This is a genomic window from Paraglaciecola sp., assembly GCF_039964565.1.
In the GTDB taxonomy this organism is placed as follows: domain Bacteria; phylum Pseudomonadota; class Gammaproteobacteria; order Enterobacterales; family Alteromonadaceae; genus Paraglaciecola.
In genome coordinates this window covers 1-115,343 of the sequence record NZ_JBDVXF010000006.1, presented here as the reverse complement: position 1 = coordinate 115,343, position 115,343 = coordinate 1, and the positions used below count along the sequence as shown (strand labels likewise).

The 115,343-nt window shown below is 40.5% G+C and carries 100 protein-coding genes and 5 tRNA genes (1 of these 105 running past the window's edge); 49 read left to right on the top strand and 56 right to left on the bottom strand.

The window, feature by feature from the left end; all coding sequences use genetic code 11:
- A protein-coding gene (locus ABJK37_RS03490) for an alcohol dehydrogenase catalytic domain-containing protein (RefSeq protein ID WP_348350161.1) crosses the window boundary here: on the bottom strand, positions 1-651 show its 5' portion. 372 nt of this gene lie to the left of the window's left edge; only the first 651 of its 1,023 coding nucleotides appear in the window; the start codon lies at positions 649-651; its stop codon lies beyond the left edge, outside the window.
- Between the two features lie 11 nt (positions 652-662).
- A complete protein-coding gene (locus ABJK37_RS03485) occupies positions 663-1,766 on the bottom strand; it encodes a mandelate racemase/muconate lactonizing enzyme family protein (RefSeq protein WP_348350159.1) in 1,104 nt (367 codons plus the stop codon).
- Positions 1,767-2,141: 375 nt separating this feature from the next.
- On the opposite strand from ABJK37_RS03485, the gene ABJK37_RS03480 reads away from it, so the two are divergent.
- The 4 genes from ABJK37_RS03480 (at position 2,142) to ABJK37_RS03465 (ending at position 8,371) form a co-directional block, all read left to right on the top strand.
- Positions 2,142-4,889, top strand: a complete 2,748-nt coding sequence (locus tag ABJK37_RS03480; RefSeq protein ID WP_348350157.1) for a TonB-dependent receptor — start codon at positions 2,142-2,144, stop codon at positions 4,887-4,889.
- Between the two features lie 81 nt (positions 4,890-4,970).
- Positions 4,971-6,524, top strand: coding sequence for a tryptophan halogenase family protein (locus ABJK37_RS03475; RefSeq protein WP_348350155.1), 1,554 nt, complete (start codon positions 4,971-4,973; stop codon positions 6,522-6,524).
- An 8-nt stretch (positions 6,525-6,532) separates the two neighbouring features.
- Positions 6,533-7,234 carry a SapC family protein gene (locus ABJK37_RS03470; RefSeq protein WP_348350153.1) on the top strand — a complete coding sequence of 234 codons (702 nt, stop codon included), beginning with the start codon at positions 6,533-6,535 and terminating at the stop codon, positions 7,232-7,234.
- Positions 7,235-7,756: 522 nt separating this feature from the next.
- On the top strand, positions 7,757-8,371 hold the full coding sequence (locus ABJK37_RS03465; protein ID WP_348350151.1) for a GntR family transcriptional regulator: 615 nt from the start codon (positions 7,757-7,759) through the stop codon (positions 8,369-8,371).
- Between the two features lie 130 nt (positions 8,372-8,501).
- Here ABJK37_RS03465 and cobA read toward each other — a convergent pair whose 3' ends face one another.
- The 4 genes from cobA to nirB are packed head-to-tail and all read right to left on the bottom strand — an operon-like array spanning position 8,502 to position 15,205.
- Positions 8,502-9,440: a uroporphyrinogen-III C-methyltransferase gene (cobA, locus tag ABJK37_RS03460; protein ID WP_348350149.1), complete on the bottom strand. Its 939-nt coding sequence runs from the start codon at positions 9,438-9,440 to the stop codon at positions 8,502-8,504.
- Positions 9,437-12,184, bottom strand: coding sequence for a nitrate reductase (locus ABJK37_RS03455; RefSeq protein ID WP_348350147.1), 2,748 nt, complete (start codon positions 12,182-12,184; stop codon positions 9,437-9,439). Before ABJK37_RS03455 ends, cobA begins: the two co-directional genes overlap by 4 nt.
- A gap of 55 nt (positions 12,185-12,239) precedes the next feature.
- Positions 12,240-12,587 (bottom strand): nitrite reductase small subunit NirD, encoded by a 348-nt coding sequence (gene nirD, locus ABJK37_RS03450; protein WP_348350145.1) that lies wholly within the window; start codon positions 12,585-12,587, stop codon positions 12,240-12,242.
- Positions 12,588-12,598: 11 nt separating this feature from the next.
- Positions 12,599-15,205 (bottom strand): nitrite reductase large subunit NirB, encoded by a 2,607-nt coding sequence (nirB, locus tag ABJK37_RS03445; RefSeq protein ID WP_348350143.1) that lies wholly within the window; start codon positions 15,203-15,205, stop codon positions 12,599-12,601.
- Positions 15,206-15,578: 373 nt separating this feature from the next.
- On the opposite strand from nirB, the gene ABJK37_RS03440 reads away from it, so the two are divergent.
- The 6 genes from ABJK37_RS03440 to ABJK37_RS03415 all read left to right on the top strand — a co-directional run bounded on the left by ABJK37_RS03440 (position 15,579) and on the right by ABJK37_RS03415 (position 21,444).
- Positions 15,579-16,439, top strand: a complete 861-nt coding sequence (locus ABJK37_RS03440) for a TraB/GumN family protein (RefSeq protein WP_348350141.1) — start codon at positions 15,579-15,581, stop codon at positions 16,437-16,439.
- A 294-nt stretch (positions 16,440-16,733) separates the two neighbouring features.
- Positions 16,734-17,969: a molybdopterin molybdotransferase MoeA gene (moeA, locus tag ABJK37_RS03435; protein WP_348350139.1), complete on the top strand. Its 1,236-nt coding sequence runs from the start codon at positions 16,734-16,736 to the stop codon at positions 17,967-17,969.
- Between the two features lie 65 nt (positions 17,970-18,034).
- A complete protein-coding gene (locus tag ABJK37_RS03430) occupies positions 18,035-19,396 on the top strand; it encodes an MATE family efflux transporter (protein ID WP_348350137.1) in 1,362 nt (453 codons plus the stop codon).
- Positions 19,397-19,408: 12 nt separating this feature from the next.
- A complete protein-coding gene (locus ABJK37_RS03425; protein ID WP_348350135.1) occupies positions 19,409-19,849 on the top strand; it encodes an MOSC domain-containing protein in 441 nt (146 codons plus the stop codon).
- Positions 19,850-19,903: 54 nt separating this feature from the next.
- Positions 19,904-20,437: a DUF2780 domain-containing protein gene (locus tag ABJK37_RS03420; protein ID WP_348350133.1), complete on the top strand. Its 534-nt coding sequence runs from the start codon at positions 19,904-19,906 to the stop codon at positions 20,435-20,437.
- 167 nt (positions 20,438-20,604) lie between these two features.
- Entirely contained in the window at positions 20,605-21,444 is an 840-nt protein-coding gene (locus ABJK37_RS03415) for a mechanosensitive ion channel domain-containing protein (protein WP_348350131.1), read from the top strand.
- Between the two features lie 78 nt (positions 21,445-21,522).
- Here ABJK37_RS03415 and ABJK37_RS03410 read toward each other — a convergent pair whose 3' ends face one another.
- Genes ABJK37_RS03410 through ABJK37_RS03400 form a run of 3 tightly spaced genes read right to left on the bottom strand, consistent with a single transcriptional unit; the run spans position 21,523 to position 26,834 of the window.
- Positions 21,523-23,985 (bottom strand): TIM-barrel domain-containing protein, encoded by a 2,463-nt coding sequence (locus tag ABJK37_RS03410; RefSeq protein ID WP_348350129.1) that lies wholly within the window; start codon positions 23,983-23,985, stop codon positions 21,523-21,525.
- 42 nt (positions 23,986-24,027) lie between these two features.
- Positions 24,028-24,879, bottom strand: coding sequence for an alpha/beta hydrolase-fold protein (locus ABJK37_RS03405; RefSeq protein ID WP_348350127.1), 852 nt, complete (start codon positions 24,877-24,879; stop codon positions 24,028-24,030).
- Positions 24,876-26,834, bottom strand: coding sequence for an alpha-amylase family protein (locus ABJK37_RS03400; RefSeq protein WP_348350125.1), 1,959 nt, complete (start codon positions 26,832-26,834; stop codon positions 24,876-24,878). The genes ABJK37_RS03405 and ABJK37_RS03400 overlap by 4 nt, the downstream gene beginning before the upstream one ends.
- A gap of 184 nt (positions 26,835-27,018) precedes the next feature.
- On the opposite strand from ABJK37_RS03400, the gene ABJK37_RS03395 reads away from it, so the two are divergent.
- On the top strand, positions 27,019-27,291 hold the full coding sequence (locus ABJK37_RS03395; protein WP_348350123.1) for an RNA-binding protein: 273 nt from the start codon (positions 27,019-27,021) through the stop codon (positions 27,289-27,291).
- 139 nt (positions 27,292-27,430) lie between these two features.
- Here ABJK37_RS03395 and ABJK37_RS03390 read toward each other — a convergent pair whose 3' ends face one another.
- From ABJK37_RS03390 to ABJK37_RS03380, 3 genes are read right to left on the bottom strand one after another with little or no spacing between them, the layout of a single operon-like run.
- Positions 27,431-30,586, bottom strand: a complete 3,156-nt coding sequence (locus ABJK37_RS03390; protein WP_348350121.1) for an EAL domain-containing protein — start codon at positions 30,584-30,586, stop codon at positions 27,431-27,433.
- A gap of 33 nt (positions 30,587-30,619) precedes the next feature.
- Complete coding sequence (locus tag ABJK37_RS03385; protein ID WP_348350119.1) at positions 30,620-31,048, bottom strand: hypothetical protein; 429 nt, start codon at positions 31,046-31,048, stop codon at positions 30,620-30,622.
- Between the two features lie 6 nt (positions 31,049-31,054).
- Positions 31,055-32,326: a hypothetical protein gene (locus ABJK37_RS03380; RefSeq protein ID WP_348350117.1), complete on the bottom strand. Its 1,272-nt coding sequence runs from the start codon at positions 32,324-32,326 to the stop codon at positions 31,055-31,057.
- 236 nt (positions 32,327-32,562) lie between these two features.
- Between ABJK37_RS03380 and ABJK37_RS03375 the strand changes: the two genes are divergently transcribed.
- The 3 genes from ABJK37_RS03375 (at position 32,563) to ABJK37_RS03365 (ending at position 35,024) form a co-directional block, all read left to right on the top strand.
- Complete coding sequence (locus ABJK37_RS03375; protein ID WP_348350115.1) at positions 32,563-33,030, top strand: c-type cytochrome; 468 nt, start codon at positions 32,563-32,565, stop codon at positions 33,028-33,030.
- Positions 33,031-33,137: 107 nt separating this feature from the next.
- Positions 33,138-34,049: a universal stress protein gene (locus tag ABJK37_RS03370; protein ID WP_348350113.1), complete on the top strand. Its 912-nt coding sequence runs from the start codon at positions 33,138-33,140 to the stop codon at positions 34,047-34,049.
- Between the two features lie 18 nt (positions 34,050-34,067).
- A complete protein-coding gene (locus tag ABJK37_RS03365) occupies positions 34,068-35,024 on the top strand; it encodes a universal stress protein (protein WP_348350111.1) in 957 nt (318 codons plus the stop codon).
- Positions 35,025-35,040: 16 nt separating this feature from the next.
- Here ABJK37_RS03365 and ABJK37_RS03360 read toward each other — a convergent pair whose 3' ends face one another.
- Together ABJK37_RS03360 and ABJK37_RS03355 are read right to left on the bottom strand one after the other, a co-directional pair.
- Positions 35,041-37,383 carry a bifunctional serine/threonine-protein kinase/formylglycine-generating enzyme family protein gene (locus ABJK37_RS03360; RefSeq protein WP_348350109.1) on the bottom strand — a complete coding sequence of 781 codons (2,343 nt, stop codon included), beginning with the start codon at positions 37,381-37,383 and terminating at the stop codon, positions 35,041-35,043.
- Between the two features lie 319 nt (positions 37,384-37,702).
- The gene (locus tag ABJK37_RS03355; protein WP_348350107.1) at positions 37,703-38,554 is read right to left on the bottom strand and encodes a protein phosphatase 2C domain-containing protein; all 852 of its coding nucleotides are present in this window, start codon (positions 38,552-38,554) and stop codon (positions 37,703-37,705) included.
- 307 nt (positions 38,555-38,861) lie between these two features.
- Between ABJK37_RS03355 and ABJK37_RS03350 the strand changes: the two genes are divergently transcribed.
- The 3 genes from ABJK37_RS03350 to ABJK37_RS03340 all read left to right on the top strand — a co-directional run bounded on the left by ABJK37_RS03350 (position 38,862) and on the right by ABJK37_RS03340 (position 42,501).
- Positions 38,862-39,911: a hypothetical protein gene (locus ABJK37_RS03350; RefSeq protein WP_215933469.1), complete on the top strand. Its 1,050-nt coding sequence runs from the start codon at positions 38,862-38,864 to the stop codon at positions 39,909-39,911.
- A gap of 26 nt (positions 39,912-39,937) precedes the next feature.
- Positions 39,938-41,932, top strand: coding sequence for a CsgG/HfaB family protein (locus ABJK37_RS03345; protein WP_348350104.1), 1,995 nt, complete (start codon positions 39,938-39,940; stop codon positions 41,930-41,932).
- A 230-nt stretch (positions 41,933-42,162) separates the two neighbouring features.
- Positions 42,163-42,501 carry a hypothetical protein gene (locus tag ABJK37_RS03340; RefSeq protein ID WP_348350102.1) on the top strand — a complete coding sequence of 113 codons (339 nt, stop codon included), beginning with the start codon at positions 42,163-42,165 and terminating at the stop codon, positions 42,499-42,501.
- A gap of 66 nt (positions 42,502-42,567) precedes the next feature.
- Here the strand turns inward: ABJK37_RS03340 and ABJK37_RS03335 are convergent, their stop codons facing one another.
- Positions 42,568-42,810, bottom strand: coding sequence for a DUF6868 family protein (locus ABJK37_RS03335; RefSeq protein WP_348350100.1), 243 nt, complete (start codon positions 42,808-42,810; stop codon positions 42,568-42,570).
- 31 nt (positions 42,811-42,841) lie between these two features.
- Complete coding sequence (locus ABJK37_RS03330) at positions 42,842-43,705, bottom strand: cation diffusion facilitator family transporter (RefSeq protein ID WP_348350098.1); 864 nt, start codon at positions 43,703-43,705, stop codon at positions 42,842-42,844.
- 162 nt (positions 43,706-43,867) lie between these two features.
- Between ABJK37_RS03330 and ABJK37_RS03325 the strand changes: the two genes are divergently transcribed.
- Positions 43,868-44,857 (top strand): 2-hydroxyacid dehydrogenase, encoded by a 990-nt coding sequence (locus ABJK37_RS03325; protein WP_348350096.1) that lies wholly within the window; start codon positions 43,868-43,870, stop codon positions 44,855-44,857.
- Positions 44,858-44,865: 8 nt separating this feature from the next.
- On the opposite strand, the gene ABJK37_RS03320 is transcribed toward ABJK37_RS03325, so the two are convergent.
- The 3 genes from ABJK37_RS03320 to ABJK37_RS03310 form a co-directional block, all read right to left on the bottom strand.
- The gene (locus ABJK37_RS03320) at positions 44,866-45,636 is read right to left on the bottom strand and encodes a helix-turn-helix domain-containing protein (RefSeq protein ID WP_348350094.1); all 771 of its coding nucleotides are present in this window, start codon (positions 45,634-45,636) and stop codon (positions 44,866-44,868) included.
- A gap of 133 nt (positions 45,637-45,769) precedes the next feature.
- On the bottom strand, positions 45,770-47,083 hold the full coding sequence (gene glgC / locus ABJK37_RS03315; protein WP_348350092.1) for a glucose-1-phosphate adenylyltransferase: 1,314 nt from the start codon (positions 47,081-47,083) through the stop codon (positions 45,770-45,772).
- A gap of 29 nt (positions 47,084-47,112) precedes the next feature.
- Entirely contained in the window at positions 47,113-47,535 is a 423-nt protein-coding gene (locus ABJK37_RS03310) for a universal stress protein (protein ID WP_348350090.1), read from the bottom strand.
- Between the two features lie 317 nt (positions 47,536-47,852).
- Between ABJK37_RS03310 and ABJK37_RS03305 the strand changes: the two genes are divergently transcribed.
- Positions 47,853-49,517, top strand: coding sequence for a diguanylate cyclase (locus tag ABJK37_RS03305; protein ID WP_348350088.1), 1,665 nt, complete (start codon positions 47,853-47,855; stop codon positions 49,515-49,517).
- 60 nt (positions 49,518-49,577) lie between these two features.
- Here the strand turns inward: ABJK37_RS03305 and ABJK37_RS03300 are convergent, their stop codons facing one another.
- Positions 49,578-50,645, bottom strand: coding sequence for a patatin-like phospholipase family protein (locus ABJK37_RS03300; protein ID WP_348350086.1), 1,068 nt, complete (start codon positions 50,643-50,645; stop codon positions 49,578-49,580).
- 426 nt (positions 50,646-51,071) lie between these two features.
- Here ABJK37_RS03300 and ABJK37_RS03295 point away from each other — a divergent pair, with 426 nt between their 5' ends.
- From ABJK37_RS03295 to ABJK37_RS03260, 8 genes are all read left to right on the top strand, one after another.
- Entirely contained in the window at positions 51,072-51,578 is a 507-nt protein-coding gene (locus tag ABJK37_RS03295; protein WP_348350084.1) for a PTS glucose transporter subunit IIA, read from the top strand.
- Positions 51,579-51,683: 105 nt separating this feature from the next.
- A complete protein-coding gene (locus ABJK37_RS03290) occupies positions 51,684-52,031 on the top strand; it encodes an ArsC family reductase (protein WP_348350082.1) in 348 nt (115 codons plus the stop codon).
- On the top strand, positions 52,028-53,155 hold the full coding sequence (gene dapE / locus ABJK37_RS03285; protein WP_348350080.1) for a succinyl-diaminopimelate desuccinylase: 1,128 nt from the start codon (positions 52,028-52,030) through the stop codon (positions 53,153-53,155). Before ABJK37_RS03290 ends, dapE begins: the two co-directional genes overlap by 4 nt.
- The gene (locus tag ABJK37_RS03280) at positions 53,152-53,820 is read left to right on the top strand and encodes a M15 family metallopeptidase (RefSeq protein WP_348350078.1); all 669 of its coding nucleotides are present in this window, start codon (positions 53,152-53,154) and stop codon (positions 53,818-53,820) included. Before dapE ends, ABJK37_RS03280 begins: the two co-directional genes overlap by 4 nt.
- A gap of 2 nt (positions 53,821-53,822) precedes the next feature.
- On the top strand, positions 53,823-53,978 hold the full coding sequence (locus ABJK37_RS03275; RefSeq protein ID WP_348350076.1) for a DUF2897 family protein: 156 nt from the start codon (positions 53,823-53,825) through the stop codon (positions 53,976-53,978).
- Between the two features lie 27 nt (positions 53,979-54,005).
- A complete protein-coding gene (locus tag ABJK37_RS03270; protein ID WP_348350074.1) occupies positions 54,006-54,809 on the top strand; it encodes a formyl transferase in 804 nt (267 codons plus the stop codon).
- A gap of 229 nt (positions 54,810-55,038) precedes the next feature.
- Complete coding sequence (locus ABJK37_RS03265) at positions 55,039-56,604, top strand: YHYH protein (RefSeq protein WP_348350072.1); 1,566 nt, start codon at positions 55,039-55,041, stop codon at positions 56,602-56,604.
- Between the two features lie 108 nt (positions 56,605-56,712).
- Positions 56,713-57,219, top strand: coding sequence for a hypothetical protein (locus ABJK37_RS03260; RefSeq protein ID WP_348350070.1), 507 nt, complete (start codon positions 56,713-56,715; stop codon positions 57,217-57,219).
- 41 nt (positions 57,220-57,260) lie between these two features.
- Here ABJK37_RS03260 and ABJK37_RS03255 read toward each other — a convergent pair whose 3' ends face one another.
- The 11 genes from ABJK37_RS03255 to seqA form a co-directional block, all read right to left on the bottom strand.
- Positions 57,261-57,644 (bottom strand): SirB2 family protein, encoded by a 384-nt coding sequence (locus ABJK37_RS03255; protein ID WP_348350068.1) that lies wholly within the window; start codon positions 57,642-57,644, stop codon positions 57,261-57,263.
- A 140-nt stretch (positions 57,645-57,784) separates the two neighbouring features.
- Complete coding sequence (locus ABJK37_RS03250; RefSeq protein ID WP_348350066.1) at positions 57,785-58,390, bottom strand: hypothetical protein; 606 nt, start codon at positions 58,388-58,390, stop codon at positions 57,785-57,787.
- An 81-nt stretch (positions 58,391-58,471) separates the two neighbouring features.
- A complete protein-coding gene (locus ABJK37_RS03245) occupies positions 58,472-58,678 on the bottom strand; it encodes a hypothetical protein (RefSeq protein WP_348350064.1) in 207 nt (68 codons plus the stop codon).
- A gap of 230 nt (positions 58,679-58,908) precedes the next feature.
- Positions 58,909-59,055, bottom strand: coding sequence for a hypothetical protein (locus tag ABJK37_RS03240; protein ID WP_348350062.1), 147 nt, complete (start codon positions 59,053-59,055; stop codon positions 58,909-58,911).
- 109 nt (positions 59,056-59,164) lie between these two features.
- The gene (locus tag ABJK37_RS03235; protein WP_215933431.1) at positions 59,165-59,491 is read right to left on the bottom strand and encodes a heavy metal-binding domain-containing protein; all 327 of its coding nucleotides are present in this window, start codon (positions 59,489-59,491) and stop codon (positions 59,165-59,167) included.
- On the bottom strand, positions 59,488-59,910 hold the full coding sequence (locus ABJK37_RS03230; RefSeq protein WP_348350059.1) for an HIT domain-containing protein: 423 nt from the start codon (positions 59,908-59,910) through the stop codon (positions 59,488-59,490). Before ABJK37_RS03230 ends, ABJK37_RS03235 begins: the two co-directional genes overlap by 4 nt.
- Before the next feature lie 7 nt (positions 59,911-59,917).
- The gene (gene astE, locus ABJK37_RS03225; RefSeq protein WP_348350057.1) at positions 59,918-60,985 is read right to left on the bottom strand and encodes a succinylglutamate desuccinylase; all 1,068 of its coding nucleotides are present in this window, start codon (positions 60,983-60,985) and stop codon (positions 59,918-59,920) included.
- 107 nt (positions 60,986-61,092) lie between these two features.
- Positions 61,093-62,400, bottom strand: coding sequence for a bifunctional diguanylate cyclase/phosphodiesterase (locus ABJK37_RS03220; RefSeq protein WP_348350055.1), 1,308 nt, complete (start codon positions 62,398-62,400; stop codon positions 61,093-61,095).
- Positions 62,401-62,638: 238 nt separating this feature from the next.
- Positions 62,639-65,110 (bottom strand): glycogen/starch/alpha-glucan phosphorylase, encoded by a 2,472-nt coding sequence (locus ABJK37_RS03215; RefSeq protein WP_348350053.1) that lies wholly within the window; start codon positions 65,108-65,110, stop codon positions 62,639-62,641.
- 224 nt (positions 65,111-65,334) lie between these two features.
- Positions 65,335-66,987 carry a phosphoglucomutase (alpha-D-glucose-1,6-bisphosphate-dependent) gene (gene pgm, locus ABJK37_RS03210; RefSeq protein WP_348350051.1) on the bottom strand — a complete coding sequence of 551 codons (1,653 nt, stop codon included), beginning with the start codon at positions 66,985-66,987 and terminating at the stop codon, positions 65,335-65,337.
- 14 nt (positions 66,988-67,001) lie between these two features.
- Entirely contained in the window at positions 67,002-67,571 is a 570-nt protein-coding gene (gene seqA / locus ABJK37_RS03205; RefSeq protein ID WP_348350049.1) for a replication initiation negative regulator SeqA, read from the bottom strand.
- A gap of 176 nt (positions 67,572-67,747) precedes the next feature.
- Here seqA and ABJK37_RS03200 point away from each other — a divergent pair, with 176 nt between their 5' ends.
- The 4 genes from ABJK37_RS03200 to ABJK37_RS03185 all read left to right on the top strand — a co-directional run bounded on the left by ABJK37_RS03200 (position 67,748) and on the right by ABJK37_RS03185 (position 73,555).
- On the top strand, positions 67,748-68,668 hold the full coding sequence (locus ABJK37_RS03200; RefSeq protein WP_348350047.1) for a MoxR family ATPase: 921 nt from the start codon (positions 67,748-67,750) through the stop codon (positions 68,666-68,668).
- Positions 68,669-68,676: 8 nt separating this feature from the next.
- Positions 68,677-69,732: a DUF58 domain-containing protein gene (locus tag ABJK37_RS03195; protein ID WP_348350045.1), complete on the top strand. Its 1,056-nt coding sequence runs from the start codon at positions 68,677-68,679 to the stop codon at positions 69,730-69,732.
- Positions 69,725-71,833 carry a DUF3488 and transglutaminase-like domain-containing protein gene (locus ABJK37_RS03190; RefSeq protein ID WP_348350043.1) on the top strand — a complete coding sequence of 703 codons (2,109 nt, stop codon included), beginning with the start codon at positions 69,725-69,727 and terminating at the stop codon, positions 71,831-71,833. Before ABJK37_RS03195 ends, ABJK37_RS03190 begins: the two co-directional genes overlap by 8 nt.
- 135 nt (positions 71,834-71,968) lie before the next feature.
- Positions 71,969-73,555: an ABC-F family ATPase gene (locus ABJK37_RS03185; protein ID WP_348350041.1), complete on the top strand. Its 1,587-nt coding sequence runs from the start codon at positions 71,969-71,971 to the stop codon at positions 73,553-73,555.
- Between the two features lie 162 nt (positions 73,556-73,717).
- On the opposite strand, the gene ABJK37_RS03180 is transcribed toward ABJK37_RS03185, so the two are convergent.
- Positions 73,718-73,888, bottom strand: a complete 171-nt coding sequence (locus tag ABJK37_RS03180) for a hypothetical protein (protein WP_215933409.1) — start codon at positions 73,886-73,888, stop codon at positions 73,718-73,720.
- 449 nt (positions 73,889-74,337) lie between these two features.
- Between ABJK37_RS03180 and ABJK37_RS03175 the strand changes: the two genes are divergently transcribed.
- Positions 74,338-74,811: an NYN domain-containing protein gene (locus ABJK37_RS03175; protein WP_348350038.1), complete on the top strand. Its 474-nt coding sequence runs from the start codon at positions 74,338-74,340 to the stop codon at positions 74,809-74,811.
- Between the two features lie 23 nt (positions 74,812-74,834).
- On the opposite strand, the gene ABJK37_RS03170 is transcribed toward ABJK37_RS03175, so the two are convergent.
- The 6 genes from ABJK37_RS03170 to ABJK37_RS03145 all read right to left on the bottom strand — a co-directional run bounded on the left by ABJK37_RS03170 (position 74,835) and on the right by ABJK37_RS03145 (position 81,555).
- Positions 74,835-75,911, bottom strand: coding sequence for an ABC transporter ATP-binding protein (locus tag ABJK37_RS03170; RefSeq protein ID WP_348350036.1), 1,077 nt, complete (start codon positions 75,909-75,911; stop codon positions 74,835-74,837).
- Complete coding sequence (locus ABJK37_RS03165; protein WP_348350034.1) at positions 75,911-77,443, bottom strand: iron ABC transporter permease; 1,533 nt, start codon at positions 77,441-77,443, stop codon at positions 75,911-75,913. The genes ABJK37_RS03170 and ABJK37_RS03165 overlap by 1 nt, the downstream gene beginning before the upstream one ends.
- On the bottom strand, positions 77,440-78,477 hold the full coding sequence (locus ABJK37_RS03160) for a substrate-binding domain-containing protein (protein ID WP_348350032.1): 1,038 nt from the start codon (positions 78,475-78,477) through the stop codon (positions 77,440-77,442). Before ABJK37_RS03160 ends, ABJK37_RS03165 begins: the two co-directional genes overlap by 4 nt.
- Before the next feature lie 3 nt (positions 78,478-78,480).
- Positions 78,481-79,293, bottom strand: coding sequence for a hypothetical protein (locus tag ABJK37_RS03155; protein ID WP_348350030.1), 813 nt, complete (start codon positions 79,291-79,293; stop codon positions 78,481-78,483).
- 311 nt (positions 79,294-79,604) lie between these two features.
- Positions 79,605-80,948, bottom strand: a complete 1,344-nt coding sequence (locus tag ABJK37_RS03150) for a 3-deoxy-7-phosphoheptulonate synthase class II (RefSeq protein WP_348350028.1) — start codon at positions 80,946-80,948, stop codon at positions 79,605-79,607.
- Positions 80,949-81,078: 130 nt separating this feature from the next.
- Complete coding sequence (locus ABJK37_RS03145) at positions 81,079-81,555, bottom strand: low molecular weight protein-tyrosine-phosphatase (protein ID WP_348350026.1); 477 nt, start codon at positions 81,553-81,555, stop codon at positions 81,079-81,081.
- Between the two features lie 97 nt (positions 81,556-81,652).
- Between ABJK37_RS03145 and pepE the strand changes: the two genes are divergently transcribed.
- On the top strand, positions 81,653-82,357 hold the full coding sequence (gene pepE / locus ABJK37_RS03140; RefSeq protein ID WP_348350024.1) for a dipeptidase PepE: 705 nt from the start codon (positions 81,653-81,655) through the stop codon (positions 82,355-82,357).
- Positions 82,358-82,407: 50 nt separating this feature from the next.
- Here the strand turns inward: pepE and ABJK37_RS03135 are convergent, their stop codons facing one another.
- Positions 82,408-83,394, bottom strand: coding sequence for an NAD(P)-dependent alcohol dehydrogenase (locus ABJK37_RS03135; protein WP_348350022.1), 987 nt, complete (start codon positions 83,392-83,394; stop codon positions 82,408-82,410).
- Positions 83,395-83,709: 315 nt separating this feature from the next.
- On the opposite strand from ABJK37_RS03135, the gene ABJK37_RS03130 reads away from it, so the two are divergent.
- Together ABJK37_RS03130 and ABJK37_RS03125 are read left to right on the top strand one after the other, a co-directional pair.
- Positions 83,710-85,866 carry an alpha-glucuronidase family glycosyl hydrolase gene (locus ABJK37_RS03130; protein ID WP_348350020.1) on the top strand — a complete coding sequence of 719 codons (2,157 nt, stop codon included), beginning with the start codon at positions 83,710-83,712 and terminating at the stop codon, positions 85,864-85,866.
- Positions 85,867-85,869: 3 nt separating this feature from the next.
- Entirely contained in the window at positions 85,870-87,804 is a 1,935-nt protein-coding gene (locus ABJK37_RS03125; protein ID WP_348350018.1) for a sialate O-acetylesterase, read from the top strand.
- Between the two features lie 14 nt (positions 87,805-87,818).
- Here the strand turns inward: ABJK37_RS03125 and ABJK37_RS03120 are convergent, their stop codons facing one another.
- Together ABJK37_RS03120 and ABJK37_RS03115 are read right to left on the bottom strand one after the other, a co-directional pair.
- On the bottom strand, positions 87,819-88,841 hold the full coding sequence (locus ABJK37_RS03120; RefSeq protein ID WP_348350016.1) for a glycoside hydrolase family 43 protein: 1,023 nt from the start codon (positions 88,839-88,841) through the stop codon (positions 87,819-87,821).
- 68 nt (positions 88,842-88,909) lie between these two features.
- The gene (locus tag ABJK37_RS03115) at positions 88,910-90,394 is read right to left on the bottom strand and encodes an MFS transporter (RefSeq protein ID WP_348350014.1); all 1,485 of its coding nucleotides are present in this window, start codon (positions 90,392-90,394) and stop codon (positions 88,910-88,912) included.
- Positions 90,395-91,124: 730 nt separating this feature from the next.
- Between ABJK37_RS03115 and ABJK37_RS03110 the strand changes: the two genes are divergently transcribed.
- Together ABJK37_RS03110 and ABJK37_RS03105 are read left to right on the top strand one after the other, a co-directional pair.
- On the top strand, positions 91,125-91,499 hold the full coding sequence (locus ABJK37_RS03110) for a GntR family transcriptional regulator (protein ID WP_348350012.1): 375 nt from the start codon (positions 91,125-91,127) through the stop codon (positions 91,497-91,499).
- A gap of 48 nt (positions 91,500-91,547) precedes the next feature.
- Positions 91,548-92,414, top strand: coding sequence for a hypothetical protein (locus ABJK37_RS03105; protein WP_348350010.1), 867 nt, complete (start codon positions 91,548-91,550; stop codon positions 92,412-92,414).
- Positions 92,415-92,519: 105 nt separating this feature from the next.
- On the opposite strand, the gene ABJK37_RS03100 is transcribed toward ABJK37_RS03105, so the two are convergent.
- From ABJK37_RS03100 to bioB, 6 genes are all read right to left on the bottom strand, one after another.
- The gene (locus tag ABJK37_RS03100) at positions 92,520-92,780 is read right to left on the bottom strand and encodes a hypothetical protein (RefSeq protein WP_348350008.1); all 261 of its coding nucleotides are present in this window, start codon (positions 92,778-92,780) and stop codon (positions 92,520-92,522) included.
- Positions 92,781-92,798: 18 nt separating this feature from the next.
- Positions 92,799-93,014 carry a hypothetical protein gene (locus tag ABJK37_RS03095; protein ID WP_348350006.1) on the bottom strand — a complete coding sequence of 72 codons (216 nt, stop codon included), beginning with the start codon at positions 93,012-93,014 and terminating at the stop codon, positions 92,799-92,801.
- Between the two features lie 1,009 nt (positions 93,015-94,023).
- Positions 94,024-94,749, bottom strand: a complete 726-nt coding sequence (bioD, locus tag ABJK37_RS03090) for a dethiobiotin synthase (protein WP_348350004.1) — start codon at positions 94,747-94,749, stop codon at positions 94,024-94,026.
- A 28-nt stretch (positions 94,750-94,777) separates the two neighbouring features.
- The gene (locus tag ABJK37_RS03085) at positions 94,778-95,602 is read right to left on the bottom strand and encodes a methyltransferase domain-containing protein (RefSeq protein WP_348350002.1); all 825 of its coding nucleotides are present in this window, start codon (positions 95,600-95,602) and stop codon (positions 94,778-94,780) included.
- On the bottom strand, positions 95,602-96,801 hold the full coding sequence (locus ABJK37_RS03080; RefSeq protein ID WP_348350000.1) for an 8-amino-7-oxononanoate synthase: 1,200 nt from the start codon (positions 96,799-96,801) through the stop codon (positions 95,602-95,604). The genes ABJK37_RS03085 and ABJK37_RS03080 overlap by 1 nt, the downstream gene beginning before the upstream one ends.
- The gene (gene bioB, locus ABJK37_RS03075) at positions 96,801-97,910 is read right to left on the bottom strand and encodes a biotin synthase BioB (RefSeq protein ID WP_348349998.1); all 1,110 of its coding nucleotides are present in this window, start codon (positions 97,908-97,910) and stop codon (positions 96,801-96,803) included. Before bioB ends, ABJK37_RS03080 begins: the two co-directional genes overlap by 1 nt.
- A 113-nt stretch (positions 97,911-98,023) precedes the next feature.
- Here bioB and bioA point away from each other — a divergent pair, with 113 nt between their 5' ends.
- Positions 98,024-99,295, top strand: a complete 1,272-nt coding sequence (gene bioA, locus ABJK37_RS03070) for an adenosylmethionine--8-amino-7-oxononanoate transaminase (RefSeq protein WP_348349996.1) — start codon at positions 98,024-98,026, stop codon at positions 99,293-99,295.
- A 19-nt stretch (positions 99,296-99,314) separates the two neighbouring features.
- On the opposite strand, the gene ABJK37_RS03065 is transcribed toward bioA, so the two are convergent.
- The 6 genes from ABJK37_RS03065 to hemA form a co-directional block, all read right to left on the bottom strand.
- Positions 99,315-100,133, bottom strand: a complete 819-nt coding sequence (locus ABJK37_RS03065) for a tetratricopeptide repeat protein (protein ID WP_348349994.1) — start codon at positions 100,131-100,133, stop codon at positions 99,315-99,317.
- 135 nt (positions 100,134-100,268) lie between these two features.
- Complete coding sequence (locus ABJK37_RS03060) at positions 100,269-100,643, bottom strand: SirB2 family protein (RefSeq protein ID WP_348349992.1); 375 nt, start codon at positions 100,641-100,643, stop codon at positions 100,269-100,271.
- 33 nt (positions 100,644-100,676) lie between these two features.
- A complete protein-coding gene (locus ABJK37_RS03055; RefSeq protein WP_348349990.1) occupies positions 100,677-102,224 on the bottom strand; it encodes a DUF3369 domain-containing protein in 1,548 nt (515 codons plus the stop codon).
- Between the two features lie 141 nt (positions 102,225-102,365).
- A complete protein-coding gene (gene prmC, locus ABJK37_RS03050) occupies positions 102,366-103,220 on the bottom strand; it encodes a peptide chain release factor N(5)-glutamine methyltransferase (RefSeq protein ID WP_348349988.1) in 855 nt (284 codons plus the stop codon).
- 18 nt (positions 103,221-103,238) lie between these two features.
- A complete protein-coding gene (prfA, locus tag ABJK37_RS03045) occupies positions 103,239-104,324 on the bottom strand; it encodes a peptide chain release factor 1 (RefSeq protein WP_348349986.1) in 1,086 nt (361 codons plus the stop codon).
- 29 nt (positions 104,325-104,353) lie between these two features.
- Positions 104,354-105,616 (bottom strand): glutamyl-tRNA reductase, encoded by a 1,263-nt coding sequence (gene hemA / locus ABJK37_RS03040; protein ID WP_348350463.1) that lies wholly within the window; start codon positions 105,614-105,616, stop codon positions 104,354-104,356.
- A 233-nt stretch (positions 105,617-105,849) separates the two neighbouring features.
- Here hemA and lolB point away from each other — a divergent pair, with 233 nt between their 5' ends.
- From lolB to ychF, 7 genes are all read left to right on the top strand, one after another.
- Positions 105,850-106,377, top strand: a complete 528-nt coding sequence (gene lolB, locus ABJK37_RS03035) for a lipoprotein insertase outer membrane protein LolB (protein ID WP_348349984.1) — start codon at positions 105,850-105,852, stop codon at positions 106,375-106,377.
- Positions 106,370-107,236 (top strand): 4-(cytidine 5'-diphospho)-2-C-methyl-D-erythritol kinase, encoded by an 867-nt coding sequence (ispE, locus tag ABJK37_RS03030; protein ID WP_348349982.1) that lies wholly within the window; start codon positions 106,370-106,372, stop codon positions 107,234-107,236. Before lolB ends, ispE begins: the two co-directional genes overlap by 8 nt.
- 9 nt (positions 107,237-107,245) lie before the next feature.
- Positions 107,246-107,320, top strand: a tRNA-Gln gene (locus ABJK37_RS03025).
- Between the two features lie 267 nt (positions 107,321-107,587).
- Positions 107,588-108,535: a ribose-phosphate pyrophosphokinase gene (locus tag ABJK37_RS03020; protein WP_215933362.1), complete on the top strand. Its 948-nt coding sequence runs from the start codon at positions 107,588-107,590 to the stop codon at positions 108,533-108,535.
- Between the two features lie 227 nt (positions 108,536-108,762).
- Positions 108,763-109,410, top strand: coding sequence for a 50S ribosomal protein L25/general stress protein Ctc (locus ABJK37_RS03015; protein WP_348349979.1), 648 nt, complete (start codon positions 108,763-108,765; stop codon positions 109,408-109,410).
- Between the two features lie 5 nt (positions 109,411-109,415).
- A complete protein-coding gene (pth, locus tag ABJK37_RS03010; RefSeq protein ID WP_348349977.1) occupies positions 109,416-110,015 on the top strand; it encodes an aminoacyl-tRNA hydrolase in 600 nt (199 codons plus the stop codon).
- Positions 110,016-110,085: 70 nt separating this feature from the next.
- A complete protein-coding gene (gene ychF, locus ABJK37_RS03005) occupies positions 110,086-111,177 on the top strand; it encodes a redox-regulated ATPase YchF (RefSeq protein WP_348349975.1) in 1,092 nt (363 codons plus the stop codon).
- Positions 111,178-111,251: 74 nt separating this feature from the next.
- Here ychF and ABJK37_RS03000 read toward each other — a convergent pair whose 3' ends face one another.
- From ABJK37_RS03000 to ABJK37_RS02990, 3 genes are all read right to left on the bottom strand, one after another.
- The gene (locus ABJK37_RS03000; protein WP_348349973.1) at positions 111,252-112,283 is read right to left on the bottom strand and encodes an alpha/beta hydrolase; all 1,032 of its coding nucleotides are present in this window, start codon (positions 112,281-112,283) and stop codon (positions 111,252-111,254) included.
- A gap of 229 nt (positions 112,284-112,512) precedes the next feature.
- Positions 112,513-113,187 (bottom strand): hypothetical protein, encoded by a 675-nt coding sequence (locus ABJK37_RS02995; protein WP_348349971.1) that lies wholly within the window; start codon positions 113,185-113,187, stop codon positions 112,513-112,515.
- Between the two features lie 166 nt (positions 113,188-113,353).
- Positions 113,354-113,704 carry a DUF805 domain-containing protein gene (locus ABJK37_RS02990; protein ID WP_348349969.1) on the bottom strand — a complete coding sequence of 117 codons (351 nt, stop codon included), beginning with the start codon at positions 113,702-113,704 and terminating at the stop codon, positions 113,354-113,356.
- An 881-nt stretch (positions 113,705-114,585) separates the two neighbouring features.
- Between ABJK37_RS02990 and ABJK37_RS02985 the strand changes: the two genes are divergently transcribed.
- The 4 genes from ABJK37_RS02985 (at position 114,586) to ABJK37_RS02970 (ending at position 115,051) form a co-directional block, all read left to right on the top strand.
- Positions 114,586-114,662: transfer RNA gene (locus tag ABJK37_RS02985), tRNA-Met, on the top strand.
- 27 nt (positions 114,663-114,689) lie between these two features.
- A tRNA-Leu gene (locus ABJK37_RS02980) sits at positions 114,690-114,774 on the top strand.
- Positions 114,775-114,790: 16 nt separating this feature from the next.
- Positions 114,791-114,865, top strand: a tRNA-Gln gene (locus ABJK37_RS02975).
- A gap of 111 nt (positions 114,866-114,976) precedes the next feature.
- Positions 114,977-115,051 (top strand) — tRNA-Gln (locus ABJK37_RS02970).
- Positions 115,052-115,343 lie beyond the last annotated feature (292 nt).

Below are 115,343 nucleotides of genomic sequence, written 5' to 3'. Positions count from 1 at the left end.
GGCTAAATCCGTTTCAATAGGATTAACTGATTTAACACCTAAGTCATCTGCAAAAGCGCGGCGACTTTCATTGGGTTCAGACACTAGCACTTCTGCCCCTACACTTTTAGCCACAGCAGCGACAAGTTGCCCAATAGGCCCGCCGCCAAGTACCACTACCTTTTCACCTGCTTGCAAGCGCGAACGACGCACGTCGTGGCAAGCCACTGACAATGGCTCAATAAGCGCGCCTTGCTTTAAATCTACACCAGCTGGTAATTTATGTAATGTACGAGCTTTAACCGTCCAACTTGATTGGAATGCGCCAGGCGTATCGATCCCCATAAACTTCAGGTTCTGACAGATATGGGTATGACCCGCTTTACAGGTTGGACATTCACCACACCAATCAAGAGGACGTACCACAACTTTTTCGCCTATTGAGAAACCTTGTACACCTTCGCCGATTTCTGCGACGACACCTGAAATTTCGTGTCCTATGGTTTGCGGGATAGATACTCGTTGATCCATCACACCATGGTATATATGCATGTCAGTGCCACAAATCCCCACATAACCAACATTCAAGCGAACCTCACCAGCTTGAGGTGTTATAGCTTGACCTTCGACCACCTTAAATGACTTGTTACCAATATATTGTGCTGCTTGCATATGTTTCTACCTTAAAAATGTTTAACTAAATGAGGGGCTAATAACGCATCATCAAAAATCACCCCAGTTCCCGGTACATCGGGTGCTACAGCAAAACCATTGTTGAGAATAGTTGGATGTAATGTGTATTGATCTATTGGGAAAGAATGGACTTCTAAATAACCTGCATGAGGTTGTGAAGCTAATAAAGACACGTGTAATTCATGCATACCGTGGCTGCACAATGGCAAATTATGGTGTTTAGCTAATTCTGCAACCTTTAAGAAACCTGTAATACCGCCAATGTTAGACGCGTCTGGCTGCACAAAACCTAATTTTGACTGGGCAAAGGCATACTCAAATTCATGGATGGTATGTAAGTTTTCGCCCATCGCTAAGGGAATGTTGATGGCATCAGAAATATCCGCAAATCCCAAATAATCATCCGGGATTGTGGGCTCTTCAAACCAAGTAATGCCGCAATGTTCAATCGCTTTACCAAAACGAATGGCTTCTTCAATTGACATTGAATAGTTTGCGTCCACCATAAATACCCGATCAGGGCCAATTAAATTGCGTACCGCTTCTACGCGATGCACGTCTTCGAGATAATTGTCTTTACCTACTTTAATTTTGACTGCTTCAAAGCCTTTATCTAAATAGCCTTGAATGTTGCTAAGCAATCTAGTTTCTGAAAAATTAAGATCTATACCACCAGCGTAACATTTGGTTTTATTGCTCGCGCCGCCAGCAACCTTCCACAAGGGTAGATCGGCTCGTTTACATTTAATATCCCATAGGGCGATATCCACTGCAGAGATAGCAAAGCTTAATAAGCCACCTCGACCAACATAGTGGTATTCCCACTGTAACTTATCCCAAATACCATCAATATCGGCAGCATCTTTTCCAAGCAATAAGGGCCGCATTTCATCATGAAGTAATGAACATATCGCGCGGCCACCTTTACCACCGGTATAGGTATAACCAACACCTTGCATACCATCAACACAAGTTACACGACACAGCATTAGTTCAAAGTGGGTATGGTCACCGTGCTTAGCATCAGATAAGACTTCTTCTAAAGGCACTTTGTAATACTCAACATCTATCGCCGCTATTTTATTTATATTCATTCTCTAGAAATCCAACTAATACTTAACAGTTTTGATTTAATTGTTAACAATCTACACCAATACAATATTAGTTGTAAAGATAAATAATGGCCAGAAATAAACACCCACTCCATTCCAAGAGCTGTTAAGTAACTTAAATCCATAAAAATTTAAATTCAGATAGCTGCCCTTAACAATCAAATTGCTACTCGATTAAGGGCATTGACTCCATATTGAAGAAAAATAGCGTTACCAAATCTAGTCATCAAAAAAACCATTTATATTCAACACACTATCATTTTGTTAACAATATAATGTTGACATGTGAATTTTATGTTGTAGTTTTTATAGGAATTACTCAATTGACAGCGACACATTCAAACCAAAGGAAAAATTATGACACTCGACAAACGCTACAAAAAAAGTGCGCTAGCACTATTGGTGATAAGCGCAATGCCTCTAGCACATGCTCAAGATAATGATGTCGAAATCATCCAAGTCTCAGGTATTCGAGGGTCGCTACAATCAGCGATGGATATTAAAAAAGAGAGTAGCGGTATAGTTGACGCTATCTCGGCAGAAGATATTGGTAAATTTCCAGACACCAATCTAGCAGAATCCTTACAACGTATTACCGGCGTATCTATCGACAGAAGTAATAACGAAGGTAATCAAGTTACAGTGCGTGGTTTTGGCCCTAGCTTCAACTTGGTGACGTTGAATGACCGTCAAATGCCTAACTCTTCGGCGCTGGAGTCTGCCGGAATCTCACGTAGTTTTAACTTCCGCGAATTGGCAGCAGAGAGTGTCTCTGGCGTTGAAGTTTACAAAACCGGTAAAGCACACGTCAGTTCTGGCGGTTTAGGTGCAACCATTAATGTCAAAACAGCTAAACCTTTCGACTATGATGGATTGGTTGCCATTGCGAGTGCCAAAGCTGTTATGGATACCAGCGTCGATAAAGGCGATAGCGTCACACCAGAAGTCTCCGCTATGATCAGCAACAAATTTGCTGATGGAAAACTAGGTGTTTTGGCGTCATTTTCTCATGCGCAGCGTGATAGCCATGTAGACAGAATCGGTACTCAAGGCTGGGGCAGCGGTTACCCTGGACAAACCAATCCTGATACTAGTGCAATAGATACAACGCTCAATCCTAATCTAACAACATGGCGCACTACCACTGTTGATCTTGATAACAGTGATTTCTCTCGGGAACGCCAAAATGGTCAGTTAGTTATACAATACCAAGCACTCGACTCGTTAAGAGCAACGCTTGATTACACTATGTCGCGTTTAGATGAAAGCGCGAATATGAATCGAATGAGCTTCTGGTTTGATAACGTAGCTAGCGGTGCTGCGGATGCCAACGGCACTATTATTAATCCAAGTCGCCCTAATGACGAACTTAACTTTTGGGCTTGGGAATATGCCTTTAAGACTGAAAATGATTCAATCGGACTTAATTTAGATTGGCAAGCATCTGATGCATTAAAATTCACTTTGGATGTGCATGATTCCACTTCTCATGCTAACCCAGGCGCGCTACCTGCCGAACGATTAGCAAATCTAAAAAACCCCTTTGGCGATGCCGCACCTGTGACCATTTCAGCTGATTTTTCTGGATTAACACCATCTGTTAGTTATGATGACTCAGGGCTACCAGGTGGCGCATATGCTAAGGAAAATATTGAAGGTGATCTTTATCAAGAACGTGGATATGAGATTGAAAACAATATCAATCAAGTCCAACTAAACGGTACTTGGTTAAATGTTGAAGATGGTGCATTAGACAGTATCAAATTTGGAATTAGCCGTACCATTTACGAAGTAGATACCAATAAAATTTATAGTGCCAATTTTGCCTTAGGTGGCGATGCCATGGATTTAAGTAGTTTAGACTTAAACTTTGCACCGGGTGGTATTGGTTTTGAATACGTGCCTGAATTCAGTGCCGAGCAGTTTTTAGAATTGGTCGATCAACAAGGATTACGTAATCCAACCAGTTCAAGTTTTAATGGCATTAAAGAAGAAACCAATGCTGTTTACCTAGCATTCAATTTCATCTCCGAATTCAATGGTATGGATTTCAATGCCAATGTCGGGCTTCGTTATGAGCAGACTGACGTTTCTTCTTATTCAATCAGCAATCCGGTCATTGGGTTCAATTGGATTACACCTTTGGAAATGTCAAAAATTTATGCTGCTGACGAGCTCAATGAAGAGCTCAGCGGGGACTACGATCATTACTTACCTAATTTTGATTTCAGTCTGAATTTAACAGATGACCTAATCACTCGTTTTTCCTACAGCAAAACGATAGCGCGTAGCAACATCGATGCGATGTTCCCTGCCACTAGTCTTAATGACCACTATTCAACTGGTCCATTTAAAGCCTCCCAAGGTAACCCAAGTTTACTGCCATTTGAGTCTGAAAATGTAGACTTGTCGGTCGAGTATTACTATGCAGATGCCAGCTATGTTTCCTTAGGTCACTTCCGTAAAAAAGTGGATAACTTCATCGGTCTTGGAGAAGAAGAACGTGTCATTGAAGGTCCAAATGGTCCGTTAACCAACCCTAGCGTTACGCCTCGTGGTAGTTGCCCGGAAGGTAGCGTGGCGCAACCTGTCAGTGCTTGTACCTCACAAACTAGTGATCCAGCAATTATTTGGACAGTTACTACATCTAAAAACCTCAATGCCACTAAGGTTAACGGCTGGGAATTTAACGTTCAGCATATGTTCGGCGAAACCGGTTTTGGTGCAATATTTAACTACACCAAAGTCGACAGCAGCGATGAGTATGACGTTCATAGCCTAGAAAACGACTTTGCCTTACAGGGCCTAAGTGATTCTGCAAACTTGGTTGGGTTCTACGAAATGGATAATTACCAAATCCGTATCGCTTACAATTGGCGTGACGACTTCCTATTAAGCGGCGGAATTGAACCTAAGTTTACTGAGGCCTATTCACAAATTGATATCTCCGCAAGTTACGATATTAATGACACGGTTTCGGTATTCATTGACGCCATTAACGTTACCGACGAAAACACACGTCGTCATGGTCGTTTCCAAAATCAAATTCTTGATGATGAACAGTACGGGCCTCGTTATAATCTAGGAATCCGCGCTAGATTCTAATCCCGCAATAAATCGAAAGGTCACTCCGGGTGACCTTTTATTACTTTTACCGGTGATTTGAGAAGTCTAGGGGTAACTGATATGAACAACGAAGTTCGCACAGTCGTTATAGTAGGTGGCGGCACAGCAGGTTGGATAACAGCAGGCATTCTTGCCGCTTATCAAAAAAAACACTGCGCTAAACCTCTGAAAGTTAAACTCATTGAGTCACCTAATGTCGCCACTATAGGTGTCGGTGAAGGCACTTGGCCGACCTTGCGCAATACCCTAAAAGAGATGGGGATTCGCGAAACTGACTTTATTCGTGAATGTCAGGCTACCTTTAAACAAGGCGCCAAATTTTCCAAATGGTGCACCGGTGAGGAAGATGATTTTTATTACCACCCACTAGTTTTACCTACGGGTTATCACAACATCAACCTTGCCCCACATTGGCCTTCATTGGCTCAATCTAGCTCTTTTTCAAATGCCGTTTGTGAACAGGAATCATTGTGCGAGCTGATGCGTGCGCCAAAAAATATTAGTACACCAGAATACCAAGGAATCGCTAACTATTCGTATCATCTTGATGCTGGAAAGTTTGCGACTTTTTTACAAAAACACTGCGTTACCCAGTTGGGGGTAGAACACATCCAAGATGATGTGATCAAAGTAAATAATGATGACGAAGAATTCATTAGCTCACTGAGCACTCAACAACATGGATTACTTGAAGGCGATCTTTTTATTGATTGCAGCGGTGCCAAGGCATTATTGCTAAGTCAACATTACCAAATTCCGTTTAACAGCTGCCACGATACATTGTTTTGTGATCGCGCCATCGCCGCACAAGTGCCCTACTCTGACGACAATTCGCCAATTGCATCGAACACAATTTCTACCGCAACATCCGCAGGTTGGATATGGGAGATTGGGCTACAAAATCGTAAAGGCATCGGTCATGTGTATAGTAGTCAGCACACCACTGAAGATCAGGCTCTAAGTGAATTACAGCTTTATTTAGGGCAAGAGGTTAACGACCTTAGCTCCCTTGATTACAAACAAATTAGTTTTGATCCGGGCTATCGCGAAAAACTCTGGCACAAAAACTGTGTCGCCATTGGTATGTCTGCCGGATTTGTGGAGCCACTAGAGGCCTCCTCCATCGTCCTTGCAGAAATATCCGCCAAGATGATAGCCGAACAAATGCCCCGTTGCCGCGAGGTGATGCCAATCATCGAAAAACGTTTTAATCAGACATTTACTTATCGGTGGCAAAGGATCATTGATTTTTTGAAACTGCATTACGCATTAAGTCAGCGTACTGACAGTCAATTCTGGTTAGATAATCAAGACCCTAACACCTCACCTGAGTCACTTAATGAGTTATTGGCATTGTGGAAATATCAACCGCCATGGCATGACGATTTTGATCGGGCAGTAGAAGTATTCCCATCCGCCAGTTACCAATACGTACTTTATGGCATGGGCTTTAAAAGCCACCCAAACCATAGCGGCCATTCAACATCAGCCGCAGAGTTAGCTGCTTATCACTTCAATAAGACTCGACAATCAAGCCAACAATTACTTAATCAATTACCTTGTCACCGAGAATTGATTAATAAAATTCATCAATTCGGTCTACAGACTGTTTAAGGCAACCCATGGAACAGATTCAATTACTCGACTTTCAACAACATGCCAATCTTAAAATTAGTCAAGATTTTGGTGTCCAACATGGTGACAACGTCAGCTCTATACCGGTTTTGGTCAACGAACTTGAGAAATTGGTACTCGATTACCCAATATTTTTTATTAAGGATAACGAAACAGGCCAATTTGGTTTGCATGTATTAACTGGATTCTACCCTGAACAAAATCTTTATATTAATAACGGTCTGTGGAACTCAATTTATCTCCCCTTAAATATCAGCCGCCAACCGTTCTTATTGGGTAAAAATGACGATAATACCGCTAACCAAACGGTACCTATTTTAATCAACCGCCAAAGTAGTCGCATCAACACCCATTCAGGGCACGCCATTTTTGAGTCCGATGGTAGGTTAAGTCATTACATGGAGCAGGTAAAAATAGACTTAAACCGTATCTTTAGAGGGGCACCAGCAACTCAGAGTTTTATTCAATTCGTGAGCCAGCATGGTCTGATTGAAAGCGTCAATCTGGATATTCAATTTGCTAATGGTAAATCAGAGTGTTTTCAAGGTTTGTACACAGCCAATTGCCATAAAATCAATCAACTAAAAGAAACACACATATTAGATGGAGCAAGAAATGGATATCTTGCTTATATGACATTGATAAGCGCCTCAATAGGTAACGTGAAAAAACTACTATCTGTTGCGTGATCTTTAGATTGATCTCGTCAGACAATTAACGAATAAAAGTTAAATCAAACTACTTACAACAAAGCCGTCAACTTTCATGTTAGCTAAAAACTTATTGATAGTTCGGATATCCTGCTACGCACCGATGCCTTATATCAAGAAGATGCAAGCAACATAGGATGTCTACTTGTGGTTTTTAGTCTTAATATTACTAGGCGGTGTGCAGAACACTAGGTCGTATGTACAACATACTTTTTAAGCTTTGGTAGGTTAAGTTTATAATTTAGGATACGAGAAATTTGCCACCGTATTAACTCATTATTACTAGTTAAAAATAATGAATCAAAGATTGTTAACAAAATTCATACAAACTAGTTAAATAAGGCTTTTAATTATTCGTAAATTGATTGACGCCTCAGTTTTATTAGCCTTATTATGTTTTTTGTAAACAATAAAACATAAAACAAAAATCATCTAAAATCATTGTATTTACCCTACGGCTTCACTTATGATTCATAAATGCATGACAACTAAGGAAAATTTATGAGCGGTAGCAGAGCACCAAAAATTCTCTCAGTAAAAGACCAAATTGCGGAACAAATGCGCTCAGATATCATTTCTGGCGATTTAGCACCGAATACCAAATTAAATGAAAAAGAGCTTGCCGAAAGATTCGGATTGTCCCGAGGACCTATCCGAGATGTGATATTACAGCTCACGAAGGAAGGTTTGCTTGTCTCCAAGAATAATGTTGGAGCTTCTGTGAATAGCGTGTTAGATCCAAGCCTGCAAAAACTTATGATAAGCCTAAGACGCAACATAGAAGTATTTGCTATTGAGCAATTGAAAGACAAGTTAACTGAAAAAGATTTTGGTGCCTTAGAAAAAATCCTATTTGATTTGCAAAGTGCTTTTGAACGAGAAGATTTTACCGAGGTCACAAAAATTGATATTTCTTTTCACAACTACTTAGTTCATAAAGCCGGTGGGGATGACCTAGTAAACATCTGGTATCCCTTTGTTATGCGTATGCGCTTGAACTACAAAAGAATTACGTCAGGGGTTGAGTGTGTGAATGAACATGAGGCTATTCTCAATGCGCTACGTGCGGGAGACACAGCCAAAGCCGTAAAAGGTCTTAAAGCGAATATACGTTAGTTTAATATTAAACAAGCTAGCGATATTGAGTAACCATTTTTTATGTATTCTCGATGTGAGTACTACGCTTTGCGCAATCAGCGATGTAGCAAAAGTTGTTAGAACGTAGTGCTCACATATAAGCAATGAATTAAGCTTTTGCGTGTAACGGCACTGTGGTATTTGACAGTAACGATAAATTAACCTGATGGCGCTTATTTACCACTTCTCCCACAATTGTTATGGCTGGACCTTGAAAATTTTCAGTGCGCACTCGTTGCGCAATATTCTCTAATGTTCCAACACAGACTTGCTGTTGTGTAGTGGTGGCTTGATCAATCACCGCGACGGCAGTGTTTGATGACAGTCCATGTTTTTGTAGTCGTTGCATAATAGTGTCAATACGTTTAAGTCCCATATAAAACACTAAGGTTTCGCCATGACATGCGCTAGCCCCAGCCACCAGCGCTCGCCAGTTCGGTTCGTCCCTTGCCGACTTTAAATGTGCCGTAATAAATCGCACTGATTGCGCACATTCTCGGTGTGTGAGTGGGATACCCGCATAGGCTGACGCGCCAGACGCAGCAGTAATGCCAGGCACTATGGCAAAGTCGATTTGGTGTTGAGCTAAAATGTCACACTCTTCAGCAGCTCTTGCAAAGATAGCCGGATCACCACCTTTTAAACGTACAATATTTTTACCGCTTTGCGCCACCTCTACCATCAACTGACAAATATCCGCTTGTTGCATACTGTGTTGTCCGCACTTTTTGCCGACAAAAATTCGCTCTACATGGTCTGGGATCATTTTAATGATATCGGGATTAACTAGCCAGTCGAACATTACTACATCAGTTTGCTGAATTAACCGATAAGCTTTTAACGTAAGTAGTTCCGCATCACCTGGTCCAGCACCAATCAAATACACTTCACCATTTTTACTTCGAGCACGGCGGCGCTCAAACTCTTGATTAACCAAATCGTGATCAACCCTCTTGGAAGGCTGCTTATTAGAAGTCAGATGAAGGTTCGTCAAAAGTTGTTGAATTCGCCATAATCCCCAAGCTAGGGGCGATTTTTCAATTATCATGATACTGCCTCCAAGGCGATAATATGTTGCGACGCTTGCTGCAATTTCTTAGGTTTATGTTGTTTCAAGAGTTGGCTTAACTCAGTTTTGCAAGAGCCGCAGTTAGTGCCACATTGCAGTGTTCTCCCGAGATCGTCGACTGAATCACACCCTGCATTGATGGCATCAACAATGGTATTTTCACCGACTTTAAAACAACTACATACCAATTTTCCTTGTTTGAACCGTTGGTCTGGCTGCTGGTTAAGTAAACCGTGCAGCTGTTCAGGTGTAATACTTTCATTGGTGAGTAAACTATTTATCCACCCAAGGTCAACGGTAAGATGCTTAGTTGATACAAACATGATTAACGACATTCTTCCTTGGCGCATAGCACATGTGCTATTTAAGCCACTGCTAGATGCAGTAATCCATTCATCATACAGTGGCAACTCAAGTTGCAAACTTTGCTTAATATTGGCTGGTTGTTGATCTGTTGCAAAATACACTAAATGGCCATTTTCTAATGGGCTGGTAACAAAATAATCAAAGAATTTTTTTAATAATTCGACATTAAGATTTTGCTGAATAAATAGCTGACCAGAATATTCAAACTTAGCCTTTTGTAAGCTTACCGCAGCGTGTTTCAGCTCAGGTTGCCCCGATATTTTGTCGTTTGCATCGGTAAAAAGGTGGGTAACATTGGCACTAGAAGCATTGCTCGCGCTCCAATGAATTGGAGCAAACACTTCTCCTTGGCGCTGATTGTTGTCTATGGACACAGCTAAACACACCGGTGCTGCAGGCGCATCCTTTGTTAGGATATGAGCTGCGTTGAGGCTCACTAAGTCATCGACTTTTAGCCCCAGATTATTAGCATCTTCTGGGTGTATGGCTAAATACGGCCGACTCACGTGGGAGTTTAACTCTGAAGACTTCCCTGTGCGTGTCATAGTATGCCATTGGTCGCGGATCCGCCCTGTATTCAATACAAAAGGAAAATCACTGTTAGTATGCTGTTGCGGCGCATTAAACTCGGTCACCACAAACTGTGCTTTACCACTTTGAGTATAGAACTTTCCGTCTGTAAACAATCTTTTAGTACCATATGGCGCAGCCTTATTGACTGGCCACTGTACCGGCTTTAAACGGTTGTATTGGGTGTCTGTTAACTCAGAAAGAGCAGATAAATCTAAGTCACGGCTGCCGTTATTTTCAAATTGTGTTAGCCCTGCATACTCGGCAAATATCTCACTAGATGACTCAAAGTTAAAACCAGATGCAAACCCCATCGCTTTGGCAACATCACAAATAATTTTCCAATCATGCTTTGCTTCCCCAGCAGCGGGTAACAAGCCTCGTTGACGAGAAATCCGACGTTCAGAATTAGTCACTGTGCCGTCTTTTTCTGACCAACCTGTTGCAGGTAATGCGATATGAGCATAATCCAGAGTATCGTTTTTAGCGACACAATCAGATACCACTACTAGCTCACATTTTTTGAGCGCATCAGCAATTTTTTGGCGGTTGGGCATACTCACCATTGGGTTAGTCGCCATCACCCATACCGCTTTAACTTTGCCGGTGTTAATATTGTCAAACAAGTCGACCGCTTTAAAACCCGGTTTTGCGGCAATTGTGGGAGATTGCCAATAAGTTTGCACGGTTTGTCTGTGCTCAGGGTTGTCGATATTCATATGGCAAGCCAACATGTTTGCCAACCCGCCTACTTCTCTGCCCCCCATCGCATTTGGCTGACCCGTTAATGAGAAGGGCCCACAGCCTTCTCGTCCTATCTTTCCTGTAGCTAAGTGAGTGTTGATAATACTATTGGCTTTATCTGTACCTGAGCTTGATTGGTTGACACCCATACTATAAGCAGTCACTACCTTGTCGGTTTGTGCAAATAATCGGTAAAAATTCAACAACTCTAATTCGCCAATGTCGCATTGCTTGGCTACCTTAGTCAGTGTCCAAGACTGACAATGGTCAATGACCTGTTCAAAACCTTGAGTATGGGAGGAAATATAGGCTGTATTTAGCGCCTTATCGCTGTCTAAATGCGCCAATAAACCATTAAACAAAGCGACATCAGTGCCAGGTTTAATTTTAAGATGAAAGTCTGCAAGTTCTGATGTCGCGGTTGTGCGCGGATCAATTGTGATTACTTGCATGTCGGGGTTGAGCCTTTTGGCTCTTTCTATGCGTTGAAACAAAACGGGGTGTGTCCACGCAGCGTTCGAGCCCACCAATATCAGCAGTTCGGCCTGTTCAAGATCTTCGTAACAACAAGGCACTGCATCGGCGCCAAATGCACGTGTATAGGCAGCCACTGCAGACGACATACACAACCTCGAGTTAGTATCGATATTGGCGCTACCTATGTAGCCCTTCATGAGTTTATTGGCAACATAATAGTCTTCAGTCAACAATTGACCGGAAACATAAAACGCCACTGAATCGGGTCCATGATCGTCAATCAGTTGCTTAAATTTAGTGGCTACTTTCGCTATCGCGTCGTCCCAGCTGGTTTTTTCACCAGCAATCATAGGATTAAGCAAACGACCGGATACTGAATTGGTTTCTAGTAACTTATTACCCTTAACGCATAAACGTCCGAAATTAGCGGGGTGATCACTACTTCCCTTTAAATCAGTTAACTTATTGTCGGCGGTAGTTTGCACCTCTACGCCACAACCCACTCCACAATAAGGGCAAGTGGTGTTGAGCAAGGAGGCGCGGGTACCCAGATTACTTTTAAGCATAGTTAGACTCTTGGTACGATTCATTGCGACTTATCACGGGACTAGAAGACATCAATTAGTCAACCAACTGTAACTGCACTTGATCTTGTTCGATTCGCACCGGATACACCCTCAACTTAAGCGCTTCATCTTCTAAACACTGCCCAGACGCTAAGCAATAACGTTGCTTGTATAGAGGAGAAATGATCACCTTAATATTGTCTACCGAACCCAATAAGCCACGATATAACACATTGGCTTTGCCGATAGGATCCCAATTACTGACTGCAAAAACCTGTTCACCATCAGCCGTTTTGACCTTAAACAACGCAATTTGTTGTTCGTCTAACAAGGCGCAAACACCTGAGTTTGCGACTAAGTCAGCGCCGCTACATACTGTTATCCAGTTATTTGAAGTACTCATTACATGTCTCCTTAAACAAGCTCAACGGCGAGTTCAGTTTCTTGGGATTGCGAACTTTGTATTGTGTTAAACTGCTGTTTTTCAGATTCTGTTGCGGGGCGTATTTGTTGGCGTTCTTCAACAAAAACGATGTTCAAATCAGACTTATCACTATTCACAAATTGACGGAAACGTTTACGTGACTCTTGGGTTTCAATAGCTGTTTTCCATTCACACTGGTAGGTATCCACCACATGTTGCATTTGTGCTTCTAGCTCTGCACATAATCCTAGTGAATCTTCAATCACCACTTGTTGCAAGTACTCTAGCCCCCCTTCTAAGCTTTCTAACCATACTGAGGTACGTTGTAAACGATCTCCGGTTCTGACGTAAAACATCAGAACACGATCAATATATTTGACTAAGGTCGCGGTATCTAAATCCGTCGCAAACAAATCACCATGGCGGGGCTTCATGCCGCCATTACCACAGACATACAAATTCCACCCGTTTTCTGTGGCGATGATGCCTATGTCTTTGCTTTGCGCTTCTGCACACTCGCGTGTACAACCCGAGACTGCAAATTTAATTTTGTGAGGCGCCCGTAGTCCTTTGTAGCGGTTTTCTAAATCGATGGCTTGGCCTACTGAGTCTTGCACACCGTAACGACACCAATTACTGCCAACACAGGACTTCACCGTTCTCAGAGACTTGGCATAGGCATGCCCGGTTTCAAAACCGGCTTCGATAAGTATCTGCCATATATCCGGAAGTTGTTCGACACGCGCACCAAATAAATCGATGCGCTGCCCTCCGGTAATTTTGGTATATAAATTGTAGTCCTTGGCTACCTGCCCTAACACAAGGAGTTTATCAGGCGTAATCTCGCCTCCTGCGATTCGGGGAACCACTGAATAGGTGCCATCTTTTTGCATATTACCTAAATAAGTATCGTTGGTATCTTGCAAACTGACATGATCTGGTTTGAGTACAAAATCATTCCAAACTGACGCTAGGATAGAGGCGCTTGCAGGTTTACATATTTCACAACCTAAACCTTTACCATGCTTATCTAATAGTTCATCAAAGGTTTTGATACTCCCCACCTTGACTAGGTGAAACAGCTCTTGTCGTGAATACGCAAAATGTTCGCAGATGTCTTTTTTAACTTCTACACCACGTTTTGTCAGTTCACTGTCGACTACGGTCTTAAGCAGCGCCGTACAGCCACCACAACCGGTACTGGCTTTAGTGCAGGATTTAATGTCCGCCAAATTACAACTTCCTGTATCAAAGGCTTCAATAATGTCGCCTTTCGAAACGTTGTGACAGGAACAAATTGTGGCGCTGTCAGGTAAAGCGTCAGCCCCTAAAGCGGGCGCGGCATCAGCTCCGGCGGGTAAAATTAAACTTTCAGGGTGTGCAGGTAACTCAATATCATTCAATGCATACTGCAATAAGGTATCGTAATCACTGGTGTCGCCAATAAGCACCGCACCGAGTAACTTTTTCTGTTGTGCATCAACCACAACTTTCTTGTAGATTTCTAATGGCTGGTTTTCATAGGTGTAACACAAGGCGCCCTGGGTTCTGGCATGAGCATCACCAATCGAACCTACTTCGACACCCATGAGTTTTAGTTTGGTGCTCATATCTGCACCTTGGAAAGTCAACTCGCCACCAATAATATGGCTAGCTGCGGCTCTGGCCATAGTGTACCCAGGCGCCACTAAACCAAATATGAAATTATTCCACAACGCACACTCACCAATCGCGTATATATCCGCGTCACTGGTTAAACAATGGTCATTGACGACTATTCCACCGCGCTCACCTATGGCGATATCAAATTCCCGCGCCAATGCATCTTGTGGTCGAATACCTGCCGAGAATAAGATCATATCGGTTTCTAACACTTCACCATCGGCAAAACACATTTTGTAGCGACAAATTTCACCTTCCTCAATGCTTTGGGTCGCTTTTTGGGTATGAACTTTTACACCTAGCTCTTCGATTTTATTGCGAAGTACCCGGCCTCCACCGTTATCGACTTGCACGGCCATTAGCTGGGGTGCAAATTCGACGACATGAGTTTGCAATCCTGCTTCTTTTAAAGCGTTAGCGGCTTCTAAACCTAATAGTCCGCCACCGACTACGACCCCTACTTTACTTTCGGCAGCTGATGCACTGATATTTTCAAGATCTTCTATGGTGCGGTAAACCAAACAATGAGGTCGGTCATTGCCAGGAATTGGGGGAACAAAAGGATAAGATCCAGTAGACAACACCAATTTGTCGTACTCAAACTCTTCACCAGCTGCGGTTGTAACAGTTTTGGTTACCTTGTTGATATGCACAACTTTGGCGTTTAAAGCGAACTTAATATTGTGCTCTTGGTAATATTCCGGGGTTGTTAACGCCAACTCTTCAGCGGTTTTTCCAGAAAAATATTCCGATAAATGTACTCGGTCGTAGGCTAACCTAGGCTCGGCTGACAACACCACTACGTCTAACTGAGACTCACTGTTTGCATTATTTTCTTGTATCAATTGGTCAACAAAATGATGGCCTACCATGCCATTGCCTACTACTACTATTCGCATGTTATTCCTGTTAAGACCACTATTTAAGTTAGACATGTGTCACCTCTGCTTTTTCTGAGCACAAAAAAAAGCCCACCATTCCAGTTCAGGAATAGGTGGGCTTCTTTGCCACGTCACCTTGCATGCTGTTTTGCACACCAGGTGAAAATTTAATTTTGCGAACACCGGATTTACTTAGTTCACATTCTTATACAAAAGCATATACAGAATTAGTGCCAACTTTTAATTACTTACAATTCAATCAGTTATAAGTTTCTAACTGGGGTTACTTAGCCAGAATTGCTCCTATTCAATGCATTAGCACCAACTTAGGGCGTCAAAAAACAACTTAATTCTGTTGCGTTGATGAATAAAGCAAGGCTATTCTGCGCAGTAGTTTTGCATTAATTGAAAAGGGAAGATTTACAACATGACTTTATTAAAAGCACTCACATTCAGTACCAGCCTATTATTTACCCTAGGAATTCAAGCTGCTTCAGTATGGAAAGTATCAAACGAACAGCATAGTCTTTATATAGGCGGTACTATTCACTTTTTAACGCCAAAAGATTATCCATTAGCGAAAGAATATGAAATGGCATTTGAGGCCTCGGATAAAGTAATATTTGAAACTGATATGCAAGAGGTACGCTCACCAGAATTTGCTCAAAAAATGATGAAAAAGTTGATGTATAGCGACGGCACGACCATTAATACTGTATTAAATCCCGAGACGTACAAAGCACTAGCGGTACACTTGTCATCCCGAAAAATGCCCATGGCTGCGTTTGCGTCCCACAAGCCTAATTTTCTGGCTATATCTCTGACTGTTTTTGAATTACAAGCTATGGGTTATACCAGCGAAGGGGTAGATATGTTTTACGCCAATAAAGCAAAGAAAAACAATAAGCAACAAGGGTGGTTAGAAACACCAGATGAACAACTTTCTTTTATGGCTAATTTAGGGGGAGATGATCCCAACGTAATGGTCGAATACACGCTCAAAGATATTAAGAAAATGCCTGAATTGTTAGGTAAGTTGCATTCCACGTGGTTATCAGGGGATATGCAGGGCATGGCAGAGGTCGGCATTACGCCTTTTAAAACAGAGTACCCCGAAATCTATCAGGACCTATTAGTCACACGTAATAACAATTGGATGCCAAAAATAGTCGACATGCTAAATGACCAACCGGTTGAATTCATCTTAGTTGGCGCATTGCATCTTTCTGGACCCGATAGCGTATTAGCAAAACTAGAGGCTAAAGGATACAAAATCGAAAAACTCTAAAACGAGTGCGATATTCAATAGTAAAAATGGACTAGATGTGCGTTACAAATATCAAGAATTTGCTGTTGTTTGTATACGCAACTCCCCATAACAAAGTGAGACCCTGGCACGACATGTCATGGAAACATCGCAGTGAATAGTTAAATTTAAAGCCTCAAGTTAACAGCTCAATATTTAATAAAAACAGTTAAAACTCAACGGCTACAGGTATCGGTTTACGTTAATTTTTGCGATAGTACATATTCTTCGTTCACCTGTGAATTATCCCATTTTAATAAGGTAGTAAAATCGTCAATGATCCAAAGTTGTGACACTCCCAATCCCAATGGTTCTGCTTTGCTAGGAATAAAAGACGCCATAGAAAAAATGTTGGCGCAAATTGTTACAGTCAGAGATCACCAAAGCCTGCCACTTATTGAGGGGCTTGGTAGAGTATTGGTCGAAGACGTCATATCACCTATAGATGTGCCTCCAGCAGATAATTCAGCAATGGATGGTTATGCGCTGCGTCACCAAGATTTAAAGCACAGCAATACACTTCTAATGGCTGGAACAGCGTTGGCAGGACAACCCTACCCTAACACTCTCTTGCCTGGACAATGTGTCAGGATCATGACCGGCGCAGTCATTCCAGATGGTGCAGATGCAGTGGTGATGCAAGAAAACACCACTACAAATGGCGACACAGTTGAATTTAAAGAGCTTGTGCAAAAAGGTAGTAGTATTCGCCAAGCCGGCGAAGATATTCAGCGATCACAGATTGTCGTAGAGAAAGGCACTCAACTGAAAGCGGCACATTTAGCTTTGATTGCCTCCGTAGGTGTCGCTCAAATTACGGTTACACGTAAATTAAAAGTTGCCCTGATTGCGACAGGGGACGAATTGACTGCCCCAGGAGAAAAGTTATCCCAAGGTGCAATTTATGAAAGTAATCGCTTTGCATTACTTGCTTTATTAGCTGACTTTCCGGTTGACGTTATCGACTTAGGTATAGTCAAAGATGACAAGGCCAGTTTATTAGCGGCGTTTAAACAAGCTGATCAAAACTGTGATTTAGTGATTTCCTGTGGTGGCGTTTCAGTGGGCGAAGCTGACTTCGTCAAAGAGGTTTTATCGCAGTTAGGCTCAATTAGTTTTTGGAAAGTCGCCATTAAGCCAGGAAAACCTTTTGCTTTTGGAAAACTGAATAAGGCTTGGTTTTGTGGATTACCCGGTAATCCGGTTTCTTCATTTGTGACATTTCAACAACTGGTTACCCCGGTTTTACAAAAGTTAAGCGGTCAAAACATCACATCGACTCCACACTTTGTAGCGAAAGCCGCCTGCTTGATCCGTAAACGACCAGGGCGAGCGGATTTCCAACGCGGTATATTTTATCGCGATGAGAATGCCCAATTATGGGTAAAACCTAATGGAAAACAAGGTTCGGGGATTATGAGCTCTATTGCAAACGCTAATTGTTATATGATTTTAGATCGCGAATCTGACGACATTCAATTAGGGGAAAGTGTGAATATCCAACCTTTTTAAACTAAGTGTAAGCCAATTACCTTAGCGTAGTTTCAATTTAACCAACAAAATAAGAAGCAGAATTTGTGGCCTTTAAAAAAGAACTAAGAACAATTTGTCATTTAGCGTGGCCATTACTGGTTGCGCAAATTACACAAACTTTAATGGGGGTGTCGGACACCATTATGGCGGGTCGCTATTCTGCAACCGACATGGCAGCTGTAGCTATAGGATTTGGATTTACGTTACCCATTATTGTATTTATTCAAGGGATCACCCTAGCGTTACCGGCAATCATTTCGCGCTTTAATGGTGCCAAACAGATTGATAGAGTCGCCAATTACACACAACAAATGGTGTGGCTGGCATTAATTTTTTCATTGCTTGCAGTATTATTTGGTTTTGTATTTGAACCTTTAATGCAATACATCCAAATGGAAGAGGACTTAAGGCGTATTACTATCGACTACATTCATTATATTTTGTATTCGATGCCAGCTTTCGCTCTGTACCAAGTCCTTAGAAATTATTGTGAAGGCTTGTCCATTACCAAACCTAGTATGTTAATTATGGGGATTGGTTTGTTGGTCAATATTCCTGCTAACTATGTGCTTATTTACGGAAAGTTTGGCTTACCTGAAATGGGAGGAGCTGGGTGTGGTGTAGCTACGGCATTAGTATTTGTAGCGATGTTTATCGCAACGTGGTTATACACACTCAAATCACAAAAGTTGGCTAAGTACGATTTGTATAAGCAATTATATGGCCCGCATTTTAAAGATATGTTGGAATGCCTCAAATTAGGCTTACCTATCGCTATGACGATCTTATTTGAGGTGACATTATTTGCGGCTGTCGCAATTTTATTAGCGCCATTTGGCTCAATCGTAGTGGCATCACACCAAGTCGCACTCAACTTTTCAGCCTTGATGTTTATGATCCCCCTAAGTATTGGCATGGCGACCAGCATCCGTATCGGGCATTTACTTGGGGAACAAAACCCTGAACAGGCCAAAATAGCCACAAAATGTGCATTCGTTTTAGGTATCAGTATCGCTGCGTGCACCGCTACTTTATCTGTTTTGGGGCGTGAATTTATTGCCAAGTTATACAGTATTGATCCGCCAGTCATTGAGTTGGCTTCAGGTCTATTATTATTGGCCGCGATGTTTCAATTTTCAGACGCAGTGCAGGTCATATCAGGTACGGCTCTGCGCGGGTATAAAGATACCACTGCGATGTTCTATTTGAGTTTTGTTTCCTATTGGGTGGTTGGTATGAGCATTGGTTGTATTTTAGGTCTGACCGATTGGATAGTGCCGCAAATGGCAGCCGCTGGTTTTTGGGTAGGATTTATTTGTGGATTAAGTACCGCTGCTGTCACCTTAGGATTAAGGCTCAAATACATCCAAAATAAAACCGCACAACTTGATACGATTGCCATCTAAAAGGGATCTCACATGCAGTTACTGGATATAGCCGTTCGCCCAAAATCAAGAGCCCCTATGCAAACCAAGTTTGAATTGATGGTAAGCAAGGTTGCAGGTTTGGAGGATGATTTTAGGGGTAAACCAGGCAAACGTCAGGTAACTGTGCTTAGTTTTGAACAGTGGCGACTGGCTTGCAATGAATTGGGGTGCGAACTGCCATGGACCACTCGGCGCGCTAACTTATTGGTCGAAGGGATAAGCTTTAATTCCAGCATGGTAGGACAACAAATTAAAATTGGACAATTGCGATTATTAATCACTCGCGAGACCGATCCCTGCCCCAGAATGGATGCTCAGCATCAAGGGTTAACTCAAGCTCTTACCCCTGATTGGCGTGGTGGTGTGTGTTGTAGAGTAATAGCAGATGGTCGCATCAAAGTGGGAGATCCCATCAAAATCCTTGGTGGATGATATAAAAAAGTTTATTATTGAGTTTGTAACTCACCAACCAAGTTGAAATTATTTATGAAAATCTCTTATTTATTAATTGTTGTATCCGCCCTTGCCTTTTCACCTCAAAGTCATGCCGAAGGCTGGTTAGACTCAATTAAAAGCATGTTGGGAATGGAATCTGAATCAGCATCAATGCCAAATGTAGCGGATATGATTAGTTCTGTAAGCGAATCTGTTGGAATAGATGAATCTCAAGCAGAAGGCAGCTTAGCGTCAATTTTTAATTATGCTAAGGACAATATATCGTCTGAGCAATTCAGTAGTTTGAGTGAGTCACTTCCGGGCCTAGATTCGTTGATGGATGCTGTACCGAATATTAGCGAAGTCACGTCAGAAGGCGGCTTAAATGGATTGATGGACAAAGCGGCTAGTTATAATGACTCTCTAAAAGCCATGAACGAACTTAAAAAGCAATTTGAAGCGTTAGGCTTAAGCCCTGAAATGATTACCCAAGTCATCGCTAGTGCTAAAGCGTATTTAGATACAGACGAAGGCAAAAAAATCAAAGATCAATTGATGCAAGGCCTAAGTAAACTAGCCATCTAAAACGAACGTCTTAGGTTCTTCACTTTCCGTCTAATAACTTGATAATTAGACGGAATTTCCCTTCAAACCACTCCGTTATTTAAAATTAAACATCAAAAAACATTTGCTGAATCTTCATATTCCACCCATAGTAGCTAGGAATTATTATTTCACTATAAGGAAGCAAAATGGATTCAGTTGAAACACAATTACAAACCTTCTACGACAAAGCTATCACCTTAGCGACAGAATACGGCAGTCAATTTATTCTGGCGTTGATCGTACTGATTGTAGGCCTGTGGATTATTGGCAAACTCAGTGATGTGGTTAGACGTTACTCAATAAAAGGGTTACCCGACGAAACCTTAGCAAAATTTTTAACTAATATTTTTGAAGTTGTATTAAAAGTACTGTTAGTCATAAGCGTTGCGTCGATGATTGGCATCGAAACGACCTCATTTATCGCAATCCTAGGTGCGGCAGGTTTAGCTGTTGGCTTGGCACTTCAAGGCAGTTTATCTAACTTTGCGGGTGGAGTGATGGTGCTTATATTTCGCCCATTCAAAGTAGGCGATTATGTTGGAGCTCAGGGACTAGAAGGTGTAGTGACTGATATTGGCATTTTTGTCACAACTTTTATGACCTTCGACAAACGTATCATTATTGTGCCAAACGGCCCATTAGCAAACGGTAATATTATTAATTACACTGCCAGTGATGTTAGAGCGGTAGAGATATCCATAGGTATTTCTTACTCTGACGACATTGCAAAAGGAAAAGCCGCAATGGAAGCTGTGCTAAAAAACGATCCTAGAGTATTACAAGATGAAGGTAACGTAGTGGCTGTGGTTGATTTAGGCTCTAGCTCAGTTGACTTTTTAGTCAGAGCGTTCGCCAAAACAGATGACTATTGGGATTTGTATTTTGATATTCGTCCAGCCCTTAAGGCTGCTGTAGAAGAAGCAGGTTTAACTATTCCATTCCCACAACGGGATATACATATGATCCAAGACAGTGCTCAAGATTAAGGAAGTACCTTAAAAATTTGCTACTAGTATTGGCGACATAGTAAAAGGCGCATTCATTATATTCATAGTGAACTGCGCCTATTTTATTGCTAACTCAACATCTTTAGTCCAGTTAAATTTAAGCTTCAAAATCTTACTTTTTTGATCCCAATAGCCTACTTGTGAAGAATCTGAAAAGGTCTGTATATTGTCCACCAATTCAACCGCTTTGTGATTAACTAAAATGACTTTGGGTTTCTGCTGCCAGTTATGAACCATCATAGTTAATGCCCTAGTGTTCGGCATTGTAGGATATTGTCCCTGACGCTTGAGGTTAAAACTAATTTGCGTTTTGTTTTGTCGGCTATCAAAAGTTAACTTTTCATAGTGTTTATTTTTTATCGCATTAGGATCTACGCCGTCATCGTCATACATCACACCCGTTGAGAACTTCACTGATGTATCTGCGTAATAATGCAGCATCAAACTTTGTGTTGTGTAAAAATCTGTGGATTGCACCGGCTCAACCATAGGAATAAATGAGCCGCCACGGACCATTACTGGCAGCTTTTCTAGTTGATTGGTCAATTCAACCGTTTGATTACCTAGGTATTTTTTATCTGTCCAATAGTCAAACCAGACCCCTTGAGGTAAGTCCATTGAGACAACTGCAAGGTTAGGCTCGGTAATAGGTTTTACGAAAAACGCGTTGCCCCAAAAGTAACTGTCTGCAATATCAATCAATTTCGGGTTGGATAAGTCCTCAAAAAATACCGGACGCATTAACGGCATACCTGTTAGGCTGTTTTCGTAAGCTAGCGAGTAATTGTAAGGCAACATCGAATAGCGCAGTTTGACGTATTCCCGCAAAATATCTTTGGTTTGTTTGTCATGGAATATCGGCTCTGGGGCAATATTATCTTGAGCGTGAGGTCTAAATACCGGCTGAAATACGCCATATTGTAGCCAGCGTATATAGAGTTCTTGATCAAAGGTTTCACCACCGGCAAAACCACCCAAATCTGAATGGGTATACCCAAAACCCAGAAGACTCATTTGCAATGACAACTCGACCTGCGGTTTTAAACCATCCCAAGAACGACTCACATCGCCTGTCCATGGGATCATCCCATAACGCTGTGACCCCACAAAACCCGAGCGCATCATAATAAATGGACGTTGCTCTGGTGCAATAGCCAACTGGTTATCGTAGACTCTTTTTGCCCACATGTGCCCATAGGCGTTGTGGATTTCGTCTCCCGTTACTTGGAGTCCATTAAAATTATGTATGCTGTCGCCAGGGTGCACCTCTGGCTCCCCTAAATCGCCCCACCAGCCTGCCACACCTTGGGCAAACAAATCGCTATAGATATCAGTAAACCAGTTGCTGGCCTGTTGATCAAAGACATCTATCAACCCGGTATTTCCAAAGTAGAAATCAAAGCGGCGCGGTGCACCCGCATGGTTTTTCGCTAAGACATGATTATCGACCGCTTGTTGCCACTTATCTGAACTAGACAAAATAAAGGGTTCAGTGATGAGTATTGTTTTTACTCCGTTGGCACTAAAGTCTGCCATCATTTTTTGTGGTTTTGGAAAAGTGTCCGTATCCCAGTCTAAGTTTCCCATATGACCTTTTATATCCTTGCCAAACCAATATAGATCTAAAACCACTGCATCCAACGGGAAGTCTTGACTGATAAATTCCTGAACGGTATTTCGTGTTTGTTGCTCAGTTTTATACCCAAATCGAGAGGCAAAATTACCTAGCGACCAACGGGGCGGCAATGGTTGATTACCTGTAATGGCTACGAAATTTTTGACTACATCCGGCGCATCAATGCCAGCAACGACTACATATGCAGTACGCCCAGCCACTGCTTCAAATTGCATAACATCTGGCTCGGTATGACCTAAGTCCATATAACCACTGGCTGAATTATCAAAAATCAAAGCATAGTTACGATTAGATAAAATCGCAGACAGCCCAAAATACATTTGGTTTGATTCGGAGGTGTAACCGTAATGGGCTTTATTATATAAAGGAAAACGCTGCCCTCGCCGGTCCATTCCTAAGACTCGCTGGCCACCACCAATTAATTTTTCATCAGGTTGTAACTTAAAACGAAAACCTCGTTGTGTGTCCTGCAAAAATAGACCAACTTCTTCTTCAAGTAGTAATTTTTCAGCTTGGTAGTAACGTATTTTAAATGGAGATTTATCGATAATAGCGGTTAATTTTCCAGTACTGACTTGTACTGTATCGAGGTTACTTTTTACAGCTAACGCTAATATTTCTGAGTCATCATCAAGGGCAAACGAAGGTAACTGTTTAGTGTTGTTAGGCTGATAAAACACCTCAAAAGCATCAGCCGAACGCGCGCTAAGTGACACCTGACCTTGATCAGTTGAAATAATCATCACATTAGCTTCAAGTCTATGATTTTGGTACTCTGCAGCCTGAAGCAAAGAGCCAAAAAACATTAAACTAAGCAGTATCAATGACTTAATTAGTGGCGTTTTAGCTTGGTGGTTAACAATCGAATTTTTATTTAAAAACATAATGATGGTCTTCTAGGGAAAGTGTAAAAATATCGCAACAAATTAAAAAGCGGGTTGTTGTTGGAATAACCACTGAATGGCTTCAGAAAACTCGGTGCGCCACAATTGCTCATTATGTTCGCCATTAGGAACACGCTTAAATAACGCGTTTTGCCTTGGATGACCTTGCTGCCTTAACTGTCGCAACATTTTATCGGTATCGGCTATCATGCCATCGCCTTCTTTGTCACCATACATCACGTATAAACGCGCATCCAACGGGGCTTTTTTAAATCTACTGTAAGAAAAAACGTCTTGTGAATACCAATAGGACGGTGAAAAAATCCCAGCTTTACTGAACACCTGTGGATAGGCATGAATGGCATAGTGAGACATCAAGCCACCCATTGAGCTTCCCATGATAGCTGTATGCAAACGGTCTGCTTGGGTTCGAAAATTTGTATCGATATACGGTTTAACAACCTCAACAATAAACGCCATATATTGCTGACCTTGTGCCTCGCCAAATCGCTTATTTTCCCACGGGGATAATTCGTTCATACGAAAGTCGGCATCGTTATCTATGCCTACCACAATCACTTCAAAACCCTGCTTTTCTGCAAGCTGGTTGAGTGACTCGTCAACCTCCCATTCTCCAGAAGACGCAGTTTTATCGTCAAATAAGTTTTGTGCATCATGCATATAGATGACTGGATAACTTTTATCTGATTGATGGTAACTAGGCGGTAAATACAGGCGAACTGTGCGTTGTCTGTCCAACTCAGGCATCAAAAATTGATAGGGCAAGACTTGCACGTTAGCCGTTGCAGTGGTTTGCTTTTCTGGCTCACTACAAGCAGAGACTATTAATACACAGATTAATAGAACTTTTGGAAACACTAATTTTAATTTCATAATTGGATCACGACAGATTGCATAGGTGCTAAACGCAATTCTAACAGGCCTAAGCTATCTTCTATACTCAGGAAGTGTTGATCTCCAGTTAATAAATCTACACCTTGGTAACTATTTTGACTGAGTTTTAACTTATTTAGTTGTTGGGCGTTTAAGGTCACAGCGAGGTCAACGCTTTGATGTTGTCCGAAATGGCTAATCACTAACAATCGCTGTTGCTCGGTGTAACGAATAAAAGCAATCACTTTATCTGTAGCGACAAGAACGTGTGTTTGTTGAGTATCGCTTTTGGTAACGTAGTCAGCGTTAACCACAGCGGGCATATAATCACCTAACATCGCAGGGTGAAACGCTGATATTTTCATTAGGTTTGCGTAAAAATTCCGCAACGCCTTTTCTGAAACACTTAACATACCACCATCGAACTTACCGTTATTCATCCAACGCTGGTGAGCTGGCACACCACCATAATCAAAAATGCTGGTACGTGAGGGGTCGCCAAAACCTAAATCTTCGCTACCGTCTTCACCTACCTCTTGTCCGAAATACAACAAAGTGGGTGAACGACTGATTAATGCTGAGACCACCAAAGCAGGCATGCCCATTTGTGCGCCCCCTACAAGACCTGCAAATTCGTCGCTGGCGATACGCTGTTCATCATGGTTTTCTAGAAAGTGCAGCATATGCTGTTCGATATCCTGATGCCCTGCTTGGATTTGATGCAACACACCAGCCTGTTCCTTGCCTTGCATAATGGCCTTAAGGCTATCGTAAAACTCGACTTTGTCGTACAAATAGTCCATTTTCCCAAACTGTATATATTGTCGATATAAATCTGGGTTGTATACCTCGGCTAATAAAAACGTATGAGGATTTTTCATTTTTAGCGATGAATTTAAATAACTCCAAAATTCAACCGGCACCATCTCTGCCATATCGTATCGAAATCCATCGACCCCCTTGTCTAGCCAGTAGTGGGTAATATCGCGAAACTTACGCCATGAATCGGGAACCTCTTTGTCTTGCCAAAATTGTGCATGTTGCTCAAATCCAAGTTGCATATAATGTTTTGGTAACCGCGGGAAGTCGTAACTACCATCAGGTTTTACACCATAGTTAACTTTGACGGTTTCATACCAATCATGGAAATGTGGTTGCGATTTACGCGAACCGTTACCGGTCCATTTAGCCGGTGACTCAGTAAATTTTCCATCTTTTAACGGGTGAGCCTGTCCCCCTAGTGGGCTATATGAGTCAAGAAAAACCGGCACTTGAAAATCTTCGCCCACTACATAATAAAAGTTATTGTCTTTGGCATATTCGACACTGGTATCGTCAAACTCGCCAAAATCACTTACCCCATCTGGTTTAGCTAAAGATTGATAGTTACGGGCCACATGATTGGGCACTATATCAATAATAACTTGCATACCGTTTTTGTGGGTTCTGGAAATTAATGCTTCAAATTCTTGAAGGCGATTCGCGGGATCGTCAGCCAAATCTGGATTAACGCTATAATAATCTTTCACCGCATAAGGCGAGCCTGCTCGGCCTTTCACCACATCCGGATCATCATTGGAAATACCATAAGCGGTATAATCAGTGATCACATCGTGATGCGGCACACCTGTATACCAAATGTGTGTCACTCCAAGCTGTTTAATGCCTTGCAAAGCAGAGTCTGTAAAGTCGCTAAACTTGCCAACACCGTTTTCTTCCTTAGTGCCCCAGGGGTGATTATTACTATTGGTATTTCCAAAAAGCCGTGTAAACACTTGGTATACAACAGGTTTACCTTGTGGCTCGGTGGGTAATAATTGCTCTATGTTATTGCTCGCTTGTAGCTTAGATGTGGGAAGTGTGTCTTTAGGTGTAGGTGAACACCCAGTGGCAGCGGCAAAAATAACAATAGACAAAATAGAGTGATTCCACTTAGCTAATTTTGTTTCAATCATATACAAGGTTCCGTCAACAAGGCAGCCTAAATCATACCTTTCGATGTGACTTTCTAACAGTCTGCTACATACGTATTCAGAGCCTACAGCAGGACTTCTATTTCTAAATTCAGATCCTTTTACAAAGCTTATGCTGTTATCATTGAGGATTAATCACTAGAATCAACTTGCGACCAAAAATCAAATGAAAATATTAATTAGAAACTTAGACAGAGAGACCACTGAACAAGAATTACAAGCGGCGTTCGAGGCCCACGGAAAAGTGCAATCTTGTGATATAGTGAAAGAAAAAACCAATGGCTTATCTAAAGGTTTTGGTTTTGTTGAAATGCCTAAACCTGGCGATGCTAAAATAGCGGTAAAATCCCTTAACGACACTATGCTTGGTGCCAATAAAATAAGGGTGAAATATGCCGAAAATAAAGCTGAATCTCAAGCAAAACCCAAAATCGATTAGTATTATTGCCATCCTCTTTGCATTGATAAATAAAAGAAAAGTAGTAAATCGGGGCGGCACAGATCATTATTACGGGTCAAAAAAAGAATCAACTTTTTATCGTTAGTGTCTAGATTCACAAGTACATGGATAATTCAGGCTATTGATCAGCTTGCGCAACGTGCGGTAGTTCACACTGATGGCGGTTATTGAGAAACGCTAAAGCGTCATGTTTGGAAAGAGGTCTACTAAAATAGTATCCTTGCACATATTTGCAATTAAGGCTTTGTAGAATCTTTAATTGCGCCACATTTTCAACTCCCTCCGCAATCACCTCAAGTTTTAAGCTATCGGCAATGGCAATAATGGCTTGAGTAATTGCTAAGCCTTTTTTATCAGTTGTAAGCTGATTGATAAAACTCTTGTCAATTTTAAGTACATCAAGTGGGAAACGGTTTAAATAACTCAAAGAAGAGTATCCGGTACCGAAATCATCAATTGACAGTTTTACTCCTAAATCTTTAAGTTTATTCAGCATGCCAATGATTTTTTCTGGATCATCCACTATTAAACTTTCTGTAAGTTCTAGTTCAATATATTTTGCATCGAGACCAAGCGCTTCTAATATATTGGTTACATCAAATGCCACATCTGATAGTAAAAATTGTTTTGTCGATACGTTGACCGCAATGCTTATGTCATCGAATCCTAGTTCATGCCAAACCTTCAATTGTTTGCATGCTTTGTATAATGCCTGTTGCCCAAGCTGCACAATTAATCCAGCATCTTCAGCAATGGGTATAAACTCATCTGGTGTAATGGTTCCCAATTTAGGATGAAACCATCTGGACAAGCCTTCAAAACTCACAATTTTACCGGATTCAATATCAATTTGAGGCTGAAAATAGAGACTAAGTGCGTCATTTTGTAATGCCGACCTAAGTTCATTTTCCAGTAAATTTCTACGGTTAACATGATCACTCATACTGGCATCGTAGAAATGATAGTGATTAGTGCCAAGTGTTTTCGAGAAATACATAGCCGTATCAGCAAAATGTATTAAATCATCGGCCTGAATGGTATCGCTAGGAAAAACGCTAATACCTATACTGATCCCAACTCCTGTATCTTTATCATCCACCAAAATTCCGGATACAAACTTTGCCACTAAGTTATCGACTATTCTTTGAACTTGTTTTTTTTCTGGAATTCTCTCTAGAATAATGGCAAATTCATCTCCTCCCAATCTAGCGGCATAATCATTTTTCCTCGCCACTTTTGAAAGAATGCCAGCCACTTTCCTGAGTAGTTTATCCCCTGATTCATGACCTAACGTATCGTTAACCTGTTTAAATCTATCTAGGTCAACAAATAACAAAATAATATTATCGTCGGTTCGAACAGCATTATTAATGGCTTTTTCTAAGGTTTTTCTAAAATACCCTCTATTTGGTAAACCTGTCAGAATGTCGTGATTGGCCAGTTCCCATAAGTCTTCGTCTGATTTTTTCTTTTCGGTAATATCGGAAAAAGCACACACATAGTGACTAGGACATTGCTCTGAATCTAAAATCACATTAATACTAATATCTTGTACAAAACGAGAACCATCAGATTTGATTCCTATTAAGTCACTTTGCCACTTGCCATATACTTCAATTTGATGAGTAAAATCACAGATGTTGAAGGTCGTTTGTTCGGAGTTAAGAATAAAATCGGGGATCCGCCCAGCAACATCATTGAAAGAAAAACCTGTTATCTTACTAAATGCCCCATTCGCGGCTAACACAATCAATTTTTTGTCTAAAATAAGTATCGCACTGCTACTGCTATCAAACGCCTTGGCGTAAAGCCGTATTTGTTCCTCTGACGCAACATTTTCAGTAATATTTCTAAAGGTACCAAGAACAGTTTGATTTGCACTGTCACCTTCATTACCACTCACTAACTTACCTCGAAGTAGTAACCAAGAATAACTGCGTTGTTTGGCCACCCTGAATTCCACTTCAAATAACTCATCTGGTTGGTTTGCAAAATCGTTAAAGTATTTTTCAACTCTTGCTCTGTCCTCGAGATGTATAGCACGGCTAAATACTGTGAAATCTGTGGTTATTTCATTATTCTGCAACCCTAGAATACGGCAACTCATATTATCCAAATAGATAGAACTGTCGGTTAGCCTGTATTCCCATAGCCCCTCACCACTGCCCCATAATGCCATTCCAAGCCGTTCTTCACTGTTTCTGAGTGCAAATTCTCTGCTTTGAATTTGGTCCAACATTTGATTGAGGCCTTGGGCAAATACCCCTATCTCATCCTTGCTATTGGTATGGTAATGTTCCACCTTCTTTACATTTTGCAGAGCACGTTCATTGATAAAATCAATGATGTTTTGTAGCGGTTTAGCAATTAGTAACCTTATGGTAACGAACTGCGACACGCCAACCACTATTAACAACGATAACGCTAGCAAGATTATGTTATTTTGCATTTCATCAACCAATAAAAATGCATCTGTTTTCTTAATGCGGGTTGATAAAGTCAAGCCTGTTCTTTCATCGACAAATTCTTTGGTTAACCATAGTTCACTTTCATGTCCAGAAAGATCACTATCTCCGGCTAACACTTTTCCGTTATACAACACAGAGAAATTAATAGTAGATGCTTTTAGACTCTTGATAAGTTCAGACAAGGGTTGATTGATTTTTGTTGAAATTCGAATCTCAACTTTAGATGCTTCACCGTCAATGAACGCGTTGCCAGCCAAAAATCGGTAATCTAATTTGAGCAGAACTTCATTGGTAATCTGATTGTTAACGGTAGATGGAACAACTTCATAATGCACAAGGTATTGCATATCAGCAAAGTCTTCGACAAAACCATTTGCCAATAATAGGTGATTCGACTCAACCACTCGCCCGTCTTTCAGTCTAATAATAGAGCCGTTTTCAGTGATAATTTCTACATTGCGATAACGAGGTTTAGAATCGGTCAACGAACTTAAAAATTGTTCTAAGTCAACCAATTCACTGTTTGAGCCTTGTTGGTCATCTATTTGTTCATAATCGAGATAATTAGTCAGCGAATTATGAGAACGAATGATGTGAGCATCTTCGATCGTTTGTTGAAGAATATTATCAAATACCGTTTTACTGCGTATTAATGAATTGTCCAATTCCCGCATAATAAGAGGGTTTACCAATTTCTGAAAATTCGAGACATTGATATAGGATTGTAAAATGAACAAAACTGTCATAGCAATGCCAACCACAACTATCACTTTTAATGCGATGGATTGACTAACGGCGCTAAACATAGCTTTCTTTCCTCGTTAAACCAAACAACTGAATCAATCTATTATCATCACAATTTTTAGACCGCTCAGATCGTTTATTTCAGACTCAGATACATAACCTATGGCCGATTCTTTTAAACTGACAAACCTAGCCACTAGGCGTTGCGGTTTCATCTTTACTTCATTTTTGAGAGTATTGTTCACAAATCGGTTGGACCAATCCCTTTGGGTAGATATCGCTGACTTATTCAGTATAGTTTGCGCGAACTTTTCTCTAGCATTTGACTTAACGGGTAATTCAAAAACTAAAATTTCTTGCCCATTTTTCCAAAAGCTCACTTTATCTGAATAAATTTGTTTGATTACTTCAGCGTTTATCTCCTGTAAATTTTTTTCATTCACTACTACGTAAATTCGCTCACAAAGAGCATCTGTGCTGATAAATAATAAAACGATAAGTAAGGAGGCGCGTAAATAATTCATCAAAATTTACCTCCCTAAATATGTTGAAATAGAAAAAATATAAAAACCAAAATCATCTGTCAGGGGGTCATCAAACTGATTGGCATGGTATTCAGTTTTCAGGGTAATGCTTTCGTTTACCTGGTAATTCAAAAACAGTGAATGGCGTTTTACATTTTCTAGGTTAAGTGTAGTTGGGTCATAGACATCATAGCGATAACCTAAAGCCCAATGGTCGAGGTTATAAACAAACTGAGCATAAAAACCTTCTCGTTTAAAATCGATAGTTTTATCAGCAAATTCCAAATTTGCTTTTGCATATTCAATTTGTCCAGTAAACCCCTGATAACGTGCTTTAAGATGAAAACCAAAAGCGCTCTTATCGGCGTTACCATTGGCTGTGTCTTCGTTATCGTTGTATAGGGTAAACCCAGCACTTAAGTCATCCCACCAAGGAAAGTGAAAGTTCCCTCTAAAGCCTGTCGCTTTATTACTATTGAGATCCTTTTTTCCTGCAATAGACGATTCACCGTTGCCCAAAAACATATTGTAATCAAAGCTAATCTCATCACTTAAATAGGTTGAACCAAAGCCAGATATACCATCAACTAATTGCGGGTATATCTTAAAAATATGCATAGGTCTTTCTTGAGTGGAGACGAAGGGAGGGTAATGGTCTTCAGACCAAATACCTGCTGGTGTAAAGAAACGTCCAACTCGCACATTTGAGTATTGATTGTAGTTCCAATCAAAATTCATAGCCTCTACAAAAATGGTACCCGAAGCTTCTTCTAGTTCGCCAGAACCATCGTTTAAACCGTCAAACTTAGGGGCATCTTCGTACTCTATCTCTGAAAAAAACTTAATATCGTTTTCAAACTGCCGCGTAAAAAACAACGACAAATGGTGCATTCTAAACTCTTCTTTCCCCCCCTCTCTACTTGAACCTTTATATTCAACATCTGCGTAACCGGCCAACTTCATACTGTTATTAAGGTCCCGTGAAGCTTCGTCAATTAAAAATTGCTGCTCTTCAACTTGCCACTCCAATTCTTGCAGTTTCTCGGGTAATACGTCGGCAGGATCCACTGTAGGATCTATTTGATGACTTTGTTTTGCTTCTGAGACTTCAGAGGAAGGTTTTAACTGTTGTAATAATTGTTGAACTAGTGTTTCTAGCTCTTGGACTCGCTTTTCTAATCGTTCAACCGAGCTCGCATTGACACTTTGCCCATAGATTAAAAATAACAAAAGTACCCATAATCTAAGGCGCTTAGCAATCCCACTTTTATAGTTCATACAGTCTCTATATTGGGTGTTTAAGCTTTTCAGCATATATGATAACCGTTTGAATTGTGGTTTATTGGTCTGAAACTAGACTAAAGTATGACACCTAAGTTAAGTTTTTTTCCCGTTTTGTATGCACTGACAAGCAGAAGTTTGATCCCAATCAATAAACAAAGCTGCAGGTTATCCAATTAAGTTAATTTTCAATTATGTTTATGCTTGAGCTAATTAAAAGGTAAGGCATCCACATGAAAGCGTTTATTTTTATTTTTTCAGTATCTGTATTGGTTACTTTAGCTGCCTGTAGTTATGGCCCCGAATCACCCAAGGGGTTTAGTTTGCCTGAAGGCGACTTAGTTAAAGGCGAAAAAGTTTTTATAAAGTATCAGTGTTTAGCTTGTCATGCGCTCAAGGGTTATGACGACGCCTCCTTAATTAAAGAATTTGATACTCCCGTACCACTAGGTGGTACCTCTGCAGTTGTCACTACCTACGCGCAATTAGTCACTTCTGTAATCAACCCCTCTCATAAATTAGCGCCTAGAAGTCACGCAATTGAAGAAAAAGTCAGTAAACAGGACGGAAGCTCAAAAATGCGAGTATTCAACGACGTCATGACGGTTCAAGAACTGATTGATTTGGTTGCTTTTTTACAACCCAAATATGATGTGAAACCAATAACGTATACACATTATGGTCAATATAGAGTGATGTAGGTGTTTAGCAGTATCAACACAGTGAACTTTATGGTGTTTGCAATTTTATATCCCTCTCAACCGCCTTTTATGCAGATGGGGTATGAGAAATACATAGGAAGTTAATGATGAATACACCTAAACAAATATTAGTAGTGATAAGTGGTAGACATTCCGAGCATCCTGCTCTGGAAAGAGCGTTAAAATTCGCTGAATTTAGCAAGGTGCATATCCATTTATTTAACTCAATTTACGAACCTGTGATGGAATTAACCGATGTTTTATCTAGCGATCATCGCAAAGAGTTGAAAGACCAATACATGGCTGACAGGTATTTATATATAAATACCTTGGCGGATACTTTGAAAAAAAAAGGCATCAGCTGCAGTGTTAACGTGGCTTGGCATAGAGAATTGCACCAAGCCATAGAGGAAGTAGTAGATGCACTGAGTCCCGATTTAGTCATCAAACGAATTACTGCTGACTCGTCACATATCAACCCTTTTGCGATGCCAATTGACCGACACCTTTTGCGTTATTGTAAAGCACCACTTTTATTAGTTAGGGGATCACATTGGTCTGAAAACCCTCTATTGGCAGCCATTGACCCAGCCACCGAAGACAACAAACATATCGAGCTCAATCACAATATTCTCGAGTATTCTAAAATGATTGCCCGTATAACCAATACCAAACTGCACAGTGTCAATACCTTCGAGACGCCAAGTATGCTGCCAACAATGGATGTAGGTTGGGCCAACATTGATTTTGAGAGCATGAGTGTTGAAGTGAGTAATCTGCATAAAAATAAAATGGAATCGTTACTTAAAAAACACGATTTATTTATCAATCCCTATTATGTAATTGAAGGCCGAGCAGACATTGTCATCCCCAAAAAAGCCAAAGAAATCAACGCGCAATTGCTCATTTTAGGAACAGTCGGTCGAACTGGATTGTTAGGCGCTTTTATAGGTAATACAGCTGAACATATCCTCGCAAATATGAGCTGCGACATCCTTACTTTAAAACCCACCTCGTAAGAGACAAGGATTAAAAAGATGCAAACCATTAAAAAGATACTCGTTGTTATTGACCCAGATAAACCCGAGCAACCAGCCCTTACTAAAGCATTGTTATTTGCTAAACAACAACCCATAACTTTAAAGTTACTAAGTTGCCTTTACTATCCCTCTGTAATGGCGAGTAATTTTTTAAGCACTAAACAGCTAGAAAAAACTCAATCCGAAATCATACAAACCAACCAAACTAGACTAAACAACTTGATTGACCAAAATACTCAGAAAAATGTCACCTTTGAAACTGAAGTGATGTGGCACTGGCCGGTTTATCAAGGCATATTGAAAGTAGTCACAAGCTTTCTACCTGACTTAGTCATCAAGGCAACACATCCACATAAAACCATAGCTAGAAAGTTCTTTACCCCAACAGATTGGTATTTACTAAAGGCCTGTCCAGCCCCGGTATTACTCGTTAAAAATAGAGATTGGACAGAAAATACCACTATTGTTGCAGCCATCGATCCTGAACATAACCTAAGTGCCAAGAGTGAATTGGACAGAAACATTCTTAACACGGGCTATGTGGCATCGTCTGCTTTAACGATGCCGCTGCAGGCCATACATTGTTTTGACCCTAGTTATTGGGATATTCTTCTCGAAGCAGTGGACAAGAGCGGTATGTGGGCAGATGTTTTCTCCTTTGATCAAGAGCAAAACGAGTCCATGGTACTTGAAAAGTTACGCTATCAACATAACCTCAAATTTGCGAAAGAATGCAGCGAATTTGTGCCCAACAGTGAAAATCAACATATTATTTCAGGGGATATTGAAGAAGTGCTACCAAAAACATTGGGGCAACTTAGAGCAGGTATTCTAGTATTAGGTACCACTTATCGCACTGGTTTGCTGGGTAGTACAGCCCAAAAACTCATCGAAACCGTTGACTGCGATTTATTAGCCGTCAAACCCACTGGATTCGAGGCGCCGTTTCACTAACAATATTTAAGGTATATTAGCGGTCTTGGGCAAGCCGGAACCCAAGATCGTTATTTCGAACCGTTGTTTTATTTCGGAAACGATAGGCAGAACGCAGTGCGTCAGGCCTCGAGAGCCAAGAGCCTCCGCGCAACACCCTTTGAGAACAATCCCCCTCATTCCAAGCCTCTCCATTGCTAGGAGCAGATCCATAATTGTCATTCCAACAATCCTGAGTCCATTCCCATACATTGCCGTGTAAATCATACACTCCAAAACTATTACCTAAAAAGGACTTAACGCGATCGGTATTTTGGCGCTTTTTACACTCCCCCGAAAGATAGCCGTATCGTGCTTGCGAGCAATTAATAGTGTAACCCCAACTATATCTCGAGCTTCTGCCTGCTCTTGTTACATATTCCCACTCAGCTTCAGTGGGCAAACGGTAGACGGCCCCTGTTGTTTTATTCAACCAAGGAATAAAATCTTCAGTGATGTCTTTATAGCTTACATTGATTACCGGACGATTGCCTCTACCCCAACCTTCATCATGGGGCTTATATCCACAACCTCCCGCTTCCACACAAGCATCCCATTGCGTGAATGTGACTTCACTTTGCCCCACACTGAAATTTTTGATATTCACCGTGTGAACAGGCTGTTCATTACTTTCACCATTATTTGAACCCATTTCAAAGCTACCACCTGCAATGGCAACCATTTTGGGTAAGGGAATTGTCAACACCACTTTTGGGGGAGGCGCTGCAACTGCAGGCGTTAATGATAAAGTGAAATTGTTATCACCGTTATTGATGTCAATATTCTTAACTTTATCCTCATAACCATCTGCCATCAATTTGATACGGTAAGAGCCAGTTTGCAGCTGCATTCCGGGGCTATAACTGGGTTCAATATCTAATAAAACTATCCGCGCATGACTAGGACTCGGAGTTATCCAAAGTTTGCCTAATGCTGCAGGCTGAGTTGTTTTACCTTTTAGAGCATCTAAGGTTATCGCGACATTATTGTTAGCGCTTAAGATATTAACAAACTCGATTTTATCTTGATAACCGGCGGCATTAACTTTAATACCGTAACGCCCCAATTTAAGTGACATACCCGCACTATATTTTGCATCAACATCCAATATTTCTATTTGCGCGTTAGCCGGGTACGTTGTAATCCAGATTTGGCCAGTTGCTTCGATAATTTTTGGAACGGGAGACTCACTTGACGGCTCGTCGACTTTCACTTCTGGTAATGTGTCTATCTGGTTATTTTCTTGTTGTAAATAATGATAGCCATAGAACCCCACTCCGATCACGACTAAGGTTATACCCAAAATCACAATATACTTGAATGCCCCACCTGCAGTGGCAGGTGAAGATGAAGATTGTCTATTAGTTTGCGGGGAGCCAGAACTAGTTTGAACAAAGCTAGAGTGGCTATCAACTGGCGCTTCCAACACGGTTTTGTCTGCTGAAGACAACAAAACCGTGTTATCGTCCCCTGCCATTGAGTCTGCATCAAAACGATTATCCCAGCTAGCAAGCCACGATTTTAGATTTTGAGGGCGCTGACTAGCCGCCAGTTGCAAACCCCAGTCTATGGCTTGCAAAAAGCCGGAAGCGTGTGGACCTTGGCAAAGTGGTTGATAATCATCTTCAACCATACGTTGCACGGAATCACTTGGCTTGTGCCCTTTTAAACAAGTAAAAGCAACAGCAGCTAAGGCGTAAATATCCGTCCACGGACCAAATTTAGTATTTTGACTATATTGCTCAGGAGGCGCAAAACCTGGCGTAACCATAGAAGTCACGGTACGAGTTTGCCCTTCTACCGATTGTCTAGCTGCACCAAAATCGATAAGAACTGGCGTGCCATTACTACGAAACATAATATTATCGGGCTTGATATCACGATGAAAAACATGATTACCATGTACTACCTGCAACCCTTTAGCTATGTCTTCAAGCAACGACCGAGTGACCTGTTCGCTAAAAGGTTTCCCCATTATTCGCTCTTTTAAACTGCCACCATCACAATACTCCATAACAATATATGCGGTGCCGTTTGCTTTAAAAAAACGGTGAATTTTAACAATATTGGGGGCGTCAAATTGGGCGATGGTTTTAGCTTCATCGATAAATGCATTTAATCCCCAATCAAAGCTTTCTTTTAAGGCTAAACTTTTTGGCGCGATTGTGACATCACTTTGGCGCATTGCAAAATCACTGGGTAAATATTCTTTTATCGCTACCCGCATGTCGAGGTGAGTATCGACGGCTAGGTAAGTGATACCAAATCCGCCTTCACCCAGTTTTTTTTCAATCCGGTATTCATATAACATGTACCCAGGTTGAAGGGCGTGCAGTTCCATTAAAAAATTCCCATTAAAACCAAAACACTTTAGATTCGTATTGAGCCCTATGCCCATTGCATCTGTTGTAAAAAACTATATCAGCCCTTCAAAATATGCAATTTAGACATTAAAAAATAGTAAGCACCCTTGATAAAAGGCTAGGTATCAAAGCGAATTTAAACATCCTTACTCACTAAAACACTCGACATCAATGACGCTATATTAAGCAGATACCGCGAACTAATGTAAAGAAATTTATATCAAACAAGGCTTAACAACGGAGGAAATGGCGATTCAACTCTAAGTACATTTTTTTTGAATGTTGCAACTAACTTGGTTAAAGAGAGACCGCTACTACAGTTACTAGTACCAAACACACAAAAGTCAAAAAAATAGTTAATGACTTAGGCGTTAATAAATTTGAAATCGCGAATTTTTTTGAAGCACAAACATGGCGATATACAATCACGGTCGCGTTGTCTTGGTGAGCTTTGTTGATTGTTTCTACAGACTCAAGTAACTGTGAAACACATTTTTTGGGTTCGCTATTATCCTTGACTTGCTGAATAATTTGTTGCGCAGATAGGGTTTCCAAACCGTCACTTGCCAAGAGTAAACAATCCCCGTTGCGCATCTCAAAAGGTGACTCACGTAAATCAATATGTTGGATTTCTTCTCCACTGACTGATGATAGTAAAACATGACGTTTGGGATCATTGGCGGCTTGTTGCGCGGTAATTTGCCCAAGCTTCACAAACTTTTTAAGGACCTCAGCCAAAGAGTGGTCTGCGTTTAATCGTTGTAGTTGATTATCACGGACAAGCCATAACGGAGAATCTCCTACACTCACCCAATGAATAGCATTACGGCCCAAATGCACTGCGACAAGGGTTGTGCCCATTCCATTAAGCTCGTTAGACTGCAAAACTTTGAGTTTTATAGCCTCATTTGCAAAAGTTAAGCCCGCCTCTAGACGCTTGGGTATCGGCAGATTAACTTGGTGACAAAACCCTTTTGTAAATTCCTCAACAGCTAAATCGCTTGCCTGTTTACCCGCAACATGGCCACCCATTCCATCACATAGCAAGAATAACGTTTCATCCCCAAAGGCCTTTATTTCAAAAGTGTCCTCCTGATAGTTTCGTTTACCTTGGATTTGGTCGCCATAACATGCGGCATCTTGATACATATGAAGTCCTTACAAATGGGCGGGAAATACACAACTTGAATATAAAATTTACGGTGACGGTTTGCCTTTGTAACAACTGATAAAGAGTTTTACAACTGGGCGACACGCTCAACAACCTGTATTTTAACTCGTTATATAGTTAGAAATTAACGCTTCAATTTAACGAAACGTAATTCATTAGCAATGTTAAAAACCCTGAATAGAAATACCGACTGGGTTTTATTAAATTATGTACATTGCAACATGAGGTTATTTTAGCAATACTACATTTGAAATTTATAGTGCATTTTAAAGGGAAGTATTAAAAATGATGTTACGCTTATTGAGTGTTTTACTGGTCAGCATTTATTTTTCTTTGGCCTGGGCAAAATCTGTAGAAGTAACAGGATATGGTTCTATTGAAAACAACAATATTGCAGATGCAAGGAATGCGGCAATAGAGGATGCAAAACGAGTAGCGATAGAACAATTATTCGGTACCTATATCAGTGCCAGAACTGAAACCAATAATTTTAAAATTGCTTCTGAAAAAATCTATTCTAGCGCAAAAGGCAAGTTAGATTCGTATATTATTATTGATGAAAGCAAATATGATGATAATACATTTAAGGTCAATATTGCCGCGACTATTGATCAAAAAGCCGTTCGCTCTCACGTTGATACTCAATTAAAACGATACAACTGGCTGAAAAAACCCCGCATTATATTCAGCGCCTCACACGTCACAGGCAGAGATCGTTCTAACCTTCAAAATGCTTTTGATACCGCACTAAAAAAAGAATTACTGCGTTCTGGCTTTACATTGCTTAGTAGCGATGTTGAAACGCCTATTTACGCAAGTTTTATACTCACATCAAATCTTGAGAGCAGCGTGATTAGTGACGAATACCAAGGTATACAAATAAAAAACAACCAATTGTTAGCCAATGTGGAGTTGGTGCGCAATCAAACCGCTATAGTCGTTTCAACCTCTGTAGAATCGGCCCAAAAAGCCGGTGCATACAGCATCAATGCCATGAAAGGGTTAGCCACAAAACTGGCACAACGTATTGCTAAACGCATTAGCATTGACACTAATGATGCGTGGTCCGGTAACCATCAACAACCAGTCATTGTAGGCATTTCAGGTAATAAAACCCAAAGCGATAACATCATAGCTTACATGGCTAATTGGTTGGTTGGCATTGAAGATTCATCAGTTGAGTTACAGGATCAACAACAAACTAAGTTAGTGATTGAATATCAGGGCTGGCCAGAGCAGCTTTTTGAACAATTAACCATTATGTCAAAGCAGAACACAGTGCCTTTTTCAATTGAAAAAATTCACGGCGACAGCATAATTTTGTCTGCAAAATAAACCATATTATAATAAGAGGATTTATCATGAGAAAAGCATTACTCGCATCGGCGGTGGTGATTGGTCTGTCAGGTTGTGGCTCGACAACTTCAAATGGTACACAGGAGTTCAATACTGCGAATCAACTGGCCGGCACACAACAGTATGGCGAAGCGATTTCATATCTTAAACAAGCCATTGCTAAGAATCCTAAAAACAAAACATTTACCGCTAAACTTGCGGAGTTGCGGGCTGAATATTTACAAAGTGCACAAACTAAAATTAGTCAATTGTTACAAGGAAATTCTTCCGAAAATAACATTGCGCAAGCTCAGAAAATTTTAGCCAATTTGGAAAAAAGCGACATTGCATCCACTCAACTCAAAGCGGTAAAACAACAGGTTAATGCTAAAAGTGACGCCTTGAATATCCGTATGGCATCTTTATACGCTGATGCTAAAGATCAAATGCAACAGAACAACTGGGGTAAATCCCATGCGCTTCTATCTGAGCTCAGTCAATTATCCAATGACTATGAAGACGTTAAAACTCGATTAAAGACTGTTGAATCCCAAGCGAGCGACAGCTATTTAAAGCAAGCAAATGAAGCGATGTCCCAAGAAAATTTTGGTGCTGCTAAGACTTACTTACTGAATTTACTGAAAATATCCCCTAATCACGTAGTCGCTAATAACCTACTCAAAACCGTGCAACAAAATGATAACGCCCAATACTTTATCAATAAGGCGCAAACTGCTTATAAAAGCCAGCAATGGGGTACGGTCATTTCAAAGTGTGAACGTCTTAGTGAATACCATCAACAAACCCAAAACTGCCAAGAGATGCTAGTTGAGGCAAAGACCAAAGAATCTGAGTTACTTTCTTCACAACTCGTCGATACTATAAGTGAAGGTCGTTTTATTGAGGCGGTAAATATCTACAAAAAGTTACAGTCTCATAACGTCACAAAAGATAATAGACTGGATCAACTTCGAGACAGTTTATCGCAACAAGCCTTTTTCAGTGCGGGTACCTATAAACAACAAGGTAACTTTGCAGTCGCATGGCATCTGCTAAAAGCAATAAGTTCAATAAATTCAAATTACCCTGAGTTATTTAATGAAATAAGACAGGTAGAAGACTCAATTTTCACTCGGGCTAAACGAAAAATTGCAATATTCGACTTTACTAGTCCAATGCAGAGCAGTGATTCGGGAGTCATTATCACTCAAAACCTCATTTCCCATATGTTCAATAATGCCAGCAAAGATATCAGTATTATGGAACGAGCAAATCTAAAAACCATTGTTGAAGAGATGAAACTAGGTCAGATGGGAGTCATTTCAGAAAGTTCAGCTAAAGAAATGGGACGAGTTCACGGAATTGATTTTGCTATTATGGGTTCGGTATTATTGTACAAAGTGGATGGAAAAACCGAATCAAGCACCAAAACCGTGCGCTACCAAGTAGGCGAAAAAATTGAAGACAACATCAATTACTTAAATTGGAAAGCCGTCAATCCAAACCCGACACCAGCTGAGTTAAAAGCCGCACCAAAAGCAAAAATCATGGTGCCAGAATACGGTGTTCGAGAATACAATGTTACCGATACTAAAAAGGTGGGTTTCTTACAGTTAACCTTCAGGGTGGTTGATGCACAAACTGGCGAAAACACCCTTGTCGATACCATAGAACGTAAGCTTGAAGAAAGTGACAGTGCGAACGCTGGAGTAAGTGATGCGGGTATTAAATTTGATCCGATGGAAATATCCACAGATACAGAAATTTTACAGTCGTTAACTGAAAAAATTGTGGCTCATATGGGCGCAGCGGTATTAAAACCTTTGGAAAACTTAGAAGTATCAATGTTTGAACAAGGCAAAGAAAACGAGCGTCGTATGCAATATGAAGCAGCGGTTGAGTCTTATACTTATTCGATGTTTAACGAAAAAGTGAAAGGAATCGCTTCATCTGCGACCTCAATTGAAGCGAATAATCGTATTGAAAATATACTAGCGCGTTTTAAATTTAGTACTAATTAGATCAAGTCGTCGTATTTAGCTAACGATTGAACATCGCTCGGCTGTTGATTAACAGATGACCGGAATGGGCGTACATTTTTAGTTAAATACGAAATGCGACTTAGACGATACGATCTGTATGGCTTATGTACAAAGTCTTAAAAACAATTGACAGCCCTTGGCTGCTGCAAACAGCTCGGGCGACATTAATTATGCATCTGAGATTGATACAACAACTCTAGGAATTCCAAATGAAACTAATGGTTGCCATTATATTAGGGTTAGTAGCATTTAATAGCGCTGCCAATCAAAATTCAAACGCCTCTAATTCACTGAATACTCCAGAGTTAACCAAAATCAAAAAACACTATGAAAACTGTGTTTTTGAAAAAGGTAAGCTAATTTTGAAAAACGCCAATTTTCGTGATGCCATGGACTTTGCACCTTTAGCTTGCAAGAAAGAGTTACTGCAAGCCAAAAAATATTTTTTAGATCGCTCCATCAAAATTGAAGTATTGGATCAGTTGGTTGATTCAATTGAAGAGGGTATCAAAATCGACCTCGCAAACGAGCTCATTGCAACTTTATAATAAGAAAAAACTCAAAAATCCTGAGCCCACGAACACTTGTATTGAGGGAAGATACAAAGTCCCTATTTATTCAATTAACCGCAGTGCAATCCATGGCGCCAAATTAAATACTAAGATAAATAGTTTAAAAAGCCCCATGCCACAATAGTTGATCAAATCGAACTGTTGCTCATTTAGATCGAACCATTTTCCATGCAGCAAGTGCAACCAATCGTGCCCTAACTTGAATATAAAAAACCATACAATTAACACCGAATAATTGATCAGCGTGCACCAAGCTAAAAAACTCAACAGTTGTGTAGTATCCATAGACTTCTCCAATTAAACCTATACCGTGATTTTAACTATCAGCAGAATAAGGTTTTTGATCCACGTCAGGTTCGATATGAACAACCACATCTTGAATATCAAACTTGTCAGCTAGTACACCTTCTATTTGATCCGCTATGTGATGCGATTCGACTGTACTAAGGTTGGCGCTGACGGTAACAGTTACGTCAGCTACTTGGCCTTTCCCTGTGTCTCTAGAGCGAACGTTTCCTACTGTGATAACCGCGGGTATACTATTTACTGCTTCTTTTAACTGTTCCGGAGGGTAACGACTTTGGTCAACTAAAATTGGCACAGCTCTTTGAAAAAGCTTAAACGCGAGATAGAAAATAATACTCGAAACAACCAAGGCAAAAATAGTATCTATCCAATAATACCCTCTGGCAGCTAGTTGCCATCCGATAATGACCACCACACTGGTTAACACATCACTAATGGTATGTGTGGCATCAGCGTTTAATATTTCTGAATCTAATCGTTTAGCCCAATACCCTTCCCAAATCGCTAAAGCTATATTAATAAGCAGTGAAATAATTAATATGGCTAAACCTAAAATACTTTGTTCGACAGGCTGTCCAAAACGTTCTACTGCACTGACTATTACTTCAAACGCCACTATAGTTAGTAGGGAGGCCAATGCAAATACAGCCAATTGTTCGAATTTTTGATGACCATAAGGATGGGAGCCATCGGCAGGAGATTCGGCAATTTTGATTGCAAGCCAAGCAAATAGATTATTGACCAGATCAGTCAGTGAATGCACTGCGTCTGCAACTACAGCTGCTGATCCTGTCATTAAACCCACGGTCATTTTGCAAATCGAAATAATCGCATTTAGCCCACCTTCGACGAGCAGAATTTTTCTAACATGCATATTTTGGTCTCACTAACGGCGTTTTTTGTTATCGAAGTTATTACCTGTAAACGGTATCATCTAGGGTATCACCGCGCCTTTATCATTAGTTGATCAAGGTCAAATTGATAATTTAGGTAAGCGGTATGATACCTATTCTATAACCTAATTAGAGGTCTAAGTGTGAAAATAGCGTTCTACAACAGCAAACAATATGATCAAGAATACTTTGAACGCGCCAATCAAACTGGAGCCCACCAGATTCGGTATATTTCGTCACACTTAAATTTAGAATCAACGTCGTTAATAACCGATGAAGAAGTAGTATGCGCGTTTATCAACGATAATTTAGATGCGGCAGTGTTACAAAGCTTAAAGGCAAAAGGGATTAAACTGATTGCACTGCGTAGCGCAGGATTTAACCACGTAGACATAGCCTGCTCTAAACAGCTTTCGCTCCCTGTAGTCCGGGTTCCTGCATACTCCCCTTACGCAGTAGCTGAGCATGCAGCAGCATTACTATTGTGTTTAAATCGAGGTATTCACCGCGCCCATAATCGTATAAGAGAAGGAGATTTTTCGCTGCGTAATTTAATGGGGTTTGACCTGCACGGTAAAACAGTAGGGGTAGTAGGGACCGGAAAAATTGGACAAGCCTTTGCCAATATCATGGGAGGTTTTGGCTGCAATGTGATGGCTTACGATTTGATTCAAAATGAACAATGTGTTGCGTCTGGCGTGAACTATGTCACTTTGGAGCATTTATTTAGTCATGCAGATGTGATTTCTTTGCATTGTCCACTTACTCCCGAAACCCATCATTTAATAAACCACAAAGCATTAGAAAAAATGCGAGATGGCGTCACTATTATCAATACCAGCAGAGGAAAATTAGTCGATACAAAAGCCATTATCAATGCCCTTAAAACCGGGAAAGTAGGCCTATTGGGGCTAGATGTCTATGAAGAAGAGGAAGCCTTATTTTTCGAAGACTTCTCAGCAAAAGGCATACAAGATGACGTGTTGGCTAGATTAACCACCTTCCCCAACGTGATTATTACCAGCCATCAAGGTTTTTTGACCCAAGAAGCAATGTTTAATATTGCACAAACCACACTATCTAATATCAGTTTATTTGAACAAGATGGCAGCATTCAAAATGGCGTGGTTTAAAAGAATGTTTACGCAACCTCAACTTGAATACTATTAGATTGACGAACTTTTTCGGCAAACAGCATATGTGGTTCGCGCTCTAGCAACAGGCATTGTTGCAATTTATCGCGATCTAAAATACTGACTCTACGTTTTTCCACCTCAATGACCTTTTCATTATGCAACTGGGTGAGCAGCCGACTAACGGTTTCAATCGCCATACCTAAATAATTGGCTATGTCTACGCGGGTCATACTCAAGTCAAATACGTTCCCAGACAGTCCTCTATCTTCAAATCGTGAAGATAAATTCAGTAAAAAAGAACCTAACCTTTGAGCTGAATTCATATGATTTAAACTGAGTAAAAACCTATCTTCATCATTTAGGGCATGGCTCATGCTCTGCAACATCTTGTGCCTGATGCTGGTCGAATTTGCCATAGCCTTATCCAACTCACCCAAGCCAATACGACACACACTGCTGGTTTCCAAGAATCGTATAGACTGTGCATGCTCACCATTATCAAATCCATCCAAACCAATTAAATCACCTGGGAAATAAAAGCTGCTAATTTGCTCACTACCGCTATTGGCAGTAATAGATGACTTTGCAGACCCACTTCGCAAAATATAAATCGCTTCAAAGGTTTGGCCCGCCGAAAATAATACATTCGACTTCTGGAAGACTTTATGTGACCTTAATCTAGGCTCTGCTTGCTTTTTGTCTGTTTGACCAAAACACATACCTGACATGACACAATGGTGGCAAAGCACTGAAGGCTGAATTGTATTTAACGACATTTTACGCTCCTCGAAGGTGTATCAATGTTGAGTAGACATTGATATAGATCAAGGTTAAATAGTAGATTGTTGATGGGCGGTGGGATATTCGTTATTTTGCGTAATTTACTTCGGAAAATACCTAGTTTAGTGTTCAAACAAGATTCCGTAGTTGCTCATCATCATGTAACACGCCGGCGTTACTATTTTTTTGTTTATCAAGCATGTCTTTAGTGACCAGTACAATACCATCCTTACTTATGCGAAAACCTCTCGCAATGTCTTGCTGTTTATCTACGCCAATCGTCATGCCCTGAGGAATTTGACACCCCGCATCAATAATTGCACGTTTAATCGTCACATGTTGTGCAATATCCACTTGAGGCAGGATAACTGATTGCTCAATATGACTAAACGAGTGAACATGAACATCTGAAAACAATAACGATTGGTCAATTTTAGCACCAGATATAATACAACCACCTGACACGGTTGAATCTACGGCGTATCCTCTGCGACCACCTTCATCATTAAAAATAAATTTTGCTGGAGGCGATTGTTTTTGATGGGTCCAGATAGGCCAATCTTGGTCGTAGATATTTAACTCTGGCGTAATATCAACAAGATCCATATTTGCCTGCCAAAATGAATCTAAGGTGCCCACATCTCGCCAATAGGGCGCGGTTTTTCCATCTGATGAACAAAATCTAAAGGCCATTACTTGATTGCTTTCAATCGCGGCTGGAATAATATCTCGACCAAAATCATGCTGTGATCCAATTTTCTTGGCGTCAGCGATTAATTGCTGAATAAGAAACTCGGTATTAAACACATAATTCCCCATAGAAGCCAAAGTGTGGTTAGGTTTATCTTTGAGCGGGCAAGGGTTTTCAGGCTTTTCGTGGAAATTGATGATCCGATTATGCTTGTCTACGCACATCACGCCAAACGTGCCAGCAGCGTCTTGAACCGGCATTTCAATGCAAGATACTGTCATGTCCGCACCACTTTCGACATGTTGAACTAACATATCACCGTAGTCCATTTTGTAAACATGATCGCCAGCTAATACCACTACGTATTTCGGCGCATGCTCTCGAATAAACTCAATGTTTTGATACAGCGCATCAGCTGTACCTTCATACCAATTGGACGAGTACTGCTGCGACGCAGGTAAAAGCTCTACGTATTCACCTAAGTCTCTATTTAAATGTCCCCAACCTCGGGACAGATGCCGAATCAGTGAATACGCTTTGTATTGTGTCATGACGCCGATTTGGCGGATCCCAGAGTTAATACAATTGGACAAAGGAAAATCGATTACTCTGAATTTCCCCCCAAAATGAATCGCTGGTTTTGCTTGATACTGAGTGAGTTCACACAGACGACTGCCCTTGCCTCCTGCAAGAATCAAAGCTAAGGTGTCTCGTGTTATTTGGCTGACATAACGACAATTGGAATGGACCATATTAACCACCTGCGACATAGTAGTAGAGTTTAAATTTTGATTGCCAAAACATCACACTTAACCCCATGCAATACTCCATTGGCGGTGGATCCTAACAACAGTTTTAAACCACTTTGGCCATGCGTGCCCATTACGATCAAATCTGCCTTTAATTGTTTAGATAGTTCATGAATTTCCTCGACTGGAGAACCAATAGGCGCATAGATTTGGTTTTCTGGTATGTGATGTTGTTTAGCTAATGCTATTAGCGTTTCTTTGGCGTTTTGTCGATTTTCGTTAACATAATCTGCGCCTACCCCAACACCATAAGACTCAAAATAAACATTGGGAAAAGTAACATAAATCAAGCTCAGCTGAGCTGGGTCCTGAACCAAACTCAAAGCTCGTTGTAACACTATTTTATGCTCAGAATAAATATCTAACGGGACTAAAATACTTTGGTAGTTTTGCATATTCAGTTTATCCTTGGTTTAATTTATTAACCATTACACTGGTAATTAAATTAAACCGCAAATAACCCGACTCACCTTGATCTGCATCAAATAGACCAGCAAATCATGATGAATACGTAAGAAAATTGTGATGAATATGTAAGGAAATTATTTCTCATTAGAGTGGCTAACTGTGCCGCTAGATATCATTTTTACCTCTGCATATTTATACCTTTGAAGGTATATAATGTTCTGTACATTTAAACATTAAATCAGTAAGTTATGTAGGTATTCGTTCGTAACTAAAATTTTGTCACTAAATCACTTAAAGGGTCCCAATGAGTTCTAAATTGGAACAAAAACTAGCAGAATTTCGTACCAATTTTGCTGCCGAGTTTGAAGACAAAATTACTGTACTTCACAAGTTGTGGTCACAAACTAAAACATCCCAATCGCTAGAGGCTATCAAACAGTTTAGGTTTGAAGTCCATAGTCTCAGAGGCTCTAGTGGCACGCTTAGTTTTACAACTCTGAGCGACAGACTCGGAATGATCGAAGCAGAAGTCACGCCTTGCGAAGAGCAAATCACTCAATTTAAACATATTATTCCCTTTATCGATCGACACATTGAATCGATGATTGAAGCTGCAGGAAAACATCCTAACCCTTTGTTAGAAATAGTAAAAACCTCAAATTCACTAGGAGAGTTGCGGGAGCCACAGAAAAAGAGTGACGAAAGCGATGCCCAGTCATATAGAGACATAAGAATAGCGTTAGTTGATGACAACGAAACCACATCAACGCTGCATACTAAATTGCTAGCCGGGTTCGGTTTTTCAATTAATCATTTCAATTCAATCGAAAAGCTTGATGAAGTATTTACTGAAGAAAGATTCAATCTAGTATTGCTTGATATTGATGACAGCAACTCCCACTCTGATGAAATCTTTGCTTACGCAAGTAAACTCAGAGCATTTGAAACCGACGTATTTGTGTTGTCCTCATCAACTTCGTTTGAAAATAGACTTGCCGCAGTTAGAGCCAGAGTAAATGAATACGTTCTAAAACCGCTTAGTATCACTACCTTAGTGTCTAAGATCCGTAAAAATTTCAAGTTAGATTTGACTAGGCCTTTTCGAATATTACTGTTAGATGATCAGGCCTCTGTAGGTGTTTTTTATAAATCTTTACTGGAGGACGATCATGTCGAGGTGCTTGCAATAAATAATGCTGAGTCAATTATGACTGAGTTAGAAGCATTTCACCCCGATGTTTTTTTGTTAGACATGCACATGCCTAACATCAGTGGATTAGAAATTGCGCGCATACTCCGTCAGCAATCGAAATACGATTACGTACCGATTATTTTTCTAACCGCAGATGAAGATATTAATATTAAGCTCGACGTTTTAGAGTGTGGTGCTGATGATGTTATCCCTAAAAATACCCCGCCCAATCTAATTGTACGACAAGTTGACAGTCGTATTCAGCGAGGACAGGAAATTCGCTATCTTGCATCGAGAGATAGCTTAACGGGGGTTCTCAACCACGGGCAAATCATGGATGCAGCAACTCACGCATTAAGACTTGCAGCACGGCAACATAACCCTACTGTTGTAGTAATGATTGATTTAGACCATTTTAAATCGGTCAATGATAAATATGGCCACGTGGCCGGCGATAAAGTACTGATAGCCCTAGGGCAATTATTATTGCAGTCTGTTCGCGATACCGACTATGTGGGTCGCTACGGTGGAGAAGAATTCATGGTGGTTTTTAGTGACTCAAATGCCGCTACCATTGAAGCTAAAATGAACAACATATTAAGAGCCTTTTCAGAAATCAATTTCACTGCAGCTGAAAAAACTTTTAATTGTAGTTTTAGTGCGGGTTTATCCACTTCAACTCGACACGAAAAACTTAGCGAGTTTATATCCTCAGCTGATGGGGCGTTATATAGAGCGAAAAAAGCCGGTAGAAGCCAAATTTTGATGGCGCCGTAGAGTATTCAAAGACTGTTAACGAATCACTAAGCGACTAGTTTTTATTCGCCACTCTATATTCTATGTAAACGCAATAGGTTTTATTTTTTCGATAATTTTTTGATTCTCGTACATATCTTTAAAGGCTTGGCCGAGTTTGTCACTTTCTGAAATAACCCTTTGCCAGTATTCTATTCTTTGCGCAGCAGGCATGGTTTCAAAGTCTTTTCGATCGGGGATCTTGCCATAAGGTAAACTCGCAATAAATTCATCAGAAGGCACTAACATAACGACATCATCGTAACTAGTAGCATGAGGAAGGCGTTTTTTAAGAGATTTATCGAACCAACCAGGCACAGGTTTTGGATAAAAATGAGGATAAAGTACTAAACCTTTTTGTGGTCCAAAAGTTAAATCAAAATGGTAATCAATGATACCGCCGTCTCTGTACATGCCTTTAGGGGCACCCTCAATATCCTTGACGCCTTCTATCACAATAGGAATAGACCCAGAAGCCATCAGTGCTTGAGGCAAATTAGTAGAGGTAAGTGGAACAGAGTATGACGGCATGTTGTTAGGATCGTGGAGTTTCAGATCCGAGTTAGGTGACGAAAACAAGTAACGTTGGTAAAATTTTTCTAGCCACTTGCGCTTTAATACGTTCGCACTAGCGCTGGCAATAAGCCCTGTCATTTGTATAGGTTTGGCTTCAAATTGTGTCAGTCCCTTACACTTTGCCACAATAAAATGCGCCTTAATAATGGGGTTGTTGACAATTTCCTGAGCACCATTTTCACCTAAAACGTATTCCAGCAGTGCCCTGCCCTTTTCTGTGATTTCCTTGGCTGTGGGTTTATCTGAATAGACGGTATGAGAATAACGCTCTGCTAAGCGATTAATAGCAGATAAGGGATCGTCTTGGGCAAAACAAGCAAACCGGAATGCACCTGCCGATGAGCCAATAATATTAAGAGGCCGACAACGACCAGCAAAAAACTCGGGAAAAACATAACGGTCCAAACCAGCTAAAACAAACCACTTGGGCCCCCCCGATGCACCCAACATATAATCAAATAAATCGGCACTAAACCCTTGTTGCTTGATACGTGCAAGGGCGTTTTTCCCAGCGTAAACATCTAAAACCTGCATAAACTTCCTTTAATAACTGCCATAAAAATTACCACGCAGCGGCCTAGTTTAACAACTTGCATAATAGATTCATCTAAATCAGCGTGAGCTGAACTAAAAATTGTATAAATCTTCAATATTGCTATTGATTCCATTACTTTTAGTCTCATAATTTTTCTGCAAATGATGTTATTTCAAGCATACAATTCGCTATCGAGTGATTTACAACCAGCTAGTTTTTATCTTTATATATCAGTAGATTAAGTAACATATAAATAAAACTGAACAGAGTTATCCACAGGAACAGTGGATAACCTAAGCTTGACATAATTACCTGTGACTGTTTTGCTATCACCTTCAAAAAATGGCGCGTCAGCGCACTAAAATAGACGGAGCGATCATGCAAATTCACTACTTTTTACCTCATCTATTTAAGTCTCTCGATTAATGGCAATATTTCGTTGCTTAGTAGAGCCCAATTCTCTGCCTGTTCACAACAAGGCCATCGATATACCCAGCCCACTAACTGGAAAAGTAATCCCGTTGGATGATGTTCCACATGCCCTGTTTAACGCGGGAATGTTTGGCGAAGGTATAGCCATTGCCCCGTCAGGATATCAAGTGGTCGCGCCTTTTTCTGGCACAATGCTGCAATTTTCAGAGCTTGCCAATCAATTGAGATTAAAAGCTAAAAATGGCTTACAACTGCAAATTCAGCTTGGGATTGATTCCCACCTTATGATGGGAGAAGGATTTAAGAGGTTTGCCAAACAAGGTGAATATTTTCAACAAGGGCAAATTCTTGCTGAGTTCAATTTGCTAAAAATGAAACAAACCTTGCCCAGTATTCTGTGCCCCATTACTGTGCTAAATAGTGATAAAATTAAGGGCCTACAACCACACTATTTTCAAGTTATTGCTGGTGAAGACAGTGTGATGACGGTTTACATATAATTTAGGAATAATACTGAACGAAAAGCATCGCTTGTTTGCTTTACCTGCCTATATCTTTATCGCTATAGTTAGCCGATTGAATTTTAAATTGATGAATAGGACTCCATGACCACTACCCTGTACGGCATTAAAAACTGCGACACCATTAAAAAAGCACGCCTGTGGTTATCCACAAACGAAATTGAATATACCTTCCATGATTACCGACTAGACGGCTTAGATGCAAGTTGGCTAGCTCAAGCAGAACAAGCGTTGGGCTGGGAATTAATGCTCAATAAGCGCGGCACCACTTTTCGGCAATTAAGTGAAGAGCAGAAACAAAGCGTAGACAAAACCGCTGCTTTGGCTTTAATGCTGGAATATCCAGCCATGATTAAACGCCCTATTCTTATCCACGACGGCACCTACTCCATCGGTTTTAAAGCCCAACAATACACTGAGGTCTTTCAATGAGCCGCACACTTGACCTCACCAAAGAGTTGATTAATCGAAAATCCGTCACCCCTGAAGATGCGGGCTGTCAGGATTTGATGGCGAGTATCCTTGAGCCGCTAGGTTTTGAAGTAGAAGATCTCACCTTTGCTGATACTAAAAACATCTGGGCGCGTAAAGGTACCCAAGGACCAGTATTTTGTTTTGCCGGGCACACAGACGTAGTGCCTTCAGGTCCAGAACAGAACTGGCAAACTCCCCCTTTCGAAGCCACCGAAAAAGACGGCTATATTCATGGTCGTGGAGCCGCCGATATGAAAGGCAGTTTGGCCGCCATGTTGGTAGCAACTGAAAACTTTGTTAATGCCAATCCGCAACATAAAGGCTCGATTGCGTTTTTGATCACGAGTGATGAAGAAGGGCCATTTATTAATGGCACCACTAAGGTGATTGATACCTTAGAAGCTCGCAACGAAAAAATAACCTGGTGTTTAGTGGGTGAGCCTTCCAGCACAGAGCAACTCGGTGATATTGTCAAAAATGGCCGTAGAGGTTCGCTTACAGGTGATTTGTTGGTTAAAGGCATTCAAGGTCACGTAGCCTACCCTCACTTAGCAAGAAATCCGATTCATGAGTCTACGTTGGCATTGGCAGAATTAGCCAATACACAGTGGGACAAAGGCAATGCGTTTTTCCCCGCTACTAGTTTTCAAATCTCCAATATTAATGGTGGTACTGGAGCTGGTAATGTCATCCCAGGAGAATTAAAGGTTTGTTTTAACTTTAGGTTTTCTACTGAAGTGACAGATCAACAATTGATTGCCAGAACCCTTCAAGTATTGGATGCCCATAAACTGGATTACGATATCGACTGGACCTTTAATGGCCAGCCTTTCTTAACCGATTCAGGCAAATTGGTAGAAGCCACACAACAAGCCATTAAACACTGCACCGGTAGAGACACCACTTTGTCTACCGCTGGAGGCACATCTGATGGGCGCTTTATTGCACCAACCGGTGCTCAAGTAATTGAGTTGGGTCCGGTCAATGCCACAATTCATAAAATTGATGAGTGTGTGAAAATAGCCGATCTCGATGTACTCACTGACGTTTATCAAGATATTTTGCAACGGCTACTCGCGTGATCACTCAAGCACACGCACTAGGAAAGGATGAAAACCTATTAGTCGAATGCCAAAATGGTTTTCGACTATTACCTGAAGTGTGCGTTGCTTTTAAGCACATGCAAGCTGCTGCCGCTCAAGACAAGGTTGACCTGCAAATTGTTAGCAGTTACCGCGGTTTTCAGCGGCAATTACAGATTTGGAATAACAAATGGTCTGGTAACACAACCTTATTAGACGCCAATGAAAATACCTTAAATGCCGCGACGCTGACTGACCTTGAAAAACTACAGACTATCCTCACTTGGTCGGCTTTACCCGGTGCTAGCCGCCATCACTGGGGCACAGACATAGACGTATACGACAAAAAATCAGTTGAAAGCCGTCAGCATAAATTTCAGTTGGTTTGCAGCGAATACGACAACGGGCCCTGTACTGAGCTCAATAACTGGCTAAATCAATATGCCAGTGATTTTGGTTTTAGTAGACCTTTCGCAGAATTCAAAGGCGGTATTGCTAGAGAGCCTTGGCACCTTAGTTTTGAGTCTAGCGCTGAAAAAATGCGTACTCTGGTTAACGAAGCGACGCTACTACACAATCTGACTGAGTCAAATATTTTGGGCATTCAGAGTATTGTGGATAACATGCAGATGATTTTTCAACGCTACGTACTAAACAAAGGATAAATATGAATATTTGGCTCTTAGTGGCAATAATCGTTTTAGTCTTAGGTCTAATTATCGGCAACATACTGTTGCTTAAACAAAGTGCCAAACAAACACTACCCAAACCTAAAAATGATAACAACGCATCGTATGATCGTTTTGAAGACAAGGATGACTGACCCCGTGTTAACATTAGTAGAGGCCGAATGAAAATTTTGCTTTTAGCTAACAAAGATATTGCTAGTAATTTGGCCTTAAACACCCTTTTTAGAACCATTAATGGGCAACATAAATTTCAAATATTACTGTCTTCATCTGTTGGCAAAAGTAATAAAAACAAGCCTGAAGCGCTAAAAGATTTGGCTTTTTTTGAGCAAGATTTATTTAACAAAATACTCTTTCCCGGATTGCGAAAAAACGCTTCGCCGTTGGCTGGTAAATGTCTGAGTTTTGCTGGGTTTAACACAAGTGGAATAACAGTCTCTGAGGTTCAATCGATAAACTGTGAGGCTGGACGACAAACAATTCATGCTTTTGCTCCCGACCTAATTGTTTCAATTCGCTTTGGATTAATTCTGCAACCTGCTGTCATTAGTATTCCCACATTTGGTGTTATCAATTTACACTCAGGTGAACTTCCTAAATACCGAGGTGTCATGGCAACCTTTAGAGCCATGCAACAAAATGACACTGAATGTGGCACTACCCTGCATTATATTAACGACAGTGGCATAGACAGCGGTGAAATCATCACCATTAGTAAACAACCCTTGGATTATAAGCGGTCTTTTCTTCACAACACTTTATCCCTTTACGAAAAAGGAATTAGAGATGTGGTGAAAGCCATTACCGAGATAGAAAACACAGGAAAATGTAGTAGTTACCCTGTCAATTCAAAGGGAAACTACTTTTCATTTCCCTCGGAGCAAGAACTCGAAGACTTCAAACGAAAAGGCCTCAATCTATACGAATATCAAGATGTTATTGATATCGCGCATACCTATTTCTGAAGAGAAAAGTACGCTTGGCGTTACCATCCAGAAGTTTTGCCTTGATCCCTATAAGCTCCAATTTTCATAAATTAAACCAAAGCTCTATAACAATCCCCTGATTTAACTCTTTTTTATAGACTTAATTGCACTAGGCGATGCTTTTATTTTGGTTCCATATTGTTTGCACAATTGGTTGTTATAGTTTGCTTTCAATGTTTCAAATATTAAATTAAAGGCTCTGTTAACGATGAAAACATCCATACTAACCAAGTACGCAAGCGTGTTATTGCTTTGCACTATGTTAGGAGCTTGTGGCTCCGACTCTTCCTCTAATGACGACGAAGTAGTCGTTGTAGAAAATACCTCCCCCTCTGTAGATGCGGGAACAGCTCAAACTGTTGACATAGCTTCTGTGGTCACCCTAACCGCCACAATTGCCGATGACGATAGCAATTATACCATTGCTTGGACTCAATCCTCAGGTACTGACGTCACCTTAAGCGACAGCACATCTGCAAACACTACTTTTACTGCACCTACAGTGAGTGAAAATGAAACCTTAGTATTTGAGGTGTCTGTGAATGATGGCGTCAATGACGAGGTCACCGATTCAGTAGCAGTGACGGTCGAAGTTGCAGATACTACCACTGCCACAAGTGATATCTGGATAATCAATGAAACAGATACAGTTTCAACCAATATCACCGACGCAAGTACCGGTGTAGGCATATTAGTAGATGTGCAGTCAGTTACCGAAGAAACGGTTGATGGCACTGACTATACTGTGGTTAACACCCAAGGCATTCCAAAATATGATGTGACTATTACGCAAGAAATGGTTGATACGCTAAATGCCCGTCCAAAAGCAGGCTCAGATTTCATTTCTGGTGCAACGACTGCTGTTGCAGGTGATTTAGTCGAGTTCGGAGCTGATATTGGTTACATCAGTACAGGCGACAATTGTGATACGACAGGCGGCTTCGGTTACTGGCCTAAAGGCCCTGCATGCCCACAAGCGGATCCAAGAGAAGTATATCTCCCAACTGAGCCTACCCCCACAACTGAGGTGTGTGAAAACGGCTTAGGTAAAGTTGGTCTAATGGTCAACGGTAGCTCTATTTATAACTGGGGCGATGGAATGAGTTGGGCGCAAGACGGTACGTGGTTAAACTTAGCACCTGTTGCTGAACAATATGATGTAGACGTCTGTGGTGGTCACTCTGCTAATGGTGATTATCATCACCATTTCTATACCAGTTGTTTAGCGACCCTATTAGAAGACAACGGTGATAAGCATTCTCCCATTTATGGCTATGCCGCTGATGGCTACCCTATTTATGGCCCTTGGCAAAGTAGCGGTGTTTTAGCGACCAGTTCGTGGACCACTCGTGATTACTCATCATCCACTTCAGAAACAGGTTGTGATGACGGCGCACGAAGCTGCACCATGGTGGATGCATATGATGTATCCCTTGGCACGGAACCCGCAACCCCAGGACCTGCTTTTGATGAAACGGTCAGTACCTTGTCAGGCAATGAGTTAATCGCTACCAATGGTTATTTTTATGATGATTATTACTGGAACAGCGAATTAACTGCGTTAGGTGGCGAGTACCTTGACCAATATAATGCACATTCAGATGATGAACGTGGTTATCACTATCATATTACGTTAAGCGATGATGGTGACGGTACATACTCTCCTGCATTTCCTTATGTGATTGGACTACGTTTCGCGGGTGAACTAAAGGATAATGCCGTCGCGTCATGTAGTACTGACGATGACCGTGGAATGATGGGACCTCCTCCTTAGACATCAATTGAATCGCATTTTTTTAATGGTTGCTCTTAGGGCTGCCATTAAATTTATTACGGTAGAACAGGTTATAATATTACTCACTAAATCAAGTAAAGATTGACTATGAAATTAAACAAATACGGATGCTTGATCTTGGCACTAATACTATTTAGTGCATTATCGCTAGCAGCAACCACTGAAATTCATCAACATAAATCAAGAGAAATAGGACCTGACACCCCTATTCCCAAAATAGAATTAACTGTTTTTAGGGATCTGATGGACGGTGTAAATGTGCATGTTGAAGTCGCTAATTATGTACTAAATGCCCCCGATTTGGCGACTAGCAATGGTGTATCTGCAGAGGGATTTTTACAAGGCCATGCCCACGTTTTTGTGAATGGCAGCAAACGACAAAGGCTCTACGGTAAAGATATTCATATCCCTAAAACATGGTTAAAAGACGGGGTGAATCAAGTCGCCATTTCGTTAAATAGCCATCAACATGAAAACTGGGTATCGAATGAACACAACATTGTAGGTTCGATATTTTTAGATCTGTCTAAAGAACAATTGGTACTTCACAACTTTACATCTCAACCGATAGAAGACCCACATGCTCATCATTAGGTGAGCATACTTTAAACTTTTGTAACGTCGCATCCATATGATTATAAAAAACTAAATATCGAAAACACTGATTTGCTATGGGCAACACCCACAATGTAGCAATAAATTAACACACCACCCAACAGACCAATCCAACGCCGAATTTCAGTGTTTCCCCAGCGGATCATGACCAACCCAAAGCCAATATAGAATAATAGCGCAACCAATTTTGCTAAAAGCCAATGTTGTGTGACAGGTGAAATATTCCAATATAGCACCATTAATAACCCGCTAAATAATAGGCAAGTATCAATTAGGTGAGGCAATCTTTTTGTAACCCTATGATGTCTTGCTGGGTTATCCAAAATCACCAACACACCTCGCAAAATAAACCCCACCCCAGTGGCATAAGCGCAGAAAACATGAAGCATTTTCAAAGTAAACATAGTATTTAGGACTCCAGGAGCCTAACAATGGATATATTAGGTGTCTTTGTTATTTGCAGTTTCTACAGCACTAACACTTTGCATATGGGGATTTTAGGAGCGCTTTTTTAGCGAGAAAAATTCCCACCAAGATGTTTTTGTTAGCTATTCTTATTGCCAAACTCTAAGCCAAACTCACGTACCAGCTTATCCAGTTTAATTTTATTTTGAGGGTTGATAATAGTTTGGTAAATCCACGTATAGTATTCGTTAGTAGACAAATTTTGAATAGCTTTTTCATGACCAACTAACTCCGATAACGCTACAAACTCTAAATAACAAACAACAATATGTGAAAGAGTGCCACCTTTTGAACCACTTCCCAGTGGACGCTCAAACTGTACATCTGGAAACTCATTGTAAATGGCTTCCCTAAATTCATTTTTAGAACCTTTGCCGTTCATTATTACGTGCCAATGAAACTGCTCATGAAGAAATGAAGATAGAAGTTTAATATTGCTACCTAAGTACTCTTTCTGAGTGCTCATGGTTAAAACAGGATGGCTATGTGGTGTTTTCGCATTCTTATCAACCTCAACTTTATTGGTGTAAATCCAAGGTGATAAGTCATATTTAATTAGAAGTGACTCAAGATCGCGTTTTATTTTAAGCTCATTATCTGAATTATTTACTGTTGTGATTGATATATCCGCCAGTGAAGAAAATGACAAAATCAAACAAATCGTAGTTAAAAATTTAATGTACATACCCATCCTTGATTGAATAGCTAACGCCCCAATACGCCGACGAAAAGAGCGCAACGAGTTGAGGTTGGAATAATTGGATTGTTATATTTCACTTAACTCCCCAGTCTCGTTCAATATTGGTTGCGCCCAACGGTAAAATTCTGATGTATCGTTAAACCAAGGCCATAATCCATCTGTTGTAGGCCAAATCATTTGCAGTACGTCAAAATCATCTCCTTCCATTACTTTCAGAACGTGACAACCAAATTCTTCAATATCGCTTAAAGCTTTTCTATCCCCTTCGTCCACCTAATCTCTCCGTGAAATATAACTACTTAGTGATTATACGGCACGTAGTGTGTGACTAATAATCATCTTGTTGGGCAAAGTCGAGACCTTGACCTTAAATTTTTTGGTATTCTTTATGCTAATGGAATTTGTTTTTGAAAGGAATAGCGGAGCTTGTATCAAGGGCAAGTTTATTCGCAAACATATCTGCCACTAGGTGCGATGTTTTCATGTTAAACACGTACTGCTCATCATTTTATTGCCTCTTTATCTTGTTTTTCAAGCTGCAGGCCATCCTGTGGTTGTTCAAATTTATTCCAGAAAAATTTGTGCTTACTTTTTGCTGCTGTAGGCAAAAAGTAAGTCGCATCGAAGGGATTCGGTGTGAAAACGGCCATGCGAACTCCGCCCGGGAATGCAGAGCGCAGCCGATGCTTTTATCTCGTAAAAACCATCAAGCTGACGCCACGCGGGATGAAAATCCCCGCTAGGGTCTAACTAAAAAACCTACAAATCAACATACCGAATAGCAGTACCACTAATACTTACCATCAACATACTGCCGCCCTTACCTACCACTTCATAATCAATATCAATGCCAATCACTGCGTTGGCACCGATTGAACGGGCTTCGTGTTCTAACTCCTGAAATCCAATTTTTCGGGCTTTAGTTAATTCGTCTTCGTAGGCGCCTGAACGCCCACCTACTATGTCGCGTATTGAAGCAAAAATATCTTTGAACAAGTTAGCGCCCATCACGGCTTCGCCAACCACTATACCTAAATATTGTTCAATTTTTTTGCCTTCCAATTGATTCGTTGTGGTGACTATCATCTGTCTTTCCTTGTTTCAATTTCAGTTTTAATTAGGTTAACTTGTTCTACCAACTGAGCATCAGAATAAGCCTTAAATGGCGCCTGCCCCCAAATGGGGTTAGGCCAACTAATGTCGCTTTGGTAACGCACAATATGGTGTAAATGTAACTGAGGCACCATATTACCCAGCGCTGCAATATTCAACTTATCAGGTGTAAACAAATGTTTAAGGGCGCGACTTACTAGAGCTGACTCTTGCCATAGCGTTTGCTGTTGGTGATCACTCAGGTCAATCACATCTTGAATATCGGCCAAGCGAGGAACCAAAATGACCCAAGGATAGTTGGCGTCTTTTATAATTCTTAGAGTACACAACGGCAAATCCAACACAAACTCACTGTCTTTGTGTAACTGTGGATGTAATACAAACGTATTCATAATGACCTTATATCTGGGTTGGAATAACGGTTAACAATGCACGTTGCCCAATTTCAACATTGGCGTTAGGAAACACAATCGCTTCGCCGTCATATTGTGCTCGATACTCCTTGCCACTTTCAAATGCTAACAGGTGATTTTTAGGAAAGTTACTGAAATTGGGGGTTTCTAATGCAAAATTAAGTTCAAAATCAGCTTGTTGTTTATTAATGACTTGATTCACCTTATAAATCAAAAAGTCGTCAGAACAATAATTTTTGAGCTTTAGATCCTCACCACAAATTAACGCGGTAAGGGTGGCCATTACCTCGCGAAAGTTTCGCATGTTATTTTGTCCAAACGGCATAACCTTGCCCAACTCTACTGTAAAAGCATGAGCATTAAACTCATTGCTAGAATAATAACTAAAAGTGGTGGTGGGGCTACCAGACAATAAAATAGTATTCACACCACAAGCTAGCAAAATTTGTAGTTGGTATTTGTCCCAGGCTTTGCCATTTAAGAATGGATACACAGCAAACTTGTCGTTTTTAGACGCGCGAATAGCGGTGTGTAAATCATAATGAAAACGCTCTCGTTGTTGTTGGATTTCAATATCGAGATAAAAGTGTTTTACCGCCTCTTCCAACTGCTTTGCACGGCGCCTTTCGTCATTCATTTTCTGCCCTGGTGCCAGATTATTATGCTCACCACTAAACAGGCGATTCATATTTTCTTCGACAAAACGCTCTGCGATGTCCATCGCAGGCAAATTACCAAATAAAAATAAGGTTCGTTGTTTAACGACCTTTTTACCCGTCAAAATATCCCTAACTAAATCATCACATATCTCGATAGGAGCGGTTTCGTTACCATGTACCCCACAAGAAATCACAATATCTTTGGTATTTTCAGTTATAGGTTCAAAACGAATAATCCCCTCTGCTATCACCGTAACTTGCGTATGGGTGTCGAGAAGAAATTGAAAAGCACGTGAAAAACGTGAAGCAGTAGTCCGCGATAACGCCAAAAAATTACCCTGTTGTGTTAGCTCTTGGATAGTATCTTGAATAGACGTGTTGGTTTGTATTTGCATAACGAATTAGTGGTGACCTCAGAATTTATTTCTAAAACCTTAATGTTACGCTAAAGCGCGTGTTAACTCTCCACTTTTGCTTACAAGTTAGATGTCACTACAACCAATTAAGCAAGGTGATGTTGGCGAATTAAAGATGTCCCCACCGCGAGATCTTTACTGGCTAACTCAACAAACTCATGCATAGGTAACGCTTTAGAAAATAGGTAGCCTTGACCTGATAAAACCCCAATTTCACGAAGAATATGCAAGTGCTGAATACTCTCAATGCCCTCCGCTATTAACTGACATTTTGCGGCTTCAGCAATCAACTTACTGGCCTCCACTATCGCTCGATTAACTGGGCTTTCGTCAATTTGCATAATAAACGATTTATCAATCTTTATCGTATCAATCTCAATATCACGCAAATAAGCAAGGTTAGAGTACCCTTTACCAAAATCGTCGATGGCAATGGTTGCTCCAAGCGCTCGAATTTGTGATAGTTGCTTTTTAACTAGGATTGAATTTGATAAAGCGACATCTTCAGTCAATTCCAATTCAAATTGTGATAGTTCTACTTGATGTTTTTTTGACATTTTTCTGAGGTTACTTGCAAACTTCAAATCGTACAATTGCGAAGGCGACATATTCACCGCAATTTTCAAAGGTAACCCCAAACTATTAAGGTGTGCGGCACTAACGAAGGCTTGTTCTAATACCCAATATCCTAACTCGTTCATCATATTGTATGATTCAGCTGCTTCTATCAGGGCACCAGGAAAAATCAAACCATCTAATGGGTGATTCCAACGTAATAAACACTCAGCACCAATGATATGTAACGTACTTAATTCAATTTTAGGTTGAAAGTAAATTTCTAATTCATTCTGATCTAAAGCTCGGGTGATATCCGCTTTTAACGCTAATGCTCTACCCGATGGATTATGGGTGGAATTTTGTGCATATTGAAAATTATCAAATTTATTGTCTTTGGCCTGTTTTAAAGCACTTTCGGCCAAAGAAAAGAAACTATTGATATCAGTGTTGTTTTTAGGATTAGTTGCTGAACCAACATTAAAATCAGCTATAAAAGCGTGATCATCACATTGAATAGGAATTTTGAAATGCTGCACTAAATGTGTATAAAAATCATATAGCTGATTCTGCGGGTGAGCCCCCGTCAACACCAAACCAAAAACATCACCACTAATTCGACCAAAAATTGCGTTGTCGTTAAACAAAAATGCAATTCGATTAGCAATTTCTAATAATACTCTGTCACCATATTCGTAACCAAAGCTGCTACTGACATCCGAAAAACGGACAATATCAATTAATAATATAGATTGCTCAGTATCTACTTTAAGAAGCTGCTCTATTTCCCCCAAAAAGACATACCTATTGGGAATGGTTATTAATGACTCATGCTGCATTAAAAAAGATTGCCTTACTAGTGATTCAGGGTCAGATATCGATACCCCAGCTAAATCCCTTTACCTTTAATAATAATTTATCGGCATAGAGCCGATAATCTTGAGTAAATTATTACACATTTTTACTAATAAAAAAGCTCAAACTTTTGTTTGAGCTTTTGTTGTACAAAATATTAACCTTTGGGGTCAAACCTATAGTTTAGACCCTAGTATATATATTCATTTGTAAGCGCTGTATTTAATCTACTGAACAGGGTTGTAATTGCCAAATTTTTTCAACGTAATCTTTAATGGAACGGTCTGAAGTAAACTTCCCCATACGCGCCGTATTCAAGATTGCCATTTTAGCCCAGCCGGCTTTATCAGCGTATGCCTTATCGGCGTTTTGCTGTGCCTGTGAGTAAGACTCAAAGTCAGCCAACACTTTGTAAGGGTCCCCGCCTTCTAGCAAACTATGTTTAATTGGCGCTAAAGCACCTGGTTTGCCAGGAGTAAAATAATCCGTTTCAAGCCAATCTAAGACCGCTTTAATTTCTTTGTTGTTGTAATAGAAATTAAAGGGTGTGTAGCCAACCTGATCGAGTTCTTGTACTTGGTCTACGGTTAACCCAAATATGAATATATTTTCATCACCTACTTCTTCGGCAATCTCGATGTTCGCACCGTCTAAGGTCCCAACTGTTAATGCTCCGTTTAGCGATAACTTCATATTTCCGGTGCCTGACGCCTCTAAACCAGCTGTAGAAATTTGTTCAGAAATATCCGCGGCCGGGATCATTTTTTCAGCTAAGCTCACGCGATAGTTCGGCAAAAATACCACCTTGATTTTGCCATTGACTCGTTTGTCGTTATTTATCTTTTCAGCCACTTGGTTGATTGCGTAAATAATGTCTTTGGCTAACTTGTATCCTGGAGCCGCTTTAGCCCCAAACAAAAATACTCGTGGTTGCATATCGTAACTGGGATCTTCTAATAAACGACGATACAACGCCATGATATGTAAAAGATTAAGATGCTGACGTTTGTACTCGTGCAATCGTTTAATTTGGACATCAAAAATTGCTTTAGGATCAATTTCAATTCCAGTCAGCGCTAAGACTTCTTTTGCCAATGCGACTTTATTTTCATGTTTTATTTTCATGAATTGTTTTTGAAACTTGGCATTGTCAGCAAATTGACTCAACTGCTCTAACTTTTCTAAATTCAACGGCCAATCGTCACCAATTTTTTCATCAATCAAAGCTGATAACTTTGGATTGCATGCCTTTAACCAACGACGTGGTGTAATGCCATTAGTCACATTCGTCAGTTTATCTGGCCACATACTATGAAATTCTGGGAACAGGTTTTTCTTCACTAGTGCAGAATGAATTTCCGCCACACCATTAACCTTAAACGAACCAATCACCGATAAATTTCCCATGCGTATCATCTTTTCGCTGCCTTCTTCGATGATAGATAACTTCTGCTTAATAATGTTGTTACCAGGCCATTGTCTCTCCACTTCGTTCATAAAACGGTGATTGATTTCGTATATGATTTCCAAATGCCTTGGCAGAATTTTTTCGAACATACGCGCCGGCCACTTTTCTAGCGCTTCTGGTAACAAAGTATGATTGGTATAAGCAAAACTTTTGCTACAAATTTCCCATGCCTTATCCCAATCAAGTTCAGCCCTGTCTAATAAAATCCGCATCAATTCAGGTATGGCAATGGCAGGGTGAGTGTCATTAAGTTGAATCACCACTTGGCTTGAAAAGCGGCTCCAATCTTTACCGTGTGCTCGTTTGTAGCGGCGAATAATATCTTTGAGTGAGCAGGCGCTAAAGAAATACTGTTGAATCAACCTTAACTCTTTACCAGCCTCTGTTTCGTCATTGGGGTACAACACTTTGGAAATAGTCTCTGCTTGCACATTTTCCTTTTGTGCATCCACGTACCCCCCCGCATTAAATACATCCCAGTTAAAGTAATCAGATGCTTGGCTCTGCCATAAACGTAATACGTTAACAGTTTTTCCGCCATAGCCAACTACAGGAATATCCCAAGGCAAACCTTTTACTATTAAACCTGGATGCCATTCTTTTCTTATTCCACCATTTTCTCCGTATTTAGTTTCGACATAACCGTACAAAGGTATTTCTTGTATCGATTCTGGACGACATATCTCCCATGGATTGCCATAATCTCGCCAGCTATCGGGACGCTCTATCTGTTTACCATTTTTAATTTCTTGACGGAACAAGCCATGTTCATAATGTAATCCATAACCTACCGCAGGTAGATCAAGGGTCGCTAGCGAATCAATAAAACATGCCGCTAAACGTCCTAAGCCACCATTACCTAATGCCATATCCGGCTCTTCTTCCATAATATCGGTAAGGTTTATGCCTAACTCTTTTAAGGCTTGGTCTGTTTGCTCAAACAACCCTAAATTATGTAGGTTATTTGACATCAATCGGCCCATTAAAAATTCGGCAGAAAAATAATGCACCGCTCTCGTATCGTTTAGATAGTGTGATTTTTGAGTCTTACGTAATTGCTCTAAAACATGTTCCTGCACTGTTGCACACGTTGCTTTCCACCACGCGTGGTTATTGGCTTTGTTTTCATCGGTTCCTAAAGAACAATGTAAATGTCGAACAATCGCTTCTTTTATCGCTTTTTTGGGTAAAGAAGAAGTTGCAGAAACTGAATTTTTTGCGCTCATATCACACCTCAAATTTGGGTTATTACCACGCCATTTATGCCGATACATATTCGGAATTAGGTTTTAAATGACGTAATAAAATTACAGATAAATTTAATATGACAGTTTTAGCAGGATTTTTTGCGGAAAATTGTTAAATAAACGTTAACAAAGCACAAAAACATACGTATTCACTTCAAAACACGCATGCTTTTTACAATAAATTAACAGTTTAATTTAAAAATTTAAACATTTGCAGTTTTAAATACTTGTTGCACCAAAGCTTGAGCTTCTTTAACCAATAAATCCAGATGCTCTGATCCATTGAAACTTTCAGCATATATTTTGTATATTTCTTCGGTTCCTGACGGACGCGCTGCAAACCATCCATTTTCGGTACTGACTTTGACTCCACCAATAGCGGCATTGTTACCTGGTGCGTGAGTCTGAATGTTTGTAATGGTTTCACCAGCAAGCTCAGTGGATTGAATAACACTTTTGTCCATCTTACTTAATACTTGTTTTTGAGCGTGATTCGCCGCCACGTCAATACGAGTATAAACTGGGGCCGAAAACTGTTCGGTTAGGGCTTGATAATGTTCGCTCGGATCTTTTCCGGTTACCGCAATAATTTCAGCAGCTAATAAACACAAGATGATCCCATCTTTGTCTGTTGCCCAAGGTTTACCATTACGTCGCAAAAATATGCCGCCCGCACTTTCTTCACCTGCAAAGCCAATTTCGCTGTTTAATAACCCATCAACAAACCATTTAAAGCCTACTGGCATTTCGGCTAAATCACGTCCTAAACTCTTCACCACGCGGTCTATCATACTGCTTGATACCAAGGTTTTTCCTACTTTAATATCCTGCGGCCAGTCTGTCCGATGTTGATATAGGTATTGAATAGCCACTGCAAGATAGTGATTAGGGTTCATTAAACCGCCTTTGGGAGTCACAATGCCATGTCGATCAAAATCAGGGTCATTACCAAAAGCAACATCAAATTTGTCTTTTAGGTCAATCAAACCGGCCATGGCATAGGGAGATGAACAATCCATACGAATTTTTCCATCTTTATCGCGACGCATAAACCCAAATTGTTGATCAACATTGCGATTAACCACCTCAATGTTTAATCCATACCGCTGCGCTATTCTGTCCCAGTAACCTAACCCTGCACCGCCTAATGGATCAGTACCTAAAACTAAACCCGCTTTGGCAATCGCTTGCATATCAATAACTTGATCTAATTGAGCAATGTAATCTTCGGCGAAATCAATTTCTTTAACATACACAGAGTCATAGGCATCGTTTAAACGCATACGCTTTACGTCTGTCATGTCATTACTGATAATTTCGTTGGCTCGCTGCTGAATAAGGTTAGTCACATCGCTGTCTGCGGGTCCTCCATGTGGAGGGTTGTATTTAAAACCACCATCTTCGGGAGGGTTATGTGAAGGCGTGATCACGACTCCATCAGCTTGTTCCTGAGGCGAGTTCGCGTTGCGCTGCAAAATAGCATGAGATATGACAGGCGTTGGAGTATAACCACGGGCTTCTTGTACCACTAAAGAAACACCATTGGCCGCTAACACTTCAACGGCAGTTGAAAACGCAGCCTCAGATAAAGCATGGGTATCCATTCCCATATACAAAGGACCAGTGATACCTTGCTGTTGCCTATACTCTACCAGCGCCTGACTAATTGCCGCTATATGGTTATCATTAAAGGTATTTAACAATGCACTACCACGATGTCCAGACGTTCCAAAAGAGACCGCTTGCGTACTGTCTCCTTTGTTCGGTTGATTGGTGTAATAGGCGCTCGTCAATTTAGCCACGTTGACCAACTGCTCTTTACTCGCGGGTTTTCCTGCTTCTGGATGTAGAGCCATAGTGATCCTTATTTTTATTCAATATGTTCGGGGGCAAAAATCTCGATTAGTTGTTGTATTTCAGCCGATTTAAAACCGACTTGCTCAGCCACTTCTTTGAGCATATTAATTTTCTTCGCAGTGTTGTTATTGGTTATCACCCAATAATCAGAACCGGGCACGTTTTTAGGATTGGTACTACTGCCGGTTCCTAATAAGGTATCCTTATCAGTCGCAAAATAGGTTCTATTACGCCCACTCATTCCCAACACTTTAGCAAACTGCTGGGTGTTGTGTTTGTGAATAATCGATAACACTAACAACCACCTTTCTACAATTTTAGGGATAGCTTGTAACTGCTGACCTTCAAGCTCATTAAAAACGGCCTCCGACTGACAAATTGAATCAGCACTTTGCGTGTTGCTCACTGAATCGGGTTCAGTGCTACCTGCCGTAACTTTTTCTGAAACGCTTTCGTTGTCTGTATTGAGTAACGACTCAGGCATAACAAGTCGGCGTAAAATATCTGATGCGCTTTCACCGATATCTTGGGTTTGTGAGGCTATAAAGTGGTAAAGATCGTCTTCTATTTGAATACTTTTCATGAAATTTATTATTTTAAACTGAGCACATGTGGCTAGATTATACTTATTGCCACAATCAAATCATCGATTAATTTAATTTCATACACAAGTATTAGCTAAACCACCAAAAATTAGACTAATTTGCGCTAAAATATTGATTCGCCCAACATTATTAATTCTTCGGATACTCAAATTTTATGCTGCATAACAAACTGGCTATGGCCATAGAACAATCTTGTCAGGTGTTAATTGGAAAACAACCGCAGATTAAATTGGCGTTAACCTGCTTGTTGGCAAATGGTCACTTGTTAATTGAAGATTTACCAGGAATGGGCAAAACCACTTTGTCGCATACTTTGGCAAAAGTATTGGGGTTAGAATATTCACGGATTCAATTCACCTCGGATTTGCTGCCAGCAGATATGTTGGGCATCAATATTTTTGACAATAACGAACAAAGTTTTCGTTTCCATCCGGGCCCCATTTTTAATCAGTTAGTATTGGCAGACGAGATCAACCGCGCCAGTCCTAAAACTCAAAGCGCACTGCTTGAAGCAATGGAAGAACGACAAGTCAGTTTGGATGGCGAAACTCGCCCATTACCTTCTCCGTTTTTTGTAATTGGTACTCAGAACCCTTCACATCAATCGGGCACGTATCCGCTACCTGAATCTCAACTTGATCGGTTTTTGATGCGAATTCAACTGGGGTACCCCGACAAAGAAGCTGAAAAAACCATGCTTAAAGCACAATTGGGAGATGGCCAACGTACTGTAGAAACGGTAATGGATATCGCTGAATTCATCGAGTTGCAAATGAAAGCCAGCCAGGTACATGCGTCAGATGAACTACTCAATTACATTTTGCGTTTAGTCACTTTTAGTCGCGAAAGTAATCAATTTGCCAACCCATTGTCTCCCAGAGCCACAAAAGCCTTATTAAGTTCGGCGAAAGCTTGGGCCTTTATTAACAATAGAGATTTTTTGATCCCTGAAGATGTTCAAGCGGTACTTTCGTCTGTGGCTGAACACAGGTTACGAAGTGCTTCAAGTGACTTCAGTACTCAAGGAAGCATGAGTAAAATATTGCTCGAATCGATTGATCCCATTGCAGCTTAGACAAGACCATGACAGTGATAAATAATTACTGGAACAAGTGGTTAGATAAACGCATTCCAGCGGCGGCACAACATCAATTGAACCATCATAGCATTTTCATTTTACCCGCTAAGTTCGGGGTTTTATTCCTGTCATTATGCGTACTCTTGTTTTTGCTTGGTACCAATTATCAAAATAATTTGATGCTGTTACTGTGCTATTTTTTGTTGGCGATGTTTTTAGTGAATTTACTGGCTAGCTATATCAATTTTGCGCGCATCAATTTAAAAATAGGAAAGTGCCCCGAAGTCTTCGTTGATGACAACTTACATATTCCGCTGTGGTTAAATACCAACAACAGCGACAATGCAGCGCACGGCTTATTGCATTTTAAGTTTCAAAAAACCAAACAAAAATCTAGAAAGTCCATTAAAACTCGAGTTTTACCGGTAACAACTGTGGTTGATGCCGATTTATTTTCGAATCCAATTAATTTAAGTCAAAAGTGTCAACAGCGTGGAAAATTGACCCTGTCTAGAGTCACAATAGAAAGCTTCTACCCCTTGGGCTTATATCGTTGTTGGACACATTTGGCTTTTACCCACCAAATTACGGTTTTCCCTAAACCCATACCTTGTGAGATACAATTACATCTCAGTGAGCACAATAGAACTAACGACAATGCCGCAAGTGCCAACGTACTATCTGGGCACGATGATTTTTCCCATCTTAAAACCTATCAATTAGGCGAACCGTTAAATCATGTCGCATGGAAACAACTCGCCAAAGGCCGCGGCATGGTAAGTAAACAATTTGATTCTGCGGGTCACCAGTTGGGTTGGCTTAAACTATCCAGTGACTATGCAAAACGTCCCTTGTTAAATTCTAACAATGACTCAGTGGCGGCCTTAGAAAAAGAGCTAAGCAAATTGTGTTATCAAGTCATGGAATTGAGTCGTTTGCAGCAAACCTTTGGGTTAGATTTAGGCGACCATTGTATAGCGCCCAATAATGGCAACGATCATCGACTGGCCTGCTTACAAGCCTTAGCGAATTTTCCCAATGGGAATGCTACTAATGTCTAATAAGCAAAATTTAGAATCCAAGAAACAGCACACGCTGCAGTCTTCTAAAAATATAGCGCTGCTACTTATAGCGGCAACATTGGTGCTTATTAGTTTTAGCCTTTTTTCGACGGTACTGACTTGGATATTATTACTGGTAACTTGTGGCACTGTTATACGCGGCGCTATTTATTTTAAATATTACAAACACTTACCCTCTATTCGAACGTTAAATTTACTGGCGCTACTAAGTATACTGGGTTTAATTTATTCAGCGTTAAATACGGGTTTGCTATTTGGAATGGTTAATTTATTAGTACTTGCTTGTGCTTTAAAACTGATGCAAATGCGTAGTCAAAAAGATGTCTACCAGTTAGTCATTAGTTTGTTTTTTTTAATTGGCTGTGGATTTATTTTTAACCAATCTATTGGTTTTAGCCTATTTTATGGCTTTATGAGTTTAGTTATTTTATTCAGTTTGGCTTGTTACCACGCCCCATCCATTACGATTCGAAAACATATAAAGACTATATCAATACTTAGTTTGCAGGCTTTTCCTATTGGTCTATTAATGTTTCTAGTGCTACCGCAATTGTCACCTCTATGGCACACGCCAAAAGCCAATGGAGCAAGTACTGGGTTATCAGAACAAATTACCCCTGGGGATATTGCCGCTCTTTCACAATCCAGTGAATTAGCATTTCGAGCCACTTTTGAAAACATCCCACCCATTGCTCAACAACGATATTGGCGCGCCATAGTAATGGAAGACTTTGACGGCAAAACATGGAAAGTGCATCAATATCGTCAAAAAATACGCGAGATTCAATTGAAAACCAAACAGCAATTTAAGCCTAAATTAACGGGCCCTTATTTTGATTATACAGTCATCGCTGAGCCCACCTTCCAATCTTGGTTATTTGCATTAGACGTTGCTCAACCCACCGGGCCTCGAGGCAGCAGAAATATTTTACAAAGCAGTGATTTTCAATTATTTAGTCAGCAACCCCTAGCGAATAAATTTCAGTATGAGGTGCGTTCTTATCCCAATGCATTAAGCAGCCAAACTCTGACTCCGGCGGACAAACGCATTAATCTCAAAGTACCAGAGCAAGGTAACAACAAAACTCGAGAATGGGTCAGTAACCTTCGTTCGCAATTTCCAGATAACCCTAGTTTTACACAGGCAATATTGCAGCACTTTGTCGATAACCCATTTGTGTATACTTTGCGCCCAGAAGTGATGTTGGTCGACCCTATTGACAGATTCTTATTTGATAATCAGGCTGGATTTTGTAGCCACTATGCAAGCGCCCTAGCCTATGCACTGAGATTAGGCGGAATTCCAACTCGCATAGTGACAGGCTATCAAGGAGGAGAGTTAATCAATAACCCTGGAGACTCCGCCTATTTGAGTGTCTATCAATATGATGCTCACGCTTGGGTGGAGTCGTGGAGCGAGAGTTCTGGCTGGCAACGTATGGATCCTACCGCGCTAGTATCGCCCGACAGAATAGAATACGGGTTACGACAAGCTATGTTAGAGGAAGGTAGCTTTTTAGCAGACTCCCCTTTTGCCCTAGCACGGCTCACCAACATAGCGTGGCTCAACAATATTAGGTTGTTTTTAGCAGACTTAGATTACAATTGGAGCCGCTGGGTTTTGGGCTTTAATAGTCAAACTCAAAGGGATTTATTTAAATCTATTTTAGGTAAGCTGACTCCAGAACGTCTATCCATGTTGGGACTTGGAATAGTCTTGATAATTGCATTGTTACTCAGTTTGTTTTTTGTCCCGCATTGGTTGCAAAACCGCGGTAGCACCACTCAGCGATTGTACTTAAAGGCGATCAATGCCATCGAAAAAACAGGCACCCAACGAGCTACTTGGCAAGGGCCCAGTGCTTTTAATCAACAAATCAATGAACATTATCCGACGATAGTCAGTGAACCTTTTACTCATATCACGCAGTTGTATTTGCGGCTGTGCTATCAAAATATCCAAGAAACAAGTGCCTCTGTTTTAAATGTCAAACAGTGTCATCGAATGATGCGACGGTATTTAACCCAATTAAAAACGGGATTGCTCAAAGCTGACTCAAATACGATAAAAAGAACCTAAGCCCCCTTAGCGATAATGCTATTTCTGTGGCATAATGCGCGCCGAATTTTTAGCCATTTAATTAGTCAAGCTAATCAGCACAATAATTACTGCTGTGGCAAACCAAAGCCAAATATTACTACTGGGGAATCTACCTTGCTTACGACCGCAAATATTACCATCCAATTTGGCGAAAAGCCTTTATTTGAAAATGTCTCAGCCAAATTTGGCAACGGCAATAAATACGGCCTAATTGGCGCCAATGGTTGTGGGAAATCCACCTTTATGAAAATTATTGGTGGCGACTTAGAGCCTTCAGCTGGCAATGTGTCTGTGGATCCCGGTGAACGTATCGGTAAACTTAAACAAGACCAGTTTGCTTACGAAGATTACAGCGTAATCGACACTGTCGTGATGGGCCATGACGAACTTTGGAAGGTCAAAGAAGAACGGGATGCGATTTACGCCAATCCCAACATGACCGAAGAAGACGGCATTAGAGTGGCCGATTTAGAATCTGAATTTGCCGAAATGGATGGATACACGGCCGAATCTAGAGCGGGTGAACTGCTAATTGGTGTAGGTATTCCAGTAGAGCAACATTTTGGGCCTATGAGTGAAATCGCACCAGGCTGGAAGTTGCGAGTATTGTTGGCCCAGGTGTTATTTTCTGATCCTGACATCATGTTACTAGACGAGCCGACCAACAACTTGGATATTAATACTATCCGCTGGTTGGAAAGCGTACTCAACGAACGTAACTGCACCATGATCATTATTTCCCATGATAGGCATTTCTTAAACTCGGTTTGCACTCATATGGCAGACATCGACTACGGGGAAATTCGCTTGTTCCCAGGTAACTACGATGAATATATGACAGCAGCAACACAATCTCGTGAACGTTTGTTGTCAGACAATGCCAAGAAAAAAGCGCAAATATCTGAATTGAAAGCCTTTGTGAGTCGTTTCTCAGCCAATGCCTCGAAGTCAAAACAAGCGACTTCACGTGCCCGTCAAATCGATAAAATTCAATTGGACGAAGTGAAGCCCTCTAGCCGACAAAGCCCTTTTATTCGTTTTGAAGAAAGCAAAAAATTACACCGTTTGGCTTTAGAAGTGGAAGGTTTAGCAAAGAGTTACGATGAAGAACTGTATAAAAACGTTGATTTAATGGTAGAAGTAGGTGAAAGAGTTGCCATTATTGGACCTAACGGTGTGGGTAAAACCACCCTACTAAAATGTTTAGTTGGAGATACCGATTTAACGGCCGGTAGCGTTAAATGGTCTGAAAATAGCAACATTGGTTATTACGCTCAGGACCATGCTGCTGATTTTGAAGAAGATAAAACGTTAATGGATTGGATGTACCAGTGGGCCCAAGAAGGTGACGACGAGCAGGTTATGCGTGGCACTTTGGGTAGATTGTTATTTTCACAAAACGATATCACCAAATCAGTCAAGGTCATATCTGGTGGTGAGCAAGGACGTATGTTGTTTGGTAAACTAATGCTGCAAAAGCCGAATATTTTAGTTATGGATGAACCCACTAACCACTTAGATATGGAATCAATAGAGTCTTTAAACTTGGCATTAGAAAACTACAAAGGCACCCTACTCTTCGTGAGTCACGATAGAGAGTTTGTCTCCTCGGTAGCTACTCGGATTATCGACATCAAACCTGACGGCATAGTAGACTTTAAAGGTGACTATGAGAGTTATTTGGCGAGTCAAGGAGTATAGACAGCCTTCGAGCTTCGAGCTTCGAGCTTCGAGCTTCGCAAAATTATTTTAAAGCGACGCTTTAAGGTCAAACAAAAAGGGCATCATTTGTTAAGAATGATGCCCTTATCTTTTACTTTTTTGTCTTTAGCTAACAGCTCGAGGCTCGCAGCCACCTTGAAATTACTTAATATTAAGTAACCAAGAAACAAATTGTTTTGCTTCAGAGGTATTTGCAAAGGTGCCCATTTTTTGGCCCGCTTTATCGGCAAATGCCACTTTGTATTTATTCACAGATATGTTGTGCACTGGGCACATTACCGAAATCTGTGTTCCGTTGTATGTATAAGACATAATTAAACTCATTAAATATGACTACTTTTGTTTCATAAAATGAATACATCAATAGTCAAAAACTAAAAATAAGCTCATTACAGTTTTGACGATACTACTAAAACTTTAAGTTTCTTCTCGATGAGACATCTGCAAATATTGTTTGCTAGGATGTTTACTACTCACTAATTCGTCGTACGATAATTCAGCTTGTTATTGCAATTCAGTAGGACATTACCCATATTTTGGCACCTAAAGATTACGTTTTTAATGTTGGCTGACTGGATCAAGGAAAGACATAACATTTGAGGCTTTTGTTGAGAGAGAATCAACAGACCATGTCGCAATATACTTAGCTTTTTTTCATAAATCAACCATTAATTTGACTAAATGGTCAAGCATCAGAACATAGTTCGAAACAAACCAAAGATGTTACTATTGGCGTGTTATAAAAACATGAGTACTTACTTTTGGAAAAAATCGCCATTTTTGTTGATGTACAAAACATCTACTACACCACTCGCCAAGCATATGCCCGTCAATTCAACTACCGACGTTTTTGGCAACATATAGAGCATCAAGGCAATATTATTACCGCTAATGCTTATGCCATTGATAAAGGCGATAACCAACAGCAAAAATTCCAAAGTGCCCTCAAACATATTGGTTTTGACGTCAAACTTAAACCCTATATTCAGCGCAGTGACGGCTCTGCAAAAGGTGACTGGGACGTGGGAATAGCCATAGATGTTTTAGAAGCGGCCGAACAAGCAGACACCATTATTTTACTATCGGGTGATGGCGATTTTGATTTATTACTTAAAAAGGTGACAGAAAAATATGCCTGTAAAACTGAGGTTTATGGCGTACCTGAATTAACTGCAAACTCTTTGGTAAATGCTTGCCAAATTTTCCATAAAATAGACGATAGCCTTTTGCAATAAAGAAGATATTCGGCTCGCAACAACTACTCTTTTTCGAATATTGTTTTAATTCTGTTAGAGGTTATTTGCAAATTAACTGATTGCCCTACTTCCAAATTTATATCATGACGAGTTCTTACTTTAACTAAGTTGTCACCTTTTGGCTTACCTGCTATTTGGATTTGATATAAACGACTACTGCCTTCATAGCGCATTGAAAATACGCTTCCGTGGCCTTTTCTCTCACCTTCACCTTCAGGAAGGTCGTTAACTTGGATAGAAAGATCTTCAGGTCGTAACAGTAAATAAACTGATTCTGTTAGTCTTGACTTTTCGTCGACCTGCTCAGTATTTTTCTCAATGGCTTGCTCAACGCCAAAAGCAGGCACTAAACAAGTGTTTTCTGTTAGCATTTTGGCGCTAATAAAGTTAGTTTCGCCAAGAAATCTTGCAACAAACCTGTTTACAGGTTGATTATAACAACGCTCTGGTTTATCAAGTTGCTCTAGTTTTCCAGCATGTAAAACACCAATTCGATCGCCGACAGATAGTGCTTCTTCTTGATCATGAGTAACCCAAATAGCGGGTATGGCTGCGGCTTTTAATGCACTGCGAATTTCCCAACGTAAATCATCTTTTAAGGCGGCATCTAAATTTGATAAAGGCTCATCTAATAAAATAAACGAGGGTTGATGGGCTAATGTGCGTGCTAATGCGACACGTTGCTTTTGCCCACCCGATAAGTTGCTAGGCTTAACGTGGCGAAATTTTTGTAAACCTAACGCGTCTATCCAGCGCTTTGACTGGCTATTATCTTTTAATCTAAACGCGATGTTTTGCTCTACCGTTAAATGTGGGAACAAGGCAAAGTCTTGAAAAACCATGCCAACATTACGCTTTTCTGGGGTAATATGTTTCTTGGTATTTGCAGTCCAATCTTGATGAACTATTTCACCTTCAGCAATGGGAATTAACCCAGATAAGGCTTTTAATATAGTTGATTTACCACAACCTGTAGGCCCAACTAACATAAGTATTTCATCGTTGGCTAGGGTTAGGTTTAAGTTATCAATCACTTTGGTATCACCGTAATTAATTGATAAATTATTGATTGTGATCATTAACGCGAAGCTCCTTCATTTGATACAACATTGCCCCATCGCTCTGTACTAAGCATAACAGCCAACCCTAAAGCAGAAATAAAAAATAATAATAAACCTGGAATAGCCGCCCTACCAAAATACCCCGCTTCATAAACGCGCCATAAATAGGTTGATAGGGTTTCAAACTCGATAGGGCCTAACAATAAAGTAGCCGGTAATTCACGCATCACCTCTAAAAAGACTAATGCCGCGCCAGCCACTACACCACGCATAGTTAACGGTAAGGTAATGCGCTGATAAACTTCTTTTGGGCTAGCACCTAAAAGGCGAGCAGCACTGACCAAAGAGCCATCCAAACTTTCAGTTGAACTACGTATCGTGCCCACCGCTAATGGTAAAAACCTCAAGACGTAAGCCAAAATTAATAACGTCAAGGTTTGGTACAGAAATGGCAGTTGTAGCCCTGCATAAACCAAAGCAGTGCCCATAACAATCCCTGGAATACCAAAACCTACAAAGGTAATTCGCTCCATGATGCGGCCTACTCGACCTTTAGTTGCCGCATAAGCAAGCGGTAAAGCAAAAATCACCGCAACTACTGCAGCGATTAAAGACGCATAAGCAGAATTAATTGCATATTGCACATCAAAGTATTCAATTCCTTCACGCCATAGCCATAATGAAAATACAGCTAGTGGCAATAAAATAGCTAATATCACCACCGGCAATGCGACTAATAGCAATAACTTAGTTTGCCAATGATTAGGCCAAAGCGTTAAATGTTTTCCTGGCTGTTCTTGATTCACTTTGACCTTTGATTCCATGTATAAAATTAATGCTACAACGGCAAGTAACTGTAAAGACAGCATGGCGGCTTGGCTTAAACCAAAGGCATTGTATTCAACATAAATTTCACTGGTGAAGGTATTGAGTCCCATAATGGCAGGTGTACCAAAATCAGATAACGCATACATAGCAGCTAATAACGCGCCACCTGCAATCGCATTACGAATACGTGGTAATACAACAAACCAAATGCTAAGTAATAAAGACATACCCAATGTTCTTGCGGCATAAACTTGGCTTGCATCTAAACTGCTTAAGGCTGATCGTGTACTTAATAAAACAAAAGGATAGGTATATAACACCATGATCAAGCTTGAACCAAATAGGCCATTTACTGCTGGGGTTGAAAGTCCTAATACGCTTTCTATTTCACCACCACTACCAAAAGCGGCATAGAAGGTAAAAGCGCCTAAATAACTCGGTAAAGCTAATGGCGAAGCGAACAAAATCAACCAAAACCGTCGCCATGGTAAATTTACATAGGTCATTAGTAATGCCAATGGTACACCTATGGCTACAGAGCCTAACGCGGTAAAAAGCATTAATAATAAAGTGTTACTTAGAATACCAAGATTACGGGCATCAAACATTTGTGCACTGTCTGATGCTAATACCATTAATATAACAACGGGAAAAAAAGCAAATAAAACAATAACTAAAGAGAAACTATAGGATAAAGGCCAACGAATGTTACCAAGGCTCATAATACGCCAGCATTACGCATCAACACTAAAGTAGGTCGTAAATCTGCAAGCTTTGTTAGATCAATTGCAGGAGGAGAAATGTCTGTCAAACTTGAGATCCCACTGGGTGGTGGCAACTGTCCCGCTAATGGAATTTCATACGCTTCTCCTGATAAATATGATTGCACTTCTTTGGAGAGTAAATAACGAATAAAGTCAGTTGCTGTTGTATTGCCACTAAGCGCTACTATCCCCGAAGCATTAACTAAACAGCCAGCATCATTTTTTGTAAAAGCTAAGGTTAAATTTGCGTCAGGCATACCTGATTTAAGTCGCAAGGTGTAATAGTGGTTTGCTAAGCCAACATCCACTTCACCGCGCTCCACCGCCATCACCACACCTAGTTCGCCGGCATATTTTTTGGCTTTTTTATCCATTGCTTTAAGCCATGCCGTTGTAGCTTCATCACCTTCTAATATACGCATTGCGGTTATAAATGACTGAAACGACGCATAAGCGGGTGCCCAAGCGATAGACAAATCAGAATCCGGCAAAGCCATAATATCTGTCGGTATTTTATCTGCAGTGATACGCGTTGGATTATAAGGCAGTGTGCGAATACGGCCTGAAATAGGTGCCCAGTCATCAAAGCGGAAATTACTTTGTAACTGCTCAGTTAAATCATTCGGCAGTTTTTTTGCTAAACCCGCGCCAACTACTTGGCCAATAGCACCTGAGTCAACTGCCCAAAACAAATCAGCTTGGCGAACGCCTGCTTTAGCCTCTGCCATAATAGTATTTGCTAAAGCAGCTGTTGGCCCACGGCGAATACGTAATGTAAATTTAGGATTACGTTTTTTAATCGCATTGAGAACATCTTCATATAGCCCTCCCTCACCTCGGCCTAGATATAGTGTTAACTCCCCAGTTAACTCAGGTAAATCATCTACTGACACTGCATGACTCGATGCAGCAAAACTCGTTGCTGATAACAAAGGGAGCGCACTTACCACACCTAAACAAGCAAGTGTTTTAATCAATGTTCTACGTTGCATAAATTAGAATACATCCTTTTTAGTTTTTGCTTTATTTTCTAATAACACTTTTGCTTTAGTTAACTTTTTACTCATCGCCGTTACAATTTCACGCACTTCATCAACAGATTTATTGTTTTTGATGGCTAACGGTAATGTTACGTTAAAATCTTTTTCTAAATCTTCTACTAATTTGGCATCTAAAGCGATTAACTCACCTTCAACACCTTCAAATAAATTTAGATAGGTGTCATGAACCATAGTGGTAGCGGTATCTGTTAATTGTTCTGCATATTTTGCGACAACTGAGTGGATATTTTTCTCGATTACCACCAGTGCTTCAATTGAATTCTTTGGCGCTTCCTCAGTTGTTTTAACTTTAGCTAACAAGCCCTCATCTTGAAATTTAGCTGCCATTTTAACAGCACCTAAGGCTTGCCAAAGTGCTCGTTCTAACTTTACTTGTTCAGCCTTAACATCTGCTATTGAAGAGTTTTCATCAATACTACCTTTTACCGCATATAACCCCTGCCAAATTGACGCATAAATAAGTACATAATTAGTTTCAATTGCAGCATGGAAATCTACCGCTTCCCAATGTTCCATCAATGCATCTGGGTGAGCCGCTTTAGCACCACTTTTTTGATAGGTAGTGACGATGCCATCAACTTTGGTTGATAACCAATTAACTTCTTCTTCGTATTTTTTAATATTGTCTGAAAGATGGTTAACATGTTCACCAATATCACCATTAGCTAAAACAGAGAAAGCAGCGAGACTTGTTATGATTAAAAGACTTTGTGCTGCCTTAGTTATATATTTTGAAAGGTTTTTCATTAGCATTATTCCTTAAGTTTTAATTAACGCGCATTATATACAAATGAGAATCATTCTCAACACTTAAGGTGTGGGCTTTACATTAAAAATAGCTTGAAGTCGATCCCCTAATTTGACCCCACTTCAGTTAAGCGCTGAATAACGGCGGAAACCAAAGTTGGATCAAGACTATCAACTGAGACGGTTTGTTTAGTTTTACTATCCCAAAGTGTCACTGGATTAGCTAGCTACACGATACCAATACAAAAATTATCATTTATATCTTCCCCTTTGCAATCAAACAGATCCCAAAGGGGCAGGATTAAATGTATTTATGCAGTACGTAAATGATCTGCCACTAGAAATGCCATTTCTAACACTTGGTCAGCATTCAGTCGTGGATCACATTGGGTTTTATAGGCTTGCGCTAAATCATCATCACTTATTTGATAAGCACCACCGGTACACTCTGTCACGTGTTGACCTGTCATCTCTAAGTGAATCCCACCAGCGTGTGTCCCTTCAGCTTTGTGTGCTGCAAAAAACTGCTGAATTTCACGTAAAATCGCATCAAAATTTCGAGTTTTATAACCGCTTGACGCTTTAAACGTATTGCCATGCATAGGGTCAGAACTCCATACCACCTTACGTCCCTCTTGTTTAACACGACGTAAAAGTTTAGGCAGATTTTGTTCCAAATTATCGGCGCCCATACGGGTAATCAAAGTTAACCGACCTGGGTCATTTGTTGGATTAAGCGCATCAATCAACTGAATTAATTCGTCTTCTTGCATACTTGGTCCAACTTTGACACCGATAGGATTGTGGATCCCACGGAAAAACTCGAGGTGCGCGTGATCAAGTTGACGAGTTCGCTCGCCAATCCACAACATATGCGCTGAACAGTTGTACCAATTGCCAGTTAACGTATCGACTCGAGTCAGTGCTTGTTCGTAATTCAACAGTAATGCTTCATGAGAGGTAAACAAGCTAGTTTCATGCAATGTAGGTGTGTTGATTGAATTAATCCCCATGACATTCATGAACTCTAGCGAATCTTGAATTCGCTTAGCTAAATCATGGTAACGTTCTTTTAGAGGATTATTCTCAACGAACGCCATATTCCAACGGTTCACTTCGTGTAAATCAGCCAAACCACCTTGAGCAAATGCGCGCAGTAAATTGAGAGTAGACGCACCACGGTGGTACGCTTCAATCATACGTTGCGGATCTGGCTTACGAGAAGCTTCAGTAAATTCAAAACTGTTAATAATATCTCCACGATAACTAGGTAAAGACACCCCATTAATAGTTTCAAAATCGCCTGAACGAGGTTTTGCATACTGCCCTGCCATTCGTGCAACTTTAGTTACTGGACAACGGCCCGCATAGGTCAACACAATAGCCATTTGCAGTATGACTTTAAAGGTATCGCGAATTTTTGGCGCATTAAATTCATCAAAAGATTCAGCGCAATCACCACCTTGCAGCAAAAACCCTTTACCTTCTGCAACATCGCCCAACTGCTTATAAAGGTCACGAGTCTCTGCAGCAAACACTAAAGGAGGATAACTACCAAGGGTATCCTCCACCTGTTTAAGGTGTTGTTTATTTTCATAAGTAGGTTGTTGCAAAATAGGCTTTGAACGCCAACTATCTGGTTGCCAATGACTCACGATGTTTCCTTTTAATATGTATGGGGTAGTTGATCAAAAAACAAACCAACAAACTGGGACGAGAATTTAGAGGGAATAACTTAAAATTTCAATCATAAACGCATATATTCTTAAACTATATATGGATAACTTATGGTGAGGAGGATTTAAGGTGTTCTACAAAACCATCAGCACCTTGTTCAATTAAATCCAACACATATTCAAATCCCCTTTTTCCACCATAATAAGGATCGGGTACTTGTTGTTCTTCAGATTGACTAAAACTTAAAAACAACGCTACTTTATGTTGAAACTCTTCAGGGCAGATCTCGAGCAAGTTAGCTACATTGTCGTTGTCCATGCCCAAAATATAATCGTACTTTTCAAAATCATGCTCTACGACTTTGCGACATTTTAGACCTTTAAAACTGTAACCTCGGTCCTCACCCACTGCCTGAGCCCGCTTATCTGGCGCGGCACCTTTGTGATAGCCCGCAGTGCCAGCGGAGTCTATTTCAATGGAAAGCCCTTGATCTGCGGCTTTTTTCTTAAACACAGCTTCTGCACTGGGTGAACGACAAATATTGCCTAAACAAACAAAAAGTACCGAAGCAGTGTTAACAGACATGATTTAGCCTAAATTATGATTGATGAGTTTATCACTAGGCAAACTATTCTATCTGTCTATAATTGTGCGTCTAGTGCTAATAGGGAATAAATTAAAAATGAATCTAAGCGTGCTAATGTTGAGCAGTTCTCGTTCAGGTAGTGAAGACTATCTGCAGCATGCAATCCCATTGATAGATCTACATTTGTCAGAAATCAAAGAGATTGTGTTTGTTCCATATGCCGGGGTTTCAATTAGTTGGGACGACTACACCACCAAAGTACAGAAAGCGCTTCCTAACTACCATATAAAAGGTATTCATCAGTTTCCCGACACCCAAGAGGCAATAAACAACGCTCAAGCCATCATGGTTGGTGGAGGTAATACCTTTAATTTACTGTATCAGCTATACCAACACAACTTGGTCAACGCTATAAGACATCGGGTATCTCAAGGTTCACCGTTTGTAGGCTGGAGTGCAGGCTCAAATATCTGCGGCAACAGCATTCGCACCACTAACGATATGCCAATAATACACCCCCCTAGTTTTGAGGCTCTCGATTTCGTCCCCTTTCAACTTAACCCACACTACAGCGACTTCCAACCACCCGGGCACAATGGTGAAACTCGCGCTCAACGTATCCAAGAGTTTTGTATTTTGAATCCCAATATGCCCGTTATTGGGATTCGTGAAGGAAGCGCATTATTACTGCAAGGTAATTCCCTGCTGTTAAAAGGTAGTTTAGATGCTGTGGTGTTTGAAGGAGAAACGCAAAATGTCATCAAACCAGATCAACATTTAACGGGTTATTTAACCCGTTAGTCGAGGCTACCACTTATTGGGGTGTTTCGATTGCCCCTTTAAAGCGCCGCCTAGTTTTTAACATTGTCAAAGGTGAGTACGACAGGCCCCAATCTTTGTTCAGACTCGACTCTTCGATGAGCTTCGCCTGCATCTTCTAAGGGGAAACTCTTATCCACAATGGGAGTTATTTGCCCCTGCTCAATCATTTTTTTAAGCGTTAATAGTTCTTCCTTAGTTTCTCCTGCAAATGCAAATTTCACTGTTTTGTCTGTAAATATTGATGTCAAAACAGACCTCAGCATGTCACTTAGCCTAGGATTTGCCATTAAATATCGGCCATTAGGCGCCAGAGTTTTGATACATGCTGAATAAGAGCCACCAGCAACCATATCGAAAATCACGTCGTATGACTTCCCTGAATCTGTATAAACCTCTACCTCGTAATTAATAAAATGATCTGCACCTATTTCTGCTAATAATTCTTTTTTAATTTTCGAATCAACGGCGGTAACCTCGGCTCCCATTAATTTTGCGAGCATTACGGCTAAAGTACCTATGCTTCCACCCGCACCGTTAATTAATACTCTGTCACCCTTTTGGATATGCGCCTTTGTTAAATAATGCAATGCATTTAAACCTCCAAGAGGCACCACTGCGGCCTTCTCAAAACTTAGGTTGCTAGGTTTAGAAACTAAGGTGCATGTATCAGGTAAAGTCACGTATTCTGCGTAACATCCCATATTAAACCCCGCGCTACCAAACAACATATCCCCTTTTTTAAACAAGGTTACATTTTTGCCTACTAATTCGACTTCTCCCGCCAAATATCCCCCTAAAACCTGTCGTCTTGGTTTACATAAACCAAAAGCTAAACGTAAAGGTATCCAAAACCACTTTACAGGAAACCTAAAGCTTCGTAATTCACAGTCAGATTTGGTTGCTTCAACGGCGTGTACTTTTATTAATATTTGGTTGTCATTGGGTGTAGGTTTTTCTATGTCTTCTATCTGAAGTACGTCTGGCGCACCATAGTTTTTATACACAACAGCTTTCATTGAGATCCCTTTAAATAGGCCTAAAATTTTAGTTGATAATCGTTAAGTGCAGTACATTACATAATCAAATCCACCTGCATGTGTGTTTGATTGAAAACTAAGAGCCCTCACTTGGAAAACACTTGCAGCCACCCTAGTTTTTCGTTGTATCTTTAAACTCGTGATTTTGGTGGTTTTACGTTTTGTAGTTTCGCAATAACGAAACAACGTGAATCAACCTCTGCGAGCCCATGTCTATGTTAATTTATTGTACAACTGCAAACAAATTTGCAACTTACACAAGCTAAATCAACTAGAAATGAGGTCACACAAGGGATGAAATCCGTTTGGTTCGTATTGTTAATGTTGAGTATTATAACCGTCTCACATCCCGTTTTTGCCACTTCAGGTTTTGAAGGCGAGGATGGATATCGCTTATGGATGAAATATGACCCCATCACTGCTCCTTCTAAAAGTAAAAACTACAAAAACTATCTACAACATATACAAATTAGAAGCCAATCAAAAACGGCAGCTGTGATTCAACAAGAACTACATTTGGCAACGACAGGTTTATTGGATATACAAGCAAACTTCAAATCCACCAAAAACACATTGGTAATCGCTCCTAAAAGCCAATTAATAGCTAGCGAACTTTGGCTACTTCCTTATCTAAACAATATTGGTGACGAAGGGTTTGTCATCCAGAGTCGAAATGGTGCCATTTATATCAGTGCCAATACCGACATTGGTTTGTTATATGCCACTTTTCACTTTATTCGTTTGATACAAAACTTGCAGCCAATCGACAATTTGTCGGTTATACAATCACCCAAGGTTAAATTACGCATGTTAAATCACTGGGATGACTTAGACCGCCATACTGAGCGAGGATATGCTGGGCAATCCATATTTGATTGGCATAAATTGCCCGATTATAAAGAGCAACGCTATTACGACTATGCTCGGGCTAATGCCTCTATTGGGATCAATGGTGTTGTGCCAATTAATGTCAATTCTGACGCACTCATACTGACACCTAAGTACTTAAATAAAGTCAAAGCCTTGGCTGATATTTTTAGGCCTTATGGGATCAAAATCTACTTAAGCTTGAAGTTTAGTTCTCCACAACAACTCGGAGGTTTGGCGACGTCAGATCCCTTGAATAAAGATGTACAGCAGTGGTGGCAACAAAAAGCCGATCAAATATATCGCCTTATTCCTGACTTTGGAGGCTATTTGGTTAAAGCCAATTCGGAAGGGCAACCAGGACCAGGTGACTATGGCCGCACACATGCACAAGGCGCGAACATGTTAGCAAAAACCTTACAGGACTTCGGAGGAGTGGTGTTATGGAGGGCGTTTGTTTACAACCATGATTCAGACACAGAGCGCAGTTTACAAGCGTATAATGAATTTGTACCGTTGGACGGCAAGTTCGCTAAAAATGTCAGTATTCAAGTCAAAAATGGCCCAATCGACTTTCAACCACGAGAGCCTTTTAGCCCATTATTTGGCGCTACGCCCGCTACTTCGCTGGCAATGGAATTTCAAATTACCCAAGAGTATTTGGGCTTTAGTACTCATTTAGCCTACTTGGGGACTTTGTACAAAGAAACCCTTACGTCGGATACCCATGTCCTAGGCAAAGGCTCGACGGTTTCAAAGGTGATTGACGGTAGTTTGCACAACAACTCGCTGACCGTCATGGCGGGAGTCGCCAATATTGGCAGTGATCACAATTGGACCGGTCATATTTTTGGACAAGCTAACTGGTATGTATTTGGACGCCTCGCTTGGGACCACGAGTTATCAGCCGAAGATATTGCCAAAGAGTGGATAGCAATGACCTTAACCACTAAAGGTAGTGCAAGTGCGAAAATTCTCTCTATGATGATGCAGTCAAGGGAGCACGTCGTAGACTATATGACCCCTTTAGGATTGCACCATTTAATGGATACCGGCCATCATTTTGGACCAGGACCTTGGGTAAACAACCTAGGCCGAGATGATTGGAATCCAACCTATTACCACCGAGCTGACGCAAAAGGAATTGGTCTAAACCGCACCGCCTCTGGTACCAACGGGATCTCGCAGTACGCTCCCTATTGGCAAAAACGCTTTTCCGATCCTAGCACTACCCCTCAAGAACTGCTGCTTTGGTTTCATCATTTGCACTGGGACTACTTAATGCCTAGTGGTAAAACGCTATGGCAAGCCTTAGCTCAACACTATGACAAAGGTGTAGCGGGTGTAGCTAAAATGCAAGCTACATGGTCTTCTTTACAGGGTGAAATAGAACCAAATCAATTTAATCAGGTGGCAATGGCGTTAAACATTCAATTCAAAGAAGCAAAATGGTGGCGAGATGCATGTATGTTGTACTTCCAATCGATCTCGAAAAAACCTTTTCCAAAGTCGTTTGAGCCTCCCAAGCAAAACTTGGAATACTTTCGCAGTCTGCAACATCCTTATGCACCAGGTCAGGGGTAATTTATGTCTAGAAAACTCATTAAATGTATTTCATTCCTAACCTTAGTTTTTAGCGCATATAGTAACGCTGACGTTAAACTACCTCGTTTAATATCAGACAATATGGTGTTGCAACGAGACACAGAAATTACCCTTTGGGGCTGGGCAGAACCTAACGAAAAAGTTACTGTACATTTTGATGGGCAATTAGTGGGGTCGGTACAAAGTGATGCTAAGCGTTGGTCTATAAAACTTAAACCACAACCTGCTGGAACTAAGCACTCCATTCAAATAACCGCTAACAATACCATTACCATTAATAACGTGGCTTTTGGTGAAGTCTGGCTAGCGTCAGGGCAATCCAACATGGTGTTGCCTATGGAGCGTGTTAAAGAACGTTACCCGCAGGAAATTGCTGAGGCAAACTATCCGGATATTCGCCATTTTACTGTACCGACAGTCTACAATTTTAAGTCAGCCCAAGTAGATTACCCTAACGTACAGTGGCAAGATTTAACCCCTGAATCGGTAATGAAGTTTTCGGCTACTGCTTTCTTTTTTGCTCGTGATTTATATGAAACCTATCACGTACCAATAGGTGTTATTAATGCCAGTGTGGGAGGTTCACCTGTAGAAGCTTGGATGAGTGAAGAGGCGCTAATAGGCTTCCCAAAACCCTATGCAGAAGCCAAATTATTCCAAAACGACTCACATATTAAGGCCATCCAAGATGCTGATAAAGTGCGCAGTGATAACTGGTATTCAGATATCAACCACCGTGATGCGGGTTTATCTGAAGAATGGTTCAAAGCAGAATTTGATGATAAAAACTGGCAGCCTTTTACCCTACCCGGCTTTTGGGAAGATCAAAAGGTAGCGCCAATGAACGGCGTGGTTTGGTTTCGTAAAACCATAGACGTACCTAAATCCATGGCAGGCAAACCCGCCAAGTTAATGATGGGCGCTATAGTGGATGCCGACACCATTTATGTAAATGGCATCCAAGTAGGAAACACCACTTATCAATATCCTCCACGACGCTATACCGTGCCTAAAGGTGTTTTAGTTGCAGGTAAAAATGTGATTGCAATTAGAGTCATAAACAACCGAGGCAAAGGTGGTTTTGTAGCAGATAAACCTTATTGGTTAGGCGAGCCCAACGCACATATCAATCTAACTGGCATATGGCAATTTAAAGTCAGTGTATTAGCCGATGAATTACCTAACCAAAACTTTATTCAGTACAAACCAACTGGGTTATTTAACGCAATGATCGCCCCCGCATTGGATTATAAAATTAAAGGGATTATTTGGTATCAAGGCGAGTCAAATACCGGTAATCCATCCAATTATCAGGCCTTATTTAGCAGCATGATAAAAAACTGGCGTAATAACTTTAAACAGCAGAGTTTGCCCTTTTTGTACGTGCAACTCGCCAATTTTATGGAGACCAGCGAGCATCCTAAACAGAGTAATTGGGCTGAACTAAGAGAACAACAACGTTTAACCTTGAATCTACCCAACTCGGCAATGGCAGTCATTATTGACTCTGGTGAATGGAATGATATCCACCCTCTGAATAAATATGCTCCAGGACATCGGTTAGCCCTAGCGGCACAGAATATTGCTTACCACAATAAAAAGACAGTGTATTCAGGACCACAAATAGCCACTATTGAAGAAAAGCACGGGGCTTTACTCCTTGACTTTACACATACTGGTGGCGGTTTAGTGGCTAAAGAAGGCGACCTACAAGGGTTTGCGATCGCCGCTAACGATGGTAAATTTGTCTGGGCCAATGCAAAAATAATAGGTCAACAAATCAAGGTGTGGCATAACAGTGTACCTTCACCTGTAAAGGTTAGGTATGCATGGGCTGACAACCCAGCCAATGCAAACCTGTATAATAAGGAAGGGTTACCGGCCTCGCCTTTTCAGGCCAATTTACCCGAAAGGTAATAGGCTTAGGTTTGTTAATCCTTATAGGGCACCAATGTTTTGATCAAGCCGTCACTGTCATATTCAATTTCAGCCATTTTGACCGAACGTAAATGCGTGACTCCAGCTGATAGCGAGGAGTCATGATAAAACAAGAACCATTTATCCTGATATTGCGCGATAGAATGATGGGTGGTCCAACCTAAAACGGGCTCTAATATTCTGCCTGCATAAGTAAACGGACCATAAGGGTTATCACCTATGGCATAACACAAATAATGTGTATCTCCAGTTGAGTATGAAAAGTAATATTTACCCTGGTACTTGTGCATCCAGGCGGCTTCAAAAAATCTTCTATCGTGATCACCGGCTAACAGTGGTTGCCCGTTTTCGTCAAGAATGACCATTCCTTTTGGGGTTTCATCAAATTCTAACATATCGTCGCTCATACGAGCGATGATAGGCCCTAAAGCAGGCTCGTCAGCTAAAGGTTCATTAAGATTTTGGTCAAACTGATTATTCCGGTAGTGCTGTAATTGACCGCCCCAAATACCACCAAAATACATGTAATATTGGCCATCATCGTCTTCAAATACCGCAGGGTCTATTGAATAACTGCCAGCAATCGGTTGGCTTTGTGCCACAAAAGGCCCAATCGGTGAATCACTTACCGCTACACCAATTTGAAAAATATCATCGGCTTTTTTAGCTGGGAAATAAAAATAATATTTATCGCCTTTTTTAGCCGCATCGGGAGCCCACATTTGTCGACTTGCCCAAGGCACATCTTTAACGTGAAGAGCCACACCGTTATCTACCGCTTTGCTGTCTGGCGAGTCCATCGATATAACGTGGTAATCCTCCATACCAAAATGGTCACCGTTATCGTTAAACGGGATGCCAGCATCGATATCATGAGACGGATAAATATAAATTTTTCCATCAAATACATGTGCCGAAGGATCGGCGGTATAAATATTCTCAACTAAAGGCGCTGATATCGCCTTTTTGCGTACTTTTGCTATTTCTTCTTGGGATAATAATTCATCCGCCATCATTTACTCTCTATACTAAAGAGCGCAATCCTATGAGATTACGCCTTAATTTATTTTGCAATTTTTTAAATTTACTCTGCGACTCTTCGAGCGGTTAAATCCACTTCAATTTGTTGTTCAACTTGTTTATTAATTTTGTAAAAGAACAAACAACCTACAGCCAATAAGAAAGGAAGAGAAGCATACACACTCACCGATAACTTGATTCCATTAACAGTTTCAGGAAGTTGCGTCACTAAACTTGGATCGTATTGATAAAAGCCCAAAATACTGGATAAAAGTGATGAACCAAATGTGAGCCCTATTTTGAGCCCCACTATCATGGCTGAAAAAATAATCGCCGTTGCTCGCCTATGATTCTTCCACTCTGAATAATCAGCAACATCTGCAATCATTGCCCATAACAAAGGCGTGGAAATACCGTAAAAGAATCCGTGGAGTATTTGTGAGCTAAACACCACACCAATTGAATCGGGCGGATAGAAATAAAACAAACCAATAAAAATGGTGGAAATAAATAACGACCAACCAAACACTTCACGCTTACCAAATTTGTCGGCTAGTCCTTTTGAAAAACCAATACCAATGATCATGAAGATAATGCCACCGGCGTTAAATACTGCAAAACCAGAGGTGGCAGGATCTTCAGGCCATTGAAATTCAGCCAAACCTAATCCGGTTAAACCTGCATTTAGGCTATCAATCAAACCATTAAAGCCAATACTGACCAAAAACTCAGAGATCTGAATAGGATTTAAGTAATTCTCAAAATAATAAATATAGGCACCACCTTTGAGTGCTAGGGTTACAAACACTAAAACGGTCACCGTTAACATGATCACCCAAGGGATATTTGTGACGAGATCTTTTAAATCTTCTAGCACAGTAGATTTTTGTTCAGCGCTAGGTATCACACGTTCTTTGGTAGTGAAAAACGTAATCATAAACATAATCACACCTGCAATAGATAAGAACGTCATGACTTTTTCAAATCCAATTGCTTTGTCGCCATCGCCAGCAATTAACACTAAAGGAAGCAACAACACCTGTATAATAAACTGCGCAATCATCACCGCCACAAACCGATATGAGGACATGCTATTACGCTCTTTCATATTGCCAGTAATCACACCACTTAAAGCCGCGTATGGCAGGTTATTGGCGGAATAAATCAATAATAATAATAGATAGGTAATAAAGGCATAATACACCTTACCATCGGGACTAAAATCTGGGGTACTGAAGGTCAAAAGCGCAATGACACCAAAAGGTATTGAAGTCCATAAAATCCATGGCCTAAATTTCCCCCAGCGGGTTTGGGTTCGATCAGCGATCATTCCCATAAAAGGATTAAAAAACGCAGCGATTAATCCACAACTGAAGATAACCATAGTGGCCGATTCCACGGGAATTTTATAAACATCGGTGTAAAAAAATGCGATAAATGTGACTAAGGTTTGAAATACAAGGTTGGCCGCTAAATCACCTAAACTGTAGCCAACTTTCTCTAACACGCTTAATTTTTCGGTATTTTCTGGCATAAGACTGCTATTCATAAATTACTGTATATATGTAACGAGTCTACTTACACTCAGAAAGTCTGTATAGCGTCAAAAAAGCTGACGAAAAATCACGTATTTGTCTAAATCTACAAAGATTACAATTAAAAGTCTTTTAAAACAGTTAATTACAAAAACTTACTGTTTAGGTTAAACACTAACAATGCGTTTTTATGTTAGAAAAACATAAAGCAGTTGTTACATATAATAATAATCTCAATAACCAAAGAGTCTTTTGCCAATAACTAAATCTGGCCAGTGACGATAACCAAACTCACCTTTTCAGCTGACATATTAGTGTTATTTTAAGCTACTCATTTAGGATATTTTGTCTCATTTACCCATTCTAGACAGTGCCATTTTTCATCAAGTCGCATGTGAAAGAAGTTGGAATACAAGGAAGATATTCGAGCTAACAGCTAAATAGAATAGCATTGGTATCAATAACCTTTACAAAGTCCATCTCTGATGTTTCGATTATTTAAAAATACCTATTCAGCCATATCCAATTTCTGAATCAGTTGCAACGTCAATCAAACACACTCGCCCTACTCCGAAGAATGTCTTTTAGCAGCTAAGCTAATTAATCCTAATAATGAAAACTATTTGTAATCGGAAATATTCATCCCTTAAAGACGACTCAAAAATTTATACATGAAAAAATTTGCATGATTCTAAAACCAGTTGTACCATTACATCACATGGAACAACTGGAGCGCACTAATTTATGCAAATTACAATAGATATGGATGATCCTGTACCCATTTTTTCTCAGCTAGTTGCACAAATTAAGCAAGCTGTAGCTGCAAATAAAGTGAATCCAGGCGATCCACTGCCATCTATTAGGCAGTTAGCTAATGATTTAGAGGTAAACAGTAAAACAGTTTCCAAGGCATATAAGTTGTTAGAAAGAGATGCGGTTATCCAAAGTCGTGGCTACCGAGGCACCTTTGTTCATCCTGATGCCAAGGAAAATTGTCAAGTGGACCTTAAGGCATGGATAACTAGCGAATTTGAAGAGTTGATTAAAAAGATGAAAGAAGCGGGCGTGACTGATTCAGAAATGCGCATCACTTTCAGCAATGTATTAAATAACAATTGATGTCGCCAAGGCAAAAAAGCCAAATAAAATACTTAAGAGGACACAATCATGTGGATTGAACTAATATTCTTCAGCGCTTTCTTTAGCCAAATTTGGCTGATTTCTTATCACTATCCAAACAGAATTTTGCAACGTATGGATTACATATTTGAACACTACCCAGCAGATAAATACGCGAAGTTATATCCCAAGGGGTATGAAAAAACAGTTGCAGGAAAAACACTCTATAAGTTACTCAATATCGCGTTTTTGATTATTGGATTAGTCATTTTTGTGAGTATTGTTGTTGCTATTCACCTTGGTAAAATCCAACTCAGGGATATGAATTTTGTGCCTTTTGCATACGGAATGCTGCAGGCAATCCCTTTTTTACTTTTAGAAGTGTCAGCAATTAAACAATTTAAGTTAATGCGCAGTATAAATTCAGAATCCAAACGTCATGCAGATCTTAGCCCTAGAAACGTATTTAACTATGTATCAGCCACTCGATTATTTAGCGCAATCATCATGTTTTTTGTTTGTATCTACATCATGTTAAGCCTTAATGACTTTCATCTATCATCTGATATATCGGTATTAATTGGCTCTATGCTTTTATGTAACGGGCTATTTGTTGGATTAGGTTATGTGTTACTAAGAGGCAAAAAATTAGATCCCCATCAGTCTTCAAAAGATAGGCGGATAATGACCAGCGCAGTATTTCGTTCTTATACCTCAGTGAGCATACTTGTGAGTGTATTTTTTATAATTAACCGATGCACAGAGCATTACTCGATATATAATTGGGAGCCGATATTTAATAGCTTATATTGGCAAAGTGTGGTGTTACTAAGCACCGGTGCCATGCTCAAGCTGACAACACCTAAAGAAGTAAATTTTGAAGTATACCGGACAAGTATTCCAAGCAACTCCTAGATGTTATAAATCAAAGTTATCATTACGGATTGTTATGACATAAACTTAAACGCCCTCAAAGGTGAGGGCATTTAGTGGATTTTCTAGGCTAAAATAAGATTGAGATTAAGTCTTGTCTGTTAATGCATTTATTGCTTTGTTCTTAAACGATTCATGATCAGTATCACTACCTGTTATTTCAGCAATGGTATGATAGGCATTTCGGTCTTCATCGTGAAAACGCGCATCAATATCTAAGGTAACTTTAGGTGTTTTACCCGAATCAATCATTCGCGAAAGTGAATTATAGTGTTCAGCTTCAATCACCAAAGCTGGAACAGGAAACGTTTTCCCTACTCGATGATCTCGCCCCAAAATATTAATCAAACCACCCTGACGCCAGCTTCAATATAAGACTCCTGCCACCTTTTCATTTGCTAGAAATTCATTTAAAGTTTTCCCAAAATAGAAACGTTGTAAGGCGCTATCACGACGCTCGGCGTTAATCCATGGTGAGTGGCTTGGGCCTTTATCAACGTTAAACTCTTTAAGTTTGGCAGAATCATATCGATTGAAAACTGAGTTTTCGGGGGCTTCAATATTTTTGCCAGCACCCATCATGATAATTTTACCTTGCAGTGTTCCTTTATACTGATCTAAATCGACATCAGATGAAGCTTCTAAAATAACTGACTATATGCATACCCAACTGGTATTACATTCATCAGACTAAAAGCACCTACAACGTCAACTATAAGGGTGAGAAATTGCCTGGCTCACCTATATATCAGATATCAAAAAAATCCTCCTTAATTAACTAATAAAATTGAACTTATGCCATTAAAGGCCGTCTGACCTTATAGTTTTTATGTGTGTTCTCTTTCAAGCCTGATTTATTTCAGGCTTTTTTTTAAGCAAAATTCATCGATACCAAAGTTTGCCTCCCGCTCACGCCGTTTAGCTTTTCCTGCCTTTAGAGCGAAATTAGTGACATATTTTTATACCAATTAAAATCTTGGAAAACGGCAAATTAACGCAAAAAATCGACTCTAGCTTTGATAAGCACTCTGAGAGATATATGATTTTGGATGCTTAGGTTTTGGTGATAATACGCTTTGTATACCTGAAGCGCACAGAATTAGCTTGTTGCAGCATCAACCAGATATCTCCTTCACACTATCTCAATGAAGGTTCATTTGGTGTCACGAAACAGACTGTTGCGAGGTATGAAAATTAGTTTTTTTCGAAAAAAATACAAATGATTGAACTTAATCTAAAAACGCCCCTCTGAGTATATAGTTTTTATGTGTGTTCTCCTTCAAGCCTGATTTATTTCAGGCTTTTTTTTGTTTTAAATTTTCTAGCCTTTCACCATCCACGACTTGTTTACCCTATTTATACCAATCCATCCTAACAATTGATCGCTCAGCGAGATTTAAAAGCGCCTACTCTTCGTTCTAGTCCTTTGAAAGGGGGTAGCCATTCCTGCAGGACTACGCCTCGATTGAAAGTCGCTGGTGTTCTCTGAGTGACTAATTGATAAGATGAATTGGTATTATTACAACAGAACTTTGTACTCACAAGATTGGCATCTAAAAACTAGTCAACGACTACTTAGGATAAATAAAAGTTATAAATCAATCACAGATAAATCCAGGTAGGTACCCGCTTCTTCCGGTGTTTTTAACTTTGGAAGTGTTCCTATAAAAGGGGCATCTAATAGAGTTTTTAAACTACTAATGTTTTCTTTTAAAACAGGCATATCAGGATCCACTATATTCGCTACCCAACCGGCTATTTTTAAACCATCATTGCGAATACATTCAGCACTTAATACGGCATGATTCAAACACCCTAAACGCATACCTACAACCAAGATTACCGACAGATTTTGTTCGACAACAAACTCAGACAAATATCTCGGCCGACCTTCATAGTCGTTACCTAGTGGTAAACGCCAGCCGCCTGCCCCTTCAACAATCAAAACGTCGGGATTTTTTTGAAATATGCGATTAAACCCTTCTCGCACGGCATCGATAGAAATAGGCGGCGCGCCATTATCTCTGCTTAAGGACTGTGCAGCTAAATGTGGGGCGACCGCCGCTTCGAAAGCAATGGGGTTTACTTCATCATAACTTAGGTCAATACTGGAACGCCTTTGCAATGCCAAAGCATCTTCATTACGCAGGCCCTGTGGGGTCACGTTACAACCTGATGCGATAGGTTTATAGCCACCAGTTAACAGACCTTTCTGATTGAGTAAAACAAGTAATGCTTCACTGACAAAGGTTTTACCTACTTCGGTATCTGTACCTGTAACAAAAAATGCACGACGTTTTACTGATAAATGTCCCATGGGAATCCTATTTAACAACGAATTGAAGTTATTTACTGCAGTGTAAAAAGCAGACCTGATAAGTGAGTGGAAGTTGCATATTTTTAGCGTATTGCTGCTGATAATAGGTTTCAAGATGTTGCAGCTTCTTTCGGTTGAAGCCACTTTGACTTCGAGAAAAAGTACTATTGGTTGCTGTTGAGTTTTGACTGGTTAATACTACATTTGCGCCAATTGACTTAATCGAAGCCAACAGCGGTTTAATACCCTGATGCCAAGTGACATATTGTTTCTCGTACATATTCACTTGTAAACCCTGTTGTTTTGCCGCATCACACCAAGACTGAGCTGTAGCAAAATTGTTTACATGACGTTCACTATCAATGTTTAACCAACTGTCGTTTAATTGTTTAAAAGAACCGTCACACATAATGGCTAATATTGCCGTTGCCCCACTAGACATCACTCTGTTTATTTCGGCCATCACTTTTTGCTGATTGTCAGCCCATTGCAACACCATAGACGAAAACAGCATATCAACAGAATCATCTGCCAGCGGCAAACTATCTGCGTCACCTTGTAACCAACAAATAGACGGGTCAGCAACTACCTCATTTTGTTGCGCATATTGCAACATACCAAAGGCTAAGTCCATCGCTACTAACCTGTCGCACCTATTACTAAGACGCTGACTAATTCGCCCTGTTCCGCAACCAATATCTAATCCATTTTTGTAATGAGAAGGCAAATAAGTTAATGCGTCAAAGGCGATATCTAGTTGTACATCAGCAGCAGAATTATAGGTATTAGCAGCGCGACTAAACTGCTGGGCAATACGCATTTTATTGCGACTTGGAATTGTTGTACTAGTCATCAAGCGATTACCTTTTTGTTTTCCTGTAAAACAATCTGTAGCGCATCTACCAAGGCTTGAATATCACGAGATTCATGAGCTGCACTTAGGGTAATACGTAATCGATCGGTGTTTTTAGGTACGGTTGGATAACGTATTGCCGTTACCCATAATCCCAAGGACTTGAGTTTTTCACTTGCTAGTGAGGCTTGCTTTGCATCACCTATCAACAACGGTTGAATGGCAGAATTTGATGGTATAAGTGTCAAGCCTGCTTGATTGGCTAAAAATTTAAATTGTTCGATTCGTTGCGCAAGAATGTGGCGGCGTTCGGAATTTTGCTTAGCTTGTAAACTCATCAAGGTAGCATAGGCTTGTGCTGCCGGCATGGCGGTACTGTAGATATAATGCTTGGCGAAGTTGATTAGATAATCAATCAAGTCAGCACTGCCCGCGACGAAGGCACCAGCCGTGCCTATGGCTTTACCAAAAGTCGCCATCAATATTGGAACCTGTTGTTGGGTCATATTATGGGCTTCTATGACTCCCCTACCGTTTTCGCCTAAAGTACCAAAACCATGGGCATCATCGACCATTAACCAAGCATTTGACTCTTTAGATTTTGCCACCAACTCCGGTAAAGGCGCTTGGTCGCCATCCATACTAAAGACCCCTTCAGTGGCGACTAAAACGTTTTGTTGGGGGGATTTAATATTCGCGTTCAATAAACTCTGCAAATGCGGGAGATCGTTGTGTTTAAAACGCGATAACTTAGCCAATGAACCTTGCGCTCCTTCTATAAAAGAAGCGTGCATCAGTTTGTCGGCAATAATTAAATCCTGAAACTCACTATGCTTTTGTCCGAATAACGCTTGGCACACGGCCTGATTAGCGGCAAAGCCAGAATTAAACAGTAACACCTTGTCGCGATTGAGTTCAGTTGCCAAATACTCTTCTAACGCCCGATGCGCATTGGTGTACCCCGACACGAGAGGCGAAGCGCCGCTGCCACCGCCATATTCGCTTATACCATCAACCCATGCTTGCATTACCACGCTCGAACGCCGCATCGCCAAATAGTCGTTGCTAGAGAAATTAATATAGTGCTGACCAGCAATTTCTATCAACGCTCCTTGAGCGGAATCAATTGTTTTGCGCGAACGCAATAACCCTTCGCTGCGACGTTTATCAAGTGCCGCAGCAATAAAATCAAATGCCATTAGCCTGAAACAGTTTCAGCGTGTTTGGTAGAGGCGTCGTAAAATAAATTTTCACTGGTTTTGTCTTCGATTTCTTCTAATAAAGCCGCTTCATGGGCTTCATCTGAATACTCACGAGTTTGCGCAGAATTAATACCTAACTTTTTGAATAACATGACATCTTCATGTGTTTCAGGGTTTGATGTAGTTAACAACTTGCACCCATAAAAGATTGAGTTCGCTCCAGCCATAAAACACATGGCTTGCATTTGTTCATTCATCGCCTCGCGACCAGCGGATAAACGCACATATGACTTAGGCATCATTATTCTAGCAATGGCGATGGTACGGATAAATTCGAAATAATCGAGATCTTCTACATTCTCCATAGGCGTACCTTTCACTTTGACCAACATGTTGATTGGTACACTTTCAGGATGATGATCAAGGTTAGCCAATTGCAATAACAAACTTGAACGGTCAGTAGCTGTTTCGCCCATTCCTACTATGCCCCCAGAGCAAACATTCATACCTGCTCCTCTAACATTATCCAGTGTATCCAACCTATCTTGATAAGTTCGCGTGGTGATAATATCGCCGTAAAATTCTGGAGAAGTGTCTAGATTATGATTGTAATAATCAAGCCCAGCTTGTTTTAGAGACAGCGCTTGATCTCGCGTTAGCATGCCTAAAGTCATACAGGTTTCTAAACCTAGCTTTTTCACTTCTTTAACCATCTGCGTGACATAAGGCATATCCCTATCTTTAGGATTACGCCATGCCGCTCCCATACAAAAACGAGTAGAGCCAGTTTGTTTCGCTTCTTTAGCACGCTGAATGACCTTTTCCACTTCCATCAAGCGTTCTTTTTCTAATCCCGTATCGTAGCGCGCGCTTTGAGGACAATACTTGCAGTCTTCGGGGCAAGCACCTGTTTTAATCGACAACAAGGTACTCACTTGCACTTGGTTTGGATCGAAATGTTGCCTGTGAATAGTTTGTGCCTGAAACATCAAATCGTTAAACGGCAGATTAAAAAGAGTATTGACCTCTTCAATCGTCCAGTCATGGCGGATACTAGCTTGATTGATAGGTGAAGAAGGGTCTAAAGACACATTGTTTGAAGACATTGGAGCAACCTTTGATTTTCAGACTTTACTAAATGATTCAAGGCGCTTAGTCTATGGGGCACGACAGCATTGTCAACTTAATTTAAACCCAAACCTTTACAAGTGAACACATTTTGACCAATCAAAATTTACGCTTTGATCAGCAACACATTTGGCATCCCTATACCTCTGCAATTAATCCACTCCCGTGTTACGAAGTTAAACATGCGGAAGGAGTATATATTCATCTAGCAACGGGTGAAAAACTTGTTGACGGAGTATCCTCTTGGTGGACCGCAATTCATGGTTATAATCATCCTGATTTGAACCAAGCAATCAAACATCAAGTTGATGATTTTGCCCATGTCATGTTTGGTGGTCTTACCCATCAGCCTGCAATTGATCTATGTCGCACCTTGATCAATATGACGCCCCAAGGCCTTGACCGAGTTTTTCTCGCTGACTCAGGTTCGGTTTCAGTAGAAGTAGCAATGAAAATGGCTTTACAATATTGGGCGTGTCAAGGCAACTCTAACAAACACCGATTTATAACGCCTCGCAACGGTTATCATGGCGATACATTTGCGGCAATGTCTGTTTGTGACCCCGTAAATGGGATGCATAGTTTATTTACCGATGCACTTGTTTCGCAAATTTTTGCGCCGGCCCCTCAAACTCGTTTCGACCGTCAGTGGAATGAAGACGATATTCAACCCTTAGAACAACTCATTCAAACCCATCACAACGAACTCGCAGCCCTAATAATCGAACCGATAGTACAAAATGCCGGAGGTATGCGGATTTACCACCCTGAGTATTTAAAACGCTGCAGGCAACTTTGCGATGATTATAACCTACTGTTAATTTGCGACGAAATTGCCACTGGGTTTGGCCGTACCGGCAAATTATTTGCCTGTGAACATGCAGATATCAGCCCAGATATTATGTGTCTAGGTAAAGCGTTAACGGGTGGATACATGACACTTGCTGCCACTATTTGCTCCGAAGACGTTGCCCAAGGGGTGTGCCAAGGAGAGCCCGGTGTATTTATGCATGGTCCGACATTTATGGGCAATGCTCTCGCCTGCGCAGTGGCCAATGCCAGTCTCAAAATCATTCAACAAAATCGCTGGCAAACACAAGTTTCGCAAATTGAAGCGCAGCTTAAAACTGAGTTATCACCTTGCATGAATTTAGAAGCGGTCGCTGACGTACGCGTGCTGGGCGCAATTGGTGTGGTAGAGTGTAAAGCGGCGGTTAATGTAGCTGAATTGCAACAAGCCTTAGTGCAGCAAGGAGTGTGGATCAGACCATTCGGTAAATTGGTTTATATCATGCCTCCTTACATTATTAGCAAAGCACAATTGACACAATTAACCCAAGCCATTTACCAGGTTCTTAAATAGATCCTGGTCACTGATATCACTAATGAAAAACCGCAGGAGTTTGTTCAGTTAACTGTTGTAATTGCGCCTGTAAAAGCTGAGTGGCGGGATCCTTAGGGCACTTACGAATAAAATACTGGTAATCTGCAATCGCCACTTGAGTACAATCCAATTGATGCAATAAAAACCCTCTATCTCTTCTTTCATAGGGATCGTTAGGGCACAAATTAACCAACAACTCTACTGCAGTTAAGGCATTCGAATAACTTTTTTCGTTGATATAGGAGGCTTTCAAATTATGCAGTAACCTAACAATGGTTTCGTCACAACTCGCTTCATCTAAAGCTTCTTCTGGCATTTTTTCATCTTCCATTTCATGCAAAATAGAAAAATAAAGCGACTCCAAATCTTGGCGACTGAGCTGTTTACCGTTTAAGGGATCTAAATAAATACTAGCTTGATGAGGAAATCGACATTTAATTAAAAAGTGTCCAGGAAAATTCACACCGCAGACGTCAAATCCAAGTGTTTTACCCATAGATTGAAAAACAATAGCAAGGCTAACAGGAATGCCAGTTCGAAAATCAAGAACGTGATCTAACAAACTGTATTGACATGAAAAATAGTTTTTTTCATCACCACTAAACGCGAGCTCAACATAAAAAAACTGAACAAACCGCTCAAAACTATTTGCGTCGATATCAGTTGAGTTAATAAATGACTTGGCTTGCGCAACCCAGAGGCCTACCTGTTTTATATACGTATCTGGTACACAGTCACTAGGCTGAAACACACTAGCCAACTGCAAACTAGCCATCAGATAGTCCCCTTGACCGATAGCCTGTTTTAACTGTTTCACTTACCTTACCCCACTAAATTTGCTCACTCCTTTTTATCGGTTTAAGTGGTATAACCTTTACTGAAAATAACAGCTCATTTCACAATTAAAATCTAAGTCGCTGTAAAATCAAACATTAATGTGACAGAAACTCATTTAGAATAAAATCGGCTGTTTGCTGACTGCAACCATGCCAGCATAAGCTATCCAGCATAGCGCGCCAACTAACCCTACACCACGCATAAAACCATTGCGCCCCAATTTAAGTGCTAAAGTCACCATAAAGATGTACATCACTAAAGCCAGTAGTTTTTCAGTCACCCATGCATCTGCAAAAGGGTATTGTTTAAGTAAAATACATAAAGTAACAATAGTTATCAGTAGAATGGTATCAACTATATGAGGAACAATTTTCAACCACTTCTTTTGTGCCATGGGTGACTGCACCGCATTGAGTGCAAAACGAAGTAAAAGTAGCAGTACACTCAGCGCAATCGCTGTTAAATGGGTATGTTTAACAATTTCGTACATTCTTAATTAACCTTAAATTTATGAAAAAACCAATCAGCTATCGCCGCACAAACTTTGCATAATACCTTCAATTTCATCGATGTTTTCTTGCAAAAGTTCAACCATTTTTGGATCAAACTGCTGACCTTTCTCTGCAACAATGACCTCCATAACTTTTTCTAGCGGCCACGCTTCTTTATAACTACGCTTGGTGCGCATCGCATCAAAGGCATCTGCAATACTCGCTATTCTACAAAATATATGTATGCCTTCCCCTGATTTCCCCCTAGGGTAACCTTTACCATTCCAATATTCGTGGTGATCTCTAGCAATAAGTGCGGCGGCTTTGATGAGCGGCCGGTTAGAATCTCTCAATAGGTTGTAACCTATCTCAGCATGGTTTCGCACTTTGATCATTTCCTCGTTATCGAGGTTTCCAGGCTTCAACATGATCCTGTCAGAAATTCTAATTTTACCGATGTCATGTAATGGCACAGCTAGACACAGCGTTTTTAAATCTTGTTTCGATAGGTTGGCAGCTTTGCCCAACACTTCACAAATTTTTATCATTCGCTTAGTGTGGTTCTCACTGCCAAAATTTTCTTCCAAAGAATCCGCTAAACGCTCAATAACTTCCTTTTGTGTATCTTCAATATCTTTATTTAACAACACGTTATCGAACGCAATTTGAACATTCTGGGAAAATATTTCGATTAAATGTTTATCAGTTGCGGTTAATTTTCTTGGCAAGCCTGACATGTAAAGCAGCGAGCCTTTTTTAATTTTACTGTCGCAATATACAACGAGGTACTCATCTTCATAAACCATGGATTTATTGGCATAAGCTTGTTGACATGAAATTAACTCTCGTCCACTTATCACCTCCTCCAAACGATTTCCCTCTTTATTTTCGTATTCCCCTCTACCTGTAAAAACGTATAATTCTGAGCTGTTGTATTGCTCGATCGGTTTAGGCCCTACGACTGCAGAGGTTAAATAAGCGGTATCTCTTGTTCCCCCCAATAAAGACGCTAATTGTTGGACTATACCTTCGATGAAACTTTCTAGAGAATGAATACTGAATAGGTCCGCAGACGCAGAGATAATTTTTTCCAATCCCTGCCTATTTTCTTCAATAACAATAATATCGCGGTAGGAGCGAAGTGCGGAAATCACAACAGTGAAAAGTTTTTGCGCGGTCAATTCTGTTTTAGATTTGTAATCGTTAATATCATAATTAATGATCACATCGCGCTCCGGTGCTTGACCTGGTTGCCCGGTACGCAAAATAATGCGAGTAAAATGATTGTCAGCGTCGTTTCTAATAAAATCAGCTACTTTTAAACCCGCATCATCTGTTTCCATCACCACGTCTAAAAGCACCACAGCTATGTCATCGTGTTCTAAAAACACCTTTTTAGCTTCTTCGCCGTCAAACGCGCTGATGAATTCAAGATCTTTGTCTTGAAAAACAAAATCCCCGAGAGCGAGTTTGGTTACCGCGTGTACTTCAGGTTCGTCATCAACTATTAGGACTTTCCATTTGCCATGCCACTCAACTTCTTCTTCAGTATCTTCGGCGAACAAAATTTCGTCAGACATAACACTTTCCCTTAAAACAATGACTTGATAGTACGTTGTAGCTAATACTACCCTGCAAAAATTTTACGTTAAGTTATAACTAAATGCTTGAAACAACAACTCAAAAGGAAAGAAAAATCCATTTCAAAATACTGACGACATTTAAATACACCCGAAGGTGGCACGAGGCAAGCCGTTGAGATCACTTTCACTGTAGATTTTTTTAAACGTGTTCTCTTTAAAAATGGCTTCCACGGATGCGCTTTGCTGATATCCATGTTCAATAACTAACCAGCCGTTATGCGTCAGATATTGCCTGCTCTGAGCAACTATATGACGAATATCTTCGAGGCCGTCTAGCCCGGCTGTTAAGGCACTACTTGGCTCAAAACGCACATCACCAAGCTGCAAATAGGCATTGTTTTCTTCAATATATGGAGGGTTGCTAACAATTAAATCAAATTGTTGTTGAGTGACCGCACTAAACCAATCACTTTGCTTAAACTCTACTCTTTCAAGTTTATTCAAGACTGCGTTGTGTTTGGCAAGCGTTACCGCATCGGACTGTTTGTCTACACCAGTAATCACCCAATTGTGCTTTTCACTTGCCAGAGCCAACGCAATAGCCCCGGTACCAGTTCCTAAATCCAACACTTTTACACTCTCGGGTAAATCCAAAGTCAGTGCTATTTCCACTAAGAGTTCAGTTTCAGGACGAGGGATCAACGTAGCCGGAGTGACCTTTAAACGTAAGGTCCAAAAGTCCCTGTAACCGATAATATGTGCCACTGGATGACCGGCAGTTCTTTGCTCGATAAATTCTTCAAAGGTTTTCATCTGCAATTTATCTAGCAACTTTTCAGGCCAGGTATGCAGAAACACCAATTCTTTATTTAAACTGGCTGCTAACAATACTTTGCTATCAATCGCAGCTGATTCATGTAAACCATCATCACTCACACCTCTATCCCTGAGTTGAGTTTTAGCCCAATCTAATGCTTGCGCTATGGTAAGCAATGAATCCCCCAAAACAATCTAGTCGTCAGAAAGAGAAGACAACAGATCGGCTTGGTGCTCTTGTCTAATAGGCTCTAACACCGCATTTAAGTCACCTGCTATCACATCATCTAGACAATACAAGGTCAGATTAATACGGTGGTCAGTGACTCGACCTTGTGGAAAGTTATAAGTACGAATACGTTCTGAACGGTCTCCACTTGCCACTAGATTACGGCGGGTAGAAGTTTCATCTTCTAGGCGTTTGTCTTCTTCTAACTGAGTCAAACGAGATTGTAAAATAGCCATCGCCTTGGCGCGATTTTTGTGTTGCGAACGTTCATCTTGACACTCAACCACTATGCCTGATGGGTTATGGGTAATACGAATAGCAGAGTCGGTTTTATTTACATGCTGTCCACCAGCGCCAGATGCTCGAAAGGTATCAATCTTTAAATCTGCTTTATTAATTTCAATGGCTTCAGATTCAGGTATTTCTGGCATCACTACCACAGTACACGCAGAGGTATGAATACGCCCTTGTGATTCAGTATCTGGTACTCGTTGAACACGATGTCCACCAGACTCAAACTTCATAATACCGTAAGAACCGTCACCGATTATATTGGCAATCACCACTTTATAGCCGCCATGCTCACCTTCGTTGGCGGTCACAAGCTCAACTTTCCAGCCTTGTTTTTCAGCATAACGACTGTACATTCGAAACAAATCGCCTGCAAAGATTGCGGCTTCGTCTCCCCCTGCTCCCGCGCGGATCTCCACAAAACAGTTACTTTCGTCATTGGGATCTTTGGGCAATAACAAAACTTGTAGTTCTTGAGTAAATTGCTCGATGCTCTGTTTGGAGGTTTTATATTCCTCTTGAGCCATTTCACGCATTTCGGCGTCGTCTTCTTGCATCATCTCCTGAGCTGACTCAAAGTCTTGTTGGGCTTGTTGATAATCCCTAAAACACTTCACTACATCTTCTAGTTGTGAATATTCTTTGGTTAACCCTCTGTACCTGTCTTGGTCAGCAATCACTTCTACTTCGCCTAATAAGGCTTGAACCTCTTCGAAGCGTTCAATCAAGGTTTCTAGTTTACGTTGAACCGATTCTTTCATTATTTTCCTGTACGCGGACTAACTTGCCGCTAATTATCTGATTTTTTTAAGTCTAATGCATCAATTAGTAATGCTAGCTGCTGTGAATCTTGTTCACTAGCCGCATTTTTTAATGCCTTGGTTGGGGCATGAATGAGACTATTGGTTAATTTATTGGCAAGTTCAATAACGACTTGTTCGGCGTCTTTACCGTCTGCTAATTGGTTTAACGCTTTACTCACTAGGCTATCCCGCTGCATAGCACTTTGATCGCGAAACCCTTTTAAGACATCAATAGAAGTTTGACTTTGTTGCCAACGCATAAACTGTTGTACTTGTTGTTCTACCATATCATCAGCAAGTGCAGCCGCATCCTGTCGATTGGCTAAGTTTTTTTCTACTATTTGCTGTAAATCATCCACGGTATATAAATAGGCGTCGTCTAACTCCCCTACTTCGGCCTCGACATCACGAGGTACAGCCAAATCCACAAAAAACATTGGTTTATGTTTACGCTCTTTCAAGGCACTTTGCACTAAACCTTTACCTAAAATAGGAAGTTGGCTCGCGGTCGAACTGATAACAATATCAGCATCTTTTAAATGTTGCGGAATCTGCGCCAAAGTTAATACAGAGGCGTTTAGCGGCTCTGCTATTTTTTGGGCCCTCGCCAAAGTACGGTTTGCTACGGTGAGAGACTTAACATTCTGTTCGTAGAGGTGTTTAGCAACAAGTTCTATGGTTTCACCCGCCCCAATCAACAACACTCGACTTTTTTCTAAAGATGAAAAAATATGCTTCGCTAGTTGAACCGACGCATAGGCAACCGAAACAGCGTTAGCTCCAATATCTGTTTCATTACGTACTCTTTTTGCTACAGCAAAAGTGTGTTGAAACAATCTTTCAAAATAGCCTTTAATCACCCCAGAATTTCTAGCATCAGTAAACGCTTGTTTCACTTGCCCTAAAATTTGTGGCTCACCTAACATCATGGAATCTAACCCACAGGCCACTCTCATAATATGATTTGCCGCCTGCTGTTCGGTATACAGATAACTGTTTTCTTCTAAATCATTTAATTGCACACCATGAAAGTTAGCCAACCAATTCACAATATTCGTTGTCTGTTGTGAATCAAGCTGCGCATAAACCTCGGTTCTATTACATGTTGATAAAATCACAGACTCGGTTGCACCAGTGATTTGCCGCAGAGATGCCAGCGCTTGCACTATAGCATCAGGCGAAAACGCAATTTTTTCACGCAATTCAACCGGGGCGGTTTTGTGATTAATACCAAAAGCAATTAGGATCATGGAGTGATTAGACAAACTACAACAAAGGGCTAATTTATTGGCGGCATTGTACGCAAAAGGTAAAACTATTGAAAGCGATGTGCGTTGTATGTTCCTATTGACTCAATCGATTTTTCCTTTTGATGAGTGTGATCCATACTGTGGTAGTCAGACAACTGAACATAAAACAAACATTTTTTGCCCTTACCTTAATTTTTATTCTATTCGGTTGTGCTAATCCTCCAGCACCTTCAGTGAATTTGAATTCTTCATCGCATCAGGCGTCTTTGCAAGGACTAGACCACTGGTCTATTAGAGGTAAATTAGGCTTTAAAAGCCCGGACAAAAAACAAAGTGCAAACTTTAGGTGGCTACAATCACCACGACAATTCCAACTAAATATGACGTCGATCATTGGCACATCCCTTGTCAATATGAAAGGTGATGAAAACCTTGTCTCTTTGGTTGCAGATGATGAAACTTATCAAGATACCGATGCTAGTCGATTAATTTGGCGAGTGACTGGATGGCAAATACCAGTAGAAAATTTACGTTTTTGGATAAAAGGACAACATCAGCGTGCAGACTTAGTGCAAATTAGCGAACAAGGCTGGGTTAACCAATTACAACCGAACTGCGACAATTGTGAAAACTGGTTAATCAATTACGATAACTACAAAAAAGTAGGGCAAACTTGGTTACCCCATAAAGTGGTTTTACATAACAAAATCAACAATAGTCAATTGATAATTCGTGTCAACACATGGAATTTACATGAATAACCGCTCCCAGATATGGTGGCCAAGTCCTGCCAAACTCAATCTTTTTTTACACATTAACGGCCGTTACGAAAACGGCTATCACCAATTACAAAGTTTGTTTCAAATTCTTGATTATGGTGATGAACTCGCTTTTGATGTGAATTCGTCAGGTAAAGTTACGCTAGCGGACCCTATTGCAGGGGTTGCAGATGAAGATAATCTGATCGTAAAAGCCGCGCATTTATTAAAACAACATATTCCTGCGGCTCTATCTACTCATCTAGGTTGCACAATACACCTTAAAAAAAGGCTGCCAATGGGAGGAGGAATTGGAGGCGGCTCTTCAAATGCAGCCACCACATTGTTAGTCCTAAACCGTTTGTGGGGTTGCCAGCTGACGGAAACTGAATTATCAAAGCTTGGATTAAGTTTAGGTGCAGACCTGCCTATTTTTATTCATGGAAACACCGCCTTTGCCGAAGGGGTTGGCGAAAAATTACAACCAGTCAGCCTACCAAAAAAATCTTACCTAGTGGTATTTCCTGATAGCCATGTATCCACAGCAGAGGTTTTTTCTATGCCAAACCTCCCCAGAAATACCCCGAAGATTAACTTTAGCGATTTTAGTTTTGCAAACACCCACAATGATTGCCAACAATTAGTTTGTGATCGCTATCCGAATGTTGCAAAAGCATTACACTGGTTGTTAGAATACGCGCCGTCGAGGATGACCGGCACCGGAGCATGTGTGTTTGCAATATTTGATCATCATCAGGAAGCATTAAATATTCAATCCATGTTGCCAAAAGGCACGACAAGTTTTGTAGCAAATGGGGTAAATACATCCCTTTTACATAGCCAAATCCAAGCACATATATAGAAGTTTAATTGGGGTATAGCCAAGTGGTAAGGCAACGGGTTTTGATCCCGTCATTCGTTGGTTCGAGTCCAGCTACCCCAGCCATTTTTGATAATAATTTGGCGTTGGTGATATAAGGTTTTGATCTGTGACTATATCGTTGGTTCAAGTCCTGCTATCACAGCCATTTTTGATAATAATTTGCCGTTGGTGATAAAAGGGTTTGATCCTCGACTATGTCGTTGGTTCGATTCCAGCTACCCCAGCCAATTTAAAAATTTGGTTACTATGATGACAAGTTTTGCTGTACGGTTTTAATCGCAGACTCAACTTTAAAACAGCAACCAATTAATAAGCACTGAGGATATTACCGTGCCGGATATGAAGATTTTCTCTGGAAATGCAGTACCTGAATTGGCCCAGAAAGTAGCAGATAGGCTTTATACCAAGCTAGGACATGCAAGTGTTGGGCGTTTTAGTGATGGAGAAATCAGTGTCGAAATTCACGAAAATGTACGTGGTTCAGACGTATTTATTGTTCAATCAACTTGCGCTCCTACAAACGACAATTTGATGGAATTGATTGTAATGATCGATGCATTTCGACGTGCGTCAGCGGGTCGAATTACCGCGGTCATTCCTTACTTTGGTTATGCACGGCAAGATAGACGAGTTCGCTCTGCTAGGGTGCCTATCACGGCTAAAGTCGTAGCTGACTTTTTATCAAATGTGGGTGTGGATCGTGTTTTAACAATCGACTTACACGCGGAACAAATTCAAGGCTTCTTCGATGTTCCAGTGGATAACGCGTTTGGAACCCCCATTTTGCTAGATGATATGCGTCAACGTGATTTCCATAATCCGGTTGTAGTATCTCCAGATATCGGTGGTGTTGTACGTGCACGTGCCTTGGCAAAATTAATGAACGACACAGATTTGGCGATTATTGATAAACGCCGCCCAAAGGCAAATGTAGCCCAGGTTATGCACATTATTGGTGATGTGCAAGACAGAGACTGCATCATAGTTGATGACATGATTGATACAGGTGGAACCTTAGCCAAAGCTGCAGAAGCGTTAAAAGCACATGGCGCCAAAAATGTTTATGCCTATGCTACCCACGCTATTTTTTCGGGTAATGCTGCACAAAACTTACGTGACTCAGTAATTGATGAAATTATTATCACCGACAGCATACCTCTTTGCGAAGAAATAAAAGCCCTACCTAAAGTTAAACAATTGACCCTATCTAACATGCTAGCTGAAGCGATTCGAAGAGTAAGTAACGAAGAATCTATCTCTGCAATGTTTGAATACTAAAGTCGGTAGTGACTAAGTACAAAAAAAGCGGCTTCCTTTAGCCGCTTTTTTATTGCTAATTTAGAGCGCGAAGACATTGTTTCCGACACAGACTGGTGTTAATATTCGCCGCCCTTTTTTGGGGACGTTGTAGTTTTTATGGCAATTGTTAGAAAACTTACAGCACTTACGTAAATTTTGGTCGCAAAAATTTACACAAACATACTATATTATTTTGGAGTTACCACATGTCTGATGGAATTTTCACACTAGACGCAGAAGTCCGTACTGATTTAGGGAAAGGTGCGAGCCGCCGCCTACGTCACGCCGGTAAAGTACCTGCAGTCTTATACGGAGCGGGTAAAGAAGCCGTTTCTTTAACCCTTGATCATAACAAACTTTTTCAAGCCCAAGGCTTTGAAGCTTTTTACTCTCATGTTCTAACCTTGAATATTGGTAAAAAGAAAACAGAAGTATTGGTTAAGGATATGCAACGTCATGCCTTTAAACCTATCGTTATGCACGTTGACTTTTTACGTATTGACGCAAAAGTAGCACTTCACACTAACGTTCCTTTACACTTCATTAATGAAGAAAAAGCGGATTCAATTAAATTAAATGGTGGCCACGCTGAACATCACATGGTTGATGTTGAAGTAAGTTGTTTACCAGGCGATTTACCTGAGTACATCGAAGTTGACTTGTTAAACGTTGCACTAGATCAAACGATTCACTTGAGTGACTTAGTCTTACCTAAAGGTGTAACTTTAGTTGAGCTAAACAAAGGCGAAGACGACCATGATTTAGCTGTTGTTACAGTTAAACTTGCGAAAGGCCCTAAAGCTGAAGATGAAAGCGATGACGATGCAGATGCAGAAGAAGCACCTGCGGAATAAGTAGCTTGACTGATAAACAATTAGCGCACATTAGCCTAATTGTGGGCCTGGGTAATCCAGGCCCTGAATATCAGCATACACGTCACAATGCTGGTTCGTGGTTTGTAGAATCACTCGCAAAAATGTACAACTGCACCTTAAAATTTGAAAGCAAATTTTTTGGTTACACTGGTCGCATCTCGATTGGTGGTCAAGATATAAGACTTCTCATCCCTACTACCTATATGAACAAAAGCGGCCAAGCTGTTGCGGCAATGGCGAATTTTTATCGTATTCCACTGACAGGTTTATTAGTAGCATTTGACGAGTTAGACCTGCCTCCGGGCACCGCAAAATTTAAGACAGGTGGAAGCTCTAGTCAGAATGGTATTCGAGATATTGTTAGTAGCTTGGCCAATCAAAGAGATTTTTTGCGGTTGCGAATAGGTATTGGCCATCCAGGCAATAAGAACCGTGTGACCGGTCATGTATTGGGCAAAGCGCCACAAATAGAACAACAGCAAATAGAAGATGCGATTGACGAAGCAACTCGTTGCCTAGAAATATTAATCAAAGACGATCTCAAAAAAGCCATGAATAGATTGCATTCGTTCAAGGCAGAATAGAAATTCAATAAACAGATTAACTATGGCGTACACCGTCAGTTTATTTATACGAAATTAAGAGGAAAACAGAATGGGTTTTAAATGTGGCATCGTAGGTTTACCAAACGTCGGCAAATCAACACTTTTCAACGCCTTAACCAAAGCCGGAATTGAAGCGGCTAACTTCCCATTTTGTACTATCGAGCCGAATACCGGTGTGGTTCCGGTACCTGATCTACGCCTAGACAAACTAGCGGAGATAGTTAATCCCAAACGTACGATTCCTACCACTATGGAATTTGTGGATATTGCAGGTCTAGTTGCCGGCGCTTCTAAAGGTGAAGGTTTAGGCAATAAGTTTTTAGCTAACATTCGTGAAACTGACGCCATTGGCCACGTAGTTCGTTGTTTCGACAATGAGAATATTGTCCATGTTGCGGGTAAAGTAAGCCCTCAAGATGATATTGAAATTATCAATACCGAGTTGGCATTGTCAGATTTAGAAACGACGGAAAAGGCATTACACAGAGTCGCTAAACGCGCTAAAGGTGGCGATGCCGACGCAAAAGCCGAACTTAAAGTATTAGAAAAAATTAAACCTCATTTGGATGAGGGAGCGCTGTTACGTTCATTAGAGTTAGATAAAGATGAACTTAAGCTCATCAGTTACATGAACTTTTTAACGCTTAAACCTACCATGTATATTGCCAACGTTAATGACGATGGTTTCGAAAACAATCCATACCTCGACAAAGTGCGAGAAATAGCGGCAGCTGAAGGCGCGGTAGTTGTAGCGGTGTGTGCTGAAATCGAAGCCGAGATTGGTGAACTGGACGACGAAGAAAGAGCTGAATTTATGGCGGATATGGGCTTGGATGAGCCTGGTCTGAACCGAGTTATCCGTTGTGGTTACGAGTTGCTTGCACTTAACACCTATTTTACCGCTGGTGTTCAAGAAGTACGCGCTTGGACTTACCGAGAAGGCTCCACTGCGCCGCAAACCGCGGGAGTGATTCACACTGACTTCGAAAAAGGATTTATTCGCGCAGAAATTATCAGTTATGAGCACTTCATCGAATTCAACGGTGAACAAGGTGCCAAAGATGCCGGTAAATGGCGTTTAGAAGGCAAAGAATATATTGTTAAAGATGGTGATGTCATTCACTTTAGGTTTAACGTTTAGACATCAGTTTAACGTAAAAACCTGTTAGGTTCTCCAACACCACATCAGTGTTGGAGAATTCTCGAAAGCCGCCCTTAAAGGCTAGTTTGATTGAGAGCCTGGGTTAATATTTTACTAAACCTCGTAAAATCCTCAATATGTGGTAAGTGACCTAAACCCTGCATTTCGTATAACCTTCCATTTGGGATCATATTCAAAACTTTCTTACCTAATTGGTCATATCTCCCAAGTTCGTAGTGATTTCCTTGTTTTTGCCAATTTCTGCCAGGACCGGTTCTATCCCTAGTTCCGAGAATCAAGCTCACCGGCATCGATAAGAGTTCAAATTCGGTGACTACTGGTTGCGTAAATATCATGTCATACGTTTTAGCATTGACCCATGCAATTAACGCTTTATCAGGTCCATTTAATTGCCCAATCATAAAGTCTGTTAAGGCCGCATATTGTTCATTCCATTGACCATCATAATAAAACTTTCGTTGATAATCTTTCACACCTTGAGCGGTTTTATTAAGTTCATTCTTATAGAAAAAGTCGCTGTCTTTGTATTCAACATATTCCAAGTAATTTTCTAAGCCTATAGGATTAAGCAATATTAATTGCTTAGTGAAATTTGGGTACATTAAAGCAAAACGGCTCGCTAACATCCCTCCCATAGAATGTCCAAGAACGATAGTTTCTTTGACTTTCAGACTATCCAACAGACTTTTTGTATGACTGGCTAACACAGCAAAAGAGTATTGATAATCTGTTGGTTTAGAAGACTTGCCAAAACCAACTTGATCCACCATTAACACACCGTAACCCAACTTTTGTAAAAAATTTGCTGTGGTGGCCCAATAATCGGCAATAAAGTTTTTACCATGAAGCAGCGTCACTACGGGTTTGTTTGCTTGTCCCGGCAAAATACTATAGGCGAGTTGCAGTGTTTTACCTTGGGATTGCAACTCAAAGAACTTAACTTCTTGACTATAGTCATATTGACTAAGCACAGCATCATAGGAAGCAGTCGTGTTTTTTTGTGGTTGTTGTGGCACTTGCGCAGCTACATTGTTAATTAAAAACAACAAGCTCAAAAGTGTTGTTACTTTTCGAAATCCAAACATAGCCTAGGCCTTTTTAAAAAATATAAACTGTTACAGATTACAAAGATGTCGTTCAAAATGAATAGTTCACTACAGATGTGTATTTTTGGGAACTTATGCTGCCAGAATCTAAAATGCTCAGCTGATAGGCCTTTGTGTAATGCGTAAATCTGAATTTTAATGGTGCGACCAAAAATTCAACTCATCAGTCGATTAAATCGATTGATGAGTCATGCTCAAAAACAAATATCTACTCTTGCGAAATAAAATACGTACCACTTTCAATGTAAGTTACTAGGTAAGATTTACCAGCTGTGCCAATGGCACAAAGGTCAATCTCAGTGTCGGCAATGCTCAACTCATCACAATTGGCGATACTATACCCTCCACTGACCTCTCCTTGAGTAGAAGAGGCAATATCTGCACCAGCGATGGCGATAGTGTATGCGCCATCAGCAAATACTCTTACTTTGTATTTGTCGGCTTCTGGTGCTTGTTCCTTTTCAAAAATATCTACAGCTCGAGATTGCCCGTCTTGCCATGCAATAACCCAGTAATCCTCTTTATCATCTAAGGTGACTTCTGTACTTGCTCTATTTTCGCCATTATTAGCATCTTGAATTGCAAAGTCTGTTTTATCGTTATCGGATACCCACTCATAGCGGTGGTTGTCGCTAACATCTTCAGCTAGAACTTCTAGTTCTTTAAAGTCACTGTTGAATACATCTCGATTAAAAAGCTCACTTTTGACATGAATTGAAACGGCCCTATCTAAGGTATTCACAACCGCAATATCAGCGTAGGAATCCGTTTCAATTTCTTCAAGAATTTCATCCGCTATTTTATCTGACTCACCACATGCAGTGACGAGAAAAAGAGGAAAACATAGTGCCACTAACGACATACGACAATTGATTGGTAACATAAAAACTTCCTTGAAAGTAATGAATAGGCCGCTAGTTTATCTGAAAGCGCGGCCTCAATATCGTAAATATTTGTAAAGGTTTGAATTAGAATAATTCAAAGTGTGTCATTAGTTATAATGTACGCTAGGCAGGGAAACCTAGCGTGATTCAATTGACAACTAGGAACTAAGTCGCTTCACCAGATTTAGGGTTAGGACCATACTCATTGTCGTCGTGGCTATCTTGCACCAAAAATACGATTAGAATAATAATGCCGATAAGTGGGATGAAAGAAATCAATTGCCACCAACCAGTACGTCCTGTGTCGTGAAGACGTCTAGCAGCAATACTGATACTAGGGACTAACATAGCGAGTGAAAAAATCAGCGAAAGGAAACCAAGCCCCAAAATCGCATCAAGAACAGAAACAAGAATAATTAAAATCGTGTAAATCAGAAAAAACATCCAATATTCTTTTCTTCTTGCTCGACCTGTGAACTCTGCATATTTTTGTAACGCTCCAATAAAATAATCCATATTGGATCCTCCTTGTTGTTGTGTTTAGAAATAGTAAAAATTTTACGTTTGCTGAAACTGAAAAATACAGTCCCCTTCTCAAAATTTTTTATTTTGTCTTATACATTGATAAAAATATCACTTTTTAGGGCAAGCTCTTTTTTGCCAAGCAGCGATAAAGAAGCGATAAAGAAGCGATAAGTGAATAAGACAAACTTCACTACGATACCCTGTTTCGTTTAAATTTCCAGTTTGGTTTCACTAAAAATAATCAGCAATTAACACCGAGTTTGTAACTTAGTAATAATAATTAAATAGCCCCAAAACAGTTAATGTTTAGTATGCTTTTTCTTTTTGAAAGAGAACCAAATAATTGATAACAAGAAGAAAATGGGAAAGACTAATAATAATGAAGGCCAAAACCAACTAAAAAAGGTGTCCATCACAAATCCCCAGTTAGTACCAGAAGCCGAATGGAAGATAGAACTTGGATTTTCGAGCCATTCTAATACAGTAACAAGTGTTGAAACGCCCAAACATACTAAGACGCTAACTATTACGGATAACCTTGCTATGACTTTCCAGTTTTTTATCATGTGATTTACTTACTTTTGTGTAGTATTCATATTAACGGCCGGGCTACATTTTTTATATGCTATATAAATAGTATTGCTTTTTATCACGTTATTAAATAGTCATAATTGTATGAGATACATGACTGCGTATTTGCAATTAGTACGCTCAATTTGGGTGAGTCTCAGTGTTTTTTGCTTAATCAGACAAAAAATTGCTGCCACTTGCTTAGTATCTAACCAAACAGACACTTTATTGTCATAAAACGGTTGACGACAAAAACCTAGATCAGCATAATACGCGCCACTTCGGAGACGGAGTGATTTAGTGGCTACATAGCTCAGTTGGTTAGAGCACATCACTCATAATGATGGGGTCGCAGGTTCGAATCCCGCTGTAGCCACCACTTTTATCTCATGCAGGATAAAAGTATGCGGGAGTGGTGGAATTGGTAGACACGCTGGATTTAGGTTCCAGTGCTTCACGGCGTGAGAGTTCGAGTCTCTCCTTCCGCACCATTATTGTAGTTTTTGTTGGGGTATAGCCAAGTGGTAAGGCAACGGGTTTTGATCCCGTCATTCGTTGGTTCGAGTCCAGCTACCCCAGCCAATTTTAAGAAATTTGGCTGTATTAGAATTCTTTAAATTGATATTGTAAATTCAGGGACATCCATGACTGTTTCCTGAGAATAGATGACGGCAAGTCATTCTGTTACTCTCTTGGGGTATAGCCAAGTGGTAAGGCAACGGGTTTTGATCCCGTCATTCGTTGGTTCGAGTCCAGCTACCCCAGCCATATATAAGAAAAACGCTAAGCATTTGCTTGGCGTTTTTTGTTTTAGCTGTGCAATTAAAACAACAGGTTTTGATCCGTTACTATGTCGTTGGTTCGAGTCCAGCTACCCCAGCCATATATAAGAAAAACGCTAAGCATTTGCTTGGCGTTTTTTTGTTTTAGCTGTGCAATTAAAACAACAGGTTTTGATCCGTTACTATGTCGTTGGTTCGAGTCCAGCTACCCCAGCCATTTATAAGAAAAACGCTAAGCATTTGCTTGGCGTTTTTTGTTTTAGCTGTGTAATTAAGAC

What these genes read in the sequence shown, in the direction of transcription:
- ABJK37_RS03215 (WP_348350053.1), bottom strand. Translation starts at nt 65,110, where the DNA reads ATGAGCGCAAAAAATTCAGTTTCTGCAACTTCTTCTTTACCCAAAAAA.
- ABJK37_RS03300 (WP_348350086.1), bottom strand. Translation starts at nt 50,645, where the DNA reads ATGCAGGTTTTAGATGTTTACGCTGGGAAAAACGCCCTTGCACGTATC.
- seqA (WP_348350049.1), bottom strand. Translation starts at nt 67,571, where the DNA reads ATGAAAAGTATTCAAATAGAAGACGATCTTTACCACTTTATAGCCTCA.
- ABJK37_RS03200 (WP_348350047.1), top strand. Translation starts at nt 67,748, where the DNA reads ATGCTGCATAACAAACTGGCTATGGCCATAGAACAATCTTGTCAGGTG.
- ABJK37_RS03355 (WP_348350107.1), bottom strand. Translation starts at nt 38,554, where the DNA reads ATGTATCAAGATGCCGCATGTTATGGCGACCAAATCCAAGGTAAACGA.
- ABJK37_RS03420 (WP_348350133.1), top strand. Translation starts at nt 19,904, where the DNA reads ATGAAAATCTCTTATTTATTAATTGTTGTATCCGCCCTTGCCTTTTCA.
- ABJK37_RS03085 (WP_348350002.1), bottom strand. Translation starts at nt 95,602, where the DNA reads ATGACTAGTACAACAATTCCAAGTCGCAATAAAATGCGTATTGCCCAG.
- ABJK37_RS03275 (WP_348350076.1), top strand. Translation starts at nt 53,823, where the DNA reads ATGAATATTTGGCTCTTAGTGGCAATAATCGTTTTAGTCTTAGGTCTA.
- dapE (WP_348350080.1), top strand. Translation starts at nt 52,028, where the DNA reads ATGAGCCGCACACTTGACCTCACCAAAGAGTTGATTAATCGAAAATCC.
- glgC (WP_348350092.1), bottom strand. Translation starts at nt 47,083, where the DNA reads ATGGTCCATTCCAATTGTCGTTATGTCAGCCAAATAACACGAGACACC.
- ABJK37_RS03160 (WP_348350032.1), bottom strand. Translation starts at nt 78,477, where the DNA reads ATGCAACGTAGAACATTGATTAAAACACTTGCTTGTTTAGGTGTGGTA.
- ABJK37_RS03350 (WP_215933469.1), top strand. Translation starts at nt 38,862, where the DNA reads ATGATGTTACGCTTATTGAGTGTTTTACTGGTCAGCATTTATTTTTCT.
- ABJK37_RS03170 (WP_348350036.1), bottom strand. Translation starts at nt 75,911, where the DNA reads ATGATCACAATCAATAATTTATCAATTAATTACGGTGATACCAAAGTG.
- moeA (WP_348350139.1), top strand. Translation starts at nt 16,734, where the DNA reads ATGATCCAAAGTTGTGACACTCCCAATCCCAATGGTTCTGCTTTGCTA.
- ABJK37_RS03465 (WP_348350151.1), top strand. Translation starts at nt 7,757, where the DNA reads ATGAGCGGTAGCAGAGCACCAAAAATTCTCTCAGTAAAAGACCAAATT.
- ABJK37_RS03265 (WP_348350072.1), top strand. Translation starts at nt 55,039, where the DNA reads ATGAAAACATCCATACTAACCAAGTACGCAAGCGTGTTATTGCTTTGC.
- ABJK37_RS03295 (WP_348350084.1), top strand. Translation starts at nt 51,072, where the DNA reads ATGGCAATATTTCGTTGCTTAGTAGAGCCCAATTCTCTGCCTGTTCAC.
- ABJK37_RS03055 (WP_348349990.1), bottom strand. Translation starts at nt 102,224, where the DNA reads ATGTCTGACGAAATTTTGTTCGCCGAAGATACTGAAGAAGAAGTTGAG.
- ABJK37_RS03410 (WP_348350129.1), bottom strand. Translation starts at nt 23,985, where the DNA reads ATGTTTTTAAATAAAAATTCGATTGTTAACCACCAAGCTAAAACGCCA.
- ABJK37_RS03015 (WP_348349979.1), top strand. Translation starts at nt 108,763, where the DNA reads ATGTCTGATGGAATTTTCACACTAGACGCAGAAGTCCGTACTGATTTA.
- ABJK37_RS03415 (WP_348350131.1), top strand. Translation starts at nt 20,605, where the DNA reads ATGGATTCAGTTGAAACACAATTACAAACCTTCTACGACAAAGCTATC.
- ABJK37_RS03365 (WP_348350111.1), top strand. Translation starts at nt 34,068, where the DNA reads ATGCAAACCATTAAAAAGATACTCGTTGTTATTGACCCAGATAAACCC.
- ABJK37_RS03485 (WP_348350159.1), bottom strand. Translation starts at nt 1,766, where the DNA reads ATGAATATAAATAAAATAGCGGCGATAGATGTTGAGTATTACAAAGTG.
- ABJK37_RS03060 (WP_348349992.1), bottom strand. Translation starts at nt 100,643, where the DNA reads ATGTACGAAATTGTTAAACATACCCATTTAACAGCGATTGCGCTGAGT.
- nirD (WP_348350145.1), bottom strand. Translation starts at nt 12,587, where the DNA reads ATGAGTACTTCAAATAACTGGATAACAGTATGTAGCGGCGCTGACTTA.
- ABJK37_RS03135 (WP_348350022.1), bottom strand. Translation starts at nt 83,394, where the DNA reads ATGAAAGCTGTTGTGTATAAAAACTATGGTGCGCCAGACGTACTTCAG.
- ABJK37_RS03455 (WP_348350147.1), bottom strand. Translation starts at nt 12,184, where the DNA reads ATGCTTAAAAGTAATCTGGGTACCCGCGCCTCCTTGCTCAACACCACT.
- ABJK37_RS03320 (WP_348350094.1), bottom strand. Translation starts at nt 45,636, where the DNA reads ATGTCGTTAAATACAATTCAGCCTTCAGTGCTTTGCCACCATTGTGTC.
- ABJK37_RS03345 (WP_348350104.1), top strand. Translation starts at nt 39,938, where the DNA reads ATGAGAAAAGCATTACTCGCATCGGCGGTGGTGATTGGTCTGTCAGGT.
- ABJK37_RS03000 (WP_348349973.1), bottom strand. Translation starts at nt 112,283, where the DNA reads ATGTTTGGATTTCGAAAAGTAACAACACTTTTGAGCTTGTTGTTTTTA.
- ABJK37_RS03195 (WP_348350045.1), top strand. Translation starts at nt 68,677, where the DNA reads ATGACAGTGATAAATAATTACTGGAACAAGTGGTTAGATAAACGCATT.
- ABJK37_RS03335 (WP_348350100.1), bottom strand. Translation starts at nt 42,810, where the DNA reads ATGGATACTACACAACTGTTGAGTTTTTTAGCTTGGTGCACGCTGATC.
- astE (WP_348350057.1), bottom strand. Translation starts at nt 60,985, where the DNA reads ATGCAAATACAAACCAACACGTCTATTCAAGATACTATCCAAGAGCTA.
- ABJK37_RS03115 (WP_348350014.1), bottom strand. Translation starts at nt 90,394, where the DNA reads ATGAATAGCAGTCTTATGCCAGAAAATACCGAAAAATTAAGCGTGTTA.
- ABJK37_RS03190 (WP_348350043.1), top strand. Translation starts at nt 69,725, where the DNA reads ATGTCTAATAAGCAAAATTTAGAATCCAAGAAACAGCACACGCTGCAG.
- prfA (WP_348349986.1), bottom strand. Translation starts at nt 104,324, where the DNA reads ATGAAAGAATCGGTTCAACGTAAACTAGAAACCTTGATTGAACGCTTC.
- ABJK37_RS02990 (WP_348349969.1), bottom strand. Translation starts at nt 113,704, where the DNA reads ATGGATTATTTTATTGGAGCGTTACAAAAATATGCAGAGTTCACAGGT.
- bioB (WP_348349998.1), bottom strand. Translation starts at nt 97,910, where the DNA reads ATGTCTTCAAACAATGTGTCTTTAGACCCTTCTTCACCTATCAATCAA.
- ABJK37_RS03110 (WP_348350012.1), top strand. Translation starts at nt 91,125, where the DNA reads ATGCAAATTACAATAGATATGGATGATCCTGTACCCATTTTTTCTCAG.
- ABJK37_RS03235 (WP_215933431.1), bottom strand. Translation starts at nt 59,491, where the DNA reads ATGATAGTCACCACAACGAATCAATTGGAAGGCAAAAAAATTGAACAA.
- ABJK37_RS03405 (WP_348350127.1), bottom strand. Translation starts at nt 24,879, where the DNA reads ATGAAATTAAAATTAGTGTTTCCAAAAGTTCTATTAATCTGTGTATTA.
- ABJK37_RS03380 (WP_348350117.1), bottom strand. Translation starts at nt 32,326, where the DNA reads ATGAACTATAAAAGTGGGATTGCTAAGCGCCTTAGATTATGGGTACTT.
- pepE (WP_348350024.1), top strand. Translation starts at nt 81,653, where the DNA reads ATGAATCTAAGCGTGCTAATGTTGAGCAGTTCTCGTTCAGGTAGTGAA.
- ABJK37_RS03230 (WP_348350059.1), bottom strand. Translation starts at nt 59,910, where the DNA reads ATGAATACGTTTGTATTACATCCACAGTTACACAAAGACAGTGAGTTT.
- ABJK37_RS03340 (WP_348350102.1), top strand. Translation starts at nt 42,163, where the DNA reads ATGAAACTAATGGTTGCCATTATATTAGGGTTAGTAGCATTTAATAGC.
- ABJK37_RS03095 (WP_348350006.1), bottom strand. Translation starts at nt 93,014, where the DNA reads ATGATGGGTGCTGGCAAAAATATTGAAGCCCCCGAAAACTCAGTTTTC.
- ABJK37_RS03180 (WP_215933409.1), bottom strand. Translation starts at nt 73,888, where the DNA reads ATGTCTTATACATACAACGGAACACAGATTTCGGTAATGTGCCCAGTG.
- ABJK37_RS03240 (WP_348350062.1), bottom strand. Translation starts at nt 59,055, where the DNA reads ATGGCCGTTTTCACACCGAATCCCTTCGATGCGACTTACTTTTTGCCT.
- ABJK37_RS03165 (WP_348350034.1), bottom strand. Translation starts at nt 77,443, where the DNA reads ATGAGCCTTGGTAACATTCGTTGGCCTTTATCCTATAGTTTCTCTTTA.
- ABJK37_RS03395 (WP_348350123.1), top strand. Translation starts at nt 27,019, where the DNA reads ATGAAAATATTAATTAGAAACTTAGACAGAGAGACCACTGAACAAGAA.
- ABJK37_RS03290 (WP_348350082.1), top strand. Translation starts at nt 51,684, where the DNA reads ATGACCACTACCCTGTACGGCATTAAAAACTGCGACACCATTAAAAAA.
- ABJK37_RS03260 (WP_348350070.1), top strand. Translation starts at nt 56,713, where the DNA reads ATGAAATTAAACAAATACGGATGCTTGATCTTGGCACTAATACTATTT.
- ABJK37_RS03360 (WP_348350109.1), bottom strand. Translation starts at nt 37,383, where the DNA reads ATGGAACTGCACGCCCTTCAACCTGGGTACATGTTATATGAATACCGG.
- ABJK37_RS02995 (WP_348349971.1), bottom strand. Translation starts at nt 113,187, where the DNA reads ATGTTACCAATCAATTGTCGTATGTCGTTAGTGGCACTATGTTTTCCT.
- ABJK37_RS03130 (WP_348350020.1), top strand. Translation starts at nt 83,710, where the DNA reads ATGAAATCCGTTTGGTTCGTATTGTTAATGTTGAGTATTATAACCGTC.
- ABJK37_RS03425 (WP_348350135.1), top strand. Translation starts at nt 19,409, where the DNA reads ATGCAGTTACTGGATATAGCCGTTCGCCCAAAATCAAGAGCCCCTATG.
- ABJK37_RS03155 (WP_348350030.1), bottom strand. Translation starts at nt 79,293, where the DNA reads ATGAAAAACCTTTCAAAATATATAACTAAGGCAGCACAAAGTCTTTTA.
- ABJK37_RS03440 (WP_348350141.1), top strand. Translation starts at nt 15,579, where the DNA reads ATGACTTTATTAAAAGCACTCACATTCAGTACCAGCCTATTATTTACC.
- nirB (WP_348350143.1), bottom strand. Translation starts at nt 15,205, where the DNA reads ATGTCTAACTTAAATAGTGGTCTTAACAGGAATAACATGCGAATAGTA.
- pgm (WP_348350051.1), bottom strand. Translation starts at nt 66,987, where the DNA reads ATGGCTCTACATCCAGAAGCAGGAAAACCCGCGAGTAAAGAGCAGTTG.
- ychF (WP_348349975.1), top strand. Translation starts at nt 110,086, where the DNA reads ATGGGTTTTAAATGTGGCATCGTAGGTTTACCAAACGTCGGCAAATCA.
- ABJK37_RS03250 (WP_348350066.1), bottom strand. Translation starts at nt 58,390, where the DNA reads ATGTACATTAAATTTTTAACTACGATTTGTTTGATTTTGTCATTTTCT.
- ABJK37_RS03370 (WP_348350113.1), top strand. Translation starts at nt 33,138, where the DNA reads ATGAATACACCTAAACAAATATTAGTAGTGATAAGTGGTAGACATTCC.
- ABJK37_RS03375 (WP_348350115.1), top strand. Translation starts at nt 32,563, where the DNA reads ATGAAAGCGTTTATTTTTATTTTTTCAGTATCTGTATTGGTTACTTTA.
- ABJK37_RS03310 (WP_348350090.1), bottom strand. Translation starts at nt 47,535, where the DNA reads ATGCAAAACTACCAAAGTATTTTAGTCCCGTTAGATATTTATTCTGAG.
- ispE (WP_348349982.1), top strand. Translation starts at nt 106,370, where the DNA reads ATGAATAACCGCTCCCAGATATGGTGGCCAAGTCCTGCCAAACTCAAT.
- ABJK37_RS03120 (WP_348350016.1), bottom strand. Translation starts at nt 88,841, where the DNA reads ATGATGGCGGATGAATTATTATCCCAAGAAGAAATAGCAAAAGTACGC.
- ABJK37_RS03475 (WP_348350155.1), top strand. Translation starts at nt 4,971, where the DNA reads ATGAACAACGAAGTTCGCACAGTCGTTATAGTAGGTGGCGGCACAGCA.
- ABJK37_RS03400 (WP_348350125.1), bottom strand. Translation starts at nt 26,834, where the DNA reads ATGATTGAAACAAAATTAGCTAAGTGGAATCACTCTATTTTGTCTATT.
- ABJK37_RS03255 (WP_348350068.1), bottom strand. Translation starts at nt 57,644, where the DNA reads ATGTTTACTTTGAAAATGCTTCATGTTTTCTGCGCTTATGCCACTGGG.
- ABJK37_RS03480 (WP_348350157.1), top strand. Translation starts at nt 2,142, where the DNA reads ATGACACTCGACAAACGCTACAAAAAAAGTGCGCTAGCACTATTGGTG.
- ABJK37_RS03220 (WP_348350055.1), bottom strand. Translation starts at nt 62,400, where the DNA reads ATGCAGCATGAGTCATTAATAACCATTCCCAATAGGTATGTCTTTTTG.
- ABJK37_RS03305 (WP_348350088.1), top strand. Translation starts at nt 47,853, where the DNA reads ATGAGTTCTAAATTGGAACAAAAACTAGCAGAATTTCGTACCAATTTT.
- ABJK37_RS03105 (WP_348350010.1), top strand. Translation starts at nt 91,548, where the DNA reads ATGTGGATTGAACTAATATTCTTCAGCGCTTTCTTTAGCCAAATTTGG.
- hemA (WP_348350463.1), bottom strand. Translation starts at nt 105,616, where the DNA reads ATGATCCTAATTGCTTTTGGTATTAATCACAAAACCGCCCCGGTTGAA.
- ABJK37_RS03270 (WP_348350074.1), top strand. Translation starts at nt 54,006, where the DNA reads ATGAAAATTTTGCTTTTAGCTAACAAAGATATTGCTAGTAATTTGGCC.
- ABJK37_RS03470 (WP_348350153.1), top strand. Translation starts at nt 6,533, where the DNA reads ATGGAACAGATTCAATTACTCGACTTTCAACAACATGCCAATCTTAAA.
- ABJK37_RS03390 (WP_348350121.1), bottom strand. Translation starts at nt 30,586, where the DNA reads ATGTTTAGCGCCGTTAGTCAATCCATCGCATTAAAAGTGATAGTTGTG.
- ABJK37_RS03385 (WP_348350119.1), bottom strand. Translation starts at nt 31,048, where the DNA reads ATGAATTATTTACGCGCCTCCTTACTTATCGTTTTATTATTTATCAGC.
- ABJK37_RS03330 (WP_348350098.1), bottom strand. Translation starts at nt 43,705, where the DNA reads ATGCATGTTAGAAAAATTCTGCTCGTCGAAGGTGGGCTAAATGCGATT.
- bioD (WP_348350004.1), bottom strand. Translation starts at nt 94,749, where the DNA reads ATGGGACATTTATCAGTAAAACGTCGTGCATTTTTTGTTACAGGTACA.
- cobA (WP_348350149.1), bottom strand. Translation starts at nt 9,440, where the DNA reads ATGATAATTGAAAAATCGCCCCTAGCTTGGGGATTATGGCGAATTCAA.
- ABJK37_RS03125 (WP_348350018.1), top strand. Translation starts at nt 85,870, where the DNA reads ATGTCTAGAAAACTCATTAAATGTATTTCATTCCTAACCTTAGTTTTT.
- ABJK37_RS03145 (WP_348350026.1), bottom strand. Translation starts at nt 81,555, where the DNA reads ATGTCTGTTAACACTGCTTCGGTACTTTTTGTTTGTTTAGGCAATATT.
- ABJK37_RS03080 (WP_348350000.1), bottom strand. Translation starts at nt 96,801, where the DNA reads ATGGCATTTGATTTTATTGCTGCGGCACTTGATAAACGTCGCAGCGAA.